General features: G+C 65.7%; 110 protein-coding genes, 2 tRNA genes and 2 pseudogenes (2 of these 114 running past the window's edge). 48 read left to right on the top strand and 66 right to left on the bottom strand.

Annotated elements, in window-relative coordinates; all coding sequences use genetic code 11:
• On the top strand, positions 1-384 hold the 3' portion of the coding sequence (locus F7D01_RS07165) for a hypothetical protein (RefSeq protein WP_215229494.1). 93 nt of this gene lie to the left of the window's left edge; the window shows 384 of its 477 coding nt (coding positions 94-477); its start codon lies beyond the left edge, outside the window; the stop codon is at positions 382-384.
• An 82-nt stretch (positions 385-466) separates the two neighbouring features.
• On the opposite strand, the gene glpX is transcribed toward F7D01_RS07165, so the two are convergent.
• On the bottom strand, positions 467-1,450 hold the full coding sequence (gene glpX / locus F7D01_RS07160) for a class II fructose-bisphosphatase (RefSeq protein WP_215229493.1): 984 nt from the start codon (positions 1,448-1,450) through the stop codon (positions 467-469).
• Positions 1,451-1,542: 92 nt separating this feature from the next.
• Between glpX and F7D01_RS07155 the strand changes: the two genes are divergently transcribed.
• The gene (locus tag F7D01_RS07155) at positions 1,543-2,016 is read left to right on the top strand and encodes a hypothetical protein (RefSeq protein WP_215229492.1); all 474 of its coding nucleotides are present in this window, start codon (positions 1,543-1,545) and stop codon (positions 2,014-2,016) included.
• Here the strand turns inward: F7D01_RS07155 and F7D01_RS07150 are convergent.
• Complete coding sequence (locus F7D01_RS07150) at positions 2,013-3,323, bottom strand: homoserine dehydrogenase (protein ID WP_215229491.1); 1,311 nt, start codon at positions 3,321-3,323, stop codon at positions 2,013-2,015. The genes F7D01_RS07155 and F7D01_RS07150 overlap by 4 nt on opposite strands.
• 133 nt (positions 3,324-3,456) lie before the next feature.
• A complete protein-coding gene (locus F7D01_RS07145) occupies positions 3,457-4,338 on the bottom strand; it encodes a hypothetical protein (protein WP_215229490.1) in 882 nt (293 codons plus the stop codon).
• A gap of 382 nt (positions 4,339-4,720) precedes the next feature.
• Between F7D01_RS07145 and F7D01_RS07140 the strand changes: the two genes are divergently transcribed.
• The 4 genes from F7D01_RS07140 (at position 4,721) to F7D01_RS07125 (ending at position 7,323) form a co-directional block, all read left to right on the top strand.
• Positions 4,721-5,368 carry an energy transducer TonB gene (locus F7D01_RS07140; RefSeq protein WP_215229489.1) on the top strand — a complete coding sequence of 216 codons (648 nt, stop codon included), beginning with the start codon at positions 4,721-4,723 and terminating at the stop codon, positions 5,366-5,368.
• A gap of 48 nt (positions 5,369-5,416) precedes the next feature.
• The gene (locus F7D01_RS07135; RefSeq protein WP_215229488.1) at positions 5,417-6,247 is read left to right on the top strand and encodes a MotA/TolQ/ExbB proton channel family protein; all 831 of its coding nucleotides are present in this window, start codon (positions 5,417-5,419) and stop codon (positions 6,245-6,247) included.
• Between the two features lie 75 nt (positions 6,248-6,322).
• Entirely contained in the window at positions 6,323-6,856 is a 534-nt protein-coding gene (locus tag F7D01_RS07130; protein WP_215229487.1) for a biopolymer transporter ExbD, read from the top strand.
• Between the two features lie 26 nt (positions 6,857-6,882).
• On the top strand, positions 6,883-7,323 hold the full coding sequence (locus tag F7D01_RS07125) for a biopolymer transporter ExbD (RefSeq protein WP_215229486.1): 441 nt from the start codon (positions 6,883-6,885) through the stop codon (positions 7,321-7,323).
• 140 nt (positions 7,324-7,463) lie between these two features.
• Here the strand turns inward: F7D01_RS07125 and F7D01_RS07120 are convergent, their stop codons facing one another.
• From F7D01_RS07120 to F7D01_RS07100, 5 genes are all read right to left on the bottom strand, one after another.
• Complete coding sequence (locus tag F7D01_RS07120; RefSeq protein WP_215229485.1) at positions 7,464-9,896, bottom strand: ligase-associated DNA damage response DEXH box helicase; 2,433 nt, start codon at positions 9,894-9,896, stop codon at positions 7,464-7,466.
• Positions 9,897-9,968: 72 nt separating this feature from the next.
• Positions 9,969-10,901 carry a DUF2059 domain-containing protein gene (locus F7D01_RS07115; RefSeq protein WP_215229484.1) on the bottom strand — a complete coding sequence of 311 codons (933 nt, stop codon included), beginning with the start codon at positions 10,899-10,901 and terminating at the stop codon, positions 9,969-9,971.
• Positions 10,876-12,396: a phosphoglucomutase/phosphomannomutase PgmG gene (gene pgmG / locus F7D01_RS07110; RefSeq protein WP_215229483.1), complete on the bottom strand. Its 1,521-nt coding sequence runs from the start codon at positions 12,394-12,396 to the stop codon at positions 10,876-10,878. Before pgmG ends, F7D01_RS07115 begins: the two co-directional genes overlap by 26 nt.
• Positions 12,393-12,689: a molecular chaperone DnaJ gene (locus tag F7D01_RS07105; protein WP_215229482.1), complete on the bottom strand. Its 297-nt coding sequence runs from the start codon at positions 12,687-12,689 to the stop codon at positions 12,393-12,395. Before F7D01_RS07105 ends, pgmG begins: the two co-directional genes overlap by 4 nt.
• The gene (locus tag F7D01_RS07100) at positions 12,686-13,498 is read right to left on the bottom strand and encodes a division plane positioning ATPase MipZ (RefSeq protein ID WP_215229481.1); all 813 of its coding nucleotides are present in this window, start codon (positions 13,496-13,498) and stop codon (positions 12,686-12,688) included. The genes F7D01_RS07105 and F7D01_RS07100 overlap by 4 nt, the downstream gene beginning before the upstream one ends.
• 107 nt (positions 13,499-13,605) lie before the next feature.
• Between F7D01_RS07100 and panC the strand changes: the two genes are divergently transcribed.
• Positions 13,606-14,463: a pantoate--beta-alanine ligase gene (gene panC, locus F7D01_RS07095; protein WP_256443731.1), complete on the top strand. Its 858-nt coding sequence runs from the start codon at positions 13,606-13,608 to the stop codon at positions 14,461-14,463.
• An 81-nt stretch (positions 14,464-14,544) separates the two neighbouring features.
• On the top strand, positions 14,545-16,512 hold the full coding sequence (gene acs, locus F7D01_RS07090; RefSeq protein ID WP_215229479.1) for an acetate--CoA ligase: 1,968 nt from the start codon (positions 14,545-14,547) through the stop codon (positions 16,510-16,512).
• Between the two features lie 44 nt (positions 16,513-16,556).
• Here acs and F7D01_RS07085 read toward each other — a convergent pair whose 3' ends face one another.
• The 13 genes from F7D01_RS07085 to pepN form a co-directional block, all read right to left on the bottom strand.
• On the bottom strand, positions 16,557-17,390 hold the full coding sequence (locus F7D01_RS07085; RefSeq protein WP_215229478.1) for a pirin family protein: 834 nt from the start codon (positions 17,388-17,390) through the stop codon (positions 16,557-16,559).
• 76 nt (positions 17,391-17,466) lie between these two features.
• Positions 17,467-19,656, bottom strand: coding sequence for a xanthine dehydrogenase family protein molybdopterin-binding subunit (locus tag F7D01_RS07080; RefSeq protein ID WP_215229477.1), 2,190 nt, complete (start codon positions 19,654-19,656; stop codon positions 17,467-17,469).
• The gene (locus F7D01_RS07075; protein WP_215229476.1) at positions 19,653-20,639 is read right to left on the bottom strand and encodes a xanthine dehydrogenase family protein subunit M; all 987 of its coding nucleotides are present in this window, start codon (positions 20,637-20,639) and stop codon (positions 19,653-19,655) included. The genes F7D01_RS07080 and F7D01_RS07075 overlap by 4 nt, the downstream gene beginning before the upstream one ends.
• Entirely contained in the window at positions 20,636-21,148 is a 513-nt protein-coding gene (locus F7D01_RS07070; protein ID WP_371819699.1) for a 2Fe-2S iron-sulfur cluster-binding protein, read from the bottom strand. Before F7D01_RS07070 ends, F7D01_RS07075 begins: the two co-directional genes overlap by 4 nt.
• 132 nt (positions 21,149-21,280) lie before the next feature.
• A tRNA-Gly gene (locus F7D01_RS07065) sits at positions 21,281-21,354 on the bottom strand.
• Between the two features lie 48 nt (positions 21,355-21,402).
• Positions 21,403-22,056, bottom strand: a complete 654-nt coding sequence (locus F7D01_RS07060; protein WP_215229474.1) for an OmpA family protein — start codon at positions 22,054-22,056, stop codon at positions 21,403-21,405.
• Positions 22,057-22,076: 20 nt separating this feature from the next.
• Complete coding sequence (locus F7D01_RS07055) at positions 22,077-23,930, bottom strand: sodium:proton antiporter (protein ID WP_215229473.1); 1,854 nt, start codon at positions 23,928-23,930, stop codon at positions 22,077-22,079.
• A 90-nt stretch (positions 23,931-24,020) separates the two neighbouring features.
• Entirely contained in the window at positions 24,021-24,557 is a 537-nt protein-coding gene (locus F7D01_RS07050) for an adenine phosphoribosyltransferase (RefSeq protein WP_215229472.1), read from the bottom strand.
• A 19-nt stretch (positions 24,558-24,576) separates the two neighbouring features.
• Positions 24,577-25,464 (bottom strand): cytochrome c1, encoded by an 888-nt coding sequence (locus F7D01_RS07045; RefSeq protein WP_215229471.1) that lies wholly within the window; start codon positions 25,462-25,464, stop codon positions 24,577-24,579.
• A gap of 22 nt (positions 25,465-25,486) precedes the next feature.
• A complete protein-coding gene (locus tag F7D01_RS07040; protein ID WP_215229470.1) occupies positions 25,487-26,779 on the bottom strand; it encodes a cytochrome b/b6 in 1,293 nt (430 codons plus the stop codon).
• 18 nt (positions 26,780-26,797) lie between these two features.
• Positions 26,798-27,382, bottom strand: a complete 585-nt coding sequence (gene petA, locus F7D01_RS07035; RefSeq protein ID WP_215229469.1) for a ubiquinol-cytochrome c reductase iron-sulfur subunit — start codon at positions 27,380-27,382, stop codon at positions 26,798-26,800.
• A 143-nt stretch (positions 27,383-27,525) separates the two neighbouring features.
• Positions 27,526-28,296 carry a peptidoglycan editing factor PgeF gene (gene pgeF, locus F7D01_RS07030; RefSeq protein ID WP_215229468.1) on the bottom strand — a complete coding sequence of 257 codons (771 nt, stop codon included), beginning with the start codon at positions 28,294-28,296 and terminating at the stop codon, positions 27,526-27,528.
• Positions 28,289-30,943, bottom strand: a complete 2,655-nt coding sequence (gene pepN / locus F7D01_RS07025; protein ID WP_215229467.1) for an aminopeptidase N — start codon at positions 30,941-30,943, stop codon at positions 28,289-28,291. The genes pgeF and pepN overlap by 8 nt, the downstream gene beginning before the upstream one ends.
• Before the next feature lie 54 nt (positions 30,944-30,997).
• On the opposite strand from pepN, the gene F7D01_RS07020 reads away from it, so the two are divergent.
• Complete coding sequence (locus tag F7D01_RS07020; RefSeq protein ID WP_215229466.1) at positions 30,998-31,780, top strand: SDR family NAD(P)-dependent oxidoreductase; 783 nt, start codon at positions 30,998-31,000, stop codon at positions 31,778-31,780.
• Here F7D01_RS07020 and F7D01_RS07015 read toward each other — a convergent pair whose 3' ends face one another.
• Both F7D01_RS07015 and F7D01_RS07010 read right to left on the bottom strand, forming a co-directional pair.
• The gene (locus tag F7D01_RS07015; RefSeq protein WP_215229465.1) at positions 31,781-32,737 is read right to left on the bottom strand and encodes a DMT family transporter; all 957 of its coding nucleotides are present in this window, start codon (positions 32,735-32,737) and stop codon (positions 31,781-31,783) included.
• Positions 32,734-33,729: a low specificity L-threonine aldolase gene (locus F7D01_RS07010; RefSeq protein WP_215229464.1), complete on the bottom strand. Its 996-nt coding sequence runs from the start codon at positions 33,727-33,729 to the stop codon at positions 32,734-32,736. The genes F7D01_RS07015 and F7D01_RS07010 overlap by 4 nt, the downstream gene beginning before the upstream one ends.
• A gap of 55 nt (positions 33,730-33,784) precedes the next feature.
• Between F7D01_RS07010 and F7D01_RS07005 the strand changes: the two genes are divergently transcribed.
• Entirely contained in the window at positions 33,785-34,111 is a 327-nt protein-coding gene (locus tag F7D01_RS07005; RefSeq protein ID WP_215229463.1) for a GNAT family N-acetyltransferase, read from the top strand.
• Positions 34,112-34,114: 3 nt separating this feature from the next.
• Here the strand turns inward: F7D01_RS07005 and F7D01_RS07000 are convergent, their stop codons facing one another.
• The 3 genes from F7D01_RS07000 to F7D01_RS06990 form a co-directional block, all read right to left on the bottom strand.
• Positions 34,115-35,689, bottom strand: a complete 1,575-nt coding sequence (locus tag F7D01_RS07000; RefSeq protein ID WP_251567146.1) for a PH domain-containing protein — start codon at positions 35,687-35,689, stop codon at positions 34,115-34,117.
• Positions 35,686-36,183, bottom strand: a complete 498-nt coding sequence (locus F7D01_RS06995) for a PH domain-containing protein (protein ID WP_215229462.1) — start codon at positions 36,181-36,183, stop codon at positions 35,686-35,688. Before F7D01_RS06995 ends, F7D01_RS07000 begins: the two co-directional genes overlap by 4 nt.
• Before the next feature lie 41 nt (positions 36,184-36,224).
• Positions 36,225-36,299 (bottom strand) — tRNA-Thr (locus tag F7D01_RS06990).
• Between the two features lie 94 nt (positions 36,300-36,393).
• Between F7D01_RS06990 and F7D01_RS06985 the strand changes: the two genes are divergently transcribed.
• The 10 genes and pseudogenes from F7D01_RS06985 (at position 36,394) to F7D01_RS06940 (ending at position 44,904) form a co-directional block, all read left to right on the top strand.
• Positions 36,394-36,549 (top strand): hypothetical protein, encoded by a 156-nt coding sequence (locus F7D01_RS06985; RefSeq protein ID WP_215229461.1) that lies wholly within the window; start codon positions 36,394-36,396, stop codon positions 36,547-36,549.
• 38 nt (positions 36,550-36,587) lie between these two features.
• Positions 36,588-37,274, top strand: coding sequence for a 2,3-diphosphoglycerate-dependent phosphoglycerate mutase (gene gpmA / locus F7D01_RS06980; protein WP_215229460.1), 687 nt, complete (start codon positions 36,588-36,590; stop codon positions 37,272-37,274).
• Between the two features lie 4 nt (positions 37,275-37,278).
• Entirely contained in the window at positions 37,279-37,776 is a 498-nt protein-coding gene (purE, locus tag F7D01_RS06975) for a 5-(carboxyamino)imidazole ribonucleotide mutase (RefSeq protein ID WP_256443730.1), read from the top strand.
• 3 nt (positions 37,777-37,779) lie between these two features.
• Positions 37,780-38,835: a 5-(carboxyamino)imidazole ribonucleotide synthase gene (locus tag F7D01_RS06970; protein WP_215229459.1), complete on the top strand. Its 1,056-nt coding sequence runs from the start codon at positions 37,780-37,782 to the stop codon at positions 38,833-38,835.
• Entirely contained in the window at positions 38,832-39,314 is a 483-nt protein-coding gene (locus F7D01_RS06965; protein ID WP_215229458.1) for a dihydrofolate reductase, read from the top strand. Before F7D01_RS06970 ends, F7D01_RS06965 begins: the two co-directional genes overlap by 4 nt.
• Complete coding sequence (locus F7D01_RS06960) at positions 39,314-40,240, top strand: bifunctional riboflavin kinase/FAD synthetase (protein ID WP_215229457.1); 927 nt, start codon at positions 39,314-39,316, stop codon at positions 40,238-40,240. The genes F7D01_RS06965 and F7D01_RS06960 overlap by 1 nt, the downstream gene beginning before the upstream one ends.
• An 82-nt stretch (positions 40,241-40,322) precedes the next feature.
• Positions 40,323-41,057, top strand: coding sequence for an EcsC family protein (locus tag F7D01_RS06955; protein ID WP_215229456.1), 735 nt, complete (start codon positions 40,323-40,325; stop codon positions 41,055-41,057).
• A gap of 73 nt (positions 41,058-41,130) precedes the next feature.
• Positions 41,131-43,967, top strand: a pseudogene (gene ileS, locus F7D01_RS06950) (isoleucine--tRNA ligase).
• Between the two features lie 5 nt (positions 43,968-43,972).
• Positions 43,973-44,488 carry a signal peptidase II gene (gene lspA, locus F7D01_RS06945; protein ID WP_371819716.1) on the top strand — a complete coding sequence of 172 codons (516 nt, stop codon included), beginning with the start codon at positions 43,973-43,975 and terminating at the stop codon, positions 44,486-44,488.
• 5 nt (positions 44,489-44,493) lie between these two features.
• On the top strand, positions 44,494-44,904 hold the full coding sequence (locus tag F7D01_RS06940; RefSeq protein WP_215229454.1) for a DUF3035 domain-containing protein: 411 nt from the start codon (positions 44,494-44,496) through the stop codon (positions 44,902-44,904).
• 212 nt (positions 44,905-45,116) lie between these two features.
• On the opposite strand, the gene F7D01_RS06935 is transcribed toward F7D01_RS06940, so the two are convergent.
• Complete coding sequence (locus F7D01_RS06935; RefSeq protein WP_215229453.1) at positions 45,117-46,412, bottom strand: hemolysin family protein; 1,296 nt, start codon at positions 46,410-46,412, stop codon at positions 45,117-45,119.
• A gap of 172 nt (positions 46,413-46,584) precedes the next feature.
• Here F7D01_RS06935 and F7D01_RS06930 point away from each other — a divergent pair, with 172 nt between their 5' ends.
• Entirely contained in the window at positions 46,585-47,277 is a 693-nt protein-coding gene (locus F7D01_RS06930) for an OmpA family protein (RefSeq protein WP_215229452.1), read from the top strand.
• Between the two features lie 90 nt (positions 47,278-47,367).
• Here the strand turns inward: F7D01_RS06930 and F7D01_RS06925 are convergent, their stop codons facing one another.
• Positions 47,368-48,159 (bottom strand): 3'(2'),5'-bisphosphate nucleotidase CysQ, encoded by a 792-nt coding sequence (locus tag F7D01_RS06925; RefSeq protein ID WP_215229451.1) that lies wholly within the window; start codon positions 48,157-48,159, stop codon positions 47,368-47,370.
• Between the two features lie 113 nt (positions 48,160-48,272).
• Between F7D01_RS06925 and sucC the strand changes: the two genes are divergently transcribed.
• Positions 48,273-49,472 (top strand): ADP-forming succinate--CoA ligase subunit beta, encoded by a 1,200-nt coding sequence (gene sucC, locus F7D01_RS06920; RefSeq protein ID WP_215229450.1) that lies wholly within the window; start codon positions 48,273-48,275, stop codon positions 49,470-49,472.
• Positions 49,473-49,488: 16 nt separating this feature from the next.
• Here sucC and F7D01_RS06915 read toward each other — a convergent pair whose 3' ends face one another.
• Positions 49,489-49,995, bottom strand: coding sequence for a DUF6265 family protein (locus tag F7D01_RS06915; RefSeq protein ID WP_215229449.1), 507 nt, complete (start codon positions 49,993-49,995; stop codon positions 49,489-49,491).
• Between the two features lie 184 nt (positions 49,996-50,179).
• On the opposite strand from F7D01_RS06915, the gene F7D01_RS06910 reads away from it, so the two are divergent.
• The 3 genes from F7D01_RS06910 (at position 50,180) to F7D01_RS06900 (ending at position 52,955) form a co-directional block, all read left to right on the top strand.
• Positions 50,180-50,926, top strand: a complete 747-nt coding sequence (locus tag F7D01_RS06910) for an electron transfer flavoprotein subunit beta/FixA family protein (protein WP_215229448.1) — start codon at positions 50,180-50,182, stop codon at positions 50,924-50,926.
• Between the two features lie 122 nt (positions 50,927-51,048).
• Positions 51,049-51,981, top strand: a complete 933-nt coding sequence (locus F7D01_RS06905; RefSeq protein ID WP_215229447.1) for an electron transfer flavoprotein subunit alpha/FixB family protein — start codon at positions 51,049-51,051, stop codon at positions 51,979-51,981.
• 62 nt (positions 51,982-52,043) lie between these two features.
• Positions 52,044-52,955, top strand: coding sequence for an energy transducer TonB (locus F7D01_RS06900; protein WP_215229446.1), 912 nt, complete (start codon positions 52,044-52,046; stop codon positions 52,953-52,955).
• 15 nt (positions 52,956-52,970) lie between these two features.
• Here the strand turns inward: F7D01_RS06900 and F7D01_RS06895 are convergent, their stop codons facing one another.
• From F7D01_RS06895 to F7D01_RS06870, 6 genes are all read right to left on the bottom strand, one after another.
• Positions 52,971-54,179, bottom strand: a complete 1,209-nt coding sequence (locus F7D01_RS06895; RefSeq protein ID WP_215229445.1) for a DUF445 domain-containing protein — start codon at positions 54,177-54,179, stop codon at positions 52,971-52,973.
• Between the two features lie 59 nt (positions 54,180-54,238).
• A complete protein-coding gene (locus F7D01_RS06890; protein ID WP_215229444.1) occupies positions 54,239-57,649 on the bottom strand; it encodes an efflux RND transporter permease subunit in 3,411 nt (1,136 codons plus the stop codon).
• Positions 57,650-57,653: 4 nt separating this feature from the next.
• Positions 57,654-58,850: an efflux RND transporter periplasmic adaptor subunit gene (locus F7D01_RS06885; protein WP_215229443.1), complete on the bottom strand. Its 1,197-nt coding sequence runs from the start codon at positions 58,848-58,850 to the stop codon at positions 57,654-57,656.
• Between the two features lie 207 nt (positions 58,851-59,057).
• Complete coding sequence (locus tag F7D01_RS06880; protein ID WP_215229442.1) at positions 59,058-59,306, bottom strand: GlsB/YeaQ/YmgE family stress response membrane protein; 249 nt, start codon at positions 59,304-59,306, stop codon at positions 59,058-59,060.
• Between the two features lie 144 nt (positions 59,307-59,450).
• Entirely contained in the window at positions 59,451-59,750 is a 300-nt protein-coding gene (locus tag F7D01_RS06875; RefSeq protein ID WP_215229441.1) for a DUF1153 domain-containing protein, read from the bottom strand.
• Positions 59,747-60,058, bottom strand: a complete 312-nt coding sequence (locus F7D01_RS06870; RefSeq protein WP_215229440.1) for a hypothetical protein — start codon at positions 60,056-60,058, stop codon at positions 59,747-59,749. Before F7D01_RS06870 ends, F7D01_RS06875 begins: the two co-directional genes overlap by 4 nt.
• A gap of 80 nt (positions 60,059-60,138) precedes the next feature.
• Between F7D01_RS06870 and mnmA the strand changes: the two genes are divergently transcribed.
• Complete coding sequence (gene mnmA / locus F7D01_RS06865; protein WP_215229710.1) at positions 60,139-61,290, top strand: tRNA 2-thiouridine(34) synthase MnmA; 1,152 nt, start codon at positions 60,139-60,141, stop codon at positions 61,288-61,290.
• A 4-nt stretch (positions 61,291-61,294) separates the two neighbouring features.
• Here mnmA and F7D01_RS06860 read toward each other — a convergent pair whose 3' ends face one another.
• Positions 61,295-61,663 carry a hypothetical protein gene (locus F7D01_RS06860; protein WP_251567144.1) on the bottom strand — a complete coding sequence of 123 codons (369 nt, stop codon included), beginning with the start codon at positions 61,661-61,663 and terminating at the stop codon, positions 61,295-61,297.
• A gap of 34 nt (positions 61,664-61,697) precedes the next feature.
• Here F7D01_RS06860 and F7D01_RS06855 point away from each other — a divergent pair, with 34 nt between their 5' ends.
• Positions 61,698-62,837 carry a serine hydrolase gene (locus tag F7D01_RS06855; RefSeq protein WP_215229439.1) on the top strand — a complete coding sequence of 380 codons (1,140 nt, stop codon included), beginning with the start codon at positions 61,698-61,700 and terminating at the stop codon, positions 62,835-62,837.
• On the opposite strand, the gene F7D01_RS06850 is transcribed toward F7D01_RS06855, so the two are convergent.
• Genes F7D01_RS06850 through pdxH form a run of 3 tightly spaced genes read right to left on the bottom strand, consistent with a single transcriptional unit; the run spans position 62,834 to position 65,192 of the window.
• Entirely contained in the window at positions 62,834-63,655 is an 822-nt protein-coding gene (locus tag F7D01_RS06850) for a PhzF family phenazine biosynthesis protein (protein WP_215229438.1), read from the bottom strand. The two genes, F7D01_RS06855 and F7D01_RS06850, sit on opposite strands and share 4 nt — an antisense overlap.
• Positions 63,652-64,584 (bottom strand): cation diffusion facilitator family transporter, encoded by a 933-nt coding sequence (locus F7D01_RS06845; RefSeq protein WP_215229437.1) that lies wholly within the window; start codon positions 64,582-64,584, stop codon positions 63,652-63,654. The genes F7D01_RS06850 and F7D01_RS06845 overlap by 4 nt, the downstream gene beginning before the upstream one ends.
• The gene (pdxH, locus tag F7D01_RS06840) at positions 64,581-65,192 is read right to left on the bottom strand and encodes a pyridoxamine 5'-phosphate oxidase (protein WP_215229436.1); all 612 of its coding nucleotides are present in this window, start codon (positions 65,190-65,192) and stop codon (positions 64,581-64,583) included. Before pdxH ends, F7D01_RS06845 begins: the two co-directional genes overlap by 4 nt.
• Before the next feature lie 193 nt (positions 65,193-65,385).
• On the opposite strand from pdxH, the gene F7D01_RS06835 reads away from it, so the two are divergent.
• The 4 genes from F7D01_RS06835 to F7D01_RS06820 all read left to right on the top strand — a co-directional run bounded on the left by F7D01_RS06835 (position 65,386) and on the right by F7D01_RS06820 (position 69,223).
• Positions 65,386-66,342, top strand: a complete 957-nt coding sequence (locus F7D01_RS06835) for a DnaJ C-terminal domain-containing protein (RefSeq protein WP_215229435.1) — start codon at positions 65,386-65,388, stop codon at positions 66,340-66,342.
• A gap of 82 nt (positions 66,343-66,424) precedes the next feature.
• The gene (locus tag F7D01_RS06830; RefSeq protein WP_215229434.1) at positions 66,425-67,408 is read left to right on the top strand and encodes a YihY/virulence factor BrkB family protein; all 984 of its coding nucleotides are present in this window, start codon (positions 66,425-66,427) and stop codon (positions 67,406-67,408) included.
• Positions 67,405-68,217, top strand: a complete 813-nt coding sequence (gene fabI / locus F7D01_RS06825) for an enoyl-ACP reductase FabI (RefSeq protein ID WP_215229433.1) — start codon at positions 67,405-67,407, stop codon at positions 68,215-68,217. Before F7D01_RS06830 ends, fabI begins: the two co-directional genes overlap by 4 nt.
• 4 nt (positions 68,218-68,221) lie before the next feature.
• Positions 68,222-69,223, top strand: a complete 1,002-nt coding sequence (locus tag F7D01_RS06820) for an NAD-dependent epimerase/dehydratase family protein (protein ID WP_215229432.1) — start codon at positions 68,222-68,224, stop codon at positions 69,221-69,223.
• Between the two features lie 18 nt (positions 69,224-69,241).
• Here the strand turns inward: F7D01_RS06820 and F7D01_RS06815 are convergent, their stop codons facing one another.
• The 8 genes from F7D01_RS06815 to F7D01_RS06780 form a co-directional block, all read right to left on the bottom strand.
• On the bottom strand, positions 69,242-69,949 hold the full coding sequence (locus F7D01_RS06815; RefSeq protein WP_215229431.1) for a hypothetical protein: 708 nt from the start codon (positions 69,947-69,949) through the stop codon (positions 69,242-69,244).
• Positions 69,950-70,051: 102 nt separating this feature from the next.
• On the bottom strand, positions 70,052-70,579 hold the full coding sequence (locus F7D01_RS06810; protein WP_215229430.1) for a demethoxyubiquinone hydroxylase family protein: 528 nt from the start codon (positions 70,577-70,579) through the stop codon (positions 70,052-70,054).
• Positions 70,576-71,031 (bottom strand): disulfide bond formation protein B, encoded by a 456-nt coding sequence (locus F7D01_RS06805; protein ID WP_215229708.1) that lies wholly within the window; start codon positions 71,029-71,031, stop codon positions 70,576-70,578. Before F7D01_RS06805 ends, F7D01_RS06810 begins: the two co-directional genes overlap by 4 nt.
• Positions 71,032-71,091: 60 nt before the next feature.
• Positions 71,092-72,432, bottom strand: coding sequence for a S41 family peptidase (locus tag F7D01_RS06800; RefSeq protein WP_215229429.1), 1,341 nt, complete (start codon positions 72,430-72,432; stop codon positions 71,092-71,094).
• A 108-nt stretch (positions 72,433-72,540) separates the two neighbouring features.
• Positions 72,541-73,812: a murein hydrolase activator EnvC gene (locus tag F7D01_RS06795; RefSeq protein WP_215229428.1), complete on the bottom strand. Its 1,272-nt coding sequence runs from the start codon at positions 73,810-73,812 to the stop codon at positions 72,541-72,543.
• A complete protein-coding gene (locus F7D01_RS06790) occupies positions 73,781-74,206 on the bottom strand; it encodes a 23S rRNA (pseudouridine(1915)-N(3))-methyltransferase RlmH (RefSeq protein ID WP_215229707.1) in 426 nt (141 codons plus the stop codon). Before F7D01_RS06790 ends, F7D01_RS06795 begins: the two co-directional genes overlap by 32 nt.
• A gap of 57 nt (positions 74,207-74,263) precedes the next feature.
• Positions 74,264-74,683: a ribosome silencing factor gene (gene rsfS / locus F7D01_RS06785; RefSeq protein ID WP_215229427.1), complete on the bottom strand. Its 420-nt coding sequence runs from the start codon at positions 74,681-74,683 to the stop codon at positions 74,264-74,266.
• A gap of 62 nt (positions 74,684-74,745) precedes the next feature.
• Positions 74,746-75,432 (bottom strand): nicotinate-nucleotide adenylyltransferase, encoded by a 687-nt coding sequence (locus tag F7D01_RS06780; RefSeq protein ID WP_251567142.1) that lies wholly within the window; start codon positions 75,430-75,432, stop codon positions 74,746-74,748.
• A 259-nt stretch (positions 75,433-75,691) separates the two neighbouring features.
• Here F7D01_RS06780 and F7D01_RS06775 point away from each other — a divergent pair, with 259 nt between their 5' ends.
• The 3 genes from F7D01_RS06775 to F7D01_RS06770 are packed head-to-tail and all read left to right on the top strand — an operon-like array spanning position 75,692 to position 77,233.
• A complete protein-coding gene (locus tag F7D01_RS06775) occupies positions 75,692-76,621 on the top strand; it encodes a M23 family peptidase (protein ID WP_371819697.1) in 930 nt (309 codons plus the stop codon).
• The gene (locus F7D01_RS15515; protein WP_371819696.1) at positions 76,519-76,854 is read left to right on the top strand and encodes a M23 family metallopeptidase; all 336 of its coding nucleotides are present in this window, start codon (positions 76,519-76,521) and stop codon (positions 76,852-76,854) included. The genes F7D01_RS06775 and F7D01_RS15515 overlap by 103 nt, the downstream gene beginning before the upstream one ends.
• Positions 76,847-77,233, top strand: coding sequence for a polymer-forming cytoskeletal protein (locus F7D01_RS06770; RefSeq protein WP_215229425.1), 387 nt, complete (start codon positions 76,847-76,849; stop codon positions 77,231-77,233). Before F7D01_RS15515 ends, F7D01_RS06770 begins: the two co-directional genes overlap by 8 nt.
• 13 nt (positions 77,234-77,246) lie before the next feature.
• Here the strand turns inward: F7D01_RS06770 and F7D01_RS06765 are convergent, their stop codons facing one another.
• From F7D01_RS06765 to F7D01_RS06745, 5 genes are all read right to left on the bottom strand, one after another.
• On the bottom strand, positions 77,247-78,923 hold the full coding sequence (locus F7D01_RS06765) for a long-chain fatty acid--CoA ligase (RefSeq protein WP_215229424.1): 1,677 nt from the start codon (positions 78,921-78,923) through the stop codon (positions 77,247-77,249).
• A 63-nt stretch (positions 78,924-78,986) separates the two neighbouring features.
• The gene (locus F7D01_RS06760) at positions 78,987-79,718 is read right to left on the bottom strand and encodes a DUF1013 domain-containing protein (protein WP_215229423.1); all 732 of its coding nucleotides are present in this window, start codon (positions 79,716-79,718) and stop codon (positions 78,987-78,989) included.
• A gap of 108 nt (positions 79,719-79,826) precedes the next feature.
• Positions 79,827-80,891 (bottom strand): glycosyltransferase family 1 protein, encoded by a 1,065-nt coding sequence (locus F7D01_RS06755; protein WP_215229706.1) that lies wholly within the window; start codon positions 80,889-80,891, stop codon positions 79,827-79,829.
• A 14-nt stretch (positions 80,892-80,905) separates the two neighbouring features.
• The gene (locus tag F7D01_RS06750; RefSeq protein ID WP_215229422.1) at positions 80,906-81,835 is read right to left on the bottom strand and encodes a UDP-2,3-diacylglucosamine diphosphatase; all 930 of its coding nucleotides are present in this window, start codon (positions 81,833-81,835) and stop codon (positions 80,906-80,908) included.
• A 138-nt stretch (positions 81,836-81,973) separates the two neighbouring features.
• Positions 81,974-83,005 (bottom strand): NAD(P)H-quinone oxidoreductase, encoded by a 1,032-nt coding sequence (locus tag F7D01_RS06745; protein ID WP_371819695.1) that lies wholly within the window; start codon positions 83,003-83,005, stop codon positions 81,974-81,976.
• Between the two features lie 85 nt (positions 83,006-83,090).
• On the opposite strand from F7D01_RS06745, the gene F7D01_RS06740 reads away from it, so the two are divergent.
• The 5 genes from F7D01_RS06740 to F7D01_RS06720 all read left to right on the top strand — a co-directional run bounded on the left by F7D01_RS06740 (position 83,091) and on the right by F7D01_RS06720 (position 89,180).
• Positions 83,091-83,294, top strand: a complete 204-nt coding sequence (locus F7D01_RS06740) for a DUF1192 domain-containing protein (RefSeq protein ID WP_215229421.1) — start codon at positions 83,091-83,093, stop codon at positions 83,292-83,294.
• A gap of 147 nt (positions 83,295-83,441) precedes the next feature.
• Positions 83,442-85,814 carry an ATP-dependent Clp protease ATP-binding subunit ClpA gene (gene clpA, locus F7D01_RS06735; RefSeq protein ID WP_215229420.1) on the top strand — a complete coding sequence of 791 codons (2,373 nt, stop codon included), beginning with the start codon at positions 83,442-83,444 and terminating at the stop codon, positions 85,812-85,814.
• Between the two features lie 75 nt (positions 85,815-85,889).
• On the top strand, positions 85,890-86,897 hold the full coding sequence (locus F7D01_RS06730) for a ligase-associated DNA damage response exonuclease (RefSeq protein ID WP_215229419.1): 1,008 nt from the start codon (positions 85,890-85,892) through the stop codon (positions 86,895-86,897).
• Between the two features lie 3 nt (positions 86,898-86,900).
• A complete protein-coding gene (locus tag F7D01_RS06725; protein WP_215229418.1) occupies positions 86,901-88,508 on the top strand; it encodes a cisplatin damage response ATP-dependent DNA ligase in 1,608 nt (535 codons plus the stop codon).
• Between the two features lie 30 nt (positions 88,509-88,538).
• Positions 88,539-89,180 carry a YoaK family protein gene (locus F7D01_RS06720; protein ID WP_215229417.1) on the top strand — a complete coding sequence of 214 codons (642 nt, stop codon included), beginning with the start codon at positions 88,539-88,541 and terminating at the stop codon, positions 89,178-89,180.
• Here F7D01_RS06720 and F7D01_RS06715 read toward each other — a convergent pair.
• Genes F7D01_RS06715 through F7D01_RS06690 form a run of 6 tightly spaced genes read right to left on the bottom strand, consistent with a single transcriptional unit; the run spans position 89,177 to position 93,758 of the window.
• On the bottom strand, positions 89,177-89,455 hold the full coding sequence (locus F7D01_RS06715; protein WP_215229416.1) for a DUF167 domain-containing protein: 279 nt from the start codon (positions 89,453-89,455) through the stop codon (positions 89,177-89,179). The genes F7D01_RS06720 and F7D01_RS06715 overlap by 4 nt on opposite strands.
• Complete coding sequence (locus tag F7D01_RS06710) at positions 89,442-90,017, bottom strand: gamma carbonic anhydrase family protein (RefSeq protein WP_215229415.1); 576 nt, start codon at positions 90,015-90,017, stop codon at positions 89,442-89,444. Before F7D01_RS06710 ends, F7D01_RS06715 begins: the two co-directional genes overlap by 14 nt.
• On the bottom strand, positions 90,014-90,574 hold the full coding sequence (locus F7D01_RS06705; protein WP_215229414.1) for a GNAT family N-acetyltransferase: 561 nt from the start codon (positions 90,572-90,574) through the stop codon (positions 90,014-90,016). Before F7D01_RS06705 ends, F7D01_RS06710 begins: the two co-directional genes overlap by 4 nt.
• Positions 90,567-91,130, bottom strand: coding sequence for a GNAT family N-acetyltransferase (locus F7D01_RS06700; RefSeq protein ID WP_215229413.1), 564 nt, complete (start codon positions 91,128-91,130; stop codon positions 90,567-90,569). The genes F7D01_RS06705 and F7D01_RS06700 overlap by 8 nt, the downstream gene beginning before the upstream one ends.
• Positions 91,123-92,118: a porphobilinogen synthase gene (hemB, locus tag F7D01_RS06695; protein ID WP_215229412.1), complete on the bottom strand. Its 996-nt coding sequence runs from the start codon at positions 92,116-92,118 to the stop codon at positions 91,123-91,125. Before hemB ends, F7D01_RS06700 begins: the two co-directional genes overlap by 8 nt.
• 47 nt (positions 92,119-92,165) lie before the next feature.
• A complete protein-coding gene (locus tag F7D01_RS06690; protein WP_251567140.1) occupies positions 92,166-93,758 on the bottom strand; it encodes a M23 family metallopeptidase in 1,593 nt (530 codons plus the stop codon).
• 192 nt (positions 93,759-93,950) lie between these two features.
• On the opposite strand from F7D01_RS06690, the gene F7D01_RS06685 reads away from it, so the two are divergent.
• The 6 genes from F7D01_RS06685 to F7D01_RS06660 all read left to right on the top strand — a co-directional run bounded on the left by F7D01_RS06685 (position 93,951) and on the right by F7D01_RS06660 (position 99,325).
• Positions 93,951-96,497 carry a DEAD/DEAH box helicase gene (locus tag F7D01_RS06685; RefSeq protein WP_251567138.1) on the top strand — a complete coding sequence of 849 codons (2,547 nt, stop codon included), beginning with the start codon at positions 93,951-93,953 and terminating at the stop codon, positions 96,495-96,497.
• A 16-nt stretch (positions 96,498-96,513) separates the two neighbouring features.
• Positions 96,514-96,825, top strand: coding sequence for a S4 domain-containing protein (locus F7D01_RS06680; protein WP_215229411.1), 312 nt, complete (start codon positions 96,514-96,516; stop codon positions 96,823-96,825).
• Positions 96,822-97,160 (top strand): ferredoxin FdxA, encoded by a 339-nt coding sequence (fdxA, locus tag F7D01_RS06675; protein ID WP_215229410.1) that lies wholly within the window; start codon positions 96,822-96,824, stop codon positions 97,158-97,160. The genes F7D01_RS06680 and fdxA overlap by 4 nt, the downstream gene beginning before the upstream one ends.
• A 258-nt stretch (positions 97,161-97,418) precedes the next feature.
• The gene (locus F7D01_RS06670) at positions 97,419-97,955 is read left to right on the top strand and encodes a CarD family transcriptional regulator (RefSeq protein WP_215229409.1); all 537 of its coding nucleotides are present in this window, start codon (positions 97,419-97,421) and stop codon (positions 97,953-97,955) included.
• 121 nt (positions 97,956-98,076) lie between these two features.
• Complete coding sequence (locus tag F7D01_RS06665) at positions 98,077-98,946, top strand: head GIN domain-containing protein (protein ID WP_251567135.1); 870 nt, start codon at positions 98,077-98,079, stop codon at positions 98,944-98,946.
• A 52-nt stretch (positions 98,947-98,998) separates the two neighbouring features.
• On the top strand, positions 98,999-99,325 hold the full coding sequence (locus F7D01_RS06660; protein WP_215229408.1) for a hypothetical protein: 327 nt from the start codon (positions 98,999-99,001) through the stop codon (positions 99,323-99,325).
• On the opposite strand, the gene F7D01_RS06655 is transcribed toward F7D01_RS06660, so the two are convergent.
• The gene (locus tag F7D01_RS06655) at positions 99,310-100,296 is read right to left on the bottom strand and encodes an L-threonylcarbamoyladenylate synthase (protein ID WP_215229407.1); all 987 of its coding nucleotides are present in this window, start codon (positions 100,294-100,296) and stop codon (positions 99,310-99,312) included. The genes F7D01_RS06660 and F7D01_RS06655 overlap by 16 nt on opposite strands.
• Positions 100,297-100,343: 47 nt before the next feature.
• On the opposite strand from F7D01_RS06655, the gene F7D01_RS06650 reads away from it, so the two are divergent.
• Together F7D01_RS06650 and F7D01_RS06645 are read left to right on the top strand one after the other, a co-directional pair.
• A complete protein-coding gene (locus F7D01_RS06650; protein ID WP_215229406.1) occupies positions 100,344-102,092 on the top strand; it encodes an acyl-CoA dehydrogenase in 1,749 nt (582 codons plus the stop codon).
• Positions 102,089-102,931 (top strand): DUF815 domain-containing protein, encoded by an 843-nt coding sequence (locus F7D01_RS06645; protein ID WP_215229405.1) that lies wholly within the window; start codon positions 102,089-102,091, stop codon positions 102,929-102,931. The genes F7D01_RS06650 and F7D01_RS06645 overlap by 4 nt, the downstream gene beginning before the upstream one ends.
• A 22-nt stretch (positions 102,932-102,953) precedes the next feature.
• On the opposite strand, the gene F7D01_RS06640 is transcribed toward F7D01_RS06645, so the two are convergent.
• On the bottom strand, positions 102,954-104,417 hold the full coding sequence (locus F7D01_RS06640) for a sorbosone dehydrogenase family protein (RefSeq protein WP_215229404.1): 1,464 nt from the start codon (positions 104,415-104,417) through the stop codon (positions 102,954-102,956).
• A gap of 76 nt (positions 104,418-104,493) precedes the next feature.
• Here F7D01_RS06640 and F7D01_RS06635 point away from each other — a divergent pair, with 76 nt between their 5' ends.
• Positions 104,494-104,976, top strand: a complete 483-nt coding sequence (locus F7D01_RS06635; protein ID WP_215229403.1) for a GAF domain-containing protein — start codon at positions 104,494-104,496, stop codon at positions 104,974-104,976.
• A gap of 361 nt (positions 104,977-105,337) precedes the next feature.
• Here the strand turns inward: F7D01_RS06635 and F7D01_RS06630 are convergent, their stop codons facing one another.
• The 6 genes and pseudogenes from F7D01_RS06630 to F7D01_RS06605 form a co-directional block, all read right to left on the bottom strand.
• The gene (locus F7D01_RS06630; protein ID WP_215229402.1) at positions 105,338-106,318 is read right to left on the bottom strand and encodes a ParB/RepB/Spo0J family partition protein; all 981 of its coding nucleotides are present in this window, start codon (positions 106,316-106,318) and stop codon (positions 105,338-105,340) included.
• Positions 106,315-107,091, bottom strand: a complete 777-nt coding sequence (locus F7D01_RS06625; protein WP_215229401.1) for a ParA family protein — start codon at positions 107,089-107,091, stop codon at positions 106,315-106,317. Before F7D01_RS06625 ends, F7D01_RS06630 begins: the two co-directional genes overlap by 4 nt.
• The gene (gene rsmG, locus F7D01_RS06620; protein ID WP_215229400.1) at positions 107,088-107,723 is read right to left on the bottom strand and encodes a 16S rRNA (guanine(527)-N(7))-methyltransferase RsmG; all 636 of its coding nucleotides are present in this window, start codon (positions 107,721-107,723) and stop codon (positions 107,088-107,090) included. The genes F7D01_RS06625 and rsmG overlap by 4 nt, the downstream gene beginning before the upstream one ends.
• Positions 107,720-109,575, bottom strand: a pseudogene (gene mnmG / locus F7D01_RS06615) (tRNA uridine-5-carboxymethylaminomethyl(34) synthesis enzyme MnmG). The gene rsmG and the pseudogene mnmG overlap by 4 nt, the downstream one beginning before the upstream one ends.
• Positions 109,576-109,668: 93 nt before the next feature.
• Positions 109,669-110,940 (bottom strand): tRNA uridine-5-carboxymethylaminomethyl(34) synthesis GTPase MnmE, encoded by a 1,272-nt coding sequence (mnmE, locus tag F7D01_RS06610; RefSeq protein ID WP_215229399.1) that lies wholly within the window; start codon positions 110,938-110,940, stop codon positions 109,669-109,671.
• 31 nt (positions 110,941-110,971) lie between these two features.
• Positions 110,972-111,135, bottom strand: partial view of a DUF6489 family protein gene (locus tag F7D01_RS06605; RefSeq protein WP_215229398.1) — the 3' portion only. The gene runs 109 nt beyond the window's last position; the window shows 164 of its 273 coding nt (coding positions 110-273); its start codon lies beyond the right edge, outside the window; its stop codon occupies positions 110,972-110,974.

Raw genomic sequence — 111,135 nt, 5'->3', positions numbered from 1 at the left:
TGGAGCGTGGAGCGCCAGTGCGGGTTTCTCGCCGCGCTCTATCTCACCGGGTCCCCCACCGCGGCGGCGCGGCAGGTCGGCATGAGCAAGGCGAGCGCCTATTGCCTGCGCGCGCGGGCCGACGCGGCGAGCTTCGCCAATGCCTGGGACCGGGTGATGACTCCGCCGGGATCGGGGCGGAGCGCGGGGCCGAGGGACGATTACCGGAAGTTGACCGTTCCGGCGCTGTTCGCGCGTGTCGACACGGGGCTGGTGCAGCCCGTGCTCTATCGCGGGCGCATGACGGCGATACGCCGAAAAGCCGACAATTCCGCGCTTTTGCACCTGGTTCGGCGGTGCACCCACGAACCCGCGGAGCCGCGTGAGGGGCGCGCGCGCCGATGATCGGAAAGTTTTCGAAAACCCCCCGGTCGGCGTTCCATTCCTACAGGTGTCGAGCCGTCCGTCGGCGGCGGCCCAAGCCGGTTCAGGCCTTGCGGTGTTCGCCCCTGATCCACCTGACGGTGCCGCTGCTGGCGCGCATCACCACGCTCTCGGTCGTCATCAGCCCGCCCCGCCGGCGCTTCACCCCTTCGAGCAGCGATCCGTCGGTCACCCCGGTCGCGGCGAAGATGCAGTCGCCCTTGGCCAGATCGTCGCGGGTGTAGATCTTGTCGAGATCCTCGATCCCCCACTTGGCCGCCCGCGCCTTCTCGTCCTCGTTGCGGAAGACCAGCCGGCCGTTGAACTGTCCGCCGACGCAGCGCAGCGCCGCCGCGGCCAGCACGCCCTCGGGCGCGCCGCCCTGGCCCATATACATATCGATCGTGGTGTCCTCGTCGGTCGTCGCGATCACGCCCGCCACGTCGCCGTCGCCGATCAGCACGACGCCGCAGCCCAGCGCGCGCAGTTCCGCGATCAGATCGGCATGACGCGGCCGGTCGAGCACGCAGACGATGATTTCGGACGGCTCCACGCCCTTGGCACCCGCCACGGCGCGCACGTTCTCGGTCGGCGATTTGGCAAGGTCGATGATCCCGGCGGGATAGCCCGGCCCCACCGCCAGCTTGTCCATGTAGACGTCGGGCGCGTTGAGCAGATTGCCCTCTTCCGCCGCAGCCAGCACCGCGAGCGCGTTGGGACCGGCCTTCGCCGTGATCGTGGTCCCTTCAAGCGGATCGAGCGCGATGTCGATCTTCGGCCCCTTGCCCGGCGCGCCGCCGACCTTCTCGCCGATGAAGAGCATAGGAGCCTCGTCGCGCTCGCCCTCGCCGATCACCACGGTCCCGTCCATGTAGAGTTCGTCGAAGGCCTTGCGCATCGCCTCCACCGCGGCGGCGTCGGCGGCCTTCTCGTCGCCGCGACCGATCAGCGTCGACGCGGCGACCGCCGCAGCCTCGGTGACGCGCACCATTTCGAGGACGAGAACCCGGTCGAGAACCGAACTGGGGGGGACGTTGACATCATTCATGGGCAATTCATTCCTCGGCGGAGAATTTGGCGCTCGCCTAACGGGGGGATGCCGCCTTGTCGAGTTGGACGCGAGCTTTCCTCGCGACATTGTTGGCCCCCTTGGGTCTCGTCCTGCTCTCCCCGGCACCGGTGGCAGCGCAGGAGGCGGAGGCTTCTGCCGCCCCCGCTCCCGCCTCGCAGCAGGACAAGGTATCCGTCGACGAAGCGCTGGCCAAGGCGCGCGAGGTCTATGGGCCGCCGGCTCCCGAACCCGAAGTTCCGATCGAATGCGAGAAACAGCGCGAGCGCACTCCTGACGAGATCGTGGTGTGCGCGCGGCTGGAGGATTCGGCGAAATACCACGTGCGCTCCAGCCTCGACCAAGGAGACGATTCGCACCTGTCTTGGGCCGGCGATCCGCCCGATCTGGAGCCGCAATATCCGGGCGATGTGGTGGCGCGAGGATGCTTCGTCCCGCCCTGCCCGCCGCCGCCGACCTATTATTTCGATATCGAGGCGCTGCCCGAGGCCCCGCCCGGCTCCGATGCAGACAAGATCGCGAAGGGCGAAATGCCCGGGCGCTAGCTGGTGCCCAGGATCGGCATCACCAGCGGCGTGTCGGCCAGGATGGGCGAACCGTCCAGCAGCGCGATCGCCTCTCGCACGCAGCGCACCGGCCCCTGATGCGTCACCATGGAGACGAGCACCGCGCCACCTTCCTCCGCCTCGCCCTGCTGGATCAGGCTTTCGATGGAGACGTCCGCATCGCGCATGGCCGCGGTCAGTTCGGCCAGCACGCCGGGGCGGTCGGCCACCGTGAAGCGGAGATAGGACCGGCCGGTGCGCGCGCCCGAATCGGCCTTGTCCAACGTCCGAAGCCGGGCGGCGGGCAGGGCGAAGGCGGGCGAACGGTCGCCGCGCGCGATCCCGATCAGGTCGGCGACCACCGCGCTGGCCGTCGGCCCGGCACCTGCGCCGGGTCCCTGGAACAGCAGGCGACCGACGAAATCTCCCTCCGCCACCACGGCGTTGGTAGGTCCGTCGATGGAGGCGAGCGGGTGGGTCTTGGCGATCAGGCAGGGGCGAACCCGCTGCAGGAGGCGGGGCGCGTGCGGCTCCCCTTCGATATCGGCGACACCGATCAGCCGCGCGACGAAGCCCAGCGCATCGGCCTGCGCGATGTCGGCGGCGCGCACGCGGCGAATGCCCTCGACCTCCACATTGCCGAAATCGATCCGCGTGCCGAAGGACAACGCGGCGAGAATCGCCAGCTTGTGCGCCGCGTCGACCCCGTCGATGTCGAACGCCGGGTCGGCTTCGGCAAAGCCCAGACGCTGCGCTTCGGCCAACGTGTCGCCGAAATCCGCGCCCGTCGCCTCCATCGCGGTGAGGATGTAATTGCTGGTGCCGTTGAGGATGCCGTACACGCGCTCGATCCGGTTGGCCGATGCGCCGCCATGCAGCCCCTGGATGACCGGGATACCGCCCGCGACGGCGGCCTCGAACCGCAAGGGCGCGCCGCTTTCTTCCGCGCGTTCGGCCAGCTCCTGCCCGTGATGCGCGATCATCGCCTTGTTCGCCGTGACGAGACCCTTGCCCGCCCCCAGCGCGCCGCGCGCCAGGGCGAGAGCAGGTCCGTCGGACCCGCCGACCAGTTCGACCACCACGTCCACATCGTCGCGCGCGGCCATCGCCGCCATGTCGTCGCACCAGGCGATCTGCGACAGATCCACCCCGCGCTCGCGCGAACGATCGCGCGCGCTCACCGCGCTCACCACGATCGACCGACCCGCGCGGGCTTCCACCAGCGCGCCGTTCTCCTCCAGCAGGCGAATGACGCCCGCCCCGACCGTGCCGAGTCCGGCGATGGCTATGCGTAGCGGGGCGGTCATGTCGGTAGCGCTCGGCCGTGTTCAATGGTCCGTCGCGCGGAATGGGTTTCGATTGCCATGGTGGCGCGCCCTACCCGCGCGAGGCGGAGAAAAGGAGGCACATAATCTTGGACCGCCGACAGCCCGCGTTGGATCAGGAGGCCGGGGGCGGCGTGCGTGTATAGGTGCACGCCCCGAGGTCCTCCCGCACGATTGCGTAGTCCTGCGCCGCGCGAATGCGGTCCTGCGGGTCGGACGAAAGGTTCACATCGTCGGGCAGACGATCGGGCAGCGCGCAGGCGAGCCGGTACCAGGCGAGCGTTCCGGACTGCGGCGGCGCGGCTGCCTGATCGACGAGCTCGGAAAAGGAGACGCCCCATCGCGGCGCCATGCCCGGTCGGCGGACCACCGTGATGGAGGCCGGGTCGCCGGAACGGGTCGCCAGGAACAGCTGGGTCTCCGATTCGCCGGAAAGCGTGCCCGCCACCGACAGCGCGTCGCGCACGCCGGTAATGACGGGTGGAGCATCGGCTGCGAGCAATTCCGCGAGGATGATGCGCAGGCGCGCTTCCAGAGGCGCGCTCCACGGCAATTGCGCATCGGGCGCCACCAGCTGGATCGCACCGGGCCGCCCGGTGACCGGGCGCGCGAACAGCAAGACGTCCTGCTTCTTGATCTTCGGTACCTTGCCCTTCGCATCGCGCGGCATGTCGACGACATAGCGCAAGGATTCGCCGATCGGCATGGTCCCGGCGATCAGTGCCTGTGTATCGGCCTCTATATAGACACGGGCGTAACCCGGGGCCACGTCGGGCGCGCGTTCGGGATCGACGGTCGCCTGCTTCGTCACCCGTGCACGCAACACCAGTGGGGCGGCGTCGGCCAGGGCGACCAGATCGGCGTAGCTCGGCTCACCGGGGGCCGTGCGTTCGATCGCCATGCCGTCGCGATATTGCTGCGCTGCCACGGGCGTCTGCGCGGCAAGGGCAAGGCCAAGGGCGAGCGAAGCGATAGGGGTCGGGCGAAAGGTCGGCATGGTGTCTCCGGTGAAAGCGCCGCGGCGGGCTTCGATCCCGGCCGCCGCAATAATTGCATAGAGGACCGCGGCACGTGTGAATCGATCCTTAACCTGAAAAGCGTTTGCGAGCGCGTTACGGACTGTTTAAGGGTCCGCCTCGGGCCGAGAGGTGGGGGAGATAGTCTGCCATCGGCATAGTGTGTCGCCCAACCGGCGATACCGACCCTGCAGGAAGCCCTGGCTGCCCGCGACCCACTCGTTTGGGGAAAGGGGGTTGGATTTGCCCGGATGCGCGATATGCAGGATACTTTGAACCCGTCCGACATTGTTCGGACAACAGGCCGGGGTTAACCTGGCGTAAATGGAGTGATGCGACCGCATGGCCTATGCTGACCAACAGATGAGCACCAATCGCATCGTCGCGATTGTCATCGTTGTGATTGTCCATCTCGCGATCGGTTACCTTCTCGTCACGGGCCTCGCCTACGAGGCCGTTAAGAAGGCGGTCGAGAAGGTGACGACCGTCGATATCGAGGAGCCGCCGCCGCCTGAGGAAACCCCGCCCCCGCCGCCTCCCCCGCCGGAGGAGCCGCGCGAAGTGAGCCCCCCGATCGTGGTGCCGCAACCGCCGGTGAAGCTGTCGAACCAGACGCCGCCGCAGAAGACGACGGACGAGATTCCGCCGCAGCGTCCGGTAAGCACGAGGCCTTCGATTCAACTGCCGCCGGGGAATCCCCCGCCGCCGCCGCCGCCTCCGCCGCCGCCCCCACCTCCGCCGCCACCGCCGCCACTTAAGCCGACCAACAATCCCGGCGCATGGGTTACGCCGAACGACTATCGTTCGAGCTGGATCAACCGCGACTACACGGGAACGGTGTCTTTCCGCCTAGCCATCGGAGGAAATGGCCGCGTGTCGAACTGTACCGTCACCGGTGGGTCGGCGCCGCAGGATCTGAAGGACGCCGCTTGCAGTCTCATCAGTCGCCGCGCGCGCTTCAACGGTGAGGGTGCCTACTCGGGCACCGTACGCTGGCAAATTCCCGAATAACGACACCATTTCACTTTAATCTCCTTTTCCATTCGAGAGGACCTCGCAATGTTCATTAATCTTCTTATCGCTGCCGAAGGTGCGGCTCCGCAGAACCAGTTCGGCATCGTCGAAGCTATCCAGCAGGGTGGCTGGATCGCGATCATCATTCTTTCCGTCCTCGTCATCATGTCGGTCGGTTCGTTCTACATCCTGATCACCAAGCTGCTCGAGCAGCAGAAGATCTTGAACCAGTACAAGAACCTGCGGCAGAATTTCTGGCGTGCGGGTTCGCTGAAGGAAGGCGCGACCAAGCTCGACAAGAACAGCGCATGGCGCCAGATGGTCGACGACAGCGTGCGGGCCCAGGAAACCCACGGCCAGATGTCGGACAAAATGGAAGCCCACGACTGGCTCCACGGTTCGCTGGCCCGTTCGGAAGCGACGATCAACTCGCGCCTGGCGGGCGGCCTGCCGTTCCTCGCCACCGTGGGTGCGACCGCGCCGTTCGTCGGTCTGCTCGGTACGGTTATCGGCATCTATCGCGCGCTGATCAACATCGGCCTCGCCGGTTCGGCGTCGATCGACAAGGTTGCCGGCCCCGTCGGTGAAGCGCTGATCATGACCGCGATCGGGCTACTCGTCGCGGTGCCAGCGGTGCTCGCCTACAACTGGCTGCAGCAGCGCAACAAGCGGATCGCCGAGCTGCTGACGGGCTTCTCGACCGACCTGCTTGCCTACATCAACTCGAACGGTGCGGTGAAGCCGAAGGTGATGACGGCTACCTCGACCCAGCAGGCCGGCAAGGCCGCAACCACCGGTGCGGCCGCGCGTCCCGCCACGACGACGACCACGGCGACCAAGCCGGGCACGACGACCACCACCACGACGCGGAAGTAAGTATCGCGGGCGGCGAGGCCTTTCTCGCCGCCCCCTCACCCTCGGGTCCGCTGGACCGAAGGATAGGATGTAGACATGGCCATTTCGACAGGAGGAGGCGGCGCCGAGACGCCGATGTCCGACATCAACACCACCCCATTGGTGGACGTGATGCTCGTGCTCCTGATCATCTTCCTCATCGCGGTTCCTGTCGCGATCCAGACGATCGACAAGCTGCGTATTCCGATCATGGAATCGACCGAATCGAAAGATAAGGTCGAGAACCTTCAGCTCACCGTCTCCACGACGGATAATCAGGGCCGCAGCGCCGGAGACCCCGGTTTCGAGGGTGCCAGCCGGAATGGTGAATGCCGCATCTATTTCGGCAACGTCACCCCGGTGAGCTCGGAAGAGCTTTACGATCAGGCGTTCGCCCGTCTCGATGCCATCGTGCAGCGTGCCGGCGGCCCGGATGCGATCATGGCGGATCCCGATCTGATCCCGCAGGTCCACATCCGCGGCGATGTGAACGCACCGTGGCGCTGCGTCGCGGGCACCATCTACAACGTGCAGGCGGCAGGTTATCCGACCGTCGGCTTCATTTCCAACCCTGTCGACCCCAACGGTTGACGGGCGCTACTCAGGAGTAACCGACCATGGCAATGTCAGGCGGCAAGGACGATGGCAGTCCGATGATGGAGATGAACACGACGCCGTTGATCGACGTCATGCTCGTCCTCCTCATCATGTTCATCATCACCATCCCGGTGGCGACGCATGCGGTGAATATCGATCTGCCGCAGCCAAACCCGAACCCTCCGCCGGAAGATCAGATCGAGCCGGACAAGAACAAGATCGTCCTGACCGAAAACGATCAAATACTGTGGAACGGCGACCGGATCGATCAAAGCGAACTGACCCGCAACCTGCTGATCACCCGCGACATCGTGCCCGAGCCGGAGCTCCAGTTCGAGCCGGAGCCGCAGGCGAGTTACGACCTCTCGGCCCACGTCCTGAACATCATCAAGGGTTCGGGCGTAAGCAAGTTCGGCTTCGTCGGTAACGAACAGTATCGCTCATTCGGCACGGGCGAATAGCCCCGCGGCTGCAAGCTCATCACCAAGAGAAAGGGGCGGAGCGATCCGCCCCTTTTTTTATCCTGTATGCCGCCTCTGTCGGAATCATGGCCCATCAAACGCTGCTCTAGACATGATGTGGGACGACCTTCCCCTACGCGTTAGGGTGTACCCATCGCTGCCGCGGCCAGGCTCTCGGCTTCCAGCAGCAGTTCATCGTCGACGGCGCCCTGCGGCACGCTCTCGCGACCGATCATCACCATGACCGGCACCGCGAGCGGGCTCACCCGATCAAGTTCCACATGCTCGAGCCGCTCTGCTGCGCTGTCCAGCAGGTCGCCCAGCCGCCCGACATCGGTCATCCGCTGACGCGCGTCGGCCCAGGCCGCTTCGAGCAGCACGTGCTCGGGCTCGTATTTGCGCAATACGTCGTAAATCAGGTCGGTCGAGAAAGTGACCTGCTTTCCGCTCTTGCGCTTGCCCGGCTGCTGCCGCTCGACCAGGCCGGCGATGACCGCCACCTCGCGGAAGGACCGTCGGAGCAGATGCGAATCCTGCACCCAATCGACGAATTCGTGCGCCAGAATATCGGCCGACAGCAGAGGTGCGGGATCGGTCACGGGCTTCAGGCCCCAGACCGCCAGCGAGTAATCGTTGGCGACGAACCCCCCCGGCAGCAGGCCGCGATCCTCCATCCGCTTCGTGATCAGCATGCCGAGCGACTGGTTCGCGTTCCATCCGCAGAAGGTATAATAGACCGTGTAGTGCCGATTGGCGTGGGGGAAGGTCTCGACCAGCAGATTGTCCGGTCCCGGCAGCACGCTGCGCCAGTCCTGCACCTCCAGCCATTCGCGCACATCGTCCGGGAAGCGCGCCCAGCCCGCGCGGTCGACCAGCATCTCGCGCACCCGCTCCGCCAGATGCGTCGTCAGCGGGAGGCGCAACCCGCCATAGGAAGGGATCATGGCCGCCTTGGTTGACGCGCGCACGATCAGCTCCATGTCCTTCACCTGCTCAACTTCGAGCGAGGTGCCGGCGAAGGCGAAGGTGTCACCGGGCGAAAGCGAGGCGGCGAACCGTTCCTCCACCTTGCCCAGCTGGCGGCCATTCCTGAAGCGGACCGTCAGCATCTCTGAATCGACGATGATCCCGGCATTCAGCCGATGCCGCGCCGCCTGTTCGGGATGCGTCAGTCGCCACATGCCGGTGCGATCACGCACGATGCGCTGGAACCGGTCGTAGGCCTTCAAGGAATATCCGCCCGTGGCGACGAAATTCAGCACCCGCTGCCACACCGTATCGTCCACCCAGGCGTAGGAAAGACACAAGCGTATCTCTGCCAGCAGCGCGGCTTCGTCGAATGGCGCGGCGCACGCGCAAGCCATTACGTGCTGAGCGAGCACGTCCAGCGCACCGGGCCGGAAATCCTCGCCGTCGCGCTTACCGGCATCGACCGCATCCTTCGCCGCCTGCGCCTCGAGGAATTCGAAGCGGTTGCCGGGCACCAACAGCGCCCGGCTGGGCTGGTCGAGCCGGTGGTTCGCGCGACCGATACGCTGCAACAATCGGCTCGACCCCTTCGGCGCGCCCATCTGTACAACGCAGTCGATATCGCCCCAATCCACCCCGAGATCCAGGCTTGCCGTGGCGACCAGCGCGCGCAATTCCCCGCGCGCCATCGCCCCTTCCACCTTGCGCCGCGCTTCCTTCGACAGGGAGCCGTGATGCACCCCGATCGGTAGCTTGTCCTCGTTCACGTCCCACAGGTTCTGGAAGGTGTATTCCGCCAGGAAGCGCGTATTGGTGAACACCAGCGTGGTACGGTTGCGACGGATTTCCTCGTAGAGCTGCGGGATTGCCCAAGTCGCGGCGTGCCCACCCCACGGAACCCGTTCCTCTTCCGGCAGCAGGATCTCGACGTCCGGCTCCGCTCCCGCTTCCCCTTCGACCAGCGCGACGCTGTCTACCTCGCCCCATGGCGCGAGCCACTCGCGGAAAGCCTCCGGTTCGGCGAGTGTCGCAGATAGCGCGACGCGCTGGAGTTCGGGTGCGAGCGCCTGCAGGCGCGCGAGACACAGTGCCAGCAGGTCGCCACGTTTGCCGGTGGCAAAGGCGTGGATCTCGTCCACCACAATGCGCTTCATCCCAGCGAACATGTCGAGGCTTTCCGGATAGGACAGCAACAGCGACAGCGATTCCGGCGTGGTCAGCAATACATTCGGCGGGCGCTCGCGCTGGCGGCGCTTGCGATCCGACGGGGTGTCACCGCTGCGGGTCTCGATGCGGATGGGCAGACCCATCTCCTCGACCGGCGCGACCAGATTGCGCTGAACGTCATGCGCCAACGCCTTGAGCGGTGAGACATAGATCGTATGCAGCGTGTTGGAAGGCGGTGCGTCGGTACCCTGCGAAGGGCAGAAATCGGCCAGCGTGGGCAGGAAACCCGCCAGAGTTTTGCCCGCTCCGGTATCGGCCACCAGCAGGGAATGGCGACCCGAGCGCGCCACGTCGAGCATCTCGCTCTGATGGCGCCGGACACGCCATCCGCGCCCGGCGAACCAGCGTGCGATTTCCGGCGGCAGGTCGTCCGTCATGCGGTGGGGCTCAGCAGCATGCGGAAAAAGCGCGCGCCCGCGCACGCGGTTCCACGCGCGCGCAGAGAACCGTCAGCTTTCGAGGAAGCTACCGTCCTCGTATTCGCCATCGTCGCCATCATCGTCCTGATCCGGCTGGAGCGATTCGAGCTCCGCCTGGCCGACGCCAAGGAGATCGGAAAGGCGCGCACGTTCAGCCTCGTTCAACTCCCCGAACTTTCGCGCCTCGGGGAAGTCTTCGGCAATCTTGCCCATGCCTCTAATCAAGTCGGGCATCACCGCCATCATCGCCGGGCCCATCTCGTTCATCGCGGCCATGACTTCCGGGTCGGCATAGATCAGCATCGATTCCGCCGCGTAGTGCTGGCCGGCCGGCGTATCGAAGAAGGCGACCATCGCGTCCATCTCGCTCTCATCGAACCGCTTGGCATAGGCGCGCGTCAGGCCGGTGCGATACGCAGGCTCGATCGCGTCCAGCAGGCTACTGACCATCTCCAGCATCATCTTGGTGGTGGCGGCGGCACGCTCCGCATTGACGGGATCGAGAATTCCCACCGCCGCAGCGACCTGCTCGTCGTCCAGGTCGTCGAGATCATCCTCGTCCATTCCCAGCAGACAAGCAACCTCCCCGCGCGGCGTTCCAATTTCGGAGCCCATCAGGCCTTCCATCATCGGTGCAAGCGTCGAATCCACCATCCGCGCGTAAGTGCCGTTTGGAAAGATCCGGTCGACGACCCGACCGGCGGTGGGCAAGCGGGCTTCCTGCTCCGGGGTGAGCGGTTCCGGCTTGAAAGCATCGCCGAACATGCTGCCGAAATCGGGCATCTCCTCGCCCAGTTCGGCCATCGCCTCCTCCAGCTCGTCGCCGAACACCGGCTCTTCGCTTTCTTCGACTTCTCCCGCCTCGTCGTCTTGCGGGGTAGAGGGCGGGATTGGGATTACCTCCAGCGGGGCGGGGCCGGCATCCCGCGTTATCGGTTCATCTGCATAATCCTGTGCGGCCAACGGCGAACCAGCCGCGAGCAGTGCAACAAGTGAAACGAGCCAGGTGCCGGTACGCATTGCAAATCCCCCCGCTGTGCACTTTCCAGTGCCCCTTTTGCGGCTCTCTTTCCAGCCCGGATAACATCAGCTGCTCGTCGATCTGCGCCAGCAGACGTTCGAGCCCGGCTTCGCTGTCGCTTTCGGCCCGCGCGACCAGCACATCCTGGGTGTTGGAAGCACGCAGCAACCACCAGCCGTGCTCGTTGGTGACCCGCACGCCATCGGTCGCATCCACCTGGATTGGGCTATCGGCGAGCCGTTGCGACACCTCCTCGATTGCGGCGAACTTGCGATCCTCGTCCACTTGGAAACGCAACTCGGGCGTATTGAAAAGCTCGGGCATCGCCCCGCGCAATTCCGTCACCGATCGGCTCAGTCGGGCACTCGCGGCGATCAGACGCACCCCAGCATAGAGCGCATCGTCGAAGCCGTAGTAATCGTCCGCGAAGAACACATGGCCGCTCATCTCGCCAGCCAGCGGGCTGCCCGTTTCCTTCATCTTGGACTTGATCAGTGAATGGCCGGTCTTCCACATCAGCGGCTTGCCGCCATGGGTCGAAACGTGGTCGAACAGCGCGCGACTGGCTTTCACGTCGGCTATGATCGTCGTGCCGGCGTGCCGCTGCAGAAGATCCTCGGCATAGATCATCAAAAGCTGGTCGCCCCAGATCACCCTGCCCGCCCCGTCGATCGCGCCAATGCGATCTCCGTCGCCATCGAACGCCACCCCGAAATCGAGGTTCTTCTCCTTCACCAACGCGACGAGGTCGGCGAGATTCTCTTCGACCGTGGGATCGGGATGGTGATTGGGAAAACGACCATCGACATCGGTGTAGAGGAGATGATGCTCTCCGGGCAGGCGCGCGGCCAATGCTTCCAGCGCCGGACCGGCCGCGCCGTTCCCAGCGTCCCAACCTACACGCAGACTCTGGAGCGCTGTATGGTCCAGCCCGTCCAGCCCGTCCAGCCCTAGCAGGAGCCGGTCGACGTAAACGCCCAGAATGTCGACCTCCGCAACTTCTCCCTCGCCATCCTCCCAATCGCCTGCGGCGGCCATCCGGCCCAGCGTCGCGATATCCGTACCGAAGAACGGGCGGCCGCGAAAAACCATTTTGAAGCCGTTGTAATTGGGCGTGTTATGGCTTCCGGTGATCTGGATCCCGCCATCCACATCCTCGCGCGAAGCTTCCGCAAAATAGAGCATCGGGGTCGGGCCCAGGCCGATCCGCACGACGTCGCAGCCGCTAGCGGTCAGCCCTTCGACGAGCGCGTGCTCCAGCGTGGGCGAACTGACCCGCCCGTCATAGCCGACCGCCACGGTTCGGCCGCCGTCGCGCCGCATCAGCGTGCCGAAGCTGCGTCCGATCGCGCGCGCATCGTCCGCCTCCAGTGTTTCGCCGATGATCCCGCGTATGTCGTATTCGCGCAGGATGGTCGGATCGAGGGCGTGGCTCATTGCGTGGCTCCATCTTCGGGCAATCGGGACAGCAGGAGATCGCGTGCCTCGTTCGCGCGGTGCACCTCTTCGCTGGTTCCGCCACGATCGGGATGCACCCGCGCAACCACGCGCCTGTGCGCTTCCAGGATTGCGCGGCGGTCGGCATCCACCCCAACTTCGAGCACGGAGCGGGCCCTCGAAAGCTCGGTTGCCTGGGTCCGCGGTGGGCGGAGATAGTCCCACGGCCATTTGCCGAAGGCCCAGCGGCAGGCCAGCGACACCAGGGCCGCCAGCACGATCACCCGGATCATGCAGGCTCCAGCTGTTGCGCCCGGACCGCGTCGGGCAGGTTCAGCGACAGGACAAGCTCGCGCAATTCCTGCCGGGCGACCAGATGGCTGGTGCCCAGATCGCCCAGATGCCCCTTGTCGAGCAGGGTCAGGCCACTCGGGAACAGTTCGCGATAGATCACGCGTTCCGACAGTCCCGGCGTCACGCGAAAACCCACACGCTTACTCAGTTCGGTCAGCGCGCGATCGAGCCGGGCCTTGTTGCGCGCCTCGGTATGGCCGGTGCGGTTGCGCACCACGATCCAGTCCATCTCGCGCCGCTGCTCGTCGATCGTGGCGCGGCTGCGCTTGAGCCGCGCCTCCCAGATCAGCTCGGCGTAGAAGCTGAGGCGGCGCACCTTGAAGGTTTCCGCGTCGACCTGCCCGATAAGATCGAAATCGACGAAGCTGTCGTTGAGCGGGGTGACCAGCGTATCCGCCTCGGTCGCGGCATGGCGCGCCAGCGGATCGTCCCGGCCCGGGGTGTCGACGATCAGGAAATCGTGGCCTTCGCCCACGCGCTGCGCCAGATCCTCCAGCCCCTCGGTATCGAGATCCTCGGCGATGACTTCGCACTTCGCGCCCGGCAGTTCGATATCACGCCGCTGCTGCGTTTCGGCCCGATTCTCGAAATAGCGGTGCATGGTGCGCTGCCGCGGGTCGAGATCGATCGCGGCAACGCGGGCACCGCGATAAGCGAGCGCGACTGCGACATGCACCGCCGTGGTCGATTTGCCTGTCCCCCCCTTCTCATTGGCGAAAACGATACGGTGCGGACGCTGAGAAGACACGGGGATTGGCTGCCCTTTTGTTCGAGAACATTTGCCCGCATGACCATGCCGGCGCTAGGGCGGCGGGCGTCGCGGTTGCGACAGGTTTTATCGAAGGGGCTATCGCCGTGCAAATCTTTGCCGAGCTCGATATGTTGAGAACAGCGGTCGCGGCCCTGCGCAAACGGCACGAAACGATCGCGCTGGTGCCGACCATGGGCGCGCTGCACGAAGGGCATCTGGCGCTGGTTCGCGCGGCCGCGGCGAAGGCTGACCGGGTGGTGGTGTCGATCTTCGTAAATCCGACCCAGTTCGGCCCGAACGAGGATCTCGACGCCTATCCGCGCCAGCTCGAACGCGACGCGACCCTGCTCGAGGCGGAGGACGTGTCGCTGCTGTGGGCGCCTTCTATCGAGCAAGTCTACCCGGAAGGCTTCGCCACCACGGTGAGCGTTGCCGGTGTCAGCGAGGGGCTGTGCGGGGCCAGCCGCCCGGGGCATTTCGATGGCGTGGCGACCGTCGTGTGCAAGCTTTTCAATCAGGTTCGGCCCGATCTGGCGGTGTTCGGTGAGAAGGACTGGCAGCAGCTCGCCGTCATCCGCCGCATGGCGCGCGATCTGGATCTCTCGCAGCCGCACGCCGACGCGATCATCGGTATCCCCACGGTGCGCGAGGCGGACGGTCTCGCGCTATCGAGCCGCAACCGGTACTTGAGCCCGGACGAGCGCGAACAGGCGACCGCGTTTCCCGCCGCTCTCACCCAAGCGGTCGCCGCGATCGAAAACGGTGTTTCGCCCGGCGACGCCCTGACCAATGCGCGCGAACAGATCGAAGCGGCGGGATTCGTCGTCGATTACGTCGATTTCGTCGATGCCGGCTCGCTTGCTCCGCTGCACCAGCCGGGGGACAGAGCCGGCCGCCTCGTCGCGGCGGCGCGGCTCGGTTCGACGCGCCTTATCGACAACATGGCGGTGGCGGCGCGATAGAGGAAGGCCCGCACCGGATCGTTGCGCCGGCAGCGCGGTTTCGATCATACGGGAAGAGTAATTCATACGGGAGAGATACAGATGAGCGAACCGCATGCCCCTTCGCCGACCGTACCGGTTCCGGAAAGTGCGAAGGATGGAACGCGCTGTTCGCTCCAGGAATACGGCGCACGCTACGATGCCAGCCTGTTCGACCCGGACGGCTTTTGGCTGGAGGAGGCGCGAAGGCTCGACTGGTCGACCGAGCCGCAGAGCGCAGGCGATTGGAGCTTCGATCCGGTCGCGATCAAATGGTTCGCCGATGGGCGGCTCAACATCTGCCACAACGCGGTGGATCGCCATGTGAAGGCCGGTAAAGGCGATCGTGTCGCGCTGATCTTCGAACCCGACGATCTCGAGGGCGAGGTACGCCGGATCACCTACGCCCAGCTATTGGCCGAAGTGATCCGCTGGGCCAACACGCTCAAGAAGCTGGGTGTCGCGAAAGGCGACCGGGTCACGATCTATATGCCCATGGTGCCCGAAGGCGCCTTCGCCATGCTCGCCTGCGCACGCATCGGGGCGGTGCATTCGGTGATCTTCGGCGGTTTCTCGCCCGAGGCGATCGCGGGCCGCGTGACCGATTGCGAAAGCGACTGGATCGTCACCGCGGACGAGGGCCTGCGCGGGGGCGCGACCATCCCCCTGAAAGCCAATGTCGATGCCGCGCTGGAAAAGGCGAAAGCGAAGGGCGTGCTGGTGCTTCGCCATACTGGCGGCAATGTCACCATGACGGACGGTCGCGATCGCTGGTTCCACGAACTGAGCGAAGGCATTTCGGATGAATGCCCATGCGAGGATATGGCGGCGGAAGACCCGCTGTTCATCCTCTACACCAGCGGCTCCACCGGCAAACCCAAGGGTGTCGTCCATACTACCGGTGGCTATGCCGTTTGGACCGAGACCACTTTCCGATACGTATTCGATTATCGCGAGGGCGAGGTTTACTGGTGCACCGCCGATATCGGCTGGATCACCGGGCACAGCTATATCGTCTACGGCCCGCTGCTGAACGGCGCGACCGCGCTGATGTTCGAAGGCGTGCCGAACTATCCCGACCACGACCGCTTCTGGCAGGTGTGCGAGAAGCACGACGTCGCCATCTTCTACACCGCGCCGACCGCGATCCGGGCCCTGATGCGCGAGGGGCGGGCCCATGTGAAGAAGCACGACCTATCCAAGCTGCGTCTGCTCGGAAGCGTGGGGGAGCCCATCAACCCGGAGGCTTGGCGCTGGTATCACGAAGTGGTCGGCGGCGGGCGCATCCCCATCGTCGACACCTGGTGGCAGACCGAGACCGGTGGCGTGATGATCACCACCCTACCCGGCGCGCATGCGATGAAGCCGGGCAGCGCGGGAAAGCCCTTCTTCGGCGTCGCCCCTCAGCTGATGGACAACGAGGGCGCGGTGCTGGCGGACGAGGACCGCGGCGGCGCGGCGGAGGGCAATCTGTGCATCACGCGTAGTTGGCCGGGCCAGGCACGCACCGTCTATGGCGATCACGACCGCTTCGTGCAGACCTATTTCAGCACTTACAAGGGTAAGTACTTCACCGGCGACGGGTGCCGCCGGGACGAGGAAGGATATTACTGGATCACGGGCCGCGTCGACGACGTCATCAACGTCAGCGGGCACCGCATGGGTACCGCTGAAGTCGAAAGCGCGCTGGTTCTACACCCTAAAGTCTCGGAAGCCGCAGTCGTCGGCTTCCCGCACGATATCAAGGGCCAGGGCATTTACTGCTACGTCACGCTCAACGCGGGCGAGGAACCGGGCGAGGAGCTCGAGACCGAACTGCGGCAGTGGGTGCGCAAGGAGATCGGGCCGATCGCGACACCGGACCATCTCCATTTTACCCCTGCCTTACCCAAGACGCGCAGTGGCAAGATCATGCGCCGCATCCTGCGCAAGATCGCGGAGAACGACTACGGCGCTCTCGGCGACACTTCGACGCTGGCAGATCCGGGGATCGTCGATGCGCTGATCGAGGGGCGCAAGAACCGGGACTGAGGGAGAGCGGACGAGGCTAAGCGAAAATTCCGGGAGGCGATCGATCAGGCGAATTCACCGCGACGATAGGCCTCGAACGCTTCGACGATTTCCCGTTCGCTGTTCATCACGAACGGGCCATGCGCCACGATCGGTTCCCTGATCGGCTCTGCATGGCCGAGCAGAATGTTCACCCGTTTTTCCGCCGCGATGACGAGGTGCTCGCCACTGCCGAAGGTGGCGAGGTGATGCTCGGGAACCGTCGCTCCGCCGGCCTTCGCTTCTCCGCGGATCGTATAGAAGAAAATCGTGTGATCGGACGGTATCGGCAGAGATATTTCGGCCCCCGCCTCCAGGGTCAACGTTCCGAGCGCGATACCCGTCAGCGAATCCACCGGAGCATCGTCAAATCCAGAAACGGGTCGCAAGGTTGCTCCCTCCCCGAGATCGACTTCTGGAATGAGCTTGGCCGGTACCTCTCGATACGCGGGTTCGGTAAACTTCAATGCTGCCGGAAGATTGACCCAAAGCTGCAGTATTTCGAGCGGCCCGCCCTCCGCTTTGAACGTGTCCGGCGAAAGTTCCGAATGGACGATGCCCGAACCGGCGGTCATCCATTGCACACCGCCATCCTTTACCACGCTCTGCGCACCGCTACTGTCGCTATGCGCCAGACTTCCGGCGAGGACGAAGGTGACGGTCTCGAACCCGCGATGCGGGTGAGGTCCAAACGGCAGGCCGTGGTTCCGCGGAGGGTAAGTCTGCGGGCCATGATGGTTCAGAAACAGGAACGGGTCGAGATGCGGAACACCGCGTCCCGGAAGCGGGCGCCGGGTCGTAAGATCGGCGATGTCGTCCCGGATTGCAGGATAAATCGACATGAGAGGGCGTTCGGTCATCGATCGAGTCCGGATACGCGACATAAAGGGCATGCAAAAGCATAACTGCGGCTTGTCCGCCAGCCGTTAGCCCACATCAGTCCGGCAGAGCGGCAAGCACTCGCTCCGGTGTCATCGGGTAATGATAGATGCGCGCGCCACTGGCATTGTAAATCGCATTCGCGATCGCCGCCGCGCCGCCGCACATCCCCAGTTCACCGATGCCCTTCGCCTGAATCGGGCTTGCGACCGGATCACGCTCTTCGAGCATGAGGACTTCGACATCGGCCACGTCACGGTTCACGGGCACGTGATATTCCGCAAGGTCGCAGTTCACGAGATGGCCGTCGACCGGGTCGAACAGCAGCGCCTCGGTCAACGCAACGCCGATGCTCCAGGTGATCCCGCCCAGACATTGCGATCGGGCCGTCTTCTCGTTCAGCACCCGCCCGAAACCGAAGGCACCCAGCATGCGGTTGACACGGGTTTCGCCGGTAAAGCGATTGACCCGAACTTCGGCGAAAAACGCGCCGAAACCGGATGCGGTATGGCTGTCGGAAATATCGCCCGGCTCGTAATGCCCTTCTTCGGAGAGGTCTTCTCCATCCAGCAATTCCGCCAGTGACTTGCCGCCGACCACTGCGCCATCGCGAAGCTCCATGCTTTCTTCGCTGGTGCCAACGCGCTGCGCAATCTTTTCGCGCAAGGCTTCGCACGCGACATAGACAGCCGACCCGATCGACGCAGCGCCCCAGCTTCCGCCCGAGCCCGGACCCTTGGGATGATCCGTATCACCCAGTTCCACCAGCACCTGCTCTACGGACAGGCCAAGCATCTCGCCGGCAATCTGTGCGACGATGGTGTAGGTCCCGGTGCCGATGTCGGTCATATCGCTCTGAACCACGGCCGTGCCGTCGCTCTTCAAAGTCACGCGGGCCTTGGCTTCGCCGACATTGTGCACGCGCGCGGCGCTCGCCATTCCGGTGCCGATCCACCATTCGCCCTCGCGGCGCTGGCGTGGTGTCCTGGGCCCACCGTCCCATCCGAACTTGTCCGCCCCTTCCCGCAGGCATTCTGCCAGTTTGCGCGAGGAAAAGGGAAGGTCCTCTTCCGGGTTGCGATCCGGAATATTCCGCAACCGCAATTCGACCGGATCGACGCCCGATTTTTCCGCGAGGACATCCATCGCGATTTCCAGCGCCGGCATGCCGACGGCTTCGCCCGGTGCGCGGACTGAACCGGCCGTCATCCTGTGAATGCGAGCGACTTCCAGCTTCAGTTGCCGGTTCTCGCCCCCGTAAAGGAAATGCGAGGACTGGAGGACCGGCTCGGCGAATTCCTCACCCGGCAGATTGGAAACGAGCGCCTGGTGGCCGAAGCCGTCCAGCCGACCTTCCTCGTCACTCGCCAAGCGCAATCTCTGTGTCGTTTCGGACCGGCGCATGACGCACTGGAAGACTTGCTGGCGGCTCATCACCACCCGCACCGGTCGCTTGAGTTCGCGCGCCGCGACCGCGGCCGCCACCGTCTCTTCGCTGATGCCTAGTTTCGAGCCGAAGCCCCCGCCGACATAGCGAGATACGAGCCGGATATTATCTTCCTCGATACCCAGGCTGTCCGCCAGTTCGGTAATGTTATAGTTCGGCATCTGCAGGGAGGCGTGGACCGTCAACCTGTCGCCAACCCATTCGGCGATCGCCGCGTGCGGCTCCATGGCCGCAGACGCGTGCCCTTCGGTTTTGACCTGCACATCGCTCGTATGCGCGGCACTCGCCATTGCTCCATCCAGATCGCCCTGGTTGACGGTCTCGTCTTCCTGCTCTTCCGGCGTTACGCCATCGGGGTCGAGCGGGGCCCCACTTGTCGCACGGTATTCGACCTTCAGGTGCTTTGCCGCATCGCGCGCCTGCTCGAAGGTCTCAGCGACGACCAGCGCGATCGGTTGGCCCCAATAGCAGACCGTGCGCGGATCCTGCTGGGGTGCCTCGTTGGCGGTGCCCTGCGCGGCGCGCGTGGTCAGGCGCTCGTCGTCGACAACCGCGATAACGCCGGGCATGGACATCACGCTGGTCTTGTCGATGGAAACCACCTCTCCATAGGTGATGCGCGAGGTGACGAGCACGCCTTCGGCCAGACCTTCGACCCGATATTCTGCCGCGTAGGGCGCAGTCCCGGTAACTTTCGCCAGCCCGTCGATGCGCGATATCGGCTTCCCGATGATCCCCTGCTTCATCTTGTCGAGCCGGTTCGAGGTGATGGGCTCATCCTGCTTCAGGTGCGCGCTCATAGTTCGGTCTCCGTCGCTTCGGCCAGCACCGCGGCAAGCGTGCGCCGGGCAAGCGGTATCTTGAAATCGTTCTCGCGGTAGCCGCGTGCGTCCTCCAGCAGCACATCGGCCGCCTTGTCGAACAGCGCACGCGATGGTGCCTCTCCAATAAGAAGCTCCGACAGGCGCGGATCATACCACGGTTTGTGCGCAATCCCGCCGAAGGCGAGGTCGGCGCGGGTAATGGCGCCATCTTCCATGGCGACGATCGCCGCTACCGATACCAGCGCGAACGCGTAAGACGATCTCTCGCGCACCTTGCGATAAAGCTGTTTGCCGGGAACCGGCGCCGGAAGCGTGACAGCGGTGATAATATCTCCGGTTTCCAGCACGTTGTCGCGCCAAGGCGTATCACCGGGCAGCAAGTGAAAGTCGCGCACCGGAACGGAGCGTTCGATGCCATCAGCGCTTTCGATTTCGACCGTGGCGCCCAAGGCGCTCATCGCCACCGCCATGTCACCGGGGTAAGTTGCGATACAATCGGCGCTGGTGCCGAGAATCGCGTGCAGATGCGCTATGCCGTCGATGGCACCGCACCCCGATCCCGGCTCGCGCTTGTTGCACGGTTGGTCGATATTGGTGAAATAATAGCAGCGCGTTCGCTGGCAAAGATTTCCGCCGGTCGTGGCCCGGTTGCGCAATTGCTGCGTCGCTCCGGCCAGGATGGCACGGGCGAGCACCGGATATTCGGCGCGCACCCGATCATGGTTGGCCGTCGCGGTATTGGAGGCGAGCGCTCCGATGCGCAGACCGCCATCGGCACCATCCGCGATCTCGGTCATCCCAAGACGGTTGATATCGACCAGGCGCTCAGGTCGTTCCACCTGCAGCTTCATCAGGTCGAGGAGGTTGGTACCTCCCGCGATCGCGGTCGCATTTTCCGGGGCCGCAAGCTGGTGGGCGTGCGCGAGGCTGTCAGGCCGCTGGAAGTCGAACGGTCTCATCGGGCGTCTCCCTTGCCGGCTACATCCTGAATGGCGGCCACGATATTAGCGTAGGCTCCACAGCGACACAGATTGCCGCTCATTCGCTCGCGGATTTCCTCTGGCGTCGGTCGCATCTCGCCCTGCAGGTTCTCGCTCGCGTCGCTGGCGAAGCCGCTGGCGATCTCGTCGAGCATCGCGGTCGCAGAGCAAATCTGGCCCGGCGTGCAATAGCCGCACTGGTAGCCGTCATGCTCCACAAACGCGGTTTGCAACGACGACGGCGCCTCCGGCGTGCCAAGACCCTCGATCGTGGTCACGCTATCGCCATCGTGCATCGCAGCCAAAGTAAGGCAGCTATTGATGCGCATACCGTTGACGATAACCGTGCACGCCCCGCATTGGCCATGGTCGCAGCCCTTTTTCGTGCCGGTCAAGCCAATGTGCTGGCGAAGAAAATCCAGTAGTGTGACACGGGGGTCATCCGGGACTGAATGCTCGGTTCCGTTTACGGTGATGGTATCGCTCACATGTGCCTCCATGGTATCCTAACCAACTGGAAGCATTTGGGGTCCGACTATCTTTCAGGGGCGGAATTCGCCACTGGAGGCACGGCTCGATCTCTCGTCGGGGAAGCTGTCGGCGATACACTAAGGAGAGACTGGAGCGGGTAAGGGGAATCGAACCCCTCTAGCTAGCTTGGAAGGCTAGAGCATTACCACTATGCTATACCCGCTCTACCGGCTCGCATTGCCACCGGTGGGGGCTATCCGTCAACGCCGCTTTATTCGTCCGAGCCCGTTGGTTCGGTGGTTGGCTGGGCCGAGTTCGGTGCCGCCGTGGCGCGAACTGCATCCTTCTCTTGCGCCGACTGCGCTTCCTCTGCGGTCATGGTGGCGCCTGCAGGCACCGCGACGTGGATTTCCACGCGGCGATTCGCGGTCCGGCCCGGTTCGTTCGGGGTGCCATCGGGAAGCGCGTTGGGCTGAACCGGGTTCTGCTCTCCGAACGCGATCACCGTCAGCCGGTCCTTCGCGACGCCGTGGTCGACCAGCCAGTCGCGCACGGCATTGGCCCGTTCCTGCGACAGCTTCATGTTCGCCTCGTTCCGCCCCGAACTGTCGGAATGCCCGCGAATGGTAATAGCCTGCCCGCGCGACAATTGCGGAGACTCGAGCACGTCGCGCAATTGCGCCTCGGCCTCGGGCGATATCTCCGACCCGGTGCTGCCGAAGCCGATGGTCGCATCGAGCGATTCGAGAGGGACGGTCGGCGCCTCCTCGATATCGGGCCGGATGATGCTGACCGGATCGGCAGAGGTAGGCGTGGATGTTTGTGTGGGGGTGGATGAGGGCTGAGCCTCCCTGCCTTCGTCACAGGCAGTCAAGCCGAGTGCAAAGGTCGCCACTGCGATGGCGATAAGGGGGGTGCGGTTCATCGGTCTTTTCCTCGAATCATTCATGCCGGCTGTGCCGGGCTGGCGCGTTTCGCTGCGCGTTTCGCTGCGGCGGCCTCGCGATCTCCCGGCTCGGGCGGGGAATAGGATATCACGATATCGCCAGCCCTCGGCTCGGGCCGGGCGGCATGCGTGAAGAAGCGCATTATGCCGCCTTCACGCAACAGCAACAACATCTGCGCCCCGTCGGGCAGTTTCTCGCGCGCATCTTCGATCGAGAATTCGTCGGTCAGCTTGGTTCGGCGAAATTCCCATTTGTCCTGCTGGCGCTGGTGCACCTCGGCGACGCCGAAGCCGGCCTCGAACAGGGCTCGCCCGCGGAGCGAAGGCGGCAGAGCGCGATGATCCTCCTCGTCCGCATCGCCGAGCTGGTAGACGCTGTCGCGACCGACCTCGTGAGCGAACTCGCTACATACCAGTGCGTTGTAGGCCTCGTTCTCGGTCACTGCGACCAGCACCTGGTAGGGATTCAGATCAAGGTTATGTTCGGTCGCCTCGTTCAGGATCTCGCCGTGATAATACGGTAATCCTTCACGACGCGCGGCGGCGAGACGTTGCCAGCTCGAATCGACCACCATCACCGGAGTGTCCAAATCGTGCATCTGCTTGCCCAAAGCCACGCCCCACGGAGTGGAACCGACCACAAGCAGGCCGGGGCGGTTCGTGCCCTTTATCTTGAGCCAACGAGCGACGATGTCGACCGTGAAACCATGCGCCACAATGGTCGCCACGACCACCGCGAAGCTCAACCCGATCAGCAGATTTCCATCGGTATAGCCGATTTCGTTCAGGCGCAGGGCGAACAGGCCCGAGATCGCGACCAGCACGATACCGCGCGGCGCGATCCAGGCGATGAACAATCGCTCGTTCCACGGAGTGGAGCTGCCGAGCAGCGAGACCAAGACCGTCACGGGGCGTACAAAGAAGAGCAGGACGAGTAAGAACGCGCCGAAGCGCCAGTTGAAATATTGGAGTTCGTCGAACTGGAGCGATGACGACAGCAGGATGAATATGCCCGAGACCAGCAGGACCGCGATATTCTCCTTGAACGGATGGATCGATCGCAGGCTCGACATGTCCATATTGGCAAGCGCGACGCCCATCACGGTCACCGCGACCAGCCCTGCTTCATGCTCGATCTTGTTCGAAAGTACGAACACTCCGATGACCACGCTGAAGAGTACGGGGACCTTCAGATATTCAGGCACCGCGCCGCGCGGGAAGAGGTAGGCGATTGCCGCTGCGGCGGCGTAGCCGATCACCCCTGCGATCACCGCTGCGATGAGGAGCGGCGGGACCACCTCAAGCAGGGAGGCTCCTGGTGCCTCGGCAACCTTGCGGAAATACTCGTAGGCGATCACGGCGCACAGCGCGCCGGTCGGATCATTCACGATCGCTTCCCACTTCAGAATCGAAGCGGGCCGGGTCTGAATGTTCGATTGCCTTAGCAGGGGAAGCACGACGGTCGGGCCGGTCACCACCAGGATGCCCCCGAACAGGATCGCTACCGGCCAGACGATGCCGGCAACGTAGAACCCGGCGGCCGATCCCAGCGCCCAACCTACCGCGACACCGATCGTGGCGAGCCGCCAGACGGCATCGCCGGAATGGCGCAATTCGCGCAGGTCGAGGCTCAATCCCCCTTCGAACAGGATCAGCGCGACCCCGATGCTGATCATCGGCTCCAGCAGGTTACCGAAGGTTTCCTCCGGATTCAGAAAACCGAGGATCGGTCCGGCGAGGAAGCCGGCGGCCAGCATGAGGACGATGGCGGGCCAGTTGGTTCGCCAGGCGAGCCATTGCGCACCGATGCCAAGGACACCGATGATGGCGATAACGAGCGCTTCAGAATGCATGATGGCGTGGCTGTCCCCTCGGCCTTCGCTTGACCCTACTCCGAATGCGCGCGCGGGGCAAAGTATCCGCACCGCGTATGTAATGCCGCGTCAGTCGCCCGGAAAGGTCATCAGGGCATCGACAGGGACAGCCTCTGCTCTGAGCCGCTGCGCACCGCCGAGATCGGGAAGGTCGATGGCAAATAGCGCGGCGGCGACGTGCGCGCCCGTGCGGCGCAGCAGATCGGTCGCGGCGAGTGCGGTTCCGCCGGTTGCAACGAGGTCGTCGACCAGAACCACCCGCGTCCCGGGCGGCACGGCCCCCGGATCGAGTTCCAGCCGATCGGCGCCGTATTCCAGTGCGTAACCGACGGCGATGGTCGGCACCGGGAGCTTGCCCGGTTTGCGTACGGGCACGAAGCCCAGGCCCAGCTCTACCGCCACTGCGGTGCCGAAGATGAAGCCGCGCGCCTCGATCCCGGCGATCAATTCCGCCTGATGCGCCCGCGCGCGTTCGGCAAGCAGCGCAACGGATGCCGCGAGCGCCTCGCCATTCGACAACAGCGTGGTGATGTCGCGGAACTGGATACCCGGCTTCGGAAAGTCGGGAACGGTGCGCACATGGCGCTCCAGTTCCGCCAGCGTCATGCCCGGCGCAGGACCAGCGTCAGTCAGTCCTGCTCGCCTTCTTCTTCGGCTTCACCGCCGCCCAGACGTGGTTCTTGGCGAAATAGGCCAGAACCGAGGCGAAGATGAGGAACAGGACCACCGGCCAGCCGGTCTGCTTGCGCTTCACCAGCTTCGGCTCCGCAGTCCAAGTCAGGAATGCTGAAACGTCCTTCGACATCTGGGGAATGGTCGCCTTGGTGCCGTCGTCGTAGGTCACCTGGCCTTCACTCGTCAGCGGCGGCGGCATGCCGATCGCCAGCGCCGAGAAGTAGGGATTGAAATAGGTCCCCGGCGGAACCGACCAGTCCGGGAACGCCTCGTGGAGGGATTCGCCGTTCTCAAGCTTGAAGGTCGCGGGATCGCGGTAGCCGGTCAGCAGGGAATAAACGTAATCCGTGCCGTCCTCGCGCGCCTTGGTGATCAGCGAGAGATCGGGCGGCACCTTCCCGCCATTGGCCGCCTTGGCAGCGACCTCGTTCGGATAAGGCGACGGGAAATAGTCGGTCGGGGTCGCGGCCCGGCTCGTTTCCTCGCCCGTGTCCGGGTTTACACCGGGAACCTGCACGCTTGCCGCGATCGCCTTCACCTGGCCCTCGTCGTAGCCGAGCTCGCCCAGATCGCGGAACGCGACGAATTTCATCGAGTGGCAGGCGGCGCACACTTCCTTGTACACCTTGTACCCGCGCTGGAGCTGCGCCAGGTCCCAGGTGCCGACCGGCCCCGTGAACGAATAGCCGCCCTCCGGCTCGTGCGGATGCAGATGGAATACGTGGTCGACGCTTTCGGGCGTCGGATCGGTCGCGGCGGTATATGCGCCGGATATGAAGGCCAGCAGCACGACAAGTGTAAATACGAGCCCTGCGGCGATACCAAATAGGCGGATCATCGTGTGGTCTTTCCCTGTCGCGTCATACCGCCGGAGAGGCGTTCTCGCCCTTCACCGGCGTCTTGTCGGAGCCCAGCACCGCCTCGGTAATGGATAGCGGCAGCGGCTCGGGCCGCTCGATCGACGATACGATCGGCAAGATCACGAGGAAGTGGAGGAAATAATACGCGGTCGCGATCTGGCTCAGCATCACATAGGGCTCCTCCGCCGGCGCGCCGCCGCAATAGAACAGCACGGCCATCGCGGGGATCAGCCCGAACCAGAAGAACTTGCGGAACAGTGGGCGGTAGTGGCCGCTGCGCACCGGCGACTTGTCGAGCCAGGGCAGGAAGAACCAGCACAAGATCGCGCTGAACATCGCGAGCACACCCCACAGCTTCGCCGGCAGGATGAAGTCGAAGGTAAAGGCGCGCAAGATCGCATAAAACGGCCAGAAGTACCATTCGGGCACAATGTGTGCCGGCGTCGAAAGCGGGTTCGCCTCGATATAGTTGTCCGGGTGGCCGAGATAGTTCGGCAGGAAGAACACAAACAGCGTGTAGATAATGAGGAAAATGCCGAGCCCGAACCCGTCCTTCGCCGTGTAGTACGGATGGAACGGCACGGTGTCCGCTTCGCTCTTTACCTCAACGCCGGTCGGGTTGGACGACCCGGGGATGTGCAGCGCCCAGATGTGCAGGATCACGACGCCCGCGATCACGAAGGGCAGCATGAAATGCAGCGAGAAGAAGCGGTTCAGCGCGGCGTTGTCGGGCGCGTAGCCGCCGAGCAGCCAGACCTGGATCGGCTCGCCCACCAGCGGGATCGCGCCGAACAGGCCGGTGATGACCTTCGCCCCCCAGAAGCTCATCTGGCCCCAAGGCAGGACGTAGCCCATGAAGGCGGTCGCCATGGTAAGGAGGAAGATGACCACGCCGAGCAGCCAGATCATCTCGCGCGGCGCCTTGTAGCTGGAGTAGAAGAATCCGCGGAAGATGTGGAGATAGATCACCACGAAGAAGAAGCTTGCCCCGTTCGCGTGCGCATAGCGCAGCATCCAGCCCCAGTTGACGTCGCGCATCAGGTGCTCGACCGAGGCGAAGGCGACGTTGGCGTTGGCGGCATAGTGCATCGCCAGGACCACGCCGGTAACGATCTGCAGCATCAGGCAGAACCCGGCCAGGACGCCGAAATTCCACATGTAATTGAGGTTGCGCGGCACAGGATAGCCGGCGCCCACCGCACCATAGACGAGGCGCGGCAGCGGCAGCTTCTCGTCGAGATACCGCATCAGCGGATTGGACGGAGTGTATTCCTTGGCCCAGGCGAAGCTCATGGTCGGTCTTTCTCTGCCTTACCCGACGGTGACGGTCGTGTCGGAGGTGAATTCGTAATCCGGAACCTCGAGGTTCTTCGGTGCCGGCCCCTTCCGGATGCGCGCGGCGGTGTCGTAGCTGGAGCCGTGGCAGGGGCAGAAATAGCCGCCGAACTCGCCGCGGTTCTCGCCCTCGCCCGCGCCCAGCGGAACGCAGCCGAGATGGGTGCAGACGCCCATGGTGATGAGCATGTCCTCATGCCCTTCCTTGGTCCGCTCGGCCAAGGTCTGCGGATCGCGCAGCGCGGACAACGGCACCGCGTTCGCCTCGGCGATTTCCTTGGGCGTAAGGCGACGCACGAACAGGGGCTGTTTACGGAAAACCGCCTTGATCGCCTGCCCGGCCTCGATCTTGGAAACGTCCACCTCGGTGCTCGCCTCGGCCAGCACGTCGGCGGACGGTGCCATCTGGCTCACCAGCGGATAGACCACCGCGAGCGCACCGACACCGCCTGCGCTGATCGCGGCGATGTTGATGAAATCGCGGCGACGGAACGTGTCGCCGTGCGTTTCGGAAATGTCGGTCGCCTGGTCCGCCGCGGCGGTTCCCGAAGTCTCAACCATCAGTTCTGCCTTGCCCTCGGCGCGAAAAATGCGCCCGTGATCTTACCCATAACGGCTGCGGATGGAGAACCCGGACCGCCGCTTTGCGGGCGCTACTAGCTGCTAGAGGGCGCTAAGCCAACCGCCTTTTGACCGTCAAGTGGCTAGGCCGGTGGCAGACCGATGACAGACCCCTGCCGCCCGTAGCTCGCCTCTCCGCGATGGGTGGCACGGCGATAGGAATAAAACAGTGCCGGTTCGGCGTAGGTGTCACGCCCGATGACCTCGACCCGACCGACACCGGATCGCTCCAGGCGATCGGCCACGAAACCTGACAGATCGAATTGCCACCGGTCTTCCTCCCCTGTTTCGAAGAACCGGTGCGCATCGTCGGGAAAGGCTGCCCGCATGTCCGGGCCGACCTCGTAACTCGCCTGCGCTATGCACGGGCCGACCGCGGCGCGAATGTCGGATTTGCGCGCGCCCAGGCGGACCATTGTCGCCACCGTGTTGCCGATTACGCCACCGAGCGCGCCGCGCCATCCGGCGTGCGCCGCGGCGACCACGCCCGCGCCTGGGTCGGCGAGAAGCACCGGCGCGCAATCGGCGGTCACGATACCCAGCAACAGGCCCGGGGTCGCCGTGACCAGGGCATCGGCACGCGGCCGATCGTCCCCGCCGACAGGACTCTCGACAAGTGCGGCGTCGGGAGAATGCACCTGATAAGGCATGGCAAGTTCGGCCCCAGGAAGGATGGCGGCGATCGCGCGACGCCGGTTTTCCGCGACCGCCTCCGGATCGTCCCCCGCCCCCGTACCGAATTGCAGCCCGGACAGCTCTCCGGCGGACACGCCGCCGCGGCGAGTCAGGAACCCGTGCGGGACATTCCCGAGCACCGCGGCGCGCAGCGGCTCTAGCTGTTCGGCGTCAACCAAGGCTGCGGGTGACCTGCTCGAAAGTGTCCCGCGACAGGTTCGGCGCCGCCGCGATCCGCTCCAGTTCGCCGCGCATCAGTGCCGCGCGACCCGGCTCGATCCGGCGCCAGCGACCGAGCGAGGGTACGAAGCGCGCCGCGGTTTGCGGGTTGATCGGGTCGAGAGCTAGGATGAGGTCGGCGATCATGCGATAGCCCCGGCCATCGGCGGAATGGAAGGCGTGGGGGTTGCCCGCGAAGGCCATGTAGAGCGCGCGCACCCGATTCGGATTGCGCAGGGTGAAGTCGGGGTGGCTCGCCAGGGTTTCCACGTGTTCGAGCACATCGGGGTGCGTCGAAATCGCCTGGAGCGTGAACCATTTGTCGATCACCAGCGCATCGCCTTCGAACCGCCGATAGAAATCGTCCAGCGCGGCCTGGCGTTCCGGCACATCGAGGCCCGCCAGCACCAGCAGCGCGCTCTGGCGGTCGGTCATGTTGTCGGCGCGCTCGTACTGCGTCATCGCGCGTCTGGCCGAACCGGCCGGATCGGCCGCGGCGAGATAGACGAGCGCCTGCCCCTTCACCTTGCGCGCACCCTTGGCGGCGGCATCCAGACCGAACGGAACCGCGCTCGTGCGGTCGTGATGCGCACCGAGCTGGGTCGCAAATCGCTCCCCCAGCCAAGCCTTCAGCGCCTCTCGCTCCTCGTGAATGAGGCCCGGATCGGCGATCTCGATCTGCTCCGCGAGGTAGGATTGTGTAGGCAGGCTGATGAGTTCGCCGCGCATCGAATCGTCGAGCTGGTCGTCGGCCAGGATCGCTCCGAACGCTTCGCCGATCGCCTCGCGCCCGCTACCGCGTTCGGTATCGGACAGTCGGCCCTCGACCGCCGCGACCAGATGACCGACGAGCAGTTCCTGCATCGCCTCGTAGCGCGCAAAGGAATCGTCGTCCTTCGCGGCGAGAAAAACGAGGTCGGCGGGCGAGACGCTGCGATGGATCGACACCGGTGCCGAATAGCCGCGATTGATCGACAGAACCGGCGGCTGCGCAAATCCGTCGTAGCGGATTTCCGCCTCGGCTTCGTCGAGCACGAGCAATTGCTCGCCCCGATGGGCACCGGTTTCACGGTCGAACAGCGCCAGCTTGAGCGGAATCGGCATCGGCTCTTTCTCGGGCTGGTCCGGGGTGGCGGGCACGCTCTGCCGCAGCGAGAGGATCGCGATGTCGCCTTCATGCCGGAGCGCGACGTCGACGCGGGGCGTGCCGGCCTGCGAATACCACAGGCGGAACTGGTCGAGGTCGAGCCCGGCGCCATCCTCGATCGCCTTCACGAAATCCTCGCACGTCGCCGCCTCGCCGTCGTGCCGCTCGAAATAGAGGTCGGTGCCTTCCCGGAACCGCTCGGGACCCGCCATGGTCCGCATCATACGAATGACCTCGGCCCCCTTGTTGTAGACCGTGGCGGTGTAGAAATTGCTGATCTCTCGGTAGCTGTCGGGCCGGATCGGGTGGGCCAGCGGCCCCGAATCCTCGGGGAACTGGACGCTGCGCAGCACCCGCACATCCTCGATCCGCTTCACCGCCTCGCCCTGCATCGCCTGGCTGAACAGCTGGTCGCGCAACACGGTGAAGCCTTCCTTCAGGCTCAGCTGGAACCAGTCGCGGCAGGTGATGCGGTTGCCCGACCAGTTGTGAAAATATTCGTGGCCGATCACGCCCTCGATCGCCTCGAAATTGCCGTCGGTCGCGGTCTCGTAGTCCGCCAGCACGTATTTGGTGTTGAAGACGTTGAGCCCCTTGTTCTCCATCGCCCCCATGTTGAAATCGGACACCGCGACGATGTTGAACACGTCGAGATCGTATTCGCGCCCGAACGCTTCCTCGTCCCACTTCATCGAGCGCTTGAGCGATTCCATGGCATGTTCGGTGCGCGGCAGATCCTCGGCGCGCACCCAGATGGCGAGGTCGACCTCTCGCCCGCCCATGGTGGTGAAGCGGTCACGCCGCGCCTCCAACTGGCCCGCGACCAAGGCGAACAGATAGCTCGGCTTGGGCCACGGATCGTGCCATTCGGCCCAGTGGTATCCACCCTCCGCCTCGCCCGCATCCGTGCGGTTTCCATTCGCGAGCAGGACGGGAAAGGTTTTCGCCGGCCCTTCCATGCGCACGGTATAGGTGGAAAGGACATCGGGACGGTCGGGGAAGAAGGTAATCCGACGGAACCCTTCCGCCTCGCACTGCGTGCACAGCATCCCGTTCGAGGCATAAAGCCCCATCAGCTGGGTATTGGCGGACGGGTCGATCTCGGTCTCTATCGCAACCGTGTGCGCCTTGCCCGTCAACGGGACGTCCAGATCGTCGCCGACCATAGCGAAATCGTTCACTGCATTCCCGTCGACCGTAATAGAAATGGGAGTGAGGCCATCGCCGTTGAGACGCAGCACGCTGTCCGGTGCCGCCGCCGGATTGCGCTCGACGGTCAGGATGCTGCGCACCTTCGTCCGATCCAGCCCCAGATCGAACTCCAGCCGCGTCTCAGGCACGAGCCAAGCGAAGGGCGTGTAGTCCTTCCGCCGGATGATCGGCGGCTGCTTGGGTTCGGGTGGCGCATCGGCCAGCTGCGGGTTGCCGTCGGGAGTCGATGGGGTGCGGGAGATATCCATGGCGGTGTCGGTTACTCCCTTTCGCGAAGCGGTCGATAGGCTAGAATGCGCAGCATGGCGCAATTGTTCATTTTCGGCCTCGGCTACACCGCGAAGCGAATCGCGGATGCGGCAGAGGGGCTCGGCTGGGATGTAGGGTCGACCGGCTCGGACGGAACCCTGCAGTTCGACGACGAGACCGCGGTGCGCGATGCGCTGGCCGGATCGGCGGCGGTTCTTTCATCGGTTCCGCCGGACCGCGACACCGGCGGCGATCCGGTGCTGGAGCGGTATGGCGATTCGCTGTCGCACGACTGGCTCGGCTATCTGTCGTCGACCGGGGTCTATGGCGATGCGCAGGGCGCCTGGGTGGACGAGGGCACGCCTGTCGGCGGCGGACGGCGCAGCGCGCGGACCGAATGCGACGCGGCATGGATCGATCGCGGCGCACGTGTCTTTCGCCTGCCCGGCATCTACGGGCCTGGGCGCAGCGCACTCGACCGGGTCCGCGCGGGCAAGGCGCATCGCATCGACCTGCCGGGCCAGGTGTTCAGCCGCATCCATGTCGAGGATATCGTTAGCGGCGTGATCGCGGCGCTGACGGGCGATGCGCCCGCCGGTGCCTACAATCTCGGCGACGATCTGCCTGCCAGCCACAACGCCGTGACCGAGGAGGCGTGTCGCCTGCTCGCGCTTGACCCGCCGCCGCTGCAGACGATGGACGAGGCCGGGCTGAGCGAAATGGCGCGCGGTTTCTACGCCGAGAACCGCCGCGTCTCGAACGGCAAGGCAAAGCGGGTGCTGGACTGGCGGCCGCGCTATCCGACCTTTCGCGAGGGATTGCGCAATTTGATCTAACTACTCCCCGCCCGCCGCGACCGGGCGCGGCGGTACCGAATGGCGCGAGCGCAGTGCGATGACGAGCCCGACCAGCGCCAGAATGGCCCCGCTGATGGTGACCGGGTTCCAGTGATAGTCCTCGAACAGAGTCGACAGCACCATCGCCACAGTCACCGTCACGATCCCGTTATAGGCCGCCTTGCCCGCCCCGATCTGGCGTACGAGATTGTAATGAAGCGGGAAGGTTACGACCGATCCCGCCAGCGCGAGCCACGCGATCCCGCCCCAGTAGCCCGCCGAGGTCGGGAAAGTCGGTGGACCGGCCGTCGCCCAGGCGAGCGCGAAGTCGAGGATCGTGCCGTAGAGCATCGACCAGGCGAGCAGGCTGACCATCGGCAACCGCCGCCCCGCCTCGTTCGCCTGCACCACATTGGCGAAGCTGGCCGACAGCATCCCGCCCACCGCCAGCGCGATGCCGACCCATATGCCGCCTCCTACATCCGAGAATGGCGGCGCGGTGCGCCCTTCATGGATCAGCAGCAGGGCGATGCCCGCGCCCGCGACCAGACTGCCGATCACGAAGCCGCGCGTGATCCTCTGCCCCAGCATCACGCGGCCGAATACCGCGTTCGGCACCATCAGCATGCCGAACATCACCGCGACGATGCCGGAGGTCAGGTGCAGTTCCGCCCGATAGACGAAGTTGAAATTCATGCAGAACTGCGCCAGCCCGACCATCAGCGCCAGCATCTGCCCCTGCCGCCCGATGGACAGGCTGCGTCGCATCACAATGGCGACCAGAAACATCGCCGGGGTCGCGAGCAGGAACCGCCACGCGATCGACCAGCTGGCCGCGACCCCGTCGATCTGCCCGGTAATGACGAGCCAGGTGGAGCCCCAGATGGTGCCGGTCAGCAGAAACGGGACCAGCACCCGCCAGCTGAGAAAGGGCGGATGCGCCCGTTGGGAGGTCACAGCGCAGCGATCGCTCGACCGAGCGCGCGGGCAGCCTCCTGGTCGCTGTCCCACGCCGCGACGAAGCGCGCGGCGTCGACGCCCCAGTCGTAGAATTCGTAGCCCTGCCCGCGCAGCTCTTCACGCTCGGCAGGGGTCAGCGTCACGAACACCTCGTTCGCCTCGACCGGGTGGAGCAGGCGCTCGCTTGCTTCCCCCGCAATCGCCTGTGCCGCCGCATTGGCCGCACGCGCATTCTCCAGCCACAGCCCGTCCTCGACCATGGCCAGCAATTGCGCGGCTAGGAAGCGCCCCTTCGATTGAAGATGCCCCGCCCGCTTGCGGCGATAGCGTACCACATCGGCGAGCGCGGGGTCGAAGAACACGATCGCCTCCGCGCTCATCGCACCGTTCTTTACGCAGCCGAAACTGAGCGCATCGGCCGGCCCCGCAGCCTCCGCGGGTGTGCAATCGAGGAAGGCGACGGCATTGGCGAACCGCGCGCCATCGACGTGCAGACGCAAATTCCGGTCCCGCGCCAGGGTGCTGATCGCCGCGAGTTCTTCCGGACGATAGGCGCGCCCGTACTCGCTCGCCTGGGTGACCGAGATCGCATGGGGCTGAACCTGATGCACATCGTTGCGGATGGGGTCGATCACCTGTGCGATCGTCTCGGGCGTGAGCTTTGCACCCTCTCCTTCGGCCAGCATCAGCTTCGCACCGTGGAGGTAGAAGCCGGGCGCGCCGCCCTCGTCCGCCTCGATATGCGCCTCGCGGTGGCACACGACGCCGCCATGCGGCGGCACCATGGCCGACAGCGCGAGACAGTTCGCCGCGGTCCCGGTCGCGACCCACAGCACCGCGACCTCGCGCCCGAACAGTGCGCCGAACGCTGCATCCTGCCGCTGCGAGATAGCATCGCCATCGTATGGCGTGTCCGTCGCGTCGGCAGCGCGCATCGCCTCCCACACCTGGGGATGAACGCGGGCGGCATTGTCGGAGAGGAAACGCATGGAACGCCCCTAGCGCGCACGGCGTTGAGCGCAAGAACCAGCAAGGGATCAGACCATGGCCGAAGAACGAGCGGAAGTTTCCATCACCCATCACGCGGTGGGCCAGGGCGGCAAATATGTCGCCGACGTCGCGGGCGGCGACACCAGCGGCTATCTGGAATGGGAACCGAAAGGTAGCGGCAAGACCGGGGGCGACGACGATGTCCGCATTGCCACCCATACCGTCGTGCCGCCTGCTATCGGCGGCCGCGGGGTCGCCGCGCAGCTGGTCGATCGCTTCGTCTCCGATGCCCGCGAGCAGGGCTTCAAGATCGTGCCGCGCTGTTCCTATGTCGAGGCGCAGTTCCAGCGCCATCCGGACTGGAGCGATCTGCGCGCCTGACAGCTAGAGCAGTTCGGAAAAGTCGGTCCCGGCAATGCTGGAAAGGATCGCGCCTCGCATTCGATACGCCTCTGCCACCGGCACGCCGTGGAGGTCGAACTTACCCCCAGCCAGCCCCAGCGCGAGCGTGGCATAGCCATAGCGGCGCGCCAGCGGCCCCTGCGCGATCTCGACCGATTGCTGCTTGATCCGGCTGCCGACCAGCAACTTGGGTGCGAGCCAGCCGGTGCGGCGATACACTTGCCGATGATCGAGCGCATGACGATGGTGACGCCACAGCATGTAGCGGCGCACCATCAAAAAGCCCCACAGCGCTACGGGTGCCAGCAGGAGAGCCCATCCCCCCACGATCGCGCCTCCATCGCCAGCGAGAGCGATGCCGAGCGCCGTGCCGATAGTGACCGGGATAAAGAGAAGGCTTTCCACCAGCGCCCTCACCGCATGGTAGGCGGTGCTGCTGCGGTGCCATTCGGTCGAGGCGTCCGGACTGGCGAACTGCGCGGCGCGGACGATCGGCTCCAGCTCTTCGTCCTTCGCGAACGGCGCGACCGAATGGTTTCCCTTACCCGAATCCTGCGCCAGGCTGATGAAGGAGAGCCCGCCCCACCCGAACCGGCGGCGGATGATGCCGGTGGTGAAGGACAGCGCCTGAACGCGGTGGACCGGCATGACCAGATCGGTCCGGGTCAACAACCCGCGCCGTCGGCGGAACCCGCGCGGTGTCTTGTCGAGCCGAAAATCCCATTCGCGCAAGGCCGTGCGGACCAGCCCGGTGACGAGACCGATCGCGGCGAGGCTGACGATCGCACCGATGGCTGCGATGACCTGCCAGGCCAGGCCGATATGGAGCAGCCGCTCCCCCGGGCCTGTGAGCAGCCGCTGCCACGTGTCGACATCCCAGATGTCGAAGGAAATGAACTGGTCGAATTGTTGCGCCGCACCGGCAGCGGCCGCGACGACGGTCAGCGAAAATTCGAACAGTCCAAAGGTGAAGATGCGGCGCGGGCCCATGGCGAAGAGGGTTTGGGCGTTGGCGTTGGCGTCGCCTGACGATTCGGCGGTGGCTGGCGCAAGCGCGTCCTCAGTCTCGGCAGACGCAAGTTCCCCTTCGCGCCTCTCGCGCACCAGTTCGCGCAGGGCCTCGCCCTCGCTGGCGGGCAGATAGGCCAGCGCGAGCTCGTCCTTGCCGCCGGCGCCGGTCTCGAACTTTACCTGTACGAGGTCGAATATGCGCGCGACCAGCCCCTGTTCGAGGCTGACATCCTGAATCCGCTCGTAAGGCACCGAGCGCGCGGCGCGAGATAGCACCCCGCTCTCGACACGAATGTCCGCCTCGCCGACGCGATAGGTGAAGCGCCGCCACTGGAGGAAGGCAACGAGCACGCTGATGGCTATTCCGCCCAGCGCGAACAGAGCGAGGACCGCGAGGCCCCATGCTTTCCCGCCCTGCGCGATACCATAGAAACCCGCGAGGATCGGCAGCACCATGCGCGGCACGGCCGACAGCGTGCTGACGATGAAGCTCTTGGGATCGGTCCGCCGCGGCTCGGACCGGTCGATGTCCGAAACCGCGTTCACAGCGTCTCGCGCTTGATATGGGCGCGAATCTCCTCGCGCATGGCCAGCGCGTCCTCGTGCAGCAGGCCGGGCAGCGCGACCGAAGCGTTATGCGTGCCGGCGGTGTGCAGCGTCAGCGTGGCGAGCCCGTAATAGCGTTCCAGCGGGCCGCGATCGACGTCGATATGCTGGACCCTGCCGAAGGGTACGACGGTGTCGGAGCGGAACAGCAAGCCGCGCACCACGCGCAGGCGGTCCGTGCCCATCGCGAACCCGCGGGCGAGGAAGCGGCGATGCGGCATGTACCAGGCAAAGAACGCGGCGATCAGGATCGCGAGCGGGCCGGCGATCAATCCGATCGTGCCGCCTGCTATCATCGCTATAATCGCGCCTATGACGATGGGAACCGCGAGGATGAGGAGTTGCGCGCGGACCAGCTTCTCGTGGTTGGGATGGACGTGGGCCAGCGCCTCTTCGTCCACCTGTTCGATCGCGCTGTCGTCTGTCCCGCCCATGGGTGTGTTATGCCGATAACACGCGCCGTATTCAAGGAGAATGGTGCTGCTGGAGAGAATTGAACTCTCGGCCTCTCCCTTACCAAGGGAGTGCTCTACCTCTGAGCTACAGCAGCACTGGTCGGGGCAGGCGCGCGCTTTGTCCAAGCGCCCCGCCAATGTCAAGCCAAGCTTGAGCCGATGCGCGCTTCGCGGCATGGGTGAGGCGAAATGAGCAAGCCCGCATCCGATACCCCGACCCGCGAGGAACGACTGGCCGCGAAGCTGCGCGAGAACTTGCGGCGACGCAAGGCGCAGAGCCGTGCGGGCGATTCGGGTGAGCCCCAGGGCAGCGCGACGCTTCCCAAACCCGGCCCCGACCGCTAGGCCGCCCCCTCGCACACCGCCGACAGGAGCGACATCCGATGCCCACGCTGATCCTCGTTCGCCATGGACAGAGCGAATGGAACCTCGCCAACCGCTTCACCGGATGGTGGGACGTCGACCTGACCGACAAGGGGGTGGACGAGGCGCGCGCCGTCGGGCGCCTGCTGGCGGAAAAGGATGTGCAGCCCACCCTCGCCTTCACCTCGCTCCAGACGCGCGCGATTCGCACGCTGCATCTGGCGCTGGAGGAATGCGGGCGGTTGTGGATCCCGGAAACGAAGGACTGGCACCTCAACGAGCGGCACTATGGCGGGCTGACCGGCCTCAACAAGGACGAGATGCGCGAGAAGCACGGCGAGGAGCAGGTGCATGTCTGGCGCCGCAGCTTCGACACCCCGCCGCCCGAGATGGACGCGGGAAGCGATTACGATCTCGCCGCCGATCCGCGCTATGCCGGGATCGACGTGCCGCGCACGGAAAGCCTGAAACTGACGATCGAACGCGTGCTGCCCTATTGGGAGAGCGCCATCCTGCCGCAACTCGCCGCCGGGGAGACGGTGCTGATTTCCGCCCACGGCAACTCGCTGCGCGCGCTGGTGAAGCATCTGTCGAACATCGCCGACGACGAGATCACCGGGCTCGAAATCCCGACCGGCCAGCCGATCGTCTACGAGTTCGACGAGAACATGAAGCCGGGCGAGCGGCGCTATCTGAAGGACGCGTAAGACCGTGCCCGGGGATGCGAACGGCGCGCCTAGGGTCGCCATCGTGATGGGGAGCCAGTCGGACTGGCCGACCATGGAACATGCGGCGAAGGTGCTGGACGAGCTGGACGTGCCGCACGAGGCGCGGATCGTTTCCGCCCACCGCACGCCCGATCGCATGGCCGATTTCGCCAAGGGGGCCGAAGGCGAGGGTTTCAAAGTGATCGTCGCGGGCGCGGGCGGCGCGGCGCACCTGCCGGGCATGATCGCCGCGATGACGCACCTGCCGGTGCTGGGCGTTCCGGTGCAATCGAAGGCGCTGTCGGGCATGGATAGCCTGCTGTCGATCGTGCAGATGCCCGCGGGCGTGCCGACCGGTACGCTGGCGATCGGCGAAGCCGGCGCGACCAATGCCGGGCTGCTGGCCGCGGCGATCCTCGCAACATCCGACCCCGCGCTGACCGAGCGGCTGAAGGCGTGGCGCGCCGCGCGCAGCGAGGCGGTGGCGGAGCGTCCCGAGTAGGCCATGATCGAACCGGGCGGCACGATCGGGATCATGGGCGGCGGGCAGCTCGGCCGGATGATGGCCGTAGCGGCGGGTCAGATGGGGTACGCCTGCATCGGCTACGCGCCCGAAGGCGACAATGTCAGCGGCGGTGCCTGCGCCGATTTCGTCACCGCCGACTGGCACGACGAACAGGCGCTGGCCGATTTCGCCGCGCGCTGCGACGTCGTGACCTGGGAATTCGAGAACGTGCCGGTCGCCCCGCTCGGCCCGATCGAGGCAAAGCTCGCCCCGCATCCGCGCGCGCTGAAAATCGCGCAGGACCGGTTGTTCGAAAAGCAGTTCGTCGAGAAGCTCGGTGGGCGACCGGCGCAATACGCGCAGGTCGACCAGAAGGCGGATTTGTCCGCCGCGATGGCCCGGGTGGGCACGCCCGGCATCCTGAAGACCCGGCGCGACGGCTATGACGGCAAGGGCCAGTGGCGTATCGACGAGCGGGAGGCGGGCGACGCGCTCGAAATCGAAGGCAGCCCGCTGATTTACGAGGGGTTCGTCGATTTCGAAGTCGAGTTCTCGGTGATTCTCGCGCGCGGGCACCTGGGTGAGGTCGTGTTCTGGGACAGCCCGGCCAATACCCATGTCGACGGCATCCTCGCGACCTCCAGCCTGCCCGCGGGCGATGCGATCGCCGCACAGATGGGCGAAGCGCGCGCGCTGGCCCGCCGGGTGGCCGACCGACTGGAATATGTCGGCGTGCTGACGCTGGAATTCTTCGCCACCGCCGATGGCCCGGTGTTCAACGAGATGGCCCCGCGCGTCCATAATTCGGGCCACTGGACGATCGAGGGCGCGGCGACGAGCCAGTTCGAGAACCACATCCGCGCGATCTGCGGCCTGCCGCTGGGCGATACCCGTACGCTGACCCCGCGCGTGACCATGACCAACATCATCGGCGAGGCGGCGCATGGCGCGGCGCAATGGCTGGCCGATCCCGCGACGCACCTGCACCTCTACGGCAAGGCGGAAGCGCGAGAGGGGCGCAAGATGGGCCACGCGACCCGGCTGGGCTGGGAATGACGCAAACCCTCGCGCTGATCTATGCGCGCGCCGACAACGGCGTGATCGGGCGCGATGGCGGCCTCCCCTGGCATATCCCGGCGGACCTGAAGCATTTCAAGGCGCTGACCATGGGCGCGCCGATGGTGATGGGTCGCAAGACCTTCGACAGCTTCCCCGCCCCGCTGCCGGGCCGCCGCCATATCGTGCTGACGCGCGATACCGGCTGGTCGGCCGATGGAGCGGAAGTCGCGCACGATCCCGCACAGGCGCTGGAGATGGCGGGTGACGGCACCGTGTGGATCATCGGCGGCGCGCAAATCTTCGCCCGGTTCCGCGACCGCGCGAGCCGGGTCGAGCTGACCGAAGTGCATGCCGCGCCCGAAGGCGACACCACCGTCCCGCCTCTCGGCGACGACTGGCGGGAAATGGCGCGCGAGGATCATCCGGCGGATGGCGACCGTCCCGCCTTCTCCTTCGTCACGCTGGTGCGGCGCTGATGCGCTGGCTCGATCACCGCGCGCCCGTGCCAGAGGCGCTGAAGGGCGCGATCATCGCGCTCGGCAATTTCGACGGCTTCCACGCCGGGCACCAGGCGGTGGCGGGCGAGGCGATCCGCTGGGCGCGGGCCGAGGAGCGCCCGGCGATGATCGCCACCTTCGATCCGCATCCGGTCCGCTTCTTCCGGCCCGACGTGCCACCCTTCCGCCTGACCACGCTGGAGCAGCGGCGCGAACTCTATCTCGCCGCCGGGGCGAGCGCGATGCTGGTGCTGCATTTCGGGGCCGAGATGGCGGCGATGACGCCCCGCCAGTTCGTCGACGACCTGCTACACGGTCATCTGGGCGCGGGCGGGATCGTGACCGGCGAGGATTTCACCTTCGGCAAGGGGCGCGCGGGCAATCGCGAGATCCTGGCCGAGCTGGCTGCCGCCCACGGCATGCAGACCCGCGCGGTCGGCGCGGTGGAGGAAGGCGGAGCGACGATCTCCTCCAGCCGCATCCGCGAGGCGCTGCGCCAGGGCGATTGCGAGACCGCCACCCGCCTGCTGACCCGCCCCTTCGCGATTCGCGGCATCGTGGAACATGGCGACAAGCGCGGGCGGACCATCGGCTATCCGACGGCCAATCTCGGCCTCGAAAGCTATCTGCGCCCGCAATACGGCATCTATGCCGTCACCGCGCGGGTGCTGGCGACCGGCGAGCGGCTGAAGGGCGCGGCCAATCTGGGCATCCGCCCGCAGTTCGAACCGCCCAAGGAGCTGCTCGAACCCTATTTCTTCGACTTTTCCGGCGATCTCTACGGGCAGGAGATCGAGGTCGAACTGCGCCACTTCATCCGGCCCGAGGCGAAGTTCGATACGCTGGACGCGCTGACCGAGCAGATGGAGCGCGATTGCGAGGAGGCGCGCCGCCTGCTCGCCTGACAAGATCGCCCTGCGGGCGGAACGCACCGCGCACACGGAACGTTCGCTGTTCGAATCAGATGGATAGAACAGGAACCCGCCGATGAGTGACCGCACCCGGATCGAACGCGATCAGCGCACCTACCGCAACAGCCGCCCGTCGATGCTGGGCCGCGGGATCGAGCGGCTGACCAACCCCTTCGCCAAAGCGATCGCCAGCGTCGTGCCCGACTGGCTGATGGAACGCGTCGTGCGCGGTATCGACAGCGCCGCGAGCGCGCCCGAACTGACGCGGTTCGATCACGATTCCGGCGACATCACCGCGTGCAAGCAGGCGGCGAAGAAGGTCGAGGCGCGCGCCAAGGCGATCAACGGTGCATCCGGCGTCGCGGCGGGTTTCGGCGGCGCGCTGACCGCCGGGGCAGACATTCCCGCGACCATCGCGGTGGCGGTGCGCACCATCCGCGACACGGGCCGCGCCTACGGCTTCGCCGGGGTGGGGACCGCCGAACAGCTGTTTCGCATGCAGATTCTGGAACTGAGCGCGCTCAACGATCCCGACCAGCGCCAGCGCGCGATCGCCGGGATCGAGGCGGCGATCGGGCCGGATGGCGAGCTGGTGGAGGCGGACCCCGACCGCCACGGCGCGCTGGTCGACCAGGCGGTGGAGCGCGTGTCGCGCGCGATCGCCTTCGCTTCGTTCCGCAAGCGGGCGGGCATGGTGATGCCGGTGGTGGGCTCGGCCGTGGGCGGTATCGTAAACGCCTCCTTCCAGGGCGACGTCGCGGCGGCGGCGCGCTTCGCCTTCCAGGAACGGCGGCTGCGCCGGATGGACTGATCCGCCGCTCGTGCGTGGTACCCGCCACGCCGCGCTTTCCACGCCTCCCCCTTTGGGTTAAGCGCCGCGCGCGATGAGCGAGACTGCGAAAAAAGATTATCGGGACACCGTCTTCCTGCCGAAGACCGATTTTCCCATGAAGGCCGGCCTGCCGCAGAAGGAGCCGGCCATCCTTGCCCGCTGGCAGGAGGAGCGGCTGTACGACCGCCTGCGCGAAGAGCGCGCGGGGGCAGAGAAGTTCATCCTCCACGACGGCCCGCCGTATGCGAACGGCGACATGCATATCGGCCATGCGCTCAACCACATCCTGAAGGATATGGTGGTGCGCACGCAGAGCGCGCTGGGCAAGGATGCGCCCTACGTGCCCGGCTGGGACTGCCACGGCCTCCCGATCGAATGGAAGGTGGAGGAGCAGTACCGCAAGAAGAAGCTGAACAAGGACGAGGTGCCCGCGGCCGAATTCCGCGCCGAATGCCGCGCCTACGCCCAACACTGGGTCGATGTGCAGCGCGAACAGCTGAAACGGCTGGGCACGATGGGCGACTGGGACCATCCCTACCTGACGATGGACTACGCCTCCGAAGCGACCATCGTCGCCGAGCTGATGAAGGTCGCCGAAGCGGGCAACCTCTACCGCGGCGCGAAGCCGGTCATGTGGTCGCCCGTGGAGAAGACCGCGCTGGCCGAGGCCGAGGTCGAATACGAGGACATCACCTCGACCCAGATCGACGTGGCGTTCGAGATCGTCGAATCGCCGATCGAAGAGCTGGTCGGCGCGCATGCGGTGATCTGGACCACGACGCCGTGGACGATCCCGGTGAACCAGGCTTTGGCTTACGGGCCGGAGGTTGAGTATGCGCTTCTTGAAGTTCAGGTGGATGCGAGTGACCAGTCCCCCCAAGAGGGCCGCCTTCGGCAAAAATTTCTGATTGCCAAACCGCTGATCGAAGCATTCGAGAAGCGCTCTTCGCTGCAATTCGCGCTCCCTGTCGGGGAGCGGATGACACTCAAAGGCTCCGACCTCGCCGGGACAAAGGTGCGCCACCCGATGCACCATCTCGGCGGGTTCTATGCCAAGCCGCGGCCGATGCTGGCGGGCGATTTCGTCACCACCGACAGCGGCACCGGGCTCGTCCACATGGCGCCAGACCATGGCGAGGACGATTTCGCGCTGTGCAAGACGGTGGGGATCGAGCCGGTCTTCGCGGTGATGGACGACGGGCGCTATCGCGACGACTGGCCGTGGCTGGGCGGTGCGGACGAGCGCCGCCGCGCGGTCATCAACCCCAATTTCAACGCGCCCGACGGGCCGATCTGTTCGGACCTGCGCGAAGCTGGTGCGCTGCTTTCCGCCAGCCAGGACTACCAGCACTCCTACCCGCATTCGTGGCGATCGAAGGCCAAGGTCATCTATCGCTGCACCCCGCAATGGTTCGTGCCGATGGACCGCGACCTGGGCCAGGATAGCGGCACGCTGCGCGAAACCGCCCTCGCCGAGATCGAGCGGGTGCGCTTCGTGCCCGAGCGCGGGCGGCGGCGGATCGCATCGATGGTCGAGGGGCGGCCCGACTGGGTGCTTTCCCGCCAGCGCGCCTGGGGCGTGCCGATCACACTGTTCGTGCGGCCCGATGGTTCGTATCTGCAGGACGCCGAAGTCAACGCGCGCGTCGTCGCCGCGGTGCGGGAGGAAGGCGTCGATGCCTGGCGCGCCGAACGCAAGGCGGAATTCCTGGGCGACGAGCACGAACCGGACGAATTCGAGATGGTCACCGACATTCTCGACGTGTGGTTCGATTCGGGCTGCACCCATGTCTTCACGCTCGAATCGGGGCGCTGGCCCGCCTTGCGGTGGCCCGCCGACCTGTATCTCGAGGGGTCGGACCAGCATCGCGGCTGGTTCCAGTCGAGCTTGCTCGAAAGCTGCCTCACCCGCGGCCGCGCCCCCTACGACCAGGTGCTGACCCACGGTTTCACCATGGCCGCCGATGGGCGCAAGATGTCCAAATCGCTCGGCAACACGGTCGATCCGGGCAAGGTGATGGAGCAGTTCGGTGCCGACATCATCCGGCTGTGGGCGCTTAGCGTCGACTATACCGAAGATCACCGCATCGGCGACGAAATCCTGAAGGGCGTGGCCGACCAGTATCGCCGGTTGCGCAACACCTTCCGCTACCTCCTCGGCGCGCTCGACGGGTTCGAGTGGGAGCGCGAGGGCGTGGAGGATCACGCCGCCATGCCGGAGCTGGAGCGGTATGTGCTCCACCTCCTGGGCGAGCTCGACACGCGCCTGCGCGCCGCGATCGCATCGTACGATTTCGACGACTACGTGCGCGCGCTGGTCGATTTCTGCAACGAGGACCTCAGCGCCTTCTTCTTCGACGTGCGCAAGGACCGGCTCTATTGCGACGATCCGGCCGACCCCGCCCGCCGCGCCTATCGCACCGTGCTCGACACGCTGTTCCAGTCGCTGGTCCGCTATGCCGCGCCGGTGCTGGTCTTCACCGCAGAGGAGGTGTGGCAGACCCGCTTCCCGGACGAGAGCAGCATTCACCTGCACCAGTGGCGTCCGCTACCCGATGGCTGGCGCGACCCGGCGCTGGCGGAACGCTTCGCCGGGCTGCGCGACTTGCGCGAACGGGTGACCGAGGCGATCGAGCCGCTGCGGCGCGACAAGACGATCCGATCCGCCTGGAGGCCGAGGTATCCGTGCCCGCCGCCGCCGTGCCGGAGGGCTTTTCGGACGCCGATCTGGCCGAGCTGTTCATCACCGCGTCAGTGACCCGCGGCGATGGCGACGCGGTGACCGTCTCGCGCACCGATGAAGACAAATGCGGCCGCTGCTGGCGTCTGCTGCCCTCCGTTCCGGAAGACGGCGCGCTGTGCGATCGCTGCGAAGCGGTGCTGGCGTGAGCCCGCTGCGCGCGCGCCTCGCCGGTATCGGCATCGCCGCTCTCGTATGCGCGGTCGACCAGTGGCTGAAGGTCTTCGTCACCCGCACGCTGGGGATCGACAAGGTCGGCGAGCATATCGACGTGCTGCCGATCTTCGCCCTGCGCTTCACCCGCAATTACGGCGTGTCGCTGGGCATGTTCGAGGCCGATAGCGAGGACATGCGCTGGATCCTGGTCGGCGTCACCGCGCTGATCGCGCTGGGGGTGTTCGTGTGGATCATGCGCGAGAAGCTGCTGGGCGACATTTTCGGCCTGGCGCTGATCCTGGGCGGCGCGCTGGGAAACATCTACGACCGCTACAGCTACGGCTACGTGATCGATTACGCCGACCTGCATTTCGGCGCGTTCCGCCCGTTCCTGATTTTCAACGTCGCCGATGCGGCCATCACCATCGGCGTTCTGATTATCCTTGCCCGTTCGTTTCTCATGCGCGAGAAACGGGGCGACAAAGAGCCGGGCGTGCGCCCGGCGGAGAGTTGAGACAGATGCGCAAGACCACCCTATCCCTCCTCGCCGTTTCCGCGATGTCGCTGGCCGGCTGCAGCACCGGCGGGCTGTTCGATCGCAACCGGCCCGACGAGTTCGCGGTGCAGCGGCAGGCCCCGCTGGTGGTGCCGCCCGATTTCAGCCTGGTCCCGCCCAGCCCCGGCGCGCCCCGCCCGGCGGACGACACGGCGAGCCAGCAGGCGCTCGACGCCATCTTCGGCGGTCCGGCGCAGCGTAGCGCGGTCGAATCGAGCGTGATCGGCCGCGCCGGCACAGCCGATCCCGGCATTCGCTCCGAAGTGGGCGATCCGGAAACCAATACGGTGGCGAAGGGTGCGGTGACCCGCGATATCGTCGCCGCCCCCGAAGGCGACGGGCAGTCGGCGCAGACCGTTATCCCGCAAGGGTAAGGTTTTCCTGTCCTGCGCGAGTGCATCCGCACTCGCGTCCTCGGCGCTGTTCCCTTCGCTACGCTACGGGGCACCCGCGGTCGGCCTTGCGGTTCGCTGGTCGGGGATCGATCGAGTGCGATACGGCCATGGCCGGGAAAAGATCGGGTGGCGACGATCCGTGCGCGAGCAAAAACGCAGCCTCGCAGTTCACTCGACCAGCGGCCTCCCTCTTACTCTTCGCTCACCAGCAGCTTGTCGATCTTGCGCCCGTCCATGTCGACCACTTCGAAGCGCCATCCTTGCGTGACGAAATGCTCCCCTTCCACGGGCAGCTTCTTCATGATCGCGAGCGCGAAACCGGCGGCGGTGGCGAAATCCCGGTCCTCGCCGTAATCGAGGCCGAGCCGGTCGGCCAGCGCATCCGCCGACAGCGCGCCCGAGACCAGCAGGGAGCCGTCTTCACGCTCTATCACTTGCGGGATCTCGCCCTGGTCCTGATCGCTGGCGAACTGGCCCACGATCGCGGTGAGGAGGTCGATCGGGGTGACGATCCCGTCGAGATGACCGTATTCGTCATGCACCATCGCCATCGCGATGTCGGCCTGTTGCAGCACGCGCAGCGCATCCATCGCGTCGAGCTGATCGGGAATGACCTCCGCCTTCTTCATCAGCGAGGCCAGATCGACAGGCTGCCCGGCGACCTGCGACGCCAGCACGTCGCGCACCTTGACCACCCCTTGTACCTTGTCAGGTGACCCTTCGGCCACCGGCAGTAGCGAATGCGGGCTTTCCGCCACCATCCGCGCGATCTCTTCCGGCCCGGCGGCCAGGTCGATCCAGTCGAGATCGGTGCGCGGGGTCATCACCTCGCGCACCGGGCGCTCGTGCAGGCGGGCGACGCCGGTCAGGATCGCGCTCTGCTCTTCCTCCAGCACGCCCGACCGCGTCGCCTCCGCGAACAGCATGTGCAGCTCCTCCGCCGTCACCGCCGACTGGCCGCCGGGGCGGATGCCGAACAGGCGGATCAGCGCGCCCGACGAGGTATCGAGGATCCATACCAGCGGCGCGGCGATGCGGGCGAGCCATTTCATCGGCCGCGCCATCACCAGCGCCAGCGGCACGGCGGCGCGCAGGGCCAGCTGCTTGGGCACCAGCTCGCCGATGACCAGGCTGAAATAGGTGGTCAGCACGATGACGAGCACGAAGCCCACCGTCGCCGCGGTTTCCGGATCGAGGCCGAACGTACCCGTCAGCCGCTCACCAACCGGCCCGCCCAGGCTCGCGCCGGAATAGGCACCGGCCACGATCCCGATCAGCGTGATGCCGATCTGCACGGTCGAAAGGAACTTGCCCGGATTGCTCGCCAGATCGAGCGCGATCTGAGCGGTCGCGCTGCCCTTCTCCGCCCGGCTGCGGAGCGTGGGCGTGCGGGCGGATACGATCGCCAGCTCCGACATCGCGAAGACGCCGTTGAGCACGATGAGCCCGGCGATGATGAGAAGGTCTGTCCAGGGGAAGGGTGTCACGATGGCGCCAGCGCTAGCACAAAACGGCGGGCCTGCCAGCCGGTGGCTGCGAGCGCGCAGGAACTAGGCCGCGTCGTCGGCAGTTTGGGGGGCACACGGCGCGGGTGGGCGCACCGTCAACGATTTCGCGGGAGGAAAGAGAATTCCCGCACATTGAGGAAGGATACCCAGCATGAGAAATACCCGCGTACTTGGAACGGCGCTTGCCGCCGTATCGCTCGTCAGCCTTTCGGCCTGCGTCACCGATCCCAACACCGGCGAGCGCAAGGTCTCGCGCACCGCGATCGGCGCGGGCGTGGGCGGTACGCTCGGCTATCTGCTCGGCGGCGTGCTGGGCGGCACCGCGGCGCGCGTCATCGGTGCGGGCATCGGCGGTACCGCGGGCGCGGTGCTCGGCAAGCAGTTCGACGACCAGATCCGCGAGCTTGACGAGGCGACCGCCGGAACCGGCGTCGATGTCGAGGAGATCGGCGACCAGCAGGCGATCCTGGTCCGCCTGCCCGACGGCGTGACCTTCGCGACCGATTCGGCGCGAATCAGCCCGAGCTTTCAGAACACGCTCGATTCGGTCGCGCAGAGCATGATCAAATACCCCAACAGCCTGATCGACGTGTACGGCTTCACCGATACCACCGGCTCCGCCTCCTACAACATGCAGCTGTCGCAGCAGCGCGCGCAGGCGGTCGCCGACTACCTCGCCTCGCGCGGCGTTGCCCGCTCGCGGATCGAGACGCGCGGTTACGGCGAGACCAACCTGCGCGTTCAGACCGGCGACAACGTCAACGAACCGCTCAACCGCCGGGTCGAGATCAAGATCACGCCGATCAGCCAAGACGACGTATCGGCGGCCCGCTCGGGATACTGATCGGAGCTGCCGCATAGGAAAAAGCCATTCGGCTGGCATGGGGGCGGTCCGCGAGGGCCGCCCCTTTTCCTTTTGGAGGTCGATTTACGCTTAGCGCGGCAGGCGGATCGCGAAATCCCGGGCCCGTTCCGCGATATGCGCGACCGCCGCGCCGTGGAGCCGCGGGGCCGTGACCAGCACGCCGAAGCTCCTCGGATCGCGCTTGTTGTAATTGAGCGGCTGGCCGAACGCGTCGCTCACTGCCGCGCCCGCCTCGCGCGCGATCAGCGTCGCGGCACCGATGTCCCATTCGAAGCCCCAGCGCATGGTCGCCACCAGGTCCGCCTCGCCTGCGGCCACCATCGCCACGCGCAGCGCGATGCCGTTGGGCTTGTCCACCGCGACCATCATCCGGTCCGCCTTCGGCAGCGAATCGATCGGCACCCGCGCGCCGTCGAGCGTATCCCGGTCCGAAACCGAAACGGCCGCGCCGTTGCGAGTCGCGCCGCGCCCCGCCACCGCCAGCCATTCCTCGTCTCGGGCCGGGGCGCTCAGCAGGCCCATCAGCGGGCGTCCCTCGCTGATCAGGGCGACCGACACCGCCCAGCCCGTTCGCCCGCGCAGGAAGTCGCGTGTGCCGTCGATCGGATCGACCAGCCAGATCAGGCGGTGGTCGAGCCGCTCCGCCCGGTCGGAGGTCTCCTCCGACAGCCAGCCGGCCGAGGGTAGCAGCGCGCCCAGTTCGCGTTTCAGGAAGGCATCGACCGCTATGTCGGCCTCGCACACGGGGTCGTTCGTGCCCTTGTCCCAGCTCTTCACGGAATGGCCCGCGCCCGGCCATTGGGAATGCGCGATCCGCCCCGCTTCGCGGACGATCGCCTGGAGGCGCTGATGATCGATCATGGGTCCGCCAGCACTTGCGCGCGCCCTGCACACTTTTCAAGCCGCCCTATCCATGCAAAGGCGCGCGGCAAACCCGCTCTTTTCCCTTTTCGAGACCACAGGACGGCTCCCCCATGAACATTCACGAATACCAGGCCAAGGAACTGCTCGCGAAATACGGCATCGGCATTCCGACCGGCTATCCCGCGATGAGCGTGGACGAAGCGGTGGAGGGCGCGAAGAAGCTGCCCGGGCCGCTCTACGTCGTGAAGGCGCAAATCCACGCCGGCGGGCGGGGCAAGGGCACGTTCAAGGAACTGGGCGAAGGTGCGAAGGGCGGCGTACGGCTGGCGAAGTCGATCGACGACGTGAAAGCGGATGCGACCGACATGCTCGGCAATACGCTGGTCACCGTCCAGACCGGGGACGAGGGCAAGCAGGTCAACCGCCTCTACGTCACCGACGGCGTCGACATCGCCAAGGAATACTACCTCTCGTTGCTCGTCGACCGGGCCAGCGGGCAGGTCGCGATGGTGGTATCGACCGAAGGCGGCATGGATATCGAGAGCGTCGCGCACGACACGCCGGAGAAGATCACCACCATCACCATCGATCCTGCGCAGGGCTTCATGCCCCATCATGGCCGCGCGGTGGCCTTCGCGCTGAAGCTGTCGGGCGATCTCAACAAGCAGGCGCAGAAGCTGGCCAAACAGCTCTACACCGCCTTCGTCGACCTCGACTGCGCGATGCTGGAGATCAACCCGCTGGTGGAAACCGAAGACGGCAACCTGCTGGTCCTCGACACCAAGATGAGCTTCGATTCGAATGCGCTCTATCGTCACAAGGATGTCGAAGAGATGCGCGACGAGACGGAGGAGGACGCCTCCGAAGTCGAGGCGAGCGAATACGACCTCGCCTACATCAAGCTCGACGGCAATATCGGCTGCATGGTCAACGGTGCCGGGCTCGCCATGGCGACGATGGACATCATCAAGCTGAACGGCGCGTTCCCGGCCAACTTCCTCGACGTGGGCGGCGGGGCGACGACCGAGAAGGTCACCGCCGCGTTCAAGATCATCCTGAAGGACCCGGCGGTCGAGGGCATCCTCGTCAATATCTTCGGCGGGATCATGAAATGCGACGTCATCGCCAACGGCATCGTCCAGGCGGCGAAGGACGTGAACCTCTCGGTGCCGTTGGTCGTCCGCCTGGAAGGCACGAATGTCGAGCAGGGCAAGGATATCCTGGAGAATTCCGGCCTGCCGATCGTCAGCGCCGACGATCTGGGGGACGCGGCGAAGAAGATCGTCGCCGAAGTGAAGAAGGCCGCCTGACCGGCAGCGCCTGCCGCTAGTCGGCCCTGGAGAAGTGGAAGGCGAGTTCCCCCGCGGGCTCGCCTTCCTCTTCCATCCTGACGAAGACATGCAGGGTGTCGCCCTCGCGGCGATAGGTCATGCCGTCGAAATACGCCGTCGTTCCCTCGACCGCCAGAAGCGGGAAGGATACGCTCTCGCTCTTGTCCTCCCAGCCCTCGAGCTCAGGGCCGAAATGCTTGAGGCGCAGGACCAGACCGTCGCCCTCGCGCATCAGATACATGTGTTCGGTGAACATGACGCCGCCATCAGGGTCCTGCTGGATGAAAGTGCCGACCATCACTCCGCCAGTCGGCGGCAGCCAAGCCTCCTGCGCGGGCAAATCCTCAATGCCCGGCCCGAGCCAGCGCCCCTCCAGCCATGCGAGGTCCGACAGGCTCGCATGCGCGATAACCTGCCCCGGCTCGGCCGATCGGGTTTCTCCGCCCCATGCAGGTTGGGCGAGCGAAAGCAGCGCGGCAACGGCAAACACACGCAGGAACATCGGTCGTTCTCCCCAGAACCGGCGCGATCTTGCTCCAACCCGGCGATACCGTAAAGACGCATGCGCGATGTGGGAACGGCTCGGTCGGTCCACCCGTATTCAGCGCGAAGGCCAACACCCAAGTTGACGTTTACGTAAGCGCAAGTTAGGTCCCGCCTGAAAGTTTCGAGAGGAAGGAGTCCCTATGAAAATCCTCGTCCCCGTCAAACGGGTGATCGATTACAACGTGAAGCCGCGGGTCAAGTCCGATGGCTCGGGCGTCGATCTCGCCAACGTCAAGATGAGCATGAACCCGTTCGACGAGATCGCGGTGGAAGAAGCCATTCGCCTGAAGGAAGCGGGCAAGGCGGAAGAGATCGTCGCCGTGTCGATCGGCCCGGCCAAGGCGCAGGAGACGCTGCGCACCGCGCTCGCCATGGGTGCGGACCGCGCGATCCTGGTCGAGACCGACGAGGAGGTCGAGCCGCTCACCGTCGCGAAGATCCTGAAGAAGATCGCCGAGGAGGAACAGCCCGGCCTGATCATGCTGGGCAAGCAGTCGATTTCGGACGATTCGAACCAGACCGGCCAGATGCTGGCCGCACTGATGGAACGTCCGCAAGGCACCTTCGCCAATACGGTCGAGGTGGATGGCGACAGCGTGACCGTGAAGCGCGAGATCGACGGCGGGCTGGAAACGGTCAAGCTGACCCTGCCCGCGATCGTCACGACCGATCTTCGGCTGAACGAGCCGCGCTATGCCAGCCTGCCCAACATCATGAAGGCGAAGAAGAAGCCGCTCGATACCAAGACGCCCGCCGATTACGGCGTCGATATCGCGGCGCGCCTGACTACCACCAATGTCTCCGAACCGCCGGTCCGCCAGGCGGGCGAGAAGGTGGAAGATGTCGATGCGCTCGTCGCGAAGATCAAGGCGCTCGGCATCGCTTGAACTATTTTCCATCCGCTCGCCCCGAGCTTGTCGAAGGGCCGCTCTTCTTCCGGGGCGTGGCGGAAAGCAGGACAGGGCTCCGACAAGCTCAGCCCGAACGGATTTGAGGTAGGGTTATAATTATGAACACACTCGTTCTGGTCGAACACGACAACACCGCCGTCGCCGATGCGACGCTCTCCACCGTCACCGCTGCCGCGAAGCTCGGCGATGTGACGCTGCTGGTCGCGGGGAAGGATTGCGGCGGGGCCGCCGATGCCGCGGCGAAGATCGCGGGCGTCTCGAAGGTGCTGAAGGCGGACGACGCCGCCTACGAGCACCAGTTGCCCGAGAATGTCGCGCCGCTCGTCGCCAAGCTGATGGATGGCTACGACGCGTTCCTCGCGCCTTCCACCACCACCGGCAAGAATATCGCGCCCCGTGTCGCCGCCCTTCTCGACGTGATGCAGCTGTCCGACATCATCTCGGTCGAAGGCGACAAGACGTTCAAGCGTCCGATCTATGCAGGCAATGCGATCGCGACGGTTGAATCCTCCGATCCCAAGCTGGTCATCACCGTGCGGGGCACCGCGTTCGACAAGGCGGAGGCCGAAGGCGGCTCGGCGGGCGTGGAGGATGTCTCCGGCCCCGGCGATGCGGGGATTTCCAGCTTCGTCAGCCAGGACGTGGCCGAAGGCGGCGATCGCCCCGAACTCACCAGCGCCAGCGTCATCGTGTCGGGCGGGCGCGCGCTGAAGGACGCCGAAACGTTTCAGGAATACATCATGCCGCTGGCCGACAAGCTGGGCGCGGGCGTGGGTGCATCACGCGCGGCGGTCGACGCAGGCTACGTGCCGAACGATTATCAGGTCGGCCAGACCGGCAAGATCGTGGCCCCCGACGTGTATATCGCGATCGGCATTTCGGGCGCGATCCAGCACCTCGCCGGCATGAAGGATTCCAAGACCATCATCGCCATCAACAAGGACGAGGACGCCCCGATCTTCCAGGTCGCTGACATTGGCCTGGTTGGCGATCTCTACAAGATCGTGCCGGAGCTGACCGAGAAGTTGTAGGTGCGGGCCGATAAGACGGGCGCTGGATTGACGGAGAAACACGGTCCCAATAACTTGGGGCGATGAAGAACTGTATCGTTCTCGGACTTGCCGCCCTGGGCCTGGCCACGCAGTCACCCGCTGCGCTGGCGCGCGAGCCCGTCGTGTTGAAGCCGAATTCGCCCTGGCAACTGGACTACGCCGAAAGCGCTTGCCGTCTTACGCGCTCCTTTGGCGAGGCGGACGACCCCGTCGTGCTGGTCATCGCGGAATACGCGCCCGGCGACAGCTTCAGCATGATCGTGGCCGGCAAACCTCTGCGCGCGCTGACGCCTAGGTCAGCGAGCAACGCGGAATTGAGCGTCCGGTTCGATCCCGACGGGCAACCCACGGATACGTTCGTAAATATCGGCACTCTAGGGGATTTCAAACCGGCCCTGATCTTCGGGACGACTCGGCTCGACCCCCTTCCGGAGGGCTTCTTCGATGATGTCGATTACGACACGGACTGGGATTATCAGGATCCCCCCGAAGTTTCCGCCGAGCGGCGGAACGCCGCCAGTCGGCTGGTGCTGGGCAAGGGTAAGGACGATCGCGTCATCCTGGAAACAGGATCGCTTGGAGAAGCATTCGCCGCGATGGATAAGTGTCTCGACTCACTGGTAGAATCGTGGGGCTTCGATCCTGCCATGGTAGCGGCGCAGGAACGACCGGCGGTCCCGCTGGAGAGCCCGGGGCGCTGGATACGACCCGGTGATTACCCGAAAAATGCGCTGGATTCCGGGCAGCAAGGCATGGTCCATTTTCGCCTTATGATCGATGCGACCGGCAAACCGACAGATTGTATCATCCAAGGTGCGACCAAACCGGCGGGTTTCGAAGACGTGACCTGCGATAATCTGCTGAAGCGCGCCCGGTTCAAACCGGCGCTGGCAGCCGACGGAGCGCCGGTGGCATCCTTCTACACGAACACCGTACGGTTCCAGATACCGTGAGGATATGGGCGCGCGCTAGAACGCCCAATCCAGTCCGTGGATCACCACCCCGACCAGCCCACCTACCAGCGTGCCGTTGATCCGGATGAACTGCAGGTCGCGGCCCACGGCTCCCTCTATCCGCGCGGTGACCGTGGTGGCGTCCCAGCGCTTCACGGTCTCGGACACCAGTCGCACGATCTGTTCGCCGTAGCGCGTTGCGACGCCAACGGCGGTACGGCGCGTGAAGCGGTTGATCTGCGTCTGCAGGCGCGCGTCGCCCTGTAGCGCGGTGCCAAGTTCGGCCAGCGCCTTGCGCAGTTCGCCGCCCAGGCCGCCTGCGGGATCGCGAACCCGCGCAATCAGGGAGGCCCGCATCCGCTCCCACACCCCCATCCACCAATCTGCGACGGCGGGGTTCTCCATCAGGTCGAGCTTGGTCTGCTCCACCCGCGCGCGCATCTGGGGATCGTGCTGCAGGTCGTGTGCGAGGCTCTTCAGCCCTTCCTCCACCTTGTTACGCAGTGGATGGTCGGGATCGACAAGCACCTCGGCCAGCAACCGGTAAAGCCCGTCCAGCACCGAGGTCGAGATGCGCGAGTCGAGGCCGGTCCAGCGCAGGACCGCGTTCGCACGGGCGCGGATCATCTCGCGCACCATTTCCTCGTTGTCTTCGAGTGCAAGACCGGCCCAGCGGATCAGCCCATCCAGCAACGGCCGATGTTTGCCATCGGCGATGGCGCTTTCGAGCATCCGGCCCAGCAGGGGCGCGAGTTCGATCTTCGCCAGTTGCGCGGCCAGGCCGGCGCGCACCTGGGTCCCCAGCCGTTCCGGATCGAGCGATTCGAGGATTTCGGCGAACAGCTCCGCCCCGCCAGCGGTGATGCGGGACTGTGTTTCTCCGCCCGGATGAGACAGGAACTCGCCCAGCGCCCCGGCAAGGTTCATTCCCCGCATGCGCCGCGCGACCACGACGGGCGTGAGGAAGTTGCTGCGCAAGAACCCCGCCATGGTGTCCGCGATGCGGTCCTTGTTCTGCGGAATGATCGCGGTGTGTGGGATCGGCAGGCCCAGCGGATGGCGGAACAGCGCGGTTACCGCGAACCAGTCGGCCAACCCGCCCACCATCGCCGCCTCCGCGAAGGCATGGACGAAACCCCAGGCGGGATGGAGGGTGAGGAACCGGCCGGAAAGCACGAACAGCCCCGCCATCGCGACCAGCATGGAGGTCGCGACGATCCGCATTCGCCGCGCGCGATCGGGCGGCAAATTGCCCGCTTGTGGGGTCGCTGAGCGCGCTTGCGTCACTCGGCGGGGGCGACGTCGCCCCGGCTCTCACCCGGCGAGCGGTCGTCGCCCGGGCGATAGGTCAGGATATTGTCGCGCAGCCACGGTCCGAGCCGCTTCTCGAACCCGTCGGCGAGGCTGAAGCCTGCCGGGATCAGGACCAGCGTCAGCAGCGTCGAGAGGATCAGACCACCGATCACCACCGTGCCCATCGGCGCGCGCCAGGCGGAATCGCCCGCCAGCGAGATGGCGGTCGGCACCATGCCCGCCGTCATCGCGACCGTCGTCATCACGATCGGCTGCGCGCGCTTGTGCCCGGCGTCAAGAATGGCCGCGCGCTTCGGCACACCGGCATGCATTTCCTCCAGCGCGAAGTCGATCAGCAGGATCGAGTTCTTCGCGACGATCCCCAGCAGCATCAGCATGCCGATATAGACGGGCATCGAAATCGGCTGCCCGATGATCATCAGCGCGATCAGCCCGCCAAGCGGGGCCAGCAACAGCGACGTCATGTTGACGAGCGGAGATACGAAGCGACGATAGAGCAACACGAGCACGCCGAAGACCAGGAAGATGCCGCTGATCACCGCGATGATGAAGCTGTTGATCATCTCCGCCTGCCATTTGTCCTCACCCACGGCATCGTTGCTGACGCCCGCCGGGAGGTTCTGCATGATCGGCAGCTTCTGGATTTCCTCCATGACGGGGCCTTTGACCACGCCTTCGCCCAGATCGGCACCGACGAACACGCGACGCGACTGGTTGTAGCGCTGGATTTGCGTCGGACCCGCGCCGAAGCGGATGTCCGCGACCAGCTTGAGCGGGACCGACCCGCCGGAGCTGGTGCTCACCGGCAGGTTCTCGATCGTGGAGAGGTCGCGGCGCGAGGAGCGCGGCAGCATGACGCGGATCGGCACCTGGCGGTCCTGCAGAGAGAACTTGGCCGCGTTCTGGTCGATCTCGCCCAGGGTGGCGATACGGATCGCGCTGCTGAGCGCCGCGGTGGTCACACCGAGCTGCGCGGCGAGATCCTCGCGCGGGACGATCAGCAGCTCGGGCCGCTGGAGATCGGCCGCGATCCGGGGCGCGACCACCCCCTTGATCGACCGCATCTGCTGAGCCAGCGTCTGCGCGGTTTCGTTCAGTAGCGTTGGATTGCTGCCCGCCAGCATGACGGAAATATCGCGCCCGGTACCGAAGCCGCCGTTTTGCGACGCCACGCTGACCCGCGCGTCGGACACCGCACCAAGACGCGGGCCCATCCGGCGCTCGAACTCGGTGCTGGTGGCATCGCGTTGGTCGGCCGGCACGAGATCAATATAGAGAGTCGCGCTCCCTTCGCGAATGGCCTCGGTCACCAGTTGCACCTCAGGCTGATCCTCGACCAGCTTCTTGACCTGCGCGGTCATTCGCGCGGTCTGATCGATCGTGGTGCCCGGCACCATTTCGATGTTTACCCGGCTGGTGTCCTCGTTGACGGTGGGCTGGAACTGCTGCGGCAGACCGGCCAGCAAGGCACCGGTCAGGATCAGGGCATAGACCCCTATACAGAACGCCCAGAAGCGGTGGTCGCGGCTGCGGGCGCGGAAACGTTCGGAGAAGCTGCGATAGTAACGGCCGAAGCCGCCGAGCAGACCGAGGATGAGCTTGACCAGTTTTCCCAGCAGCACACCCAGAGCGACGGCGATGATCGGTGCGACCAGCGCGACCACCAGCAGCGGCAGGCCCACACCCATGAGCTGTTGCCCGACCAACCAGCCCATCACCACCGTCGCCACGATAAGCGCGATTACGGCAAGTACGACGAACGGATAGTAATACCACCTGCCCTGAACGCGTTCGATGTTCGCGCGCATCGCCTTGCTCTTGCGGTCGTCCAGCGTCCAGGCGAGCACTTTCATGTAGTAATCCATGGCGCGGCCCTCGCCATGTTCCGCATGGCCGTGCGCCTTCAGGAAGTAGGCCGCGATCATCGGGGTGATGAGGCGTGCGACCAACAGGCTGATCAACACCGCCACCACCACGGTAAGTCCGAACGGCTTGAAGAACTCCCCCGGAATGCCCGGCATCATGCCCACGGGCAGGAAGACGGCGACGATGGAGAATGTTGTGGCGACAACGGCGAGGCCGATTTCGTCCGCCGCGTCGATGGATGCCTGATAGGCGCTCTTGCCCATGCGCATGTGCCGCACGATGTTCTCGATTTCCACGATGGCATCGTCGACCAGCACGCCCGCCACCAGGCTGAGCGCGAGCAGGGAGAGGAAGTTCAGGTTGAAGCCCAGCAGGTCCATGAACCAGAAGGTCGGGATCGCCGAGAGCGGAATGGCGATCGCGCTGATCAGCGTCGCGCGCCAGTCGCGCAGGAAGAAGAACACGACCACGATCGCCAGGATCGCGCCCTCGACCAGCGCCGCCATCGAGCTTTCATACTGGCCCTTGGTATAGGGAACCGGGGTGAACAGCTCGGTGAACTTGATGCCGGGGTTCTCCGCCTCGATCTCCTTCATCACCTCCTGCGCGTCGTCGTACACCGACACTTCGGATACGCCCTTTGCGCGGGACATTGAGAACGTCACGACTTCGTTGTCGCCGACGCGGGAAATGCGCGACCGCTCCGAATTGCCATCGGTTACGGTGGCGATATCGGACAGCTTGACCGTCCGGCCGGCGCCGATCGGAATCTGCGCCTGCGACAGTTGATAGGCATCGGCGGCGTTGCCGAGCACGCGCACCGACTGGCGCGAACCCGCGATTTCGGCCTGGCCGCCGGCGGCGTTCACATTGACCTGGCGCAAGACGGCGTTGATGTCGCGCGCGGTCACGCCCAGCGATTGCATGCGCTGTGGATCGAGGATGACGCGGATCTCGCGGTCGACGCCGCCGGCCCGGCTGACCTGCGCCATGCCTTCGACCGAGAGCAGCCGCTTCGAAACCGTGTCGTCGACGAACCAACTCAGCTGTTCCAGCGTCATGTCGTCGGCTTTGACGGCATAGAAGCCGACGGTGCCGCCGCCGTTGATCTCCACCTTGGAGACGCGCGGCTCCAAGATGCCGTCGGGCAAGTCGCCGCGGATCTGGTCGACCGCGTTTTTCACCTCGTTCACTGCATCGTTCACGTCGGTGCCGATGGCGAAATTGACGAAAGTGCTGCTGTTCCCCTCGCTGGCGGTGGACTGGATATCCTCGACGCCATTGATGGAACGGATCGCCGATTCCACGCGCTGCGTGATCTGCGTCTCGATCTCGGTGGGGGCCGCACCCGGCTGGCTGATGCTGACCGTGACCGCTGGGAACTCCACCTCCGGCGTGTTCACGATCGCCAGGCGATTGAACGACACCAGGCCAGCGATCGTCAGGCCGATGAAGAACACGATCGAGATGATCGGGTTGCGTATCGACCACGCGGACATGTTGCGAAAATTCATGGGCTTAGCGCTCGACCACCGGTTCCACCGTGTCGCCCGGATTGAGGAAGCCACCCGCCCGCAGCACGACCCGTTCGCTGCCGTCGAGACCGGAGGTGACGGCGATACCTTCGCCTGTCACGATTCCGGTCGTCACACCCCGGCGACGAACCTTGTTCTCCTTGTCGACGATATAGACGTAGCTGCCATCATCGTCCGACAGGATCGCGCTCTCGGGCAGGCGCGGGGCTACCACGGTTCCGCTGCTGATCGTCGCGCTGGCGAACCCGCCGGGCTTGAGCGCGGGATCGTAGGACAGCGCAACACGCGCGATGCCTTGGCGGGTCTGGGGGTCGATGGTCGGCTCGATCTGCCAGATCTGCCCGGTAAAGGTTTGGGTGCCGCCGACGGGCGTGACCTGAGCCTCCACCCCGGGGGATAGCTTCGCCAGATCGCTCTCGCCGACCTGGGCCAGCAATTCCAGCTCCCCGCCTTGCGCGATCGTAATCAGCGGTTGGCCACCGGGACTGACGGTCTGGCCCGGCTCGACATTGCGTTCGAGCACCAGCCCCGAGGCGGGCGCATAGATGTTGAGCCGCGCATTGCGTGCCTGCAACTCGCCCAGCTGCGCCTGCGCCACCTTCACCCGCGCCACGGCGGCATCGCGCGTGGCGGTGAGACGATCGACATCGGCCTTGGAAATGAAGCCGCGATCGACAAGCTGGAGCGCGCGATCGAGATTGTTCTGCGCCAGTTGCGCATCGGCCCGCGCGACCTCGATCTGGGCCGCCGCGCTGCGCGCCTGCTGATCCTGAACCGAGCGGTCGATCGAAACCAGCACCTGTCCCTGACGCACCCAGTCACCCTGTTCGACGTTGACCGATACCACTCGGCCACCCTCGCCCACCACGCCCACGGGCAGGGTGCGCCGAGCGGCGAGCGTACCGGTGGCACTGATCGTGCCGGCGATGGTCGACCGACCCGGCGCGGTAACGGTCACCCGCTGGGCGCTCTGCGCACCTTCCGCATCTTCCGCGGCCCCATCGCCGGAATGATACCAGAAGTAGGCCAGCGCCAGCAGCGCCACGACCACCACGACGGCGGCGATCGTGCGCCAGCGCCGGTCTTTCGCCACCGGTTCGAATTCGCCGTTCTGTGCGCCGGGGGGCAAATCGTCTGCGTGGGGTGATGTGCCCGGATCGCCTGGCGATTGATAGTTCATGCTCGATGCAGCCTCTTCAATTGGAGCTGTATTAGGAGCATAGATCACTTCGCGCAAGCCGAAGCGTTTTCGCTCGTTCCTCAGCGCCTTATCCGGCTGTCCGGATGGAGGCAACGAAAGGCAGGCTGCCCTGCCTTAGGAACGCACCAAAAAAGGGGCCGCCCGATGGGCAGCCCCTTTCTCTTTTTCCGGTAAGTTTGCGAGCGGTTAGCGCACGCGCCCGCGCTGGACCAGATTCACGATCGCGAGCAGAATGACCGCGCCGATGAAGGCCGTGATGAGATAGCCGATCCAGCCGGTTCCGAACCACGTCGCACCGATCGCGCTGGCGATCAGGCCGCCGATGATACCGACGATGATATTCCACAGAATACCCATCGACGCATCGCGGTTCATGACCATGCTGGCCAGCCAACCTGCGATACCGCCGACAATAATAGTGATAATCCAGCCCATTTCCCAATCCTCCTGTTCGGTGGGGAGTATGGGACGGGAAACGTGCGAATGTGTAAGCGGGTTCCCCGAAACATTAGCGCCAAGTTAGTCGGCGCCCAAGAACGCGGGTCCGCGCCGCAAATAGCGGTGGGACCCGGCCCATCCTCAATATTTAAGCTGGCGCTCGTAGAGTTCGCGATAATGCTGAATACGGGTGACGCGCAGGCCCTGCATCCCGGACCTATCGACCGCACGCTGCCAGGAAGCGAACTCCTCCAGCGTCAGGCCGTAGCGCTCCAGCACCTCGTCGATGGTGAGAAGCCCGCCGTTCACGGCTGCGACCACCTCGGCCTTGCGGCGTACCACCCACCTCTTCGTGTTCTGCTTCGGCAGATCGTTCAGCGTAAGAGGTTCGCCAAGCGGCCCGATAACCTGTTCGGGACGGATTTTCTGGTTTTCAATCATGACATCTCTCGGTCGGGAACGGTTCGCCCTCTCGGCGATGAAGAGGGTATGCTACCGTGGAATTTGCGGCGCTCTAAAGCATTATGGTTAATGCTCCTTTCCACCTGGTCGAACAATTGTCGCGCAGCCTGCGGATCGAAGCTCGATCGGGCATGGCGAGCCGCATTGAGATTTGCGCGCAGTTCCCGTCGTGCGTCCAGCCGGGCGACGAGCTCAACCCAGTCGAACGCACGCAGCGGCAACTCCGTATCGTGCGGGACGGGGATCGCTGTCTCGAACATGGCGCCAGCGTAGCGGCGCGTGGTCAAGATCGGGTAAACGCGATCGCTGCCAAATGCCGACCCTTTGCGCAGACGGCGTGAATTGGTATCGGGGCGACCTCGCCATGATGAAAGCCGACCCCCTCGATGCCGCGGCCGACGCGGCCGCGCTGTTCGACCTGCCGCGCCCGGCCGGCGAATGCCGCATCGTCGTGGCCATGTCGGGCGGGGTGGATTCCTCGGTCGTCGCGGCGCTGGCCGCGCGTACCGGAGCGGAGGTGATCGGCATCACGCTCCAGCTCTACGACTACGGCGCGGCCACGGGCCGCAAGGGTGCGTGCTGCGCGGGCGACGATATCCGCGACGCTCAGGCGGTGGCCGACCGGCTCGGTATCGCGCATTACGTGTTCGACCACGAAAGCGCCTTTCGCGAAGAGGTGGTCGACAGTTTCGCCGACGATTACCTTTCCGGCCGCACGCCGGTGCCCTGCATCCGCTGCAATATGGGGCCCAAGTTCACCGATCTGCTGCGCATGGCGCGCGAGCTGGGGGCCGACTGCCTTGCCACCGGGCATTATGTGCGCCGGGTGGAAGGCGCGGCGGGGCCAGAGCTGCACCGCGCGGCGGACCCTGCGCGCGACCAGTCCTATTTCCTCTTCGCGACGACCGAGGAACAGCTCGCCTTCCTGCGCTTCCCGCTCGGCGGACTGCCCAAGGCCGAAGTCCGCGACCTTGCCGAGAACGCCGGGCTGCGCAATGCGGCCAAGCCGGACAGCCAGGACATCTGCTTCGTGCCCGATGGCGATTATGCGAAGCTGGTGAAGAAGCTGCGGCCCGAAGGCGCGCGACCCGGGACGATCGTCCATGCGGAAAGCGGCGAACGGCTGGGCGAGCATGCGGGTGTGATCCACTTCACCGTCGGCCAGCGCCGCGGGCTGGAGATCGGGGGTCAGCCCGAGCCGCTCTACGTCGTCGGCCTCGATGCCGATGCGGCGGAAGTGCGCGTTGGCCCCAAGCGCCTGCTGGGGGTGGTCGCCGCGCGGCTATCCGGCACCAACCGCATCGGTCCGCTGCCGGATGCGCCGCTGACGGCCAAGGTCCGCTCGCTGGCGAAGCCGGTGCCGGTCGCGCTGGAGGGTTCGCTCGGCGATCGCGCGGCTGCGACGATCCGTTTCGAGAACGCCGAATTCGGTGTCGCGCCCGGACAGGCGGCGGTAATCTATGCCGGAGAGCGCGTGATCGGCGGCGGCTGGATCGAGGAAACCGAGCGCGCCGCGTGACGGATCAGTGCTTCCACGGGACGAGCACGCAGCCATAGCCGTCTCGCAGGCGCGCCGTATCGCTGGCGACCAAGGGGAAGGTCGCGGTGACGCTCTTCTCCGTATCGTCGTCCGACAAGAAGACCAGTTCCATCCCGGCGAGCTTGTCCTTCTTGCAGTCCGCCAGCGTGCGCCCTTCGACGTAGCGGCAGGAGCAGGCGACTCGCGCGCCATAGGCGGTGCCCGCGCGCCCATAGCCACGCAGCGTCTCGCCCCAAAAGGCGTAGGCGACCGCCGCGAGCAGCAGGACGACCAGCAGCACCCACAACCACCGTCCACCGCGGCTGGTGGAGCGGGCTTTCCGCCGCGTGGTCTTCCGTTTTCCCGTTGCCAAGCGCGGCTCCTGTTGCGAGATGCGCGGGCCTGATATGCCCCGCTTTCGCCCCGCCCTTATCGTGCCGCTGGCCCTTGCAGCAAGTGCCGCAGCGAGCCTTGCCGCGTGCAGCTCCCAACCCGACGCGCCGCCGCCGCTCGACAGCAAGGCGCTGGGGGCGGTGACCAAGGATGCGGGCGCGCCAACGGAGGATCTGGCGCGCGCGGTCGACACCCTGTTCACCGATCCGGAGCTGGGCGAAACCCGCGCGGTGCTGGTGATGCAGGGCGGCAAGATCGCGGCCGAGCGCTATGCGCCGGGCTACGACAAGGACACGCGGATGATCAGCTGGTCGATGGCCAAGACCGTGACCGGCGTGATGATCGGCATGCTGGTCGCCGACGGGCAATTGCGGCTCGACCAGTCGCCGCCGATCCCGCGCTGGCAGCGCCCCGGCGATCCGCGCGGCGAGATTACGCTGCGCCAGCTGCTGCAGATGCGATCGGGCCTGCGTCATACCGAAGCCGGGCCGGTGCCCTACGAATCGTCCGAAGTGCGGATGCTGTTTCTCGACGGGCGCGACAACATGGCCGCCTATGCCGAATCGCAGCCGCTGGAGGCGGAGCCGGGCGCGAAGTTCGAATATTCGAGCAACACCACGGTGATCCTCGCCGACATCGCCGCGCGGGTTCTGACCGGTAACAGTGACGACCCGGAGACCCGGAGACAGGCGGTCGCCGGGTTCCTGCGCGACCGGCTGTTCGGCCCGCTCGGCATGACGTCCATGGTGCCGGAGTTCGACGCGCACGGCACACTGATCGGGGGCAGCCTGATCCACGGCACCGCCCGCGACTGGGCGACTTTCGGCGAATTCCTGCGCCATGGCGGGTCGTGGAAGGGCGCGCAGCTGGTGCCGCGGCAGTGGGTTACCTTCATGACCAGCCCAAGCCCGCGCGAGAAGAACTACGGCGCGCAAACCTGGCTCAACACCACTGCCTCGCAGGAGGACGATCCCCTGCACCCCATCTCCCAGCCGAGCGGCATCTTCGCAGCGATCGGGCATATGGGGCAGTACATCATCGTCTCGCCCAAGCAGCGGCTGACCGTGGTCCGGCTGGGCCATTCGGACGAGGCCGAACGGCGCGTGTTGCTGAACCGGATTAACGACGTCGTGGACCTCTATCCCGCTCGCTAGGCGGGCAGATGGAAACGCCCCTCGACCACCGTCACGCACGGGCCGCCGAGCCATACCCGGTCGCCGTCGAGCCGACAGGCGAGATCGCCACCGCGCGCCGAGGCCTGATGCGCGGTGAAGCTGTCGCGCCCGAGCTGTCCCGCCCAGTAGGGCGTCAGCGCGGCGTGGGCGGAACCAGTTACACTGTCCTCGTCCACTCCGCCGCCCGGCACGAACACGCGGCTGACGACATCGGTCTTGTCTCCGGGCGCGGTGCAGATGAACTGGTCGTCGCCCAGCGCCAACAGCGCGCGCATGTCGGGATCGAGCGAACGGATCGCCGCCTCGTCGGCGTATCGCAGGATCGTGTAACCATCGGCATTGCGCTCGATATGTTCGGGTTCCGCGCCCAGCGCCGCGACCGCTTCGGGCCAGGTGTGCGGGCCGGTGCGAATCGCGGGGAGCGCCAGCTCGTGACCCTCTTGCGTCCGCCGCACCTCCAGCACTCCGGCCTTGCGCGTGCGGAAAGTTACGCGCTCGCCACCGCCGAACCCGTTCGCGGGGTCGAGCAGCACGAAGCCGCTGGCCAGCGTGGCGTGGCCGCACAGCCGGATCTCGCAGGTCGGCGTGAACCAGCGCAGTTCCCAGTCCGCCGCGCCGGTCGCGTCGCGCACCACGAAGGCGGTCTCGGCGAAATTGTTCTCCTCGCCGATGGACTGCAGGACATCGTCGGGCAACCAGGCGTCGAGCACCATCACCGCCGCCTGGTTCCCGGCGAAGGGCCGCGCGGCAAAGGCATCGACATGCCAGTAGGGGATGGTGGTGGCGGTATCGCTCACGGGCGCTTCTCCAGCTTTGCGAATTCGTTTTCCTCGGCGAGCGGATTGTCCGGCTCGTCCACATGACCGCGCGGATCGATGTGGATCAGCAATTCGGTATCGGGGAAGCGGCGGCACAGATCTTCCTCGACTTTCTCGAGAATGTCGTGCGCCTCGCCCACGGTCATGCGTGCGGGCATGTCGACGTGGAACTGCACGAAATCGCGATTGCCCGCCGTGCGGGTGCGAAGATCGTGCAGATTGCTCAGCTCGTGGTGCTCGGCGGCGGCCTCGACGAAGCGCTGGCGCTTCGCCTCGTCCCACTCGCGGTCCATCAGGTGATCGATCGCCTCGGTGCCCGATCGGTATGCGCCCCAGATCAGCCACGCGGCGATGGCGAGGCCGAACAGCGGGTCCGCGCCCGACAGACCCGCATACTGGTCCAGCGCCAGCGCCGCGATCACCGCGAGGTTGAGCAACAGGTCCGACTGGTAGTGGACGAAGTCCGTCCGGATGGCGACCGAGCGGGTGCGCGCGATCACGAAACGCTGCCAGGCGAGCAGCCCGAGCGTGGCAAGGATCGCGAACAGGGAAACATATATGCCGTCGGTCGCGGCGGTTACGCGCGCGCCAGAGACCAGATCGTCGATCGAGCGGAAGGCGATGGCGGCGGCGGAGATCGCGATCAGCAGAACCTGAATCATCGCGGCGACCGCTTCCGCCTTGCCGTGCCCGAACCGGTGGTCCCGATCGGCGGGCTGGGCCGCGATCCATACGCCGACCAGCGTGACCATGCTGGCCAGCAAGTCGAGCGAGGAATCGGCGAGGCTGCCCATCATCGCCGCCGAGCCGGTGCGCACCGTCGCCCATGTCTTGAGCGAGATGAGCACCGCCGCGACCCCGATCGAGGCAAACGCCGCGCTGCGAGCCAAGGTCGCCCTTTCGCTCATGGATACAGCAGCGTATTCGTCCAGCCGCCGGTGCCGCGATCGCGCGTGAACAGCCGCCGGTCGTGCAACCGGTTGGGCCGATCGAGCCAGAATTCGATCCGTTCGGGCGTCAGCGTGAAGCCTGTCCAGTGCGGCGGGCGCGGGACCTCGTCCGCGCCCTCGTATTCATCCTCCAGCGCTGCGACGCGATCGAGATAGACCTGCCTGTCGGGCAGCGGGCGCGACTGGTCGGACGCCGCCGAGCCGATCTGCGACACCCGGGCGCGCGAGTGGAAGTAATCGTCCGCCTCGCTGCTGCTCACCTCGGCAAGCGGGCCCTCGATCCGGATCTGGCGACGCAGGCTCTTCCAATGGAACAGCAACGCGGCCTGCATGTTGGCGCGGATTTCCTCGCCCTTGCGGCTTTGCGCGTTGGTGTAGAAGGTGAAGCCATCGCTCCCATGCCCCTTCAGCAACACCATCCGCACCGAGGGCGCGCCCTCCGGCGTCGCCGTCGCGAGGGCCATCGCATTGGAATCGTTCGGCTCGCTCTCTCGCGCTTGCGCAAACCAGGTGTCGAACAATGCGAACGGATCGCTTTCGGGGATGGCGCTGCGCTCGGCTTCCATGAACGAACTCCTACAGGATGGAACACATGGAACAGTGTCCAGGGGCGGAAAAACGGACGCTCCGCGGGAGTTCCTGCGAAAGGTGGCAGGTTGTGCGGGAGCGCTTTGCATGGCGGCGGCCTTACCCCCTCGCGCGATCGTAGGAAAGACAGGGTTCTTGCGCCAAATCGGTGCTATGCCTAGCTAACACGCCATGGCCGATCCCTACGCAACCCTTGGCGTCGCACGCTCCGCCTCCGAGAAGGAGATCAAGAGCGCCTACCGGACCCTTGCGAAGGAGCTGCATCCCGACCGCAACAAGGACAATCCCAAGGCGGCCGAGCGGTTCAGCCAGGTAACCAATGCGTACGACCTGCTGTCCGACAAGGACAAGCGCGCGCAATTCGATCGCGGCGAGATCGATGGCGAGGGCAATCCGACCAATCCCTTCGCCGGAATGGGTGGCGGTGCAGGCGGCTTCCGCCGTGGCGGCGGCGGCGACCCGCGCGGGTTCAACGCGCAGGATTTCCAGGGGTTCGGTGGCGAGGAAGTCGATCTGGGCGATATCTTCTCCGACCTGTTCGGGCGAAGCGCGGGCGGCCGCAGTCAGGCGGGCGGCGGCTTTCGACGGCCGCCACCGCCACCCCCGCGCAAGGGGGCCGATATCGGCTACCGCCTGCGCGTTCCCTTCGTCGATGCCGCCGCGCGCAAGGACCAGCGGATCACGCTGGCCGACGGCAAGACGATCGACCTGAAACTGCCCGCCGGGGTCGAGGACGGCACGCAGATGCGGCTGAAGGGGAAAGGCGAACAGGGGCCGGGCGGTGCGGGCGACGGCATCGTGACCATCGCCATCGATCCCCATTCCTTCTTCCGCCGCGAAGGCGACAATGTCCGGCTCGACCTGCCGATAACACTGGGCGAAGCGGTACACGGGGCCAAGGTGCGCGTACCCACCGTCGATGGACCGGTGATGCTGACGATCAAGCCGGGCATGTCGGGCGGCACGACCATGCGGCTTACCGGCAAGGGCTTTTCGAAGAAGAGCGGCGGGCGCGGCGATCAGCTGGTGACGCTGGAAATCGCGCTGCCGCAGGACCCGTCGGAACTGGCCAAACGGCTCGAAGGTTGGCAGGACGATACCGATCCGCGCGCCGGACTGGGGGTCTGACGACTTCTACCGCACGGGCGCCAAGCCGTTGGGGACCCTGCGTAGCGTGTCGAACTCCTTGCCGAGTCCCGAAAAGCGGCGCTTGCGCTCCCTCACCCCGGAGGATCGGCGCCGCGAGGCGAAGACTCTGCGCGGCGAGATCGTGGAGCGCGTCGGGCCCGGCACCCGCTTCTTCAAGGTCCTGAAGCGCGTCGCCATCGGCACGTTCAACGACGGTTTCATCTACGCCGGCAATCTCGCCTATCTGGCGATGCTGACGATCTTCCCCTTCTTTATCACCGCCGCCGCCCTGTTCTCCCTGGTCGGGGAGGAAAGCGAGCGCGCGGCAACGATCAACGCCCTCCTGCTCGCCATGCCGCCGATGGTCGCCGACGTGATCGAGCCGGTGGCGCGCGACGTCGTTTCCGCACGATCCGGCTGGGTGTTGTGGGTCGGCGGGCTGGTGGGTTTCTGGACCGTGGGGAGCCTCGTCGAAACGATCCGCGACATGCTGCGCCGGGCCTACGGAACGGAGCCGACGCTGGCGTTCTGGCGCTACCGCCTGCTGTCCGCCGGCGTGGTGCTGGGCGCGGTCGTGCTGCTCATGCTCTCGCTCATCGCGCAGGTCGTCATCGGCGCGGTGCAGCAGGTAGTCGACGCATTCTTCCCCCTGCTGACCGATCTGTTGCGCAATCTCTCGCTCGCCCGGTTCGTCCCGGGCCTCGGCCTGTTCGGTTCGATCTACCTGCTGTTCTATTCGCTGACCCCGGCCACCTACCGATCGCGCCGCTATCCCAAATGGCCCGGTGCGCTGGCGGTGACGCTGTGGTGGATCGCGGTCACTGTTGCGCTGCCGCCGGTGCTGCGCAGCTTCTTCAGCTATGACCTCACATACGGCTCGCTCGCCGGGCTGATGGTGGCGCTTTTCTTTTTCTGGCTGGTGGGGCTAGGGATGGTCGTGGGCGTCGAACTGAATGCCGCGCTGGCGGAAACGCCGGAAGAAGCCGACCTGATCGGGCAGGCCGACGATCGCCGGCGCAAGGATGCGGACAGCGACGCCGCGGCGACTGAAGAGGAATTGGAATGACGGGTTTGATGGCAGGCAAGCGCGGTCTCATCATGGGGCTGGCGAACGACAAATCGCTCGCCTGGGGTATCGCGCAGAAGCTGAGCGAACAGGGTGCCGAGCTGGCGTTCTCCTATCAGGGCGAGGCGCTGAAGAAGCGGGTCGTGCCGCTGGCCGAACAGCTCGGCAGCGACTTCACCTTCGAATGCGACGTGTCGGACATGGACGCGCTGGATCGCGCCTTCGACACGCTGAAAGAGCGCTGGGACACGCTCGATTTCGTCGTCCATGCGATCGGCTTTTCCGACAAGAGCGAGCTGCGTGGAAAATATGTCGACACGAGCCTCGACAATTTCCTGATGACCATGAACATCTCGGCCTACAGCCTGGTCGCGGTGGCGAAGCGCGCGGCGGAAATGATGCCCGAAAGCGGCGGCAGCATTCTGACGCTGACCTATTACGGCGCGGAGAAGGTCATTCCGCACTACAACGTCATGGGTGTGGCGAAGGCCGCGCTGGAAACGAGCGTGCAATACCTCGCCAACGATCTCGGCCCCGCCAACATCCGGGTGAACGCAATCAGCGCCGGACCGATCAAGACCCTGGCGGCGAGCGGGATCGGCGATTTCCGCTACATCCTCAAGTGGAACGAGCTGAATTCGCCGCTGCGGCGCAACGTCACGATCGAGGATGTGGGCGGGTCGGGCCTGTATTTCCTCTCCGACCTGTCGAGCGGCGTGACCGGCGAGGTCCACCATGTCGATGCGGGCTATCACGTCGTCGGCATGAAGCAGGAAGACGCGCCCGACATCTCGCTCGACAAGGGCTGAACCGGTGCGCGTGCTGGTAACGGGCGCCGCCGGTTTTATCGGCTCGGCCCTGACCGAGCGGCTGGCCGCGCGCGGCGACCGGGTGCTCGGGATCGACAATCTGGTACCCTATTACGACCCGGCGCTGAAGGAAGCGCGGCTGGCCCGGGTAGCACAGGCGGCGGACGACGCCTTCGCCTTCCGCCATTGCGATTTCGCGGACATGGATGCCCTCTCGGCCACCGTGGAAGGCGAGGATTTCGATCGCATCGTCCATCTCGGTGCGCAGCCGGGCGTGCGCTATTCGCTGGAAAATCCCCACGCCTATGTCCGCGCCAACGTGATGGGGCACCTCAACCTCCTCGAGCTCGCCCGCGCGCGCCGGACCGAACACATGGTCTATGCCAGTTCCAGCTCGGTCTATGGCGGCAACGACAAGGTGCCGTTCAGCGTCGATGACCGGGTCGATCACCCCTATTCGCTCTACGCCGCGACCAAGAAGTCGGACGAGCTGATGAGCGAGACCTACGCCCATCTCTATCGCTTACCGCAGACGGGCCTGCGCTTCTTCACCGTCTATGGCCCGTGGGGGCGGCCCGACATGATGCCGTGGATCTTCACGGGCAAGATCCTGAACGGCGAGCCGATCCCGGTGTTCAACCATGGCGAGATGAGCCGCGACTTCACCTATATCGACGATATCGTCACCGGCATCGTCGCCTGCCTCGACGCCCCGCCCAAGGACGATGGCTCCGCAAAACCCGGCGGCAGCGTAGCCCCGCATGCGCTCTACAACATCGGCAATAATCGTCCCGAGCGGCTGATGGACGTCATCGCCATTCTGGAGGAAGCATGCGGCCGCAAGGCGGAGTTGGAAATGCTACCCATGCAACAGGGCGACGTGCCGCGCACCTACGCCGATATCGATGCGTTGGCGCGCGATCACGGCTACGCACCGACTACGCCTGCCGGCGAAGGGTTTCCGCGCTTCGTCGACTGGTATCGCGAGTATCACGGCCTCCATTGAGCGAGGCCAGACAGGATACTAGCCGGGGTCCGACGGAACGGTCGGATCGCCCAGCGAAGGCTCGGTCGCCGGGCGCTGCCCCTCTTCCCCGTCGTCGAACTGCGTCTCCTTGGAGGGGACGACAGGCGGCTGGCGGCGGGCCTGGTTAATCGCCGGCGGCGCGCTCGCATCCACCGCGGAATTGCCGGTCGTCTCGGCATCGCGTTCCCGCTCCAGCCGCTGCATGTATTCACGCTCGATCATCTCGACGCGCTCCTGCTCCGCCGCCGCTTCCTCGTCGATGGTGGAAAGCCGCTCCGCCCGCGCCTCGTCGATCAGGCGGCCGAAGCGGATCGAACTCGAATTGGCCTTCTCGCCATAGGCCCGGTCGATCAATTGCTTGGTGCACCCGGTGATACCGCCGGCGCCCACGGGCGAGCAGGAATCGATGCCGAACGCGCCGACCATCTCCATCGATTCGACGGTGCGCGTCCACGACGTATTTGCCGGGTCGTCGCTATAACGCAGGTCATCCGGAATGCGATAACGCTCGGAATCCGGCTTGCGCGCACAGACCACGATCTCGCCATCGGACGATGGCGGGCATGCGTCCTCGCCGTAGACGATCACCATGTTGACCTTGTCGCCCGGATCATCCTGCGCCGCGGCCGCGGCGGGCAGCATTGCCGTGCCTGCCAGCGGCAGGGCGAGAGCGGTAGCGAAGCGAAGGGCGGAGGCGGTCATCATGTGTCTTCCCGGGTACTGGCGTTCGAATGATCGATTAGGACGCGTGCGGCGTGAACCCATACTGAAGCGGGCGAACGGGGCGAGCGGTTCCCGGCCGTTCCCTCAAATGCGCTCGCTGATGCGGATCGCGGCCTTGCAGCCCAGCCGGATCAGGCCGGACAGGACGGGATAGGCAGGTGCCTGTTCGGCCCCCGCCGCCAGCGCGGTATCGCGATGCGCGCGCTCGTCTTCTCGAAATTCCTCGATCATGCCGGCCAGTTCCGGGTCCTCACCCGTTTCGGCCAGAGCATCGAGCTGGTCGGAATAGTGGCGGTCGATCTCTTCCTCCACCGCCGCAGTGCAGGCCATCGCCGCCTTCGGGCCGATCAGGGCAGTGGCGGCACCCAGCGCATAGCCGGCGACATGCCAGAAGGGCTGGAGCGCGGTCGGGCGCACGCCTCGTCGCGTCATCAGCGCGTCGAACTGAGCGCGGTGCCCCTCTTCCTGCCGCGCCATGGCCGCGATCTCGCCCGATTGAGGCCCGCGATCGCCCATCACCGCTATTTGACCGGCATAGATCCGGGTTGCGCCGAATTCACCCGCCTGATCGACCCGGATCATCCGTTCGATGTGGTTGCGTCGTTCGCTCATATCATTCCCCGCGATTGCCCGCCACGACGCAGCAACAGCCCCAGGATCGCGAGGCCGGCGATGGTCGAGACGATGAAGTTCCATCCTGCCAGGGAAATGCCCAGCAGCGTCCATTGTGCCTGCCCGCAGCTGACCAGGGGAATATCCTGCAAGGTATTGAGGATATCGCCGCCCGCCGCAACGACGCCGGTGCAGGCAGTGTGCCCTTCCCACCAGCCATATTCCACGCCCGCGTGATAGGCCCCGATCGCGCCCGAGACGAGAATCGACACCGCTGCGAGCGCAATCCAGAGCCGCTTGGGCGCGGCCGCGAAGGCCAGCAGGCCGAACGCAACGGCCGCGAAATGGGGATAGCGCTGCCACCAGCACATCTCGCATGGATAGAGCCCGAAGCCGTACTGGCCGAGATACGCGCCGCCCAGCAGCAGCGCGGGAATGCCCAGCGCCAGCATGCGCGCGAGCCGTGTCGAAGGCTGCAGTTCCACCGGTTTCCCGCCTATCACGTCAGACGATCAGCGCTTGGCGGCGGCGATCGCCCCACCGCCGGTGCGACGCAGCGTTTTGACCGCGTAGTCGAGCTGGAAATCCTCGATCCCCTTCGCCTCCAGCTCCTCCGCCGTGGCGGTAAAGCGGGGGTCGGGGGTGGCGTCGTTTTCCAGTTCCTCGTCCTTGATCGCCACTTCGTTGATCAAGTGATGGCGCAGATCCGATTCGCGCAGGGCGTATTTCTGGCGCTTCTGATAATCGGGGTCCGACAATTGTGGCACGCGGATGTCGGGCTTGATCCCGCCTTCCTGCACCGAATGGCCCGACGGCGTGTAGTAACGCGCGGTGGTCAGCTTCAGCGCGGCATCCTTGCCCAGCGGGATCAGCGACTGCACGCTCCCCTTGCCGAAACTGCGCTCGCCCATGATCACAGCGCGATGGTGATCCTGCAGGGCACCGGCGACGATCTCCGATGCCGAGGCCGAACCGGAATTGATCAGCACGATCATCGGCACGCCTCCCGCGATTTCGCCCCGGAACACGCTTTCCGCGTCGTATTCGATGCTCTCGCTCTGCGCCCGGCCGCGCTGCGACACGATCTGCCCCTGGTCGAGGAACAGGTCGGACAGGATCACCGCCTCGTCCAGGGCCCCGCCGGGGTTGGACCGCAGGTCGAGGATCAGGCCGTTCAGCTTGCCCCCCGCCTGCTTGCGCAGCTTGTCGTATTCGGTGAACACATCCCGCCCGACATCGCGCGAGAACTCGTTGACGGAAATTACGCCAATTCCACCATCCTGCAGCTCCGAGGTGACCGGCTCCAGCTCGATCACGCCGCGCGTCACGGTCGTTTCGATCGGCTCTTCCGCCCCGGGGCGGAAGATCGTCAACCGGATCGACGTTCCCGCCTTGCCGCGCATGCGCTGCACCGCTTCGTCCAGCGACCCGCCGTAGATCAGGTCGCCGTCGAGATGGGTGATGTAGTCGCCCGCCTTCACCCCGGCAGCCTCGGCCGGGCTACCCTTGAACGGGCTGACCACCTTGACCGCATCGTCTTCCATCACGACCGACAGGCCAAGCCCCGAATAATTGCCGTCGATCATGGTCTCGAGCCGCTGGAGATCGGACCCGTCGAGATAGGCCGAATGCGGATCGAGGCTGGCCAGCATGCCGTCGATCGCGCCGCGGATCAGTTTCTCGTCGTCGACCTTGTCGACATAGCTCGCCTTGATCCGCTGGTAGGTCTGGAACAGCCGGGCGAATTCGGGACCCGCGCTCGCATCGACCTGGGCATAGCCCACGGTCGTCGCCGGGATCAGCGCGACAGCGGTGACCAGGGCGGCGGAACGGGCGACAGCGGCGAATTTCATGTGCACGGCGGCTCCAACTGGAATGGCGCGGGTATGTATCGCGCAAGAGGTGTGAATGCCAGATGAGGATTGGGACGGCTTTCGCGCACGCGACCGCCGGGCCCGCCCCTATCCGATATGGTCGAGCGGATTGACCGGTTCGCCTTCGCGGCGCAGCTCCAGCGTGACTTGCGGATCGGTCGCGCCTGCCACGCCGATCGGCGCGCCCGCAACCAGCTCGTCCCCCACCCGGGCATCGGCGCGCCCGAGCCCGGTGACGAGGCTGGTCCAGCCATCGCCATGGTCGATGATCACGATCCGCCCATAGCCGCGATAGGGCCCGGCGAAGGCGACCCGGCCGGGAGCTGGCGCGGTAACCTGCGCGCCGATCCGGGTGGCGATGGTCACCCCTTCGCTGCGTTGGCCGCCCCGGGTGGGGCTGCCGAAGCCCAGAACGGTGCGCCCCGTCACCGGCAGTTGCAGGCGAAACCGAGCCGCGCGGGTGGAGAGGCGCGGCGCGGGCGTGCCGGTCGCAACCCGCGCCGCGGCGGGATTTCCGGGACGCATCACGGGGCCGGGAAGCGCGGCCAGTCGCTTGCGCAGCGCCGCGGCATCGTCGAGCTGGTCGACCAGCCCGGTCAGGTCGCGCGCTTCCTCCGCGAGGGCCAGCGCCCGGTCGGTTTCGCGCGCTGCGTCGCCGCTCTTGCGGCGCGAGGCGAAGCGCTGGCGCGCCTCGATCGCGGCAAGCTTCCTGCGCTGGTCACCCAGCGTCTGCTGCTGTCTGCGCAACTGAGCGAGGCCGGTGCGCGTTTCCTGCTGCAAAGCCCGGCCCCGCTCGATCTCCTGCCGCAGCGTAGCGGTGCGCAGCTTTACCTGCGGTATGCTGGTTTCCAGCACCGCGCGCAGATAGACCGTGTCGCGCAGCGATCCGGGCCGCAACAGCGAGAGGATGATCGGCCGCCGGGCGAAATTCTGCAGCGCGGCGGTCAGCTCTACCAGCGGCTGCCGGCGTTCGGCCAATCGCCGCTGGAGCGAGGCGCGCTGGCGCGCGACCAACGCGAGGCGGCTTTCGCTCGCCTCGATCAGCGCCTCGGACTGCTGGATGCGCGCCGCGATCGCCGCCGCCTCCTGTCGCGTGCGATCGGCCTGTTCGCGCGCCTGGCGCGCCGCGCTGTCGAGCCGCTGGCTGCGCGCCGCCGCCGCCTGCGCCGCCGCCCGCGCACGGGTGATGTCCTGGCGAATCGCACGCGGAGCGGACGCGGTTCCGGCGACGCCATCCTCCTGCGCCTCCAGCGCTGGCACGAAGGCCACCGCCCCGACGAGGGCGAGTCCGAGTAGGACTTGGGCGTAGGCAGCGCGGGTCACGGCGCTATCCTGCCCGATGATAGGGATGTCCGGCAAGAATCGAGGTCGCGCGATAGAGCTGTTCCATCAGCATCGCGCGCGCCAGCAAATGCGGCCAGGTCGCGCTGCCGAAGGCGAGCAGCAGATCGGCCCCGGCCCGCTCGTCGTCGGCATGCCCGTCTGCGGCACCGAGCACGAAACGTATCTCTCGCATCCCGCCGTCGCGCCACTTCTCCAGGCGCTGGGCGAGTTCTTCGGACGACAGGTCGCGCCCGCGCTCGTCGAGCAGCACGGTGCGGTGTGGGCTTTGCGGTTCCGGAATGCGGCCACCGGTTTCGGGGAGCTCGGTCAGTTTCACCGGCCAGGTCAGCCGTTTCTCGTATCGCGCGACCAGCTCCGCCTCGGGCGAACGGGCGATCTTGCCCCGAGCGATGATGTGGAGGAGCGTTATTTGTCGGTACCGTCGGACTCCGGGGGTGGCGTCGCGCCCCGCCCGGTCGATAACGTGCTAGGCGTTGCCCGAAGCCACCGGCGGTGCATCGCCGAACGCCCACATGCGTTCCAGATTATAGAAGCTGCGCACTTCGGGACGGAACAGGTGGACGATCACGTCACCGGCATCGAGCAGCACCCAGTCGGCGGTGGGCAGACCTTCGAGCCGCACGGGGCCGAACCCCTGCTGCTTCACCTTCTCGGCCAGCTTCTGCGCGATCGAGGCAACCTGCCGCGTGGAGCGGCCCGACGCGATCACCATGTGATCGGCGATCGAGGATTTGCCCTCCAGCGGGATGGAAACGATGTCCTGCGCCTGATCGTCGTCGAGCTGCTCCAGCACGAGGGCGTGCAGCGAGCCGGGCTCAGCATCGGCGAGAGGCGGACGAAGCGTGTCGTCGGCAGAGGCCGCCGACGCGGGTTGCGCCTTGGTCATGGGCGAGTGCGATACTCCTGTCATGGTCTGAAAATGGGAAGCGCCAGGAAAATTGCCAGTCCTCACGCGGGTTTGCTCGCTGTTGATGTAGAAAGGGAGGCAATCGGGCGGTGAGTCACCTGATCGCGCAGGCTCCATTGGGGCGCGGCGTCGGTATCGAAGTCGGCCGCCCAGTCCGGGTCGGCGCGGCGGATCGCCGTGGCCGATCGCGGATCGGGATCAAATCGCAGGATCACCAGCGCCGGTGCCCTCCACCGCCCCTGTTTACGAAAGGCCGCCGGTGTCGTGCGATACCGCCTGAGCCATGCCATCGCGGGGCTGGCGATAGCGGCTGCATCATAACCCGGCCGTGCGATTACCGCAATCGGCACCAGACGCGCTATGTCGCGCCAGCCCTTCCACCGGTGGAATATCGCCAGATTGTCCGAGCCCATCAGCCAGACGAAGCGCCGCTTGCGATAGCGCCGCAACAACGACCGCAGCGTATCGAGGGTATAGCGCGTATGGAATTCCCGCTCGATCGCGGTCACGCGGATCGGTGCGCGGCGCGCCTGGCGTACAGCCGAGCGATAGCGCGCCGCCAATGGAGCCATGCCCTTCACGGGCTTGAGCGGATTGCCGGGGGAAACCAGCCACCACACCTCGTCCAGCCCTAGCGCCTCGCGCGCGAACAGCGAGATCCTGCGATGCCCGCCATGGGCCGGATTGAAGCTCCCACCGAGGAGGCCGATGCGGATTGCGCGTGTCACCACGCCTACCAAAGCGAACGCGAGCTGCGCTGGCAAGCGTTCGCTTTGGCCAAGCTTGGGCATTGAAACGAATCGGGCGCAACGCGCTCCACGCTCGCTGGTTCCAAAAAAATCGGTTCGGTGGACAGATATTTGTCGCTTCATCCCGCGACTCACTCGACTCGGCGGTTAACCGCTTATCGTGATTCGACCCCTCGCAGGGTGGCTGCTAGCCGCCCCGCGGATCGCATTGGACACCAATTACAGGTCGGGGGTCGACTTGACTATTAACCACTCCGATGGCGGATTTCGCCAGCGGCTTTCCGGATTGTTCGTGGAGCGCGAGTTTTTCATGCGCTCTCACGGACAGGTTCGTTTCGTAACGCTTTCCGCGCGGCTGCAGAAGATGATCGCCGCCGGTGCGATCGCGTTGATCGTTGCATCCATCGCCAGTCTCGGCGCGATGAGCTATCTGCAATACCGCACCTTGTCGGAACGATCGGCGCTGGTGGAACGCGAGGCGAAGATCGCCTCCGCGGAAGACCGTGTCGGTGCTTATCGCGACGATCTGAAATCGGTCGCCCATGACCTCGAGAAGCGGCAGGATTTCCTCGAAAGCGTGATCACCACCCTGCCCGAGGATGCCCGCACCGAAGATGCGGCGGCAGAAGGCAGCGAGACGACCGAGACCGTCGCGAAGGTAGGCGCCGCGCTTCCCGAAGCGCGTGGACTGGTCGCGATCGAGGCGCGCCAGCTCGCCCTGGTCGACCGGCTGACGCGCTTCGCCGATGGCCGCTCCGATCGCGCGGCGAAGGCGATTCGCCAGCTCGGCCTCAATCCCAGCACGGTCATCGCCACCGCCGATCGCGGCGCGGCGATGGGTGGTCCGCTGGAAAAGATCGGGCTGAACAAGGACGATCCGCTCGATCCACGCTTCGAGCGTCTGGCGGCGAGCCTGGTACGGATGAACGCGCTCGAGGCCGGGCTGGAAGGAATTCCGCAGTTCAAGCCAACCATGGGCGCGGCGATCAGCTCCAGCTTCGGCTATCGCCACGACCCGTTCGACGGATCGACGGCCTTCCACGCCGGGCCGATTTCAGCGGCGCGATGGGCGCGCCGATCTTCGCCGCGGCGACCGGCCGGGTCAGCTTCGTCGGCGTGCGACATGGCTACGGCAACGTGGTGGAGATCAGCCACGGCAACGGGCTGATGACGCGCTACGCGCACATGTCGAAATTCGGCGCGAAGGTGGGCCAGCGGGTGGAGGCGGGCGACCGCATCGGCGCGATCGGCAGCACCGGGCGTTCGACCGGCCCGCATCTTCATTTCGAAGTCCGCATCAACGACCAGCCGGTCAATCCGCGCCTGTTTCTGGAGAAGGCCAACCATGTTCTCAAAGAAGCCCGCCGCGCCGACCCCAGCACGCACCGGCAGCATGGCTAAGCCGCAAAGCTCGGGCAGCTTCTCGGTCATCGGGTCCGACGTCACCATCACCGGCGACATCGACGCCTCGACCGAACTGCATATCGACGGCACCGTGGAAGGCGACATTTCCTGTGCCGCGCTGATTCAAGGGGACACCGGGGTCATCAACGGAGCGGTCAAGGCCCACAGCGCGCGGCTTGCGGGCCGAATCGAGGGCGCGGTCGATGCGAGCGAGCTGGTAATTCTGAAAAGCGCGACGATCGAGGGCGATGCGCGCTACGACACGCTGACGATCGAACAGGGTGCCAGCGTGGCGGGCCGGTTCGCCCCGCGCGATGCGACCGGACAGGCAAGCGAAGATTTGCCGCGCGAGCCCAGGCTCACCGTAGCGAGCTGACCCGTTCGGCCGGTCAGCCGAGCACTTCGGCTCGCAGCGCCTTGCGGTCGAGCTTCCCGATCATCGTCTTGGGCAGCTCGTCGCGCACCACCACGCGATCGACCCGCTCGTGCTTGCCCACGCGGGCATTCAACCAGTCGTGCAGCGTCTCGCCGGTCGCATCGGCACCTTCGCGCAAGGTCACGTAGGCACGAGGGCTCTCGCCGCGGTAATCGTCGGGCACGCCGATCACGAGCGCTTCCTTCACCGCGTCGTTTTCCAGCAGCACCTCTTCCACCTGGCTCGGGAAGACCTTGAACCCGCCGACCGCGATCATGTCCTTGATCCGGTCGACGATCTTCAGGAAGCCGTCCTCGTCCAGCGTCGCGACATCGCCGGTACGCAGCCAGTGCCGCCCGCCATGCATGACGAACACGTTCTTCGCCGCGTCAGGCCGGTTCCAGTAACCCTGCATGATCTGCGGCCCGTGGATCGCCAGTTCGCCCGGTTCGCCAGGTTCGGCGATAACCGTCGGGTCTTCCTTGTCGAGCAGCAGGATCTCGGTGCCGGGTAGCACTTGTCCGATCGTGCCGGGCTTGCGCGTGCCGTCATAGGGATTGGTCGACACAACGCCTGAACTCTCTGTCAGGCCGTATCCTTCGACCAGCCGCACCCCGCTGCGCTCCTCGAAGTCCTCGCGCAACGGCCCCGGGAGGGGCGCGCCGCCCGAGATGCAGATCTTAAGCGAGGAAAGCGCCTCCCGGCTGAAATCGTCATGGTCGAGCAGCGCCTGGTACATGGTCGGCACGCCGGGGAAGGCGGTGGCGCGCGTGCGCCGGATCGTCGCGATGACCTGTTTCGCGTCGAAGCGCGGGACCATCGCGATGCATCCGCCGCGCACCACCGTGCGGTTGAGCACGCAGGTGTTGGCGAAGACGTGGAACAGCGGCAGCGCGCCCATGATGATGTCGTCGTCGCCATCGTCGAACGGATCGATCGCATCGACCTGCTGCGCGTTCAGCGACAGGTTCGCGTGGCTCAGCATCGCCCCCTTGGGCCGACCGGTCGTGCCGCCGGTATATTGCAGCAAAGCGAGATCGTCGGGCGTCAGGTCCACGGGCTCGGCATTGCCATGCGTCAACAGGTCGCTCCAACGCCACACGCCGTGGCCCTGACGGTCGCCGTAATCGGGCTTGCTGATTTTCGAGCCGCCCAGCAACTTGAGCGCCCAGCGCTTCAGGGTGGGGAGAGCATCGCCCAGCCGCCCGACGATCAGCGCCTCTAGCGCGGAGGCGCGCAGCACCTTCTCGGCCGTGGGATAGAGTGCCGCGACATCGGCGGTGACGAGAAAGCGCGTCCCCGAATCGGCAACCTGCTGCGACAACTCCTCCACCGTGTAGAGCGGCGAGAAATTGACCACCGTCGCGCCGGCCATCATCGCGCCGTAATAGGCCGCGACATAGATCGGCATATTGGGCAGGAACAGACCGACGCGGTCGCCCCGCCCGATCCCGCGGGCCCGCAATCCCGCGGCGAACGCCTGCGCCTCTGCGTGCATTTCCCGATAGCTGAAGCGCCGCCCGAGAAATTCCACCAATGGCGCATCGGGTGCGCGCGCCACCGCTTCGGCGAGGAGCGTAGGCAAGGTCTTGGGCGTTAGCGGAAAATCCCAGGCGACCGGGTGGTGATAGGGCAGCTTACTGACATCCATGTAAGCAAGGATGCCCGTTCCCGCGCCCCTTCGCAAGGGCGCTTCGCTCCGCCCCGGCCAGGATCAGACTGGTTCGTCGCCCCCGCCGGACGTTCCGGCAGCTTCGGCGGCACGCTTCGCTTCCAGCCAGGCGGCGGCTTCGGCTTCCTGCGCGGCTTCGGCGGCGGCCTTCTCGTTCGCCTCGCGCTCGGCCCGCAGTTCGGCGATCAGCTTGTCCTTGTCGCTGGTGTTATCGGCAACGGGGACCGGTTGACCTTCATCCGTCGTCCCGGCCTTCTTCGCCGCCTTCGCCACCACCGCGTCGAGCTCGCGCTGCGAGCACAGGCCCAGCGTTACCGGGTCCTTGGGCTGGATGTTCTGGATGTTCCAGTGGGTGCGATCGCGGATCGCGCCGATGGTATTGCGGGTGGTGCCGATCAGCTTGCCAATTTGCGCATCGGTCACCTCGGGATGATTGCGAAGAATCCAGGCGATGCCGTCGGGCTTGTCCTGCCGCTTCGACACCGGGGTGTAGCGCGGTCCCTTGGTCCGCGTGACTTCGACCGGGGCCTTGTGCATCTTGAGCGAATAGGAGCTGTCTTTCTGCCCCTTCTCGATCTCTTCCTGCGTCAGCTCGCCCGCGTGCACGGGATCGCGGCCGGTATACTTGCTACCCGCCAGATCGTCCGCCATCGCCTGCACTTCGAGGATATGGAGCCCGCAGAATTCGGCGATCTGTTCGAAGGACAGGCCGGTGTTGTCGACCAGCCAGGTGGCGGTCGCGTGCGGCATCAGCGGTTTGGGTTGGTCGGCCATCGGGCACCTCTTGAAAATAGAAGGGCCGCCCCTTTCGGAGCGGCCGTTGCACCCTCACACTTAGGCGAGCGGACCGCCTGCGGCAAGCCCCGCTCGGGCCGCGAGACCTCAGGGGTGCGCCTGGATCGCAAGTCCTTCGACGAATTGCGCCGTCGCCGCGTCCCAGCCGAAGGTCTCCCCATAGGCCGCGCACCGGCTCCGGTCGCAATAGAGCGCCGCCGCGATAGCGCGGTCGAGATCGTCCGAGACGGCACCGCAATCGTCGGTCAGGATATCCATCGGGCCGGGGACGGGGAAGGCGGCGACCGGGGTGCCGCAGGCGAGCGCCTCTATCATGACGAGGCCGAAGGTGTCGGTGCGGCTGGGAAAGACGAACACGTCCGCCCCGGCATAGCAGCCAGCGAGTTCGCGGCCGGATCTGGGTCCAAGGAAATGCGCCTCGGGAAACCGCCTGGCGAGATCGGCGCGGGCCGGGCCTTCGCCGACCACCACCTTGCTGCCGGGATAGCCGTTGGCGAGGAACGCCTCGATATTCTTCTCCACCGCCACGCGGCCGACGTAAAGCTGGATCGGGCGTTCAAGCCCTTCGAATGCGGACGGAGGCGGGGCGTCCGGAGTGAAGCAGGCGGTATCGACCCCCCGGCCCCAGTGGTGAAGGTTGGTCAGCCCCTGTTCGCGCAGTTCGCCGCGAATGCTCTCGGTCGCGACCATGATCGTTTCCGACGGTCGATGGAACCAGCGGATGTAGGGCCAGAACGCCCCCGCAGGCAGGCCGGTACGGCGAGCGAGATAGTCGGGAAACCGGGTATGGAAAGCGGTAGTGAACGGCTTCCCTACGCCTAGGCAATAGCGCCGCGCGGCCAGCCCCAGCGGCCCTTCCGTCGCGATGTGGATCGCATCGGGCGCGATCGCCGCAAGCCGGTGCCGGATGGCGCCGGGTGGAGCGAGCGCGAGCCGAATCTCGGGGTAGGTCGGGCAGGGAATGGAGCGGAACCGGTCGGGCGCGATCACATGCACCACATGCCCGCCCGCGCGCAGCATCTCGCACGTGGTCGACAACGTGCGCACCACGCCGTTGACCTGTGGGAACCACGCATCGGTGACGATGGCGATGGTGCTCGCGCCCGGAGCGGGGGTGCGGCGCGCGGTTGCCTCCCCCTCCAGCGCCCGCATGTCGAGGGGGGCGTTCACGCCGCGGCCCGGCCTGTCGCGGCGCCGGCCTCGCTTGCGACACCGCTCTCGCGCTTCGCGATCTCGTCGGGCCAGTGGAGCACTTCCATCCGCCCGTCGAAATGTTCGACCAGCGCGTTGCATCCTTCCACCCAGTCGCCATCGTTCCAGTATTCGATGCGGCGCCCGTCGTGGCTGAATTCGCGGAATTCGGCGGTGTGGATATGGCCGCATACCACGCCGTCGACCCCGCGCTCACCAGCGGCACGGGCGACCACCTCCTCGTAATGGGAGATGAACTCGACCGCGTTCTTGACCTTGTGCTTGGCCATCTTGCTCAGCGACCAGTAGGGTAGGTCGAGCCGCTGGCGCACCATGTTGACCCAGCGGTTGAGCCCCATCATCAGGGTGTAGAGCGCGTCGCCGACGAAGGCGAGCCAGCGGTGCGCGAGCATAATGGTGTCGAACTCGTCGCCGTGCAGCACCATCAATCGCCGACCGTCGGCCGTGGTGTGGAAGGCCGCGCGCGCGATCTCCACCCCGCCGAAATGCATGCCGGAAAAGGGCCGCACCATCTCGTCGTGATTGCCGGGAATGTAGACGATGCGGGTGCCGCGCTTGGCCCGTTTCAGGATGCGCCACACGACGTCGTTGTGCTCCGCGGGCCAATAGACCTTCTTCTTCAGCCGCCAGCCGTCGATGATGTCACCGACGAGGTACATCGTCTCGCTGTCGGTGCTGTCGAGGAAATCGATCAGCAGCTCCGCGTTGCATCCCTTGGTGCCCAGGTGCACGTCGCTGATCCAGATCGTGCGATAGCGACGTCGCTTGCCGTCGACCGGTTCGGGCACCTTGGGCTCGGCTGGGATGAACGTGGCGATATTGTCGAACACCGGAGCCAGTCCGGGTTTCGCCGCATCTTTCGGATCGATCGGGCCGTCGAACATCGTGCTACCCCCCGCCAGAATTGGAATTCTCCTTCTGGCTGGATGGCACAGTAATGTTACGTCCGATTCACGGTACGGCGTCCGATCGGTGACATAATTGCGGTTATGCGACGCGTCCCTCGCGCGAAAAAGTCCCGCTCAGCCGACCGCAAGCACGATCTTGCCGATATGGTCGCCTGCCTCCATCCGGGCATGCGCGACCGCCGCTTCGGCGAGCGGGAACGTCTCGTCCATGATCGGGGCCAGCGTGCCGTCGGCGAACAGCGGCCATGCCTCAGCGGCGATTTCCTGCGCCAGCGCGGTCTTGAACGCGTCCGAGCGTGGGCGCAGGGTGGAGCCGGTCAGTGTCAGCCGCCGGCTCATCACGACCGCCATGTTGATTTCCGCCTTCATGCCGCCAAGCACGGCAATGGTGACATGCCTCCCGTCCTCCGCCAGACATTGCAGGTTGCGCGCGACGTAATCGCCCGAAACCATGTCGAGCACGACGTTTGCGCCCTTCCCGTCGGTAAAATCCTTCACCGCTTCCACGAAGTCGCTGGTCTTGTAATTGATCGCGAGGTCGGCGCCGACCTTTTCCGCCTCGGCGCATTTCGCGTCGTCGCCGCAGGTCACGATCACGGTCAGGCCGAACGCCTTGCCCAGCATCGTCGCCATCGTGCCGATGCCGCTGGTGCCGCCATGGATCAGCAGCGTCTCCCCGTCGCATGCCGAGCCACGCTCGAACACGTTGTGCCATACGGTGAACAGCGTCTCGGGGATCGCCGCTGCGTTTTTAAGGTCCATCCCTTCGGGTACGGGCAGGCAATGGCCCGCCGGCACCACGCAGTATTCGGCATAGCCGCCCCCCGGCGCGAGCGCGCAGACCGTCTGCCCCACCATGGCTTCACCCACGCCCGGCGCGGCGGCGACCACTTCGCCGGCGATCTCCAGCCCCAGAATCGGCGACGCGCCTGGCGGCGGCGGATATTGCCCCGCGCGCTGGATACAATCGGGCCGGTTGACTCCGGCATAGGCCACGCGAACCAATACCTCGTCCGCTTCCGGGCTGGGTAGCGGTACGGTTTCCGGGCGAAGGACATCCGGCCCGCCCGGCTCGTCGAAGCCGATCGCGGTCATGGTTTCGGGCAGGTCGGTGGGCATAGAGATCGCGGTCCCCCGTGTGGCCATGGCGGCTTATCGCGCCGCACGGTTCGCCGCAACTACAGGGCTGCGGCATTGACAGCAAGCGGGTGGCGGGGAAGACTGCGGCTCGATGGATGAGGACGACCGTCCGCGCCCACGGGGCGACGCCGCCAGCCGACTGGTTGCGGAGGACCTTGCGCCCTATTCTCAGGACGAACTGACCGAGCGGATCGCGCTGCTGGAGGCGGAGATCGCACGGGTCGCGGCCCATCGCGACCGTGCCGCCAGCCACCGCGCGGCGGCGGACGCCCTGTTCGGCAAGGGCGGTTCGTGATCGCGCCCCGGTCTTCACACGCGACCGGCGGCTCCCCATATTCCACGCAAGGCGATGGACACCATTCGCCAGTTTCCTCAGCCCGCATTCATGCTGCAGCATGCAACTTAACGATAGCGGGACCGCCACTTCGGGACACATCATTACATGCCTAGCTTCGCCCAGAACCTCGAAAGAACCCTCCATGCCGCGATCGACAGTGCGCGCGAGCGGCGTCACGAATACGCAACGCTCGAACACCTGCTGCTCGCCCTGATCGCCGACGAGGATGCAGCGGAAGTGATGGGCGCATGCGGGGTCGACCTCGCCGAACTGGCCGCGGTCGTGCAGACCTATCTCGACCAGGAATATCAGTCGCTGCGTCCCGACGAGGCGGGCGAACCGCAGCCAACGGCCGGGTTCCAGCGCGTGATCCAGCGCGCCATCCTGCACGTCCAGTCGAGCGACAAGGATAGCGTCACCGGTGCCAACGTGCTGGTCGCGCTGTTCTCCGAACGCGACAGCTACGCGGTCTATTTCCTGCAGCAACAGGACATGAGCCGGCTCGATGCGGTGAGCTTTATCAGCCACGGCATCGGCAAGGGCGGGCGCCAGATCGAAAGCCGCAATCCGCAAGGATCGGAAGAAGACGCAGCCGAGGAAAAGGCCGACGGCGCTACGGGCAACAAGAAGGAAACGGCGCTCGACCAATTTACGGTCGACCTCAATGCGAAGGCGAAGGCGGGCAAGGTCGATCCCCTGATCGGGCGCGGACCCGAGGTCGACCGCACGGTGCAGATCCTGTGCCGCCGCAGCAAGAACAACCCGCTCTATGTTGGCGATCCGGGCGTCGGGAAGACCGCCATCGCCGAAGGCCTCGCGCGCAAGATCGTCGAGAAGGACGTTCCCGAGGTGCTGGAAGAGGCGGTGATCTATTCGCTCGACATGGGCGCGCTGCTCGCCGGCACACGCTATCGCGGCGATTTCGAGGAACGGCTCAAGCAGGTCGTATCCGAGCTGGAAAAGCTGCCGCACGCGATCCTGTTCATCGACGAGATTCACACGGTGATCGGGGCCGGCGCGACCAGCGGCGGGGCGATGGACGCGTCCAATCTGCTCAAGCCCGCGCTGTCCGGCGGCACGATCCGCTGCATCGGGTCGACCACCTACAAGGAGTTCCGCAACCATTTCGAGAAGGATCGCGCGCTGCTGCGCCGCTTCCAGAAGATCGACGTGAACGAACCGACGATCGAGGACACGATCAAGATCCTGAAGGGGCTGAAGAGCGCTTTCGAGGATCACCACAAGGTGAAATACACTGCCGATGCGCTGAAGACCGCGGTCGAGCTGTCGAGCCGTTATATCAACGACCGCAAGCTGCCCGACAAGGCGATCGACGTGGTGGACGAGGTCGGCGCGATGCAGATGCTGGTCGCGCCCAGCCGCCGGAAGAAGAAGATCACGTCGAAGGAGATCGAGGCGGTGATCGCGACCATGGCGCGCATCCCCCCCAAATCGGTGTCGAAGGACGACAAGCGTGCGCTGGAGAATCTCGAACGCGATCTGAAGCATGTCGTGTTCGGCCAGGACGCGGCGGTGAAGAAGCTGTCGACCGCGATGAAGCTGAGCCGCGCAGGGCTTCGCGATCCGGACAAGCCGATCGGCTCGTTCCTGTTCAGCGGCCCCACCGGCGTCGGCAAGACAGAGGTCGCGCGCCAGCTCGCCAGCATCATGGGGATCGAGCTCAAGCGGTTCGACATGTCCGAATACATGGAACGCCACAGCGTTTCCCGGCTGATCGGCGCGCCTCCGGGCTATGTCGGCTACGACCAGGGTGGGCTGCTGACCGATGCGGTCGACCAGAACCCGCATTGCGTGCTGCTGCTCGACGAGATCGAGAAGGCGCATCCCGACCTGTTCAACATCCTGTTGCAGGTGATGGATAACGGCCGCCTGACCGACCATCACGGCAAGACGGTCGATTTCCGCAACGTGGTGCTGATCATGACCACCAATGCTGGCGCCGCCGACATGGCGCGCCAGGGCATCGGCTTCGGCGATGTCAGCAAGGAGGATGCGAGCGAGGAGGCGGTGAAGCGCATGTTCACCCCCGAATTCCGCAACCGCCTCGATGCGATCGTGCCGTTCGGCTATCTCGGCAAGGACACGGTGGGCCGTGTTGTCGACAAGTTCATCCTGCAGCTCGAACTCCAGCTCGCGGAGCAGAATGTCGACATCCAGTTCGACAAGGAAGCGCGCGAGTGGCTGGGCGACAAGGGCTACGATCGCCTCTACGGCGCACGCCCCATGGGTCGTCTGCTGCAGGAGCGGATCAAGCAGCCGCTGGCCGAGGAGCTGCTGTTCGGCAAGCTGGCCGATGGCGGCGAAGTGCATGTCAGCATCAAGGACGGCAAGCCGAGCTTCGAGCTGACCCCGGCCCCGCCAAAGGCCAAGCGCAAACCGCCGGCGAAGAAGAAGCCGGTCGCGAAGGAAGCGAAGCCCGCGGACGAAAGCGAGCCCGAGGGCAGCGGGGAGGAGTGATCCCCCGATTGGATCGAACATGAGCGGGGGCGCGGACCGGGAACGGTTCGCGCCCCGTTTGCTTGAATCGGCACGATGTCCACCGCGCCCCTCTCCTGGATCCGGCCCGAACCGTGGGGCATCCACGTCGTCCCCGCCGATGCGTGGATCGACCCGGCTCGGGCAGTCGACCGCGCATTGGTGACCCATGGCCATGCCGATCACGCGCGCGGCGGGCATGGCGAAACGATCGCGACGCCCGCAACGCTCGACATCATGAAGTTGCGCTACGCGACTTCGGACGGGGCGCAGCCGGTGGAATATGGCGAGACGATCCGGCTGCCGGGCGGCGTCGATGCGACCTACATCCCGGCCGGGCATGTGCTCGGCAGCGCACAGATTCTGCTCGAGCACGCGGACGAGCGGGTCGTCGTTACCGGCGATTACAAACGCCGCGCGGATCCCACCTGCCCACCCTTCCAGGTGACGCCGTGCGACATCTTCATCACAGAGGCGACCTTCGGCCTGCCGGTCTTCACCCACCCGCCGATCGCGGAAGAGATGACGAAGCTGCTCGACCGGCTGGCGGCGTATCCCGACAGCTGCGTGCTCGTCGGCGCATATGCCTTGGGCAAGGCGCAACGGGTGATCGCCGAACTGCGCGCCGCGGGGCACATGCAACCGATCTACCTCCACGGCGCGATGGAGAAGATGTGCCGCCTCTACGAAGAGCACGGGGTCGATCTGGGCGAACTGCGCCTGGTTTCGGACCATTCGAAAGATGACATGCGCGGCAGCATCGTCGTCTGTCCGCCATCCGCGTTGAATGATCGCTGGAGCCGCCGCCTGCCCGATCCCATCACCGCGATGGCCAGCGGCTGGATGCGGGTTCGTCAGCGCGCCCGGCAAAGGAACGTCGAGCTGCCGCTCATCATCTCGGACCATGCCGATTGGGGCGAGCTGACCCGCACAATCCAGGAGGTCGACGCCGCCGAAACATGGATTACGCATGGCCGCGAGGAAGCGCTGCTACGCTGGTGCCAGCTCCACCAGCGCCGCGCGCGTGCCTTGGCGATGGTCGGGTATGAGGACGAGGACGACTAGGGCGTGGAAGAATTCGCCGCCCTGATCGACGCGCTGGTATTCACCCGCAGCCGTAATGAGAAACTCCGGCTGATCGCGGAATATCTGCGCGCGACACCCGACCCGGATCGCGGCTGGGCATTGGCGGCGCTATCCGATGGGCTCGACTTTCCGGCGGTCAAGAGCTCCACCATCCGCAACACGATGAAGGACCGGATCGACCCGGTGCTGTGGTCGCTCAGCCGCGATTTCGTGGGCGATACGGCGGAAACCGCCAGCCTGCTGTGGCCGCAACCAGAGCACCCGCCCTCGCCGCCTACAGTCAGCGAAACGGTCGCGCTGCTATCGGCGATGAACCGCAAGACGGTGTTCGAAGAGCTGCCGAAGCTGCTCGACCGGCTAGACCCGTCAGGCCGCTACGCGCTGCTCAAACTCGCCACCGGAGCGATGCGGATCGGGGTGTCGAGCCGGCTGGCGAAGGTCGCCTTCGCGCAGGCGTTCGACGTAACGATCGAAGACGTCGAGGAATATTGGCACGGCCTCACACCCCCCTATCCCGAACTGTTCGCCTGGGCCGCGGATGGCGAGGACCCGCCCGATACCGAGAATCTGCCGACCTTCCGCCCCTTCATGCTCGCCCATCCGCTGGAAGAGACGGTGATCGATCTGGAAGACTACGTCGCGGAGTGGAAATGGGACGGCATCCGCGTGCAACTGGTCCACGCCGGTGACGAGACGCGGGTCTTTTCTCGCTCGGGCGATGACATCTCTGCTACCTTCCCGGAAATGGTCGAGGCGTTCCAGATCCCCGGCGTGCTCGATGGCGAATTGTTGGTTCGCGGTGAGGCACAGGGCGGCGCAGCGAACGAGCGAACGCAGGGCGGCGCGGCCAGCTTCAACGCCTTGCAGCAGCGGCTGGGGCGCAAGACCGTGACGCCAAAGATGCTGCGCGAGAGCCCGGCCTTCGTGCGCCTGTACGATGTGCTGCTGTGGCGGGGCGAAGACCTGCGCGCGCTGCCATGGGCGGAGCGGCGCGTCAGGCTGGAGGCGCTGATGGGCGAGCTGCCCGAGAGCCACTTCGATCTCTCCCGCGTGGTCGAGGCGAGCGACTTCACGCATCTGGGCGAAATCCGAGAGGGTGCGCGCGACGATGCGATCGAGGGGCTGATGCTGAAGCGCCGCGACAGCCCCTATGTCGCGGGGCGCAAGACCGGGCTGTGGTACAAATGGAAGCGCGACCCGCTGCTGATCGATTGCGTGCTGATGTACGCCCAGCGCGGTAGCGGCAAACGATCGAGCTTCTACTCCGACTACACCTTCGGCTGCTGGGACGGCGATCCCGACCAGGGCGCGGAGCTGCTACCCGTGGGCAAGGCCTATTCCGGCTTCACGGACGACGAGCTGAAGAAGCTGGACCGGCATGTGCGCCGCAACACCGTCAACCGCTTCGGTCCGGTGCGCGAAACCGACAAGTCGCTGGTGTTCGAAGTAGCGTTCGATTCGGTGCACGAATCGAAGCGCCACAAGTCGGGCCTCGCCATGCGCTTCCCCCGCATTCACCGCATCCGCTGGGATAAGCCGGTGCACGAAGCCGACCGGATCGAGGCGCTGCGGTCGCTGGTGAGGGATTGACGGACCGCCGCCACGCGGCATGAAGGTGGCATGCAGCGGTACGATCCCGGCAGGCAGGCGCTCGCGCTGGGCATCGCCTTTCTCGCAGGGATGGTGGATGCCAGCGGTTTCCTGACCGGCGGCGGCTATTTCACTTCCTTCATGTCGGGCAACACCACCCGCATGGCGGTGCATCTGGCGCGTGAGCCCTTGCTCGCGCTGCTCCCGCTGGCAATCATCGCCGCATTCGTTCTCGGTGTCGCGATGGGGGCGATGCTGGCCTGGCGATGGAGCGGGCGGCACAAGGCACCTCTGCTGGGGCTGGTCGCCACCGGTCTGGCACTCGCCTTCTTGGCTCTCGCCGCGGGATTCGCCCCCGGTTATCTGTGCCTATCGGCGGTAGCGATGGGAATCGCGAACAACGTCTTCACCCGCGATGGACAGGTGACTGTCGGCGTGACCTACATGACCGGAGCGCTGGTCCGGTTCGGCCAAGGCCTCGCCGCGCGGATCGGGGGCCGCGACCGTGAGGCGTCCCGCGGCTACGGGCGGTTGTGGCTCGCGCTTGCAGTTGGTGCGACTTGCGGCGCGTTACTGCATGGCACGGGTCGGCTGGTGGCTCCCGCCGTCGTGACCGCTCTGGCGGCGGCGCTGTTCGTGGCCGCAATGGCGATCCAGCGCCGCCCGGGCTAGGAAATCTCGAGCAGCTTTTCCGGGGCGGTCGCGCCCCGTATCAACGTGACGCGCGTCGGTGCCACACCCAATGCCTTCGCCACCAGCCACGTGACGGCGGCGTTGGCCGCCCCCTCCTGCGGACGGGCGCGTACCTTTACCAGCAACCGCCCCTCGCCGATCACGAGCCCTTCGGACCGAGCACCCGGCGTGACCCGGATCGGCAACCGCCCGCGTTCGTCGATCAGCGAGCGGATCGAATCCCCCGGGGGCAGGTCGGCTTTAGGCCGGGCCATTCCCGCTCTCGGCGATGGCCGCCGCATGGTGCTTCGCGTTCTCGGCGTAGTGTGCGACGCCCAGTTTCATGCCGGCGATGGCCTTGTCTGGCAACTCGCGCACCTTCTTTGCCGGTCGTCCGACCCACAGCTCGCGCTGGCCCATCTTCTTCCCCTCGGTCAGCATCGCGCCGGCCCCGAGCATCGAATCGCTCGCGATCAGGGCATCGTTCATCGCGATCGCACCCAGCCCCACGAAGCCGCGATCCTCGATCCGGCAGCCATGTATCATCGCCATGTGCCCGATCAGCACGTCGTCGCCGATGATCAGCGCACAGCCGTCGGGATGCCCCGGGCTCGGCCCGTCGCAGTGGAGGACGCTGCCATCCTGCACATTGGTCCGCTTCCCGATCACGATCCGGCTGACATCGGCGCGCAGCACGCAATTGTACCAGATCGAACTGCCCGCCCCGATCTCGACATCGCCGATGATACGGCAACCGGGCGCGATGAAGGCGCTGTCGTGAATCCGCGGTGTCTTCCCGTGGATCGAGAGGATGGTCACGCCGGGTCGGTCGGTCATTCCTGTTTCTCCTGCCATTGTTCGGCGCTCACCGCATAGATGATCGTGCGGCGATCCTCGGGCGGGTAGGCGGGGTCGTCGAAATCGAGATCCTCGCGCCGTTGCATTCCCAGCCGCTCCATCAGTCGCCAGCTGGGTTCGTTGCGTTCGCCCGTCATCGCGACCACGTGTGGGATATCGTGACGGGCGAAGGCCCAATCGATGAGCGTTGCTACGGCTTCCAGCGCATAGCCGCGCCGCCAGCGATCCTCGCGCACGATCCAGCCGATCTCGTGATCGCCGGGGTTTTTCGCCAGATCGTTGTCGACCAGCTTCATACCGCAGTGGCCCACGCAATCGCCTGTGGCCTTTTCCATCATCATCATCCAGCCGAAGCTGTGTCGCGCGAAAAGAGCCATGCTGTTCGCATGCTTCGCCTCGATCTCGTGCAACTCCTTCGGCCCACCGAGATGCTCCATGAGAACGGGCGAGTTGAGCAGACGATACTGTAGTTCGGCATCCCCCTCCGCGATCCGGCGCAGCAGCAGCCGATCGGTTTCGATCACGATATCAGCCATGCTCGCCCGCGCGCCATTCCTCCGCCGCGATGGAATAGACGATGGTGTCGCGCCACGGCGGATCGTAGCGGCCATCGGCATAATCGAGCTCGGGCCGCCGGGTCATTCCCAGCCGCTCCATCAACCCCCAGCTCGGCGAATTGCCCGCGACCGTCAGCGCGACGATCTCGTCCGCGCCGAAGCGCTCGAACCCGGCCGAGATCGCGGCGACGGCGGCTTCCTTGGCATAACCCTGTCCCCACGCATCCTCGCGAAAGCGCCATCCGACCTCGAATTCGCCGGTCACGGTGCTGCCAGGTGCATCGGCGCGCTTCAGGCCGCAGAACCCGAGCAGTTCGCCATCGTCGCGGCGCTCGACGGCCCAGAAGCAGAAACCGTTGCGTTCGTGGCAGGCCTCCACCCGTTCGCGCTGCCTCATCTGCCCTTCGTCGTCGAGCGTTCCACCCAGCCAGCGCATCACGGCCGGAGTATTGGTGCCCGCGAAGAAACGCGGCCAGTCCTGTTCACGCCAGTCGCGTAGCGCCAACCGGTCGGTCTCGAGGCGGAATTCAGCCATTCAGCAGCCGCGCCGCGAGTGGGGCATGGTAGGTAAGTACGCCGCTGCAGCCCGCGCGCTTGAAGGCGGTGAGCTTCTCCATCACCAGCGCTTCGCGCGCAGCGACCCCGGCGGCGGCACCCGCCTCGATCAGCGCATATTCGCCGCTCACCTGATAGGCGAACACCGGCACGCCGAACCGCTCCTTCGCGCGCCAGATGATATCGAGATAGGCGAGGCCGGGCTTCACCATCACGCTGTCCGCACCTTCCGCGATGTCCAGCGCGATCTCGCGCAATGCCTCGTCGCCGTTTGCCGGGTCCATCTGGTAGGTTTTCTTGTCGCCCTTCAGCAGGCCCCCGCTGCCTACCGCGTCGCGAAACGGGCCGTAGAACGCGCTCGCATATTTCGCGGCATAGGCCATGATCTGAACATTCGCATGCCCGTTCATCTCGAGCGCGCGGCGGATTGCGTGGACTCGCCCGTCCATCATGTCCGACGGGGCGATGATGTCCGCCCCCGCCTCCGCCTGCGTCACCGCCTGATCGACCAGCACGGCGACGGTGTCGTCATTGGTGACGTAGCCGCTGTCGTCTAGCAATCCGTCCTGCCCGTGGCTGGTATAGGGATCGAGCGCGACGTCGGTCAGAATGCCGATATCGCTGCCACACGCATGGCGGATTGCGCGGATCGCGCGGCACATGAGATTGTCGGGATTATAGGCTTCCGCCCCGTCCTCGCTTCGCTTCTCGCCTGGCGTGTTCGGGAACAGTGCGATGCACGGTATGCCCAGCTCCACCGCTTCCTTCGCCCGCGCGACGATGCCGTCGACCGACCAGCGCGAGACGCCCGGGAGGCTGGCGACAGGCTGCTCCTCGCCCTGTCCCTCTATGATGAAGAGCGGCCAGATCAGGTCGGCCGGCGTCATGACGGTTTCGCGGAACATCGCGCGGCTCCACCCGTGGGCACGGGTCCGGCGAAGGCGTAGATTGGGATAGGATGCGGTCATGCGCACAGCGTGTCGCCCCAAACGCCGGCGATGGCAAGCGGTCCGGCTCAGCCGCCGATCTGGCGCGTCTGCGTGGTGGCCAGCTTGTCGATCTCCCGCTCCGGCTCGGCGCGTTCGCTGGGTGCGGGGGCCAGATCGGAGAGCGCGGATCCGGGCGCGATCTCGCGATAGTCCGCGATCTTCGCCTTGAAACGCTGCAGCTCCGCCCCGGCAAGCAGCGCGCGCGTGGTGTAGGTAACCGAAGCCGGGTTCACCGGGCGCCCGTTGCGATACATTTCGAAATGCAGATGCGGCCCGGTTGAGAGGCCGGTGGAGCCGACATAGCCGATCACCTGCCCCCTCCGCACGCTTTGCCCGGCGCGTACGGCCATGCGGCTCATGTGGCAGTAGCGGGTGGCGAGGCTGCCATTGTGCTGGATCTTCACCGCATTGCCGCAGCCACCTGCGCGCCCCGCGGACAGCACGCGACCGTCGCTGACCGCATGAATCGGTTCACCGTAATGCGCGCGGTAATCGAGCCCGGAATGCATCCGCTTGTAACCCAGGATCGGATGGCGGCGCATTCCGAAGCCCGAGCCAACAGGGGCATTGACGGGTTTCATTAGCCCGCTGCGCTGCTCGCCCACGCCGGACGCCTCGTAGAAACGGCCGTCCTTACCCCAGCGGACCAGCTGCGCGGTCGGCTTACCGTCGCGCTCCACCGCCGCGTAGAGCAGCTTGCCGGTTTCGTGCTCCCCGGTTGCGGCGCGCTTGTACGACACGACCAGATCGAACGTGTCGCCGCTCCGCATCTTGCGGTCGAGCGCGTCCTGCTCGTTCATCGCGCGCAGCCATTCCTGGACCGCCCCGGGCGGTGCGCCGGCGGCGCGCGCAGAGCGATAGAAGCTGTCGCCGATCGTGCCCCGAATGCGCAGGGGCGTCTCGTCGACGCGGATCGGATGACGTTCGAGTGCAAGGCGACCGCCGGCGCGGCGCGCAACGGACAGCGCGAGGTCGAAGCGGGCGCGCAGATCGAGCGCTTCCAGCATTCTCGGTCCGCCCGGCGCGGCGCGGCGGCCGAGCGTGATGTCGACCTGCGTGCCCGGTTGGATGTCGGAAAGCGGCACCGCATCGCCTACCATGGCGGCGACCCTTGCAGCTTCGCCATCGCCCAACCCGGCGCGCTGGAGCATGCGCGCGAAACTGTCGCCGCGCGAAAGGGTGGCGACCAGCTGGATCGTCGGGCGCTCCGGCGTGGCGGCGAGCGGGCGCACCTGAGCGGTCGGCCCCATGCGGCTGCCGCTGTCGGACCCGAGCGCCAGCGGCATGATCGTCTGGCTGCGGAATTCGGTGCGCGTATCGCCATCCATGGCCATCGCCGGGGCGACCGCGATCGCGCCGAAGCTGGGCCAGAGAGCGATCGCGGCGGCCGACAGGCCGAGCCAGGTGGCTAGACCGCGAAACCAGCGACGGCTGCCGATATTCTCCGCCAGGTCGGGTGCCCAGTCGATCGCATCGAATCGTTGTTCGAGCGACAGGCGCCAGTGTTCCCACCGATCCCCCGGACCCGGACGGCGGCGGAACGCCGCGCGCAAGGATGCGCCCGGCACCCCCGTACCCAGCGATCCAGCGCCATCGTTATCGATCCGGGTGTAGTGCACGCCCTCTCCTGAAGGTTGGTCCGCGGGTATTTGCGCGATCCTTCCTGTCCGCGCGGCGCTCTAGCTGGGCGGCATGCCGGATTAAAGTTAATCCCGCGCTAAGCCACGACAAGCCGAGTCGCAGCTGCGGCAGAAGGTGGGAACACTCATAGGGCGCTTGCGATAGGCAGCACACGCTGCCACCTTCGAGCGGTGAGCGAAGGCGCCATCAAGGCGGTACTCGGGCCGACCAATACCGGGAAGACGCATCTCGCGATCGAGCGCATGTGCGCGCATTCGAGCGGGGCGATGGGTTTCCCCCTGCGTCTGCTGGCGCGCGAGGTCTATGACCGGGTCGTTGCGATCAAAGGCGAGAAACAGGTCGCGCTGATCACTGGGGAAGAGCGGATCGAACCGCCCGATGCCCGCTATCTGTGCTGCACGGCGGAAGCCATGCCGAGGGACGGCGGCGGCCGCGCCTTCGTCGCACTGGACGAGGCGCAACTCGCCGCCGATCCGGAGCGCGGGCATATCTTCACCGACCGGCTGCTCCATGCTCGGGGGCGCGAAGAGACAATGCTGCTGGGCGCAGCGACGCTGGAGCCGGTATTGAAATCGCTGATCCCACGTGCCGAAGTGATCGAACGGCCGCGTTTCTCCACACTCAGCCATATCGGACCGCGCAAGCTCTCGCGCCTGCCGCCCCGTAGCGCGATCGTCGCCTTCAGCGCGGAGGCGGTCTATACCGCGGCGGAAATGCTGCGACGATTTCGCGGCGGCGCTGCCGTGGTGATGGGCGCGCTGAGCCCGGAAACGCGCAACCGCCAGGTCGAGCTGTTCCAGTCTGGCGAGGTCGACTACATCGTCGCCACCGACGCGATCGGCATGGGCCTCAATCTCGACCTCACGCATGTCGCCTTCGCCGCGCTCACCAAGTTCGACGGATCGCGCATGCGGCGGCTGATCCCGGCGGAGATGGCGCAGATCGCGGGCCGCGCCGGTCGGCACCAGCGCGACGGCACATTCGGGACGCTCGCCGGCGGGCGCGGAAACGATGCCTCTTCGGCGCTCGAATTCACCGAGGAAGAGATCTACGCGATCGAGGAGCACCGCTTCGCCCCCCTGACCAGGCTGTTCTGGCGCGAAGCCGAGCCGCGCTTCGACAATCTCGCCACGCTGATCGGCGATCTGGAGGCGCGCCCGGACGAGCCGGAGCTCGCAGCCGCGCCCGAAGCGATCGACCTCGCCGTGCTCAAGAAGCTGGCCGACGAGCCGTTTGCCGACAGCATACGGGGCGCGGGGTCGGTGCGCCGGTTCTGGGAAGCCTGCTCGCTGCCCGATTTCCGCCAGTCCGGCGTCGATACCCATGCCCGCTTCGTCGCGCGGCTGTGGCAGGATTTGCGCGAGGGCTATCTCGGCGCGGATTACGTTGCCGCGCGTATCGCTGAGCTCGACACGACGACGGGCGACATCGCCACGTTGCAGGGCAAGATCGCGGCGATCCGCAGCTGGGCCTATATCTGCCAACGGCCCGACTGGGTCCTCGCGCGCGACGAAATGGCGGCCCGCGCACGCGCAGCGGAGGCCCGCCTGTCCGATGCGCTGCATGCGCGATTGACGGAGCGTTTCGTAAATCGGCGAACCGCTGTATTGATGCGCAGCATGGGAACCGATCCGAACCTTCTGCCGGTCACGCTCGACGAAGATGGCACCTTGCGCGTCGAGGACGAAGCCATCGGCACCGTTACCGGCTTTCGCTTCGCCGTTGATGCCAGCGCCAAGGCGAGCGACCACCGCATGTTGCTCGCAGCGGGCGAGAAGGCCTTACCAAAAATCTTGGGCGAACGCGCCGCGGCTCTGCGCACGGGGGGCTTCGACGGGGTGGTCATGGAACGGGGGGCGATCGTGTGGGGCGGACACGAGCTGGCGCGGCTGGATTTCGGCGCGCATGTGCTGGAGCCGCGACTTGAACCGGCACGGGAACTTTCGGCGTTGCCGGACGGTGAACGCGCTGACTTCCTGGCCGCGTTGACTGTTTGGGCGGAAGGGCGGCTCCAACCGCTCGAACCCTTGGCTCGGCTGCAGATCGCCGCGAACGATCCGGATGCAGGCTCGCAGGCGCGCGCGTTGCTTCTCAATCTTATCGCGGGGCACGGCTACGTCGCGCGCGAGAATGCGGGCATCCAGCACCTACCCAAGGAGATGCGTCCCTATCTGCGCAAACTGGGGGTGGTGTTCGGTGCCCTCGACGTGTTCGTACCTGCTTTGCTCAAGCCTGCCGCACGCGCCGCCTTCCAAGCGAGCGGCCTCGACCGGCGACCGCTGGAGGAGGCGATGCGCTCGGTCCTCCCCGATGCGAAGACCCTCCCGTCCGGTTATCGCCCGGCCGGCGATCAGGCGATCCGCGTCGATGTCGCGGAAAAGCTGCTGCGCGCCGCGCACCAGGCCCGCGCCCAGGCAAAAGATCAGCGCAAGGTGGTGATCGACCCGTCGCTCGCGATCTCGACCGGACTTACGGCCGGAAGCTTCACTCGCCTGCTCGGCGCCGCCGGGTTTCGCGCACAGCAGGCGAAGGCTCTGGCAGGGGGGGCCTACGGTCCGCCCGCGCCCGATCGGTGGCACTGGCGCTCGCCCCGTTACGGGAACGCGCCGCAGCGCGATGGGCGGAACGAGCGCCGGGGCAAGCCGCGCGGAAAACAGCCGGATAGCGAACCCGCGCCCGGCAACGCGTTCGCCGCACTGGCCAACCTGGTCCGCTAGCGAGCACCGGCCGTCCGTGCGCATCGACCTTGCGCTGTGCCGCCTGCGCCTTGCGAAGACTCGCTCGACCGCCCGCCGCATGGCCGAAGAAGGCCATCTGCGCCTCAACGGCGAACGCGTGGTGCGTGCCACTCGGGAAATAGGGGTGGGAGACGTGCTGGTCATGCCGAGGGGAAAATCGGTCGTCGTGCTGGAAATCCTCACACTTCCCGACCGGCGCGGCCCGGCGGCCCACGCGCAAAGCTGCTACCGTATGCTTGACCCGGCTGGCGAAAAAGCCATAGCACCCGGTGCATACCAGCCATCCGAGAGGGACGTACCCGAATGACCTACGTCGTCACCGACGCTTGCATCAAATGCAAATACACCGACTGCGTGGAGGTGTGCCCCGTCGACTGCTTCTACGAAGGCGAGACGATGCTGGTGATCAACCCCAGCGAGTGCATCGACTGCGGCGTGTGCGAACCGGAATGCCCGGCGGAAGCCATCCTGCCCGATACCGAGGACGGGCTCGAGAAATGGCTCGAGCTCAATACCAAGTACTCGGCCGCGTGGCCCAACATCACGCAGCAGAAGGACCCGCCCGAGGATGCCGACGAGCATAAGGGCGAGGAAGACAAGTACGAGAAGTACTTCACCGCAGACCCCGGCGAAGGCGACTGACGCCGTCCTGGCGCACGGTGCCAGCGCAGGAATGGAGCGCCTTGCACGCATGACACCCCGCACGGCGTGCGAGGGTGGAAACTTTGTTGCGTTCGTGTTATATAATGCAACAACCGGGCCGGATTCGCGCCCGGCCTGATCTGGACAGGCGGCAATCGCTTTTTGCAGGTGACGAAATGACCCATCCCCGGGCTCGCATTGGGGAAGGGTTCGCGCGTCCCGCCCGAAGCTTCCCGCCGATTGGAAAGGACTTCACTGATGGCAGCCAGCAAGGCTCCGGCGTTCGATGTCGGTGACTATGTCGTTTACCCGAAGCACGGCGTGGGCCGTGTGATCGAATTGCAGAACGAAGAAATCGCAGGGATGCAGCTGGAGCTCTACGTGCTCCGTTTCGAGAAGGAACGCATGACGCTGCGCGTTCCGATGAACAAGATCGAATCGATCGGCATGCGCAAGCTTTCCAGCGACAAGACGCTGAAGGAAGCGATGGAGACCCTGAAGGGCAAGCCCAAGGTCAAGCGTACCATGTGGAGCCGTCGTGCGCAGGAATACGAAGCCAAGATCAACTCCGGCGATCTCGTGTCCATCGCCGAGGTGACGCGCGACCTGTTCCGCCCCGACGACCAGCCCGAACAGAGCTATTCCGAGCGGCAGATTTTCGAAGCGGCTTCCAGCCGCCTGGCGCGCGAACTTGCCGCGATGGAAAAGACCGACGAGCCGGCGGCGCTCGAGAAGATCCTCGACATCCTGCGCGAGCATGCGCCGCAATATTACGAGAACAGCGAAGACGCCTGACGCGCCCCGCTTAGTTCGTATCGAGAAGGCCGCCCCGACCGGGCGGCCTCTTTTTGTATGGGCTTGCGCGGCGGACCGAAGCGTATTACTCCTGTAATACAGCTTCGAGAAGGAGGTTTCCATGCTCAAATCGGCTCTAAGGACACTCGCGCCGGCACTTTTCTTGGCCGCCGCGCCGCTGCTGACCGCATGCGGACAGGCGAACATGAATATCAACGGCGAGGATGGCATGCCGCTGGCCGAGCTGGATATGACGGGTGAAGTCCCCAGCAAAATCGTTCTCGCCGGGCCGGACACGGTCATCGTGAACCCGGGTGAGAAGTTGGCTATTACCGTCGATGGTGATGGCACCGCCAAGGATGAGCTGCGCTTCTCGCTCAAGAACGGGACACTGGGCATCATGCGCAAGTCGCAAGGCGGCTGGACCGATGCTTCCTCCACCGTTCGCGTCACGATGCCCAACCCGCAATCCGCCGTCGTCGCTGGATCGGGCACGCTCGAATTGCCCGGTATGGCGCAGAATGCGGGCATCGTCATTGCAGGTAGCGGCACCGCCACCGTCAAAACACTCTCGGCCACGCAGCTCTCGGTTACCGTCGGGGGTGCCGGAAAGCTCGTCGCTTCGGGCACGGCGGAAACACTGGAGCTGACGATCGCCGGCTCGGGAGAAGCGGACATGCGGGGGCTCCAGGTCGATCGCGCCGAAGTCACCATCGCCGGGTCGGGCAATGCCGCATTCGCGTCCGACGGCCGCGTCGAGGCGACAATAGTCGGATCGGGCACGGTCGACGTCGCGGGCAATGCGACCTGCACGATCAAGGCGATGGGATCTGGCTCTCTCAATTGCTCGGGCGGCACGCGAACGAAGACCGGTGAGGCACCTGCCGCTCCAGCTGCACCCGATGCCCCCAACGCGCCGCGCGGGCCCGACACCCCTTCCTCTGCGACCGCTCCCGAAGCACCTGCTCCGCCGACACCGAGCGAAAATTAATCCATCCGCAAGACGCGATAGGGCACAAGCGAACCGGTCACCCGGAGTAGCCATGCATCCTCGTCTGTCCTTGCTGATCCTGCTTGCCCCGGTCGCCCTCGGTGGCTGCGTTGCGAAGACTTTGGTGGACGTGGCCACCCTGCCTGTCCGTGCGGCCAGCGGAGCGGTCGACATGGTCACCACCAGCCAGGCCGAAGCGGACGAGAAACGCGGGCGCGAGTTGCGCAAGCGCCAGGAACGGCTCGGCAAGCTCGAGCGCGAATACGACAAGCGGCGCGAGAAATGCGAGCGCGGCTCGCGCGAAGCATGCGAAGACGCGCGGCGTCTCTATGCCGAAATAGAGGAACTGCGTCCGACCGTACCTTACGAACCGGATTGAGTTTCCACCGGCGCAGCCGCGCGGCGCAAACGGTCGTTGATCGCGCGGCCGATCCCGCGATTCGGTATCGGTGCGACCGCAATTCGCGGGCAGTCGCTGTGCGCGCCATGGTAGAGACACGCGTAGAGCCGCGAAGCGGCCTCGGCGAGGTCGCCTGCTGCGGACAGGTTGCACTGCCCCTCTATCGCGCCGAAACCGATGAAAAACTCGTCTGGCGCGACTTTTTCGGCGTTCAGCCGCACGGGCTTGCCGGGCGCGTAATGGCTGGCAAGCTGTCCCGGGGACTCGATAGTCCCGCCACCTCGCGTAACAGGGCGCAGTTTCCCGGTGTCTTCGTAATAGTGATCGTGCAGCGCCTGCAGGTCCACCGGGCCGGCGCGCAGTTCCTCCCACCGCCCATCCTCGCGGATCGCCATGATGGTCGATTCGACCCCCGCCCGGCATGGCCCCGCATCAAGAACCAGATCGATCCGTCCGCCGAGCGAGGCCACGACATGCTCCGCCGTGGTGGGGCTGATAAACCCGCTGCGATTCGCCGACGGGGCTGCGAGCGGAAAGTCGCACTGCGCCAGCAGCGCGCGCATCACCGGATGGTCGGGGCAGCGCAAGGCGACCGTGTCGAGTTCCGCCGTGACGGCTGCGGCCAGTCCCGCATCCGGCCGGCGCGGTAGCACCAGCGTCAGCGGTCCGGGCCACATGATGTCGCTGACGAGGTCCGCGTCGGCGACGAATTCGGCATAATCGCGCGCCTGCGCCTCGTCGCGGACATGGACGATCAGCGGATTGAAGCTTGGTCGCCCTTTCGCGGCGTAGATCCGCGCAACCGCCGCGTCGCTGTCGGCGCGCGCAGCGAGGCCGTACACCGTCTCGGTCGGGACCGCGACCAGCCCCCTATCGCGCAGCACCTCAACCGCGCGGGTGATACCCGCGTCGTCCGCCGAAAGCGTTTCCGTAGCGTTCTTGCCGCCCATGCCGCCGCGCTATATTCGCAGACGTGCCAAGCCAAGAGGAATTGCCGATGGACTTCACCCCGCCCACCGCCGACCAGCTGCTCGCCATCCGTGCCAATGCAGGGATCGCGGAACTGGCGGAGACCGAGCGCTTCGCCGCGGCGGAGCCGGATCTGGTCGAAGCGATCGTGACCGGTGTAGGGGAGTTCGCGGCCGGCGAATGGGCTCCGCTCAACCGGATCGGCGATCTGGAAGGCGCGAAGCTGGAGAACGGCAAGGTTCGCCTGCCCGATGGCTATTCAGATGCCTATGCGCATTATGTCGAGCAGGGCTGGAATGCGATTTCCGGGCCGGAAGAATTCGGCGGCCAGGGCCTGCCCTTCACCCTCGCCTGCAACGTTCTGGAAAATCTCGGCGCGGCGAACATGGCCTTTACCCTGCTACCGATCCTGTCGGTCGGCGCGATCGAGGCGTTGGCGCACCACGGCAGTGACGCGCAAAAGGCCCGCTATCTCGAAAAGCTTGTCAGCGGCGCATGGTCGGGCACGATGAACCTGACCGAACCGCAGGCGGGCAGCGATGTGGGCGCGCTGCGCACCACGGCCGAGCCCATCGGACCCGACGAATTCGGCGGCGAACATGCCGGGAAGTACCGGATCAAGGGGCAGAAGATCTATATCACCTGGGGCGATCACGAGCTGGCGGAGAACATCGTCCACCTCGTCCTCGCGCGCCTGCCCGGTGCGCCCGAGGGAAGCCGCGGCATATCGCTGTTCGTGGTGCCGAAATATCATGTGAACGCCGACGGCTCGCTCGGCCCGCACAACGACCTCCGCCCCGTCAGCCTCGAGCACAAGCTGGGCATCAATGCCTCGCCCACCTGTGTGATGAGCTATGGCGACAACGACGAGTGCATCGGCGAGATCGTGGGCGAGGAGAATCGCGGGCTCGCGGCGATGTTCACGATGATGAACAATGCGCGGATCAATGTCGGCAACCAGGGTGTGCAGATCGGCGAACGCGCGACACAGCAGGCGCTGGCCTATGCCGCAGATCGCGTGCAGTCGGCCCGTGCGGGGGCAAGCGACCGTACCCCGGTCACCATTGCCGAGCACCCCGACGTGCGCCGCATGCTGCTGCGCATGATGGCGCTGACGCATGGTGCGCGGGCGCTCCTCTATTATACCGCGGGCCAGGTCGATCGCGGCACTTTGGGCCAGACCGAGGCGAAAATGCGCGCGGAAGTGCTGGTGCCGATATTGAAGGCATGGGGCACCGACATCGGCGTCGAAGTCGCAAGTTTGGGGGTACAAGTCCATGGAGGCATGGGCTTTGTCGAAGAAACCGGCGCGGCCCAGCATTATCGCGACGCGCGCATCGCTCCGATCTACGAAGGCACCAACGGCATCCAGGCGGCGGACTTCGTCACCCGCAAACTGGGGATCGAGAACGGCGAGGCCGTACTGGCGCTGTTCGCGGACATCGCGCGCGAATGTAGCGAGGAAGGGGCGCTGGCCGAGCTCGCCTGTGCCTGCGCCGGGGTCGCGGAATGGATGCGCGATCGCGCAAGCCTCGACGACCGGCTGGCGGGGAGCGTGCCCTTCACCACCATGAGCGCAGTCGCCGTGGCCGGTTGGCAATTGCTGGTGCAGCTCCGCGCGCTGGATGGGGAGGAAACCCCGCAAGCACTGCACAAACGCGCCGTCGTCCGGTTCTTCCTCGACCGGATCGTGCCTGAGGCCGCGGGGCTTCGCGCCAGCGCCACCGCCGGTGCGGACTCGCTCTATACGCTCGAAGCGGCCGCGCTGGCGGGATGAGCGCACAGACCGATCATGCCGCGGCGCTGTCTCGAATCGCCGATGCTCTGGAAGCGATGACGGCTCAGGTGCGGGGTGAGAGACCCGACTGGACCGATGCACCCGCCTATGTCTGGACCGGATCGGGTGCGCGCGGCGTGCCGGCGCTTCAGGCTCCAACTCTCGATCAGTTGCGGGCCATCGACCGGCAGAAGGAGACGGTGGTCGCCAATGTCCGCCGCATGGCCCAAGGGGCTGCCGCGCACGACATGCTGCTGTGGGGTGCACGCGGCATGGGCAAATCGGCACTGTTGCGCGCGGCAGTGATCGACGCGGCGAAGGCCGATCCCGGGCGCATCGCGCTGGTACAGGTTGGGACCGACGCGCTGGCAACCCTGCCCGACCTGTTCGCCGAACTGGCGCGCATCGATCGCGCCTTCCTGGTCTTCATCGACGACCTCGCTTTCGACGAGGGAGGCTCCGCCGACGCGCGGCATCTGCGCAGCTGGCTGGAGGGCGGCGTAGAGGCGCGGCCGGGCAATGTCCGCCTGGCGGTCACATCGAACCGCCGGGCCATCGTGGCCCGCGACATGGCGGAACAGGACGATCCCATCAATCGGCGCGACGTGGTCGACGACCGGCTGGCACTGGCGGACCGTTTCGGCCTGTCGGTGGGGTTTCACGCCGCGTCGCAGGACGATTACCTCGCCATCGTCGCCGCCTATGCCGATCCGCTGGGCCTGGACTGGGACGAGGCCGATGCGCTGGAATGGGCACGGCGCCGGGGTGCCCGATCCGGGCGGACGGCGTGGCATTATGTGACCGAACTGGCCGGCCGCGCCGGGCGCGCCCTGGGCTAAGGCGGGAGCCCCTAGCCGATGGCTATTGCATCAGATCGGTGATGCTGTGTTCCCGGGCGAATTCGTCCGAGAACTCCATCGTCGGATCCTTCAACTCGCGCTTGGCCTTCAGATTGCCGCGTTCGACGCGCTGGATTGCTGCATTGGGTCTGGCTCCGGGAGCAACCACCCGCCAGATGATCCCCGCCGTATCGTCCGACACCAGCAGAGCGCCATCCTGCGCGAACGCGACCCAGGTCGGGCGCCCGTGGGTTTTCCCGTTCCCCTCCAGAAAACCGGTCAGGAGCGGGACCGGCTTGCCCACCGGGTTGCCGAGGTCGTCGAACTTTACGAACACGACGTCGTAGCCAGAGGCGGGCTTGCGATTCCAGGACCCGTGGCGGGCGATGATCGCGCCCCGCCCGAACTGCGTCCCCAGCCGGTTACCCTCGCCGGTAAACGTCAGGCCCAGCGCCGCGACGTGCGGACCCAGCGCATATTCCGGGCGACGGGTGTATTCCTCCAGATATTGTGGCCTCGGCGCGTCCACTCGGGAATCGATATTGTCTTTCCAGTAAACCCACGGCCAGCCATATTGCGCGCCCACCGGCACGTTGGTGAGATAATCGGGCACGAGGTCCGAGCCGAGCATGTCACGCTCGTTTACCGTCACCCAAAGCTCGCCCGACCATGGGTTGAAGTCGAGACCGTTGGGATTGCGCATCCCGACGGCATATTTGCGCGCCCGGTTAGTCCGCAGATCGTATTCCCAGATCATCGCGCGGCCTTCCTCCGCCGCCATCCCGTTCTCGCCGACATTGCTGGCCGAGCCCACCGCGACATAGAGCTTCGTCCCATCGGGGTTCAGAACGATGTTGCGCATCCAGTGGTTGCCGCCGCCGGCCAGGTCCATCAGCTTGGTCGGCTGGCCGGTCACGGCGCTGGCACCGAGCGCGTAATCGAAGCGGAGCAGCGCGTTGTGGTTCGCGACGTAGAGTTTCCCGTCACGCCAAGCGATGCCCGAGGGCGAGGCGAGATCGTCGCGCAGTACCTGCCGGACGTCCGCCGTACCGTCGCCGTTCGTATCGCGCAGCAGCACGAGCTGGTTGGGCGATGCATCGCCCGCGCCCGCCTTGCCCATCAGGTTGCGCATTACCCACCCCTTGATACCGCCGCCTTCGCGCGGAGGGCTGTTGGTGAGCGTCGCAAGGACATCCCCATTGGGGAGCGTATAGATGATGCGGGGATGATCGAGCCCGGTGGCGAAGCGCGATACCGTCAGCCCTTGCGCCGCGGTAGGTTTCTCGTTGGCTTCCCAACCGACGGGTTCGGCAATGTTCACGGTTGGCACCAGTTCGCTGCGCGGCTGGGTCAACTCAGGGTCGCTACCGGCGACAGCCTGCACCGAAAGCTCCGCGGTGTCGCCCCGCGTCAACCAGACGGCGAGACCGCCTATCACGACTATCACAAGGGCGAGGGCGATCAGGATCTTGGCTTTGGTGCTCATGCTGTGAAGAGATAGGGCGCGCGGCCACGGGCGGCAATCGCTTTACGATCCGCGAGCGTGTGCCTATCGGCGATCCATGTTCGACTTCACCCCCGATACCGACCTGCCCGAAGCCGAGCGCTACCGGCAGCTGGCCGATGCGGCCTTCGCCCTGACCGATGGCGAGGACGACCCGGTCGCCAACATGGCCAATCTTGCCGCGCTGATGGCGGAGTTCCTGCCACGTCTGAACTGGGCCGGTTTCTATCGCGTGATCGGCGACGAACTGGTGCTCGGCCCGTTTATCGGCCGGCCGGCCTGCATCCGCATTCCCATGGGACAGGGCGTCTGCGGCACAGCCGCCGCCAGCGGTGAGACGCAGTTGGTGGCGGACGTTCATGCGTTCCCCGGCCATATCGCCTGCGACGCGACGAGCGCATCGGAACTGGTCGTGCCGGTGACGCGCGATGGCAAGGTGATTGCGGTGATCGATCTCGACAGCCCCAACAAGAACCGCTTCGGCCAGGAAGACGCGGCCGGGATCGAGAAGCTGGCGAGCGCGATCGCCGACCGTATCTGAGCGCCGAGCGGCGCTGCCAGGGCTGGCGCAACGACCATGGCAAGGGTTACGATCCGGATAACGCCTATGGCGGACCGCCTCTGCCGCGCTGCGGCTATCGGGCCGACTATGGCCACTGGTCCGGTGCGATGAGGATCATCGTAGATCGGCCGAGCGTGCCGTCAGTCCCGGTCGTGCGCGAATACTAACCGAGGAATGGGACGAGACGGGTGCCGAGCCCATCAGGGAGCGCACGATTGCTCTTCCCTCATCGCGCCACGAAAAGCGTGTAATGCACTTGAAGACGCGGCGATAAGGTCCCCGGGCCGGTTTGCGGTGGCTTCCAGCACCCCCCAAAACCGGCTAAGCGTTTGTTATCGCTCTATATTTCTCCGCCGGTGAGCCGCTGGCAGATCAGGTCGAGCTGATCGAGAGTGCGGTAGCGAATGGTCACCGCGCCGGATCGCGAATCGGCGTCGCTCTTGATCCGGACCGTGAGACCGAGAAATTCTTCCAGATGCCGCTGCACCGCCGCGATGTCGGCATTTTCTGCACTGTCCGCTGGTGATTTGCCCCGGCGACCCTTGCTCTCCTCTTTCGTCGAGCCCGAACGAACGAGACGTTCGACGTCGCGGACCGTCAGTTTCTCGGCGATCGCCTGGCGAGCGAGCGAGGATGCATCGTCATGACCGATCAGGGCACGCGCGTGCCCCATCGAAAGCGCTTCCTCTTCTACCAAGGCAATTACGTCGTCCGGCAGGGCGAGCAGACGCTGCAGATTTGCGACATGGCTGCGAGACTTGTCGACCAGTTTGGCGATGTCGTTCTGGCTCATCCCCTCCTGCTCGCCCAGCTGGTGATAGGCCCGTGCTTCCTCGATCGGGTTTAGGTCCTCACGCTGGATATTCTCGATCAGGGCCAGCGCCATGACTTCGCTCTCGTCGAGATTCCGAACGATCGCGGGAATATCGTGGAGCCGTGCCTTTTGTGCGGCCCGCCAACGTCGTTCACCGGCAACGAGCTGATAACGGTCGCCAGCGAGCGGGCGAACGATGATAGGCTGGATGACACCCCGCGCGGCAATCGAACGTGAGAGCTCGTCCAGGGCGTCTTCATCGAAACGGGTGCGCGGTTGCCCAGGAAGCGGTTCGATCGAAGCTACCGGGAGCGAAGCAAGCCCTGTCGTCGCGCTACCGGTACTTTCGGCTGTTCCACGTGAAACGGCTTCACCGTCTTTGTTATGGACGAAAGGCTCTTCGCGTCGTGTCTCGCCCAGAAGCGCGCCGAGCCCCCTGCCCAGTTTCTTCTTCCGATCGGTAGCCCGGGGTACGGAGCCGGCATGGACAGGATCGGACGAACTCATGCAGCTTTCCTCTTCTCAGGCAGACGCGCGATCAGCTCGCTCGCAAGCGCCATATAGGCACGGCTTCCCGCGCAGGCGTGATCGTACACAAGCGCCGGCAAGCCGTGGCTCGGCGCTTCCGAAAGACGGACGTTGCGCGGAATGACCGAATTGAACACCAGTTCGCCTAGGCAATCACGGACATCGTCGGCTACCTGGTCCGTCAATCTGTTGCGGCGATCGAACATGGTGAGTGCGATCCCGATTATCCCGAGCCGCGAGTTGAATCTCTGCTGGACTTGCTCAACCGTCTGCAGCAGCTGGCTCAATCCTTCCAGTGCGAAGAACTCGCACTGAAGCGGTACCAATAGCGTATCCGCCGCGGTCAAGGCGTTCAGAGTAAGCAGGCCCAGCGAAGGCGGGCAGTCGATGAAGCAAATTTCATGTTGCGCGTGGTTGCCAAGCGCGCCGTCCAGCCGGGCGGCACGGTCGTTTACGGATACGAGCTCGATCTCGGCACCGCTCAAATCCTGCGTTGCCGGAATAATATCGAGGCCCGGGATCGAAGTCCCTTGAAGACAGTCCGCTATCGGAGATTGTTCGACCAACAGGTCGTAGCTGGAAAAAGAGCGCTCACCTGAGGGGATGCCTAGCCCAGTCGATGCATTCCCCTGGGGATCCAGGTCGATCAGAAGCGTCTTCCAACCTGTGGCCGCCATCGCGGTAGCGACATTGATTGCGGTGGTGGTCTTCCCCACCCCACCCTTCTGGTTCGCAATCGCTATCGTGATCATGCCCGCTTCCTTTTCTGAGCGACACCCTTCCCCACCAGGATAGCACTTTCCGAGTGCGTCAGCGAAGGTTCCACGTGAAACCGAAGACCCCATTCGGCCTCGAGGTTCTCTAGTTCTTGCCGCGCCGACCGACCCTTCGGCAAGACCCAATGGGTCGATGGGGTGGAAAACTCGGCCGAAAGCGCAAGCAGGCGTTCAAGAGGGGCGAAGGCACGTGCGGTAATGGCTCCAGCCGCGATGGGTTGGATGGTTTCCACACGTTGGCCGATAATCTCGCACTTCGGCAGGTCCAGCACATCGCGCATTTGCTCGAGCCAATCGATCCGCCTGCGGCGCGATTCGACGAGGTAAATCGGGAGTTCCGGCTGTAGGACAGCTAGCACCAATCCAGGAAACCCCGCCCCGCTTCCGAGATCCAACCAAGGGGATGTTCCACGTGGAACGTATTCCAAGAGCTGCGCGCTATCGGCGATGTGCCTTTGCCAGACTTCGGCCAAGGTCTTCTCGGAAACCAGATTCTGCCTCCTGTTCTCAACCCCGAGATGGGAGACAAGCGTGTCCAGACGCTCCATCGCCGCGCCATCGCCCCATCGAGCGACATATTCGCGCGCACTGACTTCATCTTCGATCATGCCGATACGCGTTCGCGTCTGGCGTGGACCAGCAGGATCGCCAGAGCAGCAGGGGTCACCCCGGGTACGCGCCCCGCAGCCGCAAGACTATCAGGCCGAGCGCTTTCGAGGCGCTCAATCATCTCTCGCGACAGACCGGGGACCGAATGGTAGGGAAAGTCGCCGGGTAGAGTCACGCCTTCGCTCGCGCGCAGGTCGCGCAGCTCGGCTTCCTGTCGAGCCAGGTAGGGCGCATAGGCGGCGTCCTCTGCCACCTCTTGAGCCAACTCAGGATCGAGTGCGATCTCGGGCACCTTAAGCATCGGAGCCAGGGTCTGCAGGTCGACACCGGGGAAACGCAGCCACTCACGCAGCGTCTGGCGCCCCGCGTCATCCTTCGCCGAAAACCCCAGGGCTCGCAGATCCTGTGGCCCTGCCTCGTGGTCCAAACGAGAATCGATCTTCGCCCGCCGCTCTTCGCGTTCGGCAAACCACTTCGCTCTGTCCGGTCCGACCACCCCGGCTTCAATACCCAGCGGCGTAATGCGCGTGGCCGCATTGTTCGCACGCAGCCGCAATCGGTATTCGGCGCGCGCGGTCAGCATGCGATAGGGCTCGGTCACGCCCTGGAGGGTCAGGTCGTCCACCATCACTGCCATGTAACTGTTCGCCCTATCCAGCCGAATGGGCTCGAGGCCCAGTACCCTGCCTGCCGCTCCCATGCCCGCGATCAGTCCCTGCGCCGCGGCCTCCTCGTATCCCGTGGTGCCGTTGAGCTGGCCGGCGCAGTAGAGACCCGGCAAGGCCCGCAAGGCGAGTTGGCGATCGAGCGCCCGGGGATCGATGTAATCATACTCTACCGCGTAGCCTGGCTCGACCATCTCCACCGACTCGAGCCCCGACATGGTGCGGAGAAATCCCTCCTGCACATCCACTGGCAGCGAGGTGCTGATCCCATTCGGATAGACCAGTGGCGTATCGAGTCCCTCTGGTTCGAGAAAGATTTGATGTCCCTCCCGATCGCCGAACCGATGAATCTTGTCCTCGATCGATGGGCAATAGCGCGGCCCCTCGGCGCCGATCGCCCCGGAGAATAGCGGCGAGCGATCGAGGTTGGCACGAATGAGATCGTGACCGGCCCGTGTGGTCCGTGCCACCGAACAGAAGATGGTCGGATTCACTCGCCCCGGTCCGAGGTCGGACATTGTCCATGGCTCGCTGTCGGAGGGCTGCTCTTCGAGCCGCGCCCAGTCTATCGTGCGTCCGTCGAGCCGCGGCGGCGTACCCGTCTTGAGCCGTCCCATCGGGAGTTCAAGTTCACGCACCTGTTGGGCTAGACGATGCGCAGAATTCTCTCCGATGCGTCCGCCCTCGAGGCGCTCTTCACCCCGATACAAACGACCCCCGAGAAATGTACCCGTGCAAAGAACCACGGCATGCGCCTCAACCCGCCCTCCTTCGGCCAGGTCGACGCCAACGACCGCCCCACCTTTAAGGACAAGCGCCGCAGCCTCACCCTCAAGCACCTCGAGGCCTTCTTGATCCCATACCGCCTGCTGACCGCTCGGCGGAATACAGTTCGGTCCGCCTGTATGCGCGGACCCCAGACCGCGCTGCCCTTCGAGCGGTTGAGCATGCGGTAGTGGATCGCTGCGGCATCTGCAGCGCGCGCGATAATGCCATCCAGCGCATCGACCTCCCGAACCAGATGACCCTTGCCCAGGCCCCCTATCGCGGGATTGCAGCTCATGGCCCCGATCTTGTCGACGCGGAAAGTCAGCAGAGCAGTATGACACCCCATGCGTGCGGCGGCACATGCCGCTTCGACACCGGCGTGCCCGCCACCCACCACGATAACATCATACATGCTCACGCGCCGTTTATATCCGATGCTCAATGGCGAGGCCACCCGTTCCACGTGAAACACACTCACCATGGAGTCAGGACCGTTCCACGTGGAACATGCCTATTTCCCGATGCAGAAACGTCCGAACAAGGCGTCCAGCATATGTTCGGTCGAGGCGCATCCTAACAGATCGTCAAAGGCCGCCCGTGCCGCACGCAGCGATTCCCCGATCAGCAGCGGATCGCTCGCATTGCCGATTTCGTGAAGCGCACCATACGCGCGCTCCAGACATCGGCGCTGCCGCGCATTGACAGCACTCTCTCCCGGGCGCGGAAGCAGTGTCCCGGCCCGTTCGACAAGAATGGCAGCGAGAGCGGAAAGCCCTTCCCCAGTCTTTCCGGATACGCGAGCAGCGGGATTTTCCTTTTGCTGATCCTCTAGGTCGACACGCGTCTCGATTTCGAGCGCACCATCCGGCCCCTTACCCTCGGTGCCAAGCCACAATACTATATCCGCACTGGCCATCTGCTCCGCCGCGCGTGCAATCCCGACCGCCTCGATCTCGTCCCCCGTCTCCGACCGTAGCCCCGCCGTGTCGATCAGCACGAAGGGCACGCCATCGATCGCAACCGGACGCTCGATCACATCGCGTGTCGTCCCGGCGACGGGCGATATGATCGCCGCCTCGCTCGATAGTAACATGTTGAACAGGCTGGATTTTCCCGCGTTGGGCGGACCTGACAGGACCACCCGCACCCCATCGCGCAACCGTTCGGCGGGTGGTCGCGCCAGCCAGCCCTCCAATGCCGTAACGAGCCGATCCACATCTCGCCTAAAGTCTTCGCTCAGCGTATCGACGTCGTCCTCATCCGAAAAATCGAGCAGCGCCTCGATCCGAGCCGACAATCGCAGCACCTCGTCGCGCCATTCCGCGACCTGCCGCGACGCCTCTCCGCTCGCTTGTGCCTGCGCCACCCTTCGCTGAAGTTCGGTTTCCGCCGTCAGCAGGTCGGCCAGCCCCTCCGCCTCGGCGAGATCGATCCGGCCATTGGTGAAGGCGCGCCGGGTAAACGCACCCGGCTCGGCCCGCGCGAGACCCGGCATAGCCGCCAGCGCGGTTTCGATAGCGGCAATGACAGCCCTCCCCCCGTGGCAGTGGATTTCGGCGCAATCCTCTCCGGTCGCGGAGGCGGGGCCGGGAAACCACAGCACCAGCGCGCGGTCGAGAACTTCCCCAGCCGCGTCCCTGACCGTGCGCAAACTGGCGGTACGCTCGGGCGGCAAAGCACCGCACAGTCGAATGAGCGCCTGACCCGCCTCGGGCCCACTGATCCGCACGATCCCGATCGCGGCGGGCGGAGCGCCGCTCGATAGAGCGAAGATCGTCGTCATCGTCGTGGGTCGCGCTCGAAGCGCCGAAACGTCAGGCCTTGTCGCTACCGGAAGGGTCGGTCGGTTTGCCCGGCGCCCGCCCCCCCATGCTGCCTTCCACGAAGTTCTGGAACAGCTTGAGACCCATCTGCCCCATCGGCGCCATGGTGCGCGCCAGATCCTGAAGCTGATCGGGCGAGGTCACGCCGCGCATCG

It is taken from the genome of Erythrobacter sp. 3-20A1M (genome assembly GCF_018636735.1).
Taxonomy (GTDB): Bacteria; Pseudomonadota; Alphaproteobacteria; order Sphingomonadales; family Sphingomonadaceae; genus Alteriqipengyuania.
Note: the sequence above shows the minus strand (reverse complement) of the source record. Positions and strands in the feature narration are given on the sequence as shown.

Excerpts from the sequence above, each read along its gene's own strand:
- F7D01_RS06650 (WP_215229406.1), top strand. The coding sequence starts at position 100,344 with ATGGACTTCACCCCGCCCACCGCCGACCAGCTGCTCGCCATCCGTGCC.
- F7D01_RS06835 (WP_215229435.1), top strand. The coding sequence starts at position 65,386 with ATGGCCGATCCCTACGCAACCCTTGGCGTCGCACGCTCCGCCTCCGAG.
- F7D01_RS06670 (WP_215229409.1), top strand. The coding sequence starts at position 97,419 with ATGGCAGCCAGCAAGGCTCCGGCGTTCGATGTCGGTGACTATGTCGTT.
- acs (WP_215229479.1), top strand. The coding sequence starts at position 14,545 with ATGAGCGAACCGCATGCCCCTTCGCCGACCGTACCGGTTCCGGAAAGT.
- F7D01_RS06890 (WP_215229444.1), bottom strand. The coding sequence starts at position 57,649 with ATGAATTTTCGCAACATGTCCGCGTGGTCGATACGCAACCCGATCATC.
- F7D01_RS06805 (WP_215229708.1), bottom strand. The coding sequence starts at position 71,031 with ATGCTGGCGCTGGGCATTCCCGCGCTGCTGCTGGGCGGCGCGTATCTC.
- F7D01_RS06985 (WP_215229461.1), top strand. The coding sequence starts at position 36,394 with ATGAGCAAGCCCGCATCCGATACCCCGACCCGCGAGGAACGACTGGCC.
- F7D01_RS07150 (WP_215229491.1), bottom strand. The coding sequence starts at position 3,323 with ATGACCGCCCCGCTACGCATAGCCATCGCCGGACTCGGCACGGTCGGG.
- F7D01_RS07135 (WP_215229488.1), top strand. The coding sequence starts at position 5,417 with ATGTTCATTAATCTTCTTATCGCTGCCGAAGGTGCGGCTCCGCAGAAC.
- F7D01_RS06700 (WP_215229413.1), bottom strand. The coding sequence starts at position 91,130 with ATGGCTGAATTCCGCCTCGAGACCGACCGGTTGGCGCTACGCGACTGG.
- F7D01_RS06810 (WP_215229430.1), bottom strand. The coding sequence starts at position 70,579 with ATGAGCGAACGACGCAACCACATCGAACGGATGATCCGGGTCGATCAG.
- F7D01_RS07060 (WP_215229474.1), bottom strand. The coding sequence starts at position 22,056 with ATGAACCGCACCCCCCTTATCGCCATCGCAGTGGCGACCTTTGCACTC.
- F7D01_RS06960 (WP_215229457.1), top strand. The coding sequence starts at position 39,314 with ATGCGCTGGCTCGATCACCGCGCGCCCGTGCCAGAGGCGCTGAAGGGC.
- F7D01_RS06965 (WP_215229458.1), top strand. The coding sequence starts at position 38,832 with ATGACGCAAACCCTCGCGCTGATCTATGCGCGCGCCGACAACGGCGTG.
- glpX (WP_215229493.1), bottom strand. The coding sequence starts at position 1,450 with ATGAATGATGTCAACGTCCCCCCCAGTTCGGTTCTCGACCGGGTTCTC.
- pdxH (WP_215229436.1), bottom strand. The coding sequence starts at position 65,192 with ATGGAAGCCGAGCGCAGCGCCATCCCCGAAAGCGATCCGTTCGCATTG.
- F7D01_RS07045 (WP_215229471.1), bottom strand. The coding sequence starts at position 25,464 with ATGATCCGCCTATTTGGTATCGCCGCAGGGCTCGTATTTACACTTGTC.
- F7D01_RS06640 (WP_215229404.1), bottom strand. The coding sequence starts at position 104,417 with ATGAGCACCAAAGCCAAGATCCTGATCGCCCTCGCCCTTGTGATAGTC.
- petA (WP_215229469.1), bottom strand. The coding sequence starts at position 27,382 with ATGGTTGAGACTTCGGGAACCGCCGCGGCGGACCAGGCGACCGACATT.
- F7D01_RS06635 (WP_215229403.1), top strand. The coding sequence starts at position 104,494 with ATGTTCGACTTCACCCCCGATACCGACCTGCCCGAAGCCGAGCGCTAC.
- F7D01_RS06665 (WP_251567135.1), top strand. The coding sequence starts at position 98,077 with ATGCTCAAATCGGCTCTAAGGACACTCGCGCCGGCACTTTTCTTGGCC.
- F7D01_RS07145 (WP_215229490.1), bottom strand. The coding sequence starts at position 4,338 with ATGCCGACCTTTCGCCCGACCCCTATCGCTTCGCTCGCCCTTGGCCTT.
- F7D01_RS07080 (WP_215229477.1), bottom strand. The coding sequence starts at position 19,656 with ATGAGCGCGCACCTGAAGCAGGATGAGCCCATCACCTCGAACCGGCTC.
- F7D01_RS07040 (WP_215229470.1), bottom strand. The coding sequence starts at position 26,779 with ATGAGCTTCGCCTGGGCCAAGGAATACACTCCGTCCAATCCGCTGATG.
- F7D01_RS06765 (WP_215229424.1), bottom strand. The coding sequence starts at position 78,923 with ATGGATGTCAGTAAGCTGCCCTATCACCACCCGGTCGCCTGGGATTTT.
- F7D01_RS06715 (WP_215229416.1), bottom strand. The coding sequence starts at position 89,455 with ATGGCCCGGCCTAAAGCCGACCTGCCCCCGGGGGATTCGATCCGCTCG.
- mnmE (WP_215229399.1), bottom strand. The coding sequence starts at position 110,940 with ATGACGACGATCTTCGCTCTATCGAGCGGCGCTCCGCCCGCCGCGATC.
- F7D01_RS07050 (WP_215229472.1), bottom strand. The coding sequence starts at position 24,557 with ATGACGCTGGCGGAACTGGAGCGCCATGTGCGCACCGTTCCCGACTTT.
- F7D01_RS06760 (WP_215229423.1), bottom strand. The coding sequence starts at position 79,718 with ATGGCCGACCAACCCAAACCGCTGATGCCGCACGCGACCGCCACCTGG.
- F7D01_RS06800 (WP_215229429.1), bottom strand. The coding sequence starts at position 72,432 with ATGAAATTCGCCGCTGTCGCCCGTTCCGCCGCCCTGGTCACCGCTGTC.
- F7D01_RS06895 (WP_215229445.1), bottom strand. The coding sequence starts at position 54,179 with ATGCGGATCGTCGCGACCTCCATGCTGGTCGCGATGGCGGGGCTGTTC.
- F7D01_RS07105 (WP_215229482.1), bottom strand. The coding sequence starts at position 12,689 with ATGATCCGGGTGATCGTGCTGGCGGCCCTGGTGTCGCTGGCCTGCCGC.
- rsfS (WP_215229427.1), bottom strand. The coding sequence starts at position 74,683 with ATGACCAAGGCGCAACCCGCGTCGGCGGCCTCTGCCGACGACACGCTT.
- F7D01_RS06925 (WP_215229451.1), bottom strand. The coding sequence starts at position 48,159 with ATGATCGATCATCAGCGCCTCCAGGCGATCGTCCGCGAAGCGGGGCGG.
- F7D01_RS06955 (WP_215229456.1), top strand. The coding sequence starts at position 40,323 with ATGAGTGACCGCACCCGGATCGAACGCGATCAGCGCACCTACCGCAAC.
- F7D01_RS06645 (WP_215229405.1), top strand. The coding sequence starts at position 102,089 with ATGAGCGCACAGACCGATCATGCCGCGGCGCTGTCTCGAATCGCCGAT.
- fdxA (WP_215229410.1), top strand. The coding sequence starts at position 96,822 with ATGACCTACGTCGTCACCGACGCTTGCATCAAATGCAAATACACCGAC.
- F7D01_RS06995 (WP_215229462.1), bottom strand. The coding sequence starts at position 36,183 with ATGGGCGGGACAGACGACAGCGCGATCGAACAGGTGGACGAAGAGGCG.
- F7D01_RS06750 (WP_215229422.1), bottom strand. The coding sequence starts at position 81,835 with ATGTTCGACGGCCCGATCGATCCGAAAGATGCGGCGAAACCCGGACTG.
- pepN (WP_215229467.1), bottom strand. The coding sequence starts at position 30,943 with ATGGATATCTCCCGCACCCCATCGACTCCCGACGGCAACCCGCAGCTG.
- F7D01_RS07020 (WP_215229466.1), top strand. The coding sequence starts at position 30,998 with ATGGCGCAATTGTTCATTTTCGGCCTCGGCTACACCGCGAAGCGAATC.
- F7D01_RS06770 (WP_215229425.1), top strand. The coding sequence starts at position 76,847 with ATGGCTAAGCCGCAAAGCTCGGGCAGCTTCTCGGTCATCGGGTCCGAC.
- F7D01_RS06885 (WP_215229443.1), bottom strand. The coding sequence starts at position 58,850 with ATGAACTATCAATCGCCAGGCGATCCGGGCACATCACCCCACGCAGAC.
- F7D01_RS07075 (WP_215229476.1), bottom strand. The coding sequence starts at position 20,639 with ATGAGACCGTTCGACTTCCAGCGGCCTGACAGCCTCGCGCACGCCCAC.
- F7D01_RS06630 (WP_215229402.1), bottom strand. The coding sequence starts at position 106,318 with ATGAGTTCGTCCGATCCTGTCCATGCCGGCTCCGTACCCCGGGCTACC.
- F7D01_RS07085 (WP_215229478.1), bottom strand. The coding sequence starts at position 17,390 with ATGACCGAACGCCCTCTCATGTCGATTTATCCTGCAATCCGGGACGAC.
- F7D01_RS06880 (WP_215229442.1), bottom strand. The coding sequence starts at position 59,306 with ATGGGCTGGATTATCACTATTATTGTCGGCGGTATCGCAGGTTGGCTG.
- sucC (WP_215229450.1), top strand. The coding sequence starts at position 48,273 with ATGAACATTCACGAATACCAGGCCAAGGAACTGCTCGCGAAATACGGC.
- F7D01_RS06875 (WP_215229441.1), bottom strand. The coding sequence starts at position 59,750 with ATGATTGAAAACCAGAAAATCCGTCCCGAACAGGTTATCGGGCCGCTT.
- F7D01_RS06845 (WP_215229437.1), bottom strand. The coding sequence starts at position 64,584 with ATGAGCGAAAGGGCGACCTTGGCTCGCAGCGCGGCGTTTGCCTCGATC.
- F7D01_RS06655 (WP_215229407.1), bottom strand. The coding sequence starts at position 100,296 with ATGGGCGGCAAGAACGCTACGGAAACGCTTTCGGCGGACGACGCGGGT.
- F7D01_RS07055 (WP_215229473.1), bottom strand. The coding sequence starts at position 23,930 with ATGCATTCTGAAGCGCTCGTTATCGCCATCATCGGTGTCCTTGGCATC.
- F7D01_RS06740 (WP_215229421.1), top strand. The coding sequence starts at position 83,091 with ATGGATGAGGACGACCGTCCGCGCCCACGGGGCGACGCCGCCAGCCGA.
- F7D01_RS06625 (WP_215229401.1), bottom strand. The coding sequence starts at position 107,091 with ATGATCACGATAGCGATTGCGAACCAGAAGGGTGGGGTGGGGAAGACC.
- F7D01_RS06915 (WP_215229449.1), bottom strand. The coding sequence starts at position 49,995 with ATGTTCCTGCGTGTGTTTGCCGTTGCCGCGCTGCTTTCGCTCGCCCAA.
- F7D01_RS07125 (WP_215229486.1), top strand. The coding sequence starts at position 6,883 with ATGGCAATGTCAGGCGGCAAGGACGATGGCAGTCCGATGATGGAGATG.
- F7D01_RS06940 (WP_215229454.1), top strand. The coding sequence starts at position 44,494 with ATGCGCAAGACCACCCTATCCCTCCTCGCCGTTTCCGCGATGTCGCTG.
- pgmG (WP_215229483.1), bottom strand. The coding sequence starts at position 12,396 with ATGAGCCACGCCCTCGATCCGACCATCCTGCGCGAATACGACATACGC.
- F7D01_RS06745 (WP_371819695.1), bottom strand. The coding sequence starts at position 83,005 with ATGGCCACACGGGGGACCGCGATCTCTATGCCCACCGACCTGCCCGAA.
- F7D01_RS06660 (WP_215229408.1), top strand. The coding sequence starts at position 98,999 with ATGCATCCTCGTCTGTCCTTGCTGATCCTGCTTGCCCCGGTCGCCCTC.
- F7D01_RS06755 (WP_215229706.1), bottom strand. The coding sequence starts at position 80,891 with ATGCGGGCGCTGGAGGGGGAGGCAACCGCGCGCCGCACCCCCGCTCCG.
- F7D01_RS07120 (WP_215229485.1), bottom strand. The coding sequence starts at position 9,896 with ATGACGGACGACCTGCCGCCGGAAATCGCACGCTGGTTCGCCGGGCGC.
- F7D01_RS07005 (WP_215229463.1), top strand. The coding sequence starts at position 33,785 with ATGGCCGAAGAACGAGCGGAAGTTTCCATCACCCATCACGCGGTGGGC.
- F7D01_RS07130 (WP_215229487.1), top strand. The coding sequence starts at position 6,323 with ATGGCCATTTCGACAGGAGGAGGCGGCGCCGAGACGCCGATGTCCGAC.
- F7D01_RS06705 (WP_215229414.1), bottom strand. The coding sequence starts at position 90,574 with ATGGCTGATATCGTGATCGAAACCGATCGGCTGCTGCTGCGCCGGATC.
- F7D01_RS15515 (WP_371819696.1), top strand. The coding sequence starts at position 76,519 with ATGGGCGCGCCGATCTTCGCCGCGGCGACCGGCCGGGTCAGCTTCGTC.
- mnmA (WP_215229710.1), top strand. The coding sequence starts at position 60,139 with ATGAAAGCCGACCCCCTCGATGCCGCGGCCGACGCGGCCGCGCTGTTC.
- gpmA (WP_215229460.1), top strand. The coding sequence starts at position 36,588 with ATGCCCACGCTGATCCTCGTTCGCCATGGACAGAGCGAATGGAACCTC.
- clpA (WP_215229420.1), top strand. The coding sequence starts at position 83,442 with ATGCCTAGCTTCGCCCAGAACCTCGAAAGAACCCTCCATGCCGCGATC.
- F7D01_RS07140 (WP_215229489.1), top strand. The coding sequence starts at position 4,721 with ATGAGCACCAATCGCATCGTCGCGATTGTCATCGTTGTGATTGTCCAT.
- F7D01_RS06970 (WP_215229459.1), top strand. The coding sequence starts at position 37,780 with ATGATCGAACCGGGCGGCACGATCGGGATCATGGGCGGCGGGCAGCTC.
- F7D01_RS07010 (WP_215229464.1), bottom strand. The coding sequence starts at position 33,729 with ATGCGTTTCCTCTCCGACAATGCCGCCCGCGTTCATCCCCAGGTGTGG.
- F7D01_RS06905 (WP_215229447.1), top strand. The coding sequence starts at position 51,049 with ATGAACACACTCGTTCTGGTCGAACACGACAACACCGCCGTCGCCGAT.
- hemB (WP_215229412.1), bottom strand. The coding sequence starts at position 92,118 with ATGACCGCATCCTATCCCAATCTACGCCTTCGCCGGACCCGTGCCCAC.
- F7D01_RS06710 (WP_215229415.1), bottom strand. The coding sequence starts at position 90,017 with ATGACCGACCGACCCGGCGTGACCATCCTCTCGATCCACGGGAAGACA.
- F7D01_RS06730 (WP_215229419.1), top strand. The coding sequence starts at position 85,890 with ATGTCCACCGCGCCCCTCTCCTGGATCCGGCCCGAACCGTGGGGCATC.
- F7D01_RS06930 (WP_215229452.1), top strand. The coding sequence starts at position 46,585 with ATGAGAAATACCCGCGTACTTGGAACGGCGCTTGCCGCCGTATCGCTC.
- F7D01_RS06910 (WP_215229448.1), top strand. The coding sequence starts at position 50,180 with ATGAAAATCCTCGTCCCCGTCAAACGGGTGATCGATTACAACGTGAAG.
- F7D01_RS06900 (WP_215229446.1), top strand. The coding sequence starts at position 52,044 with ATGAAGAACTGTATCGTTCTCGGACTTGCCGCCCTGGGCCTGGCCACG.
- F7D01_RS06855 (WP_215229439.1), top strand. The coding sequence starts at position 61,698 with ATGCCCCGCTTTCGCCCCGCCCTTATCGTGCCGCTGGCCCTTGCAGCA.
- F7D01_RS06720 (WP_215229417.1), top strand. The coding sequence starts at position 88,539 with ATGCAGCGGTACGATCCCGGCAGGCAGGCGCTCGCGCTGGGCATCGCC.
- F7D01_RS06815 (WP_215229431.1), bottom strand. The coding sequence starts at position 69,949 with ATGATGACCGCCTCCGCCCTTCGCTTCGCTACCGCTCTCGCCCTGCCG.
- rsmG (WP_215229400.1), bottom strand. The coding sequence starts at position 107,723 with ATGATCGAAGATGAAGTCAGTGCGCGCGAATATGTCGCTCGATGGGGC.
- fabI (WP_215229433.1), top strand. The coding sequence starts at position 67,405 with ATGACGGGTTTGATGGCAGGCAAGCGCGGTCTCATCATGGGGCTGGCG.